This is a genomic window from Variovorax sp. Root473 (assembly GCF_001426505.1).
GTDB lineage: Bacteria > Pseudomonadota > Gammaproteobacteria > Burkholderiales > Burkholderiaceae_C > Variovorax.
This window is the reverse complement of the sequence record NZ_LMEV01000014.1, coordinates 129,238-220,154: the sequence shown is the minus strand read 5'-3', so window position 1 is coordinate 220,154 and position 90,917 is coordinate 129,238. Positions and strand designations below refer to the sequence as shown.

Annotated in this window: 82 protein-coding genes, 1 other RNA gene and 3 pseudogenes (1 of these 86 running past the window's edge); 54 read left to right on the top strand and 32 right to left on the bottom strand. The window is 68.1% G+C overall.

Going from position 1 to position 90,917, the window contains the following annotated elements:
* The 11 genes and pseudogenes from ASD34_RS08930 to ASD34_RS08885 form a co-directional block, all read right to left on the bottom strand.
* A pseudogene (locus tag ASD34_RS08930) lies at positions 1 to 376 on the bottom strand (electron transfer flavoprotein subunit beta/FixA family protein); the annotation flags it as partial.
* A 1-nt stretch (position 377) separates the two neighbouring features.
* Positions 378 to 511: pseudogene (locus ASD34_RS28135) on the bottom strand (electron transfer flavoprotein subunit beta/FixA family protein); the annotation flags it as partial.
* Positions 512 to 554: 43 nt separating this feature from the next.
* On the bottom strand, positions 555 to 1,553 hold the full coding sequence (locus ASD34_RS08925) for a Bug family tripartite tricarboxylate transporter substrate binding protein (protein WP_056575875.1): 999 nt from the start codon (positions 1,551 to 1,553) through the stop codon (positions 555 to 557).
* Positions 1,554 to 1,609: 56 nt separating this feature from the next.
* Complete coding sequence (locus tag ASD34_RS08920) at positions 1,610 to 3,547, bottom strand: acyl-CoA synthetase (RefSeq protein WP_056575873.1); 1,938 nt, start codon at positions 3,545 to 3,547, stop codon at positions 1,610 to 1,612.
* Positions 3,548 to 3,593: 46 nt separating this feature from the next.
* Positions 3,594 to 4,592 carry a Bug family tripartite tricarboxylate transporter substrate binding protein gene (locus ASD34_RS08915; protein ID WP_056575871.1) on the bottom strand — a complete coding sequence of 333 codons (999 nt, stop codon included), beginning with the start codon at positions 4,590 to 4,592 and terminating at the stop codon, positions 3,594 to 3,596.
* Positions 4,593 to 4,624: 32 nt separating this feature from the next.
* Positions 4,625 to 5,833 (bottom strand): CaiB/BaiF CoA transferase family protein, encoded by a 1,209-nt coding sequence (locus tag ASD34_RS08910; protein WP_056575869.1) that lies wholly within the window; start codon positions 5,831 to 5,833, stop codon positions 4,625 to 4,627.
* A 76-nt stretch (positions 5,834 to 5,909) separates the two neighbouring features.
* Entirely contained in the window at positions 5,910 to 6,725 is an 816-nt protein-coding gene (locus tag ASD34_RS08905) for an oxepin-CoA hydrolase, alternative type (RefSeq protein WP_056575867.1), read from the bottom strand.
* Entirely contained in the window at positions 6,722 to 7,864 is a 1,143-nt protein-coding gene (locus ASD34_RS08900; protein WP_056575865.1) for an acyl-CoA dehydrogenase family protein, read from the bottom strand. Before ASD34_RS08900 ends, ASD34_RS08905 begins: the two co-directional genes overlap by 4 nt.
* Before the next feature lie 11 nt (positions 7,865 to 7,875).
* Positions 7,876 to 9,084 (bottom strand): acyl-CoA dehydrogenase family protein, encoded by a 1,209-nt coding sequence (locus ASD34_RS08895; protein WP_056575863.1) that lies wholly within the window; start codon positions 9,082 to 9,084, stop codon positions 7,876 to 7,878.
* An 18-nt stretch (positions 9,085 to 9,102) separates the two neighbouring features.
* Positions 9,103 to 10,293 (bottom strand): acetyl-CoA C-acyltransferase, encoded by a 1,191-nt coding sequence (locus ASD34_RS08890; protein WP_056575861.1) that lies wholly within the window; start codon positions 10,291 to 10,293, stop codon positions 9,103 to 9,105.
* Between the two features lie 31 nt (positions 10,294 to 10,324).
* Positions 10,325 to 12,460: a 3-hydroxyacyl-CoA dehydrogenase NAD-binding domain-containing protein gene (locus ASD34_RS08885; protein WP_056575859.1), complete on the bottom strand. Its 2,136-nt coding sequence runs from the start codon at positions 12,458 to 12,460 to the stop codon at positions 10,325 to 10,327.
* A 155-nt stretch (positions 12,461 to 12,615) separates the two neighbouring features.
* On the opposite strand from ASD34_RS08885, the gene ASD34_RS08880 reads away from it, so the two are divergent.
* Positions 12,616 to 13,530 (top strand): LysR family transcriptional regulator, encoded by a 915-nt coding sequence (locus ASD34_RS08880; RefSeq protein ID WP_056575857.1) that lies wholly within the window; start codon positions 12,616 to 12,618, stop codon positions 13,528 to 13,530.
* On the opposite strand, the gene ASD34_RS08875 is transcribed toward ASD34_RS08880, so the two are convergent.
* On the bottom strand, positions 13,515 to 13,757 hold the full coding sequence (locus ASD34_RS08875; protein ID WP_056575855.1) for a hypothetical protein: 243 nt from the start codon (positions 13,755 to 13,757) through the stop codon (positions 13,515 to 13,517). The genes ASD34_RS08880 and ASD34_RS08875 overlap by 16 nt on opposite strands.
* Before the next feature lie 54 nt (positions 13,758 to 13,811).
* Positions 13,812 to 14,144, bottom strand: coding sequence for a Rieske (2Fe-2S) protein (locus ASD34_RS08870; protein ID WP_056575853.1), 333 nt, complete (start codon positions 14,142 to 14,144; stop codon positions 13,812 to 13,814).
* 164 nt (positions 14,145 to 14,308) lie between these two features.
* Between ASD34_RS08870 and ASD34_RS08865 the strand changes: the two genes are divergently transcribed.
* The 5 genes from ASD34_RS08865 to htpX all read left to right on the top strand — a co-directional run bounded on the left by ASD34_RS08865 (position 14,309) and on the right by htpX (position 18,743).
* Positions 14,309 to 15,058, top strand: coding sequence for a peptidoglycan-binding protein (locus tag ASD34_RS08865; RefSeq protein WP_056575850.1), 750 nt, complete (start codon positions 14,309 to 14,311; stop codon positions 15,056 to 15,058).
* A 71-nt stretch (positions 15,059 to 15,129) separates the two neighbouring features.
* Positions 15,130 to 16,161, top strand: coding sequence for a dihydroorotase (gene pyrC / locus ASD34_RS08860; RefSeq protein ID WP_056575848.1), 1,032 nt, complete (start codon positions 15,130 to 15,132; stop codon positions 16,159 to 16,161).
* Positions 16,158 to 16,982 (top strand): NYN domain-containing protein, encoded by an 825-nt coding sequence (locus ASD34_RS08855; protein ID WP_056575845.1) that lies wholly within the window; start codon positions 16,158 to 16,160, stop codon positions 16,980 to 16,982. The genes pyrC and ASD34_RS08855 overlap by 4 nt, the downstream gene beginning before the upstream one ends.
* Positions 16,958 to 17,722, top strand: a complete 765-nt coding sequence (locus tag ASD34_RS08850) for a DUF3025 domain-containing protein (RefSeq protein ID WP_056575843.1) — start codon at positions 16,958 to 16,960, stop codon at positions 17,720 to 17,722. The genes ASD34_RS08855 and ASD34_RS08850 overlap by 25 nt, the downstream gene beginning before the upstream one ends.
* A 148-nt stretch (positions 17,723 to 17,870) precedes the next feature.
* A complete protein-coding gene (gene htpX / locus ASD34_RS08845) occupies positions 17,871 to 18,743 on the top strand; it encodes a protease HtpX (protein WP_056575841.1) in 873 nt (290 codons plus the stop codon).
* Positions 18,744 to 18,831: 88 nt separating this feature from the next.
* On the opposite strand, the gene ASD34_RS08840 is transcribed toward htpX, so the two are convergent.
* The 5 genes from ASD34_RS08840 to hmpA all read right to left on the bottom strand — a co-directional run bounded on the left by ASD34_RS08840 (position 18,832) and on the right by hmpA (position 24,413).
* Positions 18,832 to 19,830 carry a ProQ/FinO family protein gene (locus ASD34_RS08840; protein ID WP_056575838.1) on the bottom strand — a complete coding sequence of 333 codons (999 nt, stop codon included), beginning with the start codon at positions 19,828 to 19,830 and terminating at the stop codon, positions 18,832 to 18,834.
* A 112-nt stretch (positions 19,831 to 19,942) separates the two neighbouring features.
* Positions 19,943 to 20,491 (bottom strand): VUT family protein, encoded by a 549-nt coding sequence (locus ASD34_RS08835; protein ID WP_056575835.1) that lies wholly within the window; start codon positions 20,489 to 20,491, stop codon positions 19,943 to 19,945.
* 2 nt (positions 20,492 to 20,493) lie between these two features.
* The gene (locus tag ASD34_RS08830; protein WP_056575831.1) at positions 20,494 to 22,128 is read right to left on the bottom strand and encodes an NAD(P)/FAD-dependent oxidoreductase; all 1,635 of its coding nucleotides are present in this window, start codon (positions 22,126 to 22,128) and stop codon (positions 20,494 to 20,496) included.
* Between the two features lie 73 nt (positions 22,129 to 22,201).
* Positions 22,202 to 23,122 carry a cysteine synthase A gene (gene cysK / locus ASD34_RS08825; RefSeq protein ID WP_056575828.1) on the bottom strand — a complete coding sequence of 307 codons (921 nt, stop codon included), beginning with the start codon at positions 23,120 to 23,122 and terminating at the stop codon, positions 22,202 to 22,204.
* Between the two features lie 106 nt (positions 23,123 to 23,228).
* Positions 23,229 to 24,413 (bottom strand): NO-inducible flavohemoprotein, encoded by a 1,185-nt coding sequence (gene hmpA / locus ASD34_RS08820; RefSeq protein ID WP_056575826.1) that lies wholly within the window; start codon positions 24,411 to 24,413, stop codon positions 23,229 to 23,231.
* Positions 24,414 to 24,549: 136 nt separating this feature from the next.
* Between hmpA and norR the strand changes: the two genes are divergently transcribed.
* The 8 genes from norR (at position 24,550) to ASD34_RS08785 (ending at position 33,128) form a co-directional block, all read left to right on the top strand.
* Complete coding sequence (norR, locus tag ASD34_RS08815; protein ID WP_056575822.1) at positions 24,550 to 26,133, top strand: nitric oxide reductase transcriptional regulator NorR; 1,584 nt, start codon at positions 24,550 to 24,552, stop codon at positions 26,131 to 26,133.
* Between the two features lie 60 nt (positions 26,134 to 26,193).
* An RNA gene (rnpB, locus tag ASD34_RS09595) (RNase P RNA component class A) lies at positions 26,194 to 26,562 on the top strand.
* Positions 26,563 to 26,719: 157 nt separating this feature from the next.
* Entirely contained in the window at positions 26,720 to 27,178 is a 459-nt protein-coding gene (locus ASD34_RS08810) for a MarR family winged helix-turn-helix transcriptional regulator (protein ID WP_056576211.1), read from the top strand.
* Positions 27,179 to 29,287, top strand: a complete 2,109-nt coding sequence (locus tag ASD34_RS08805; RefSeq protein WP_235510017.1) for an FUSC family protein — start codon at positions 27,179 to 27,181, stop codon at positions 29,285 to 29,287.
* Positions 29,284 to 29,490, top strand: a complete 207-nt coding sequence (locus tag ASD34_RS08800; RefSeq protein WP_056575820.1) for a DUF1656 domain-containing protein — start codon at positions 29,284 to 29,286, stop codon at positions 29,488 to 29,490. Before ASD34_RS08805 ends, ASD34_RS08800 begins: the two co-directional genes overlap by 4 nt.
* A 37-nt stretch (positions 29,491 to 29,527) precedes the next feature.
* Positions 29,528 to 30,451 (top strand): HlyD family secretion protein, encoded by a 924-nt coding sequence (locus ASD34_RS08795; protein WP_056575816.1) that lies wholly within the window; start codon positions 29,528 to 29,530, stop codon positions 30,449 to 30,451.
* A 5-nt stretch (positions 30,452 to 30,456) separates the two neighbouring features.
* Complete coding sequence (locus ASD34_RS08790) at positions 30,457 to 31,920, top strand: efflux transporter outer membrane subunit (protein ID WP_056575813.1); 1,464 nt, start codon at positions 30,457 to 30,459, stop codon at positions 31,918 to 31,920.
* Positions 31,917 to 33,128, top strand: coding sequence for a multidrug effflux MFS transporter (locus tag ASD34_RS08785; protein ID WP_056575810.1), 1,212 nt, complete (start codon positions 31,917 to 31,919; stop codon positions 33,126 to 33,128). Before ASD34_RS08790 ends, ASD34_RS08785 begins: the two co-directional genes overlap by 4 nt.
* Here the strand turns inward: ASD34_RS08785 and ASD34_RS08780 are convergent.
* The 3 genes from ASD34_RS08780 to ASD34_RS08770 all read right to left on the bottom strand — a co-directional run bounded on the left by ASD34_RS08780 (position 33,118) and on the right by ASD34_RS08770 (position 36,188).
* Positions 33,118 to 33,696, bottom strand: coding sequence for a hypothetical protein (locus ASD34_RS08780; protein ID WP_056575807.1), 579 nt, complete (start codon positions 33,694 to 33,696; stop codon positions 33,118 to 33,120). The two genes, ASD34_RS08785 and ASD34_RS08780, sit on opposite strands and share 11 nt — an antisense overlap.
* Before the next feature lie 84 nt (positions 33,697 to 33,780).
* Positions 33,781 to 34,509, bottom strand: a complete 729-nt coding sequence (locus tag ASD34_RS08775) for an RNA pseudouridine synthase (protein WP_056575803.1) — start codon at positions 34,507 to 34,509, stop codon at positions 33,781 to 33,783.
* A complete protein-coding gene (locus ASD34_RS08770) occupies positions 34,506 to 36,188 on the bottom strand; it encodes an MBL fold metallo-hydrolase (protein ID WP_056575800.1) in 1,683 nt (560 codons plus the stop codon). The genes ASD34_RS08775 and ASD34_RS08770 overlap by 4 nt, the downstream gene beginning before the upstream one ends.
* 110 nt (positions 36,189 to 36,298) lie before the next feature.
* Between ASD34_RS08770 and ASD34_RS08765 the strand changes: the two genes are divergently transcribed.
* Positions 36,299 to 37,303: a Bug family tripartite tricarboxylate transporter substrate binding protein gene (locus tag ASD34_RS08765; protein WP_056575797.1), complete on the top strand. Its 1,005-nt coding sequence runs from the start codon at positions 36,299 to 36,301 to the stop codon at positions 37,301 to 37,303.
* Here ASD34_RS08765 and ASD34_RS08760 read toward each other — a convergent pair whose 3' ends face one another.
* The gene (locus tag ASD34_RS08760; RefSeq protein WP_056575794.1) at positions 37,304 to 38,137 is read right to left on the bottom strand and encodes a TorF family putative porin; all 834 of its coding nucleotides are present in this window, start codon (positions 38,135 to 38,137) and stop codon (positions 37,304 to 37,306) included.
* A gap of 244 nt (positions 38,138 to 38,381) precedes the next feature.
* On the opposite strand from ASD34_RS08760, the gene ASD34_RS08755 reads away from it, so the two are divergent.
* The 3 genes and pseudogenes from ASD34_RS08755 (at position 38,382) to ASD34_RS08745 (ending at position 40,536) form a co-directional block, all read left to right on the top strand.
* Positions 38,382 to 39,584, top strand: coding sequence for an amidohydrolase family protein (locus ASD34_RS08755; protein WP_056576205.1), 1,203 nt, complete (start codon positions 38,382 to 38,384; stop codon positions 39,582 to 39,584).
* A gap of 67 nt (positions 39,585 to 39,651) precedes the next feature.
* Positions 39,652 to 40,041, top strand: a pseudogene (locus tag ASD34_RS28580) (hypothetical protein); the annotation flags it as partial.
* Positions 40,042 to 40,158: 117 nt separating this feature from the next.
* Positions 40,159 to 40,536: a hypothetical protein gene (locus ASD34_RS08745; RefSeq protein ID WP_056575787.1), complete on the top strand. Its 378-nt coding sequence runs from the start codon at positions 40,159 to 40,161 to the stop codon at positions 40,534 to 40,536.
* Between the two features lie 33 nt (positions 40,537 to 40,569).
* On the opposite strand, the gene ASD34_RS08740 is transcribed toward ASD34_RS08745, so the two are convergent.
* The 5 genes from ASD34_RS08740 to ASD34_RS08720 form a co-directional block, all read right to left on the bottom strand.
* Positions 40,570 to 40,995: a PaaI family thioesterase gene (locus ASD34_RS08740; protein WP_056575783.1), complete on the bottom strand. Its 426-nt coding sequence runs from the start codon at positions 40,993 to 40,995 to the stop codon at positions 40,570 to 40,572.
* Between the two features lie 98 nt (positions 40,996 to 41,093).
* Positions 41,094 to 41,573, bottom strand: coding sequence for a hypothetical protein (locus ASD34_RS08735; protein ID WP_056575780.1), 480 nt, complete (start codon positions 41,571 to 41,573; stop codon positions 41,094 to 41,096).
* A gap of 38 nt (positions 41,574 to 41,611) precedes the next feature.
* On the bottom strand, positions 41,612 to 42,550 hold the full coding sequence (locus ASD34_RS08730; protein WP_235510016.1) for a M35 family metallo-endopeptidase: 939 nt from the start codon (positions 42,548 to 42,550) through the stop codon (positions 41,612 to 41,614).
* 222 nt (positions 42,551 to 42,772) lie between these two features.
* Entirely contained in the window at positions 42,773 to 43,594 is an 822-nt protein-coding gene (gene dkgB, locus ASD34_RS08725; RefSeq protein WP_056575775.1) for a 2,5-didehydrogluconate reductase DkgB, read from the bottom strand.
* Positions 43,595 to 43,661: 67 nt separating this feature from the next.
* Positions 43,662 to 44,864 (bottom strand): MFS transporter, encoded by a 1,203-nt coding sequence (locus tag ASD34_RS08720; protein ID WP_056575772.1) that lies wholly within the window; start codon positions 44,862 to 44,864, stop codon positions 43,662 to 43,664.
* 216 nt (positions 44,865 to 45,080) lie between these two features.
* On the opposite strand from ASD34_RS08720, the gene ASD34_RS27060 reads away from it, so the two are divergent.
* Both ASD34_RS27060 and ASD34_RS08710 read left to right on the top strand, forming a co-directional pair.
* The gene (locus ASD34_RS27060) at positions 45,081 to 47,453 is read left to right on the top strand and encodes a restriction endonuclease (protein ID WP_082548557.1); all 2,373 of its coding nucleotides are present in this window, start codon (positions 45,081 to 45,083) and stop codon (positions 47,451 to 47,453) included.
* 361 nt (positions 47,454 to 47,814) lie between these two features.
* A complete protein-coding gene (locus tag ASD34_RS08710) occupies positions 47,815 to 48,135 on the top strand; it encodes a hypothetical protein (RefSeq protein ID WP_056575766.1) in 321 nt (106 codons plus the stop codon).
* Between the two features lie 49 nt (positions 48,136 to 48,184).
* On the opposite strand, the gene ASD34_RS08705 is transcribed toward ASD34_RS08710, so the two are convergent.
* Positions 48,185 to 49,030: an alpha/beta hydrolase gene (locus tag ASD34_RS08705; RefSeq protein ID WP_235510015.1), complete on the bottom strand. Its 846-nt coding sequence runs from the start codon at positions 49,028 to 49,030 to the stop codon at positions 48,185 to 48,187.
* A 163-nt stretch (positions 49,031 to 49,193) separates the two neighbouring features.
* On the opposite strand from ASD34_RS08705, the gene ASD34_RS08700 reads away from it, so the two are divergent.
* On the top strand, positions 49,194 to 49,823 hold the full coding sequence (locus ASD34_RS08700) for a 2-hydroxychromene-2-carboxylate isomerase (protein ID WP_056575760.1): 630 nt from the start codon (positions 49,194 to 49,196) through the stop codon (positions 49,821 to 49,823).
* A 21-nt stretch (positions 49,824 to 49,844) separates the two neighbouring features.
* Here ASD34_RS08700 and ASD34_RS08695 read toward each other — a convergent pair whose 3' ends face one another.
* Positions 49,845 to 50,756 carry a LysR family transcriptional regulator gene (locus ASD34_RS08695; protein WP_056575757.1) on the bottom strand — a complete coding sequence of 304 codons (912 nt, stop codon included), beginning with the start codon at positions 50,754 to 50,756 and terminating at the stop codon, positions 49,845 to 49,847.
* Positions 50,757 to 50,937: 181 nt separating this feature from the next.
* Here ASD34_RS08695 and ASD34_RS08690 point away from each other — a divergent pair, with 181 nt between their 5' ends.
* The 11 genes from ASD34_RS08690 to ASD34_RS08640 all read left to right on the top strand — a co-directional run bounded on the left by ASD34_RS08690 (position 50,938) and on the right by ASD34_RS08640 (position 61,567).
* Positions 50,938 to 51,591, top strand: coding sequence for a hydrolase (locus tag ASD34_RS08690; protein ID WP_056575753.1), 654 nt, complete (start codon positions 50,938 to 50,940; stop codon positions 51,589 to 51,591).
* Positions 51,592 to 51,621: 30 nt separating this feature from the next.
* On the top strand, positions 51,622 to 51,915 hold the full coding sequence (locus ASD34_RS08685; RefSeq protein WP_056575750.1) for a DUF1427 family protein: 294 nt from the start codon (positions 51,622 to 51,624) through the stop codon (positions 51,913 to 51,915).
* An 80-nt stretch (positions 51,916 to 51,995) separates the two neighbouring features.
* A complete protein-coding gene (locus ASD34_RS08680) occupies positions 51,996 to 53,888 on the top strand; it encodes an amidohydrolase (RefSeq protein ID WP_056576202.1) in 1,893 nt (630 codons plus the stop codon).
* A gap of 8 nt (positions 53,889 to 53,896) precedes the next feature.
* Positions 53,897 to 54,295 (top strand): DoxX family protein, encoded by a 399-nt coding sequence (locus ASD34_RS08675; protein WP_056576199.1) that lies wholly within the window; start codon positions 53,897 to 53,899, stop codon positions 54,293 to 54,295.
* A complete protein-coding gene (locus tag ASD34_RS08670) occupies positions 54,288 to 55,868 on the top strand; it encodes an MFS transporter (RefSeq protein ID WP_056575747.1) in 1,581 nt (526 codons plus the stop codon). Before ASD34_RS08675 ends, ASD34_RS08670 begins: the two co-directional genes overlap by 8 nt.
* Before the next feature lie 75 nt (positions 55,869 to 55,943).
* Positions 55,944 to 56,828, top strand: a complete 885-nt coding sequence (gene dapF, locus ASD34_RS08665; protein ID WP_056575744.1) for a diaminopimelate epimerase — start codon at positions 55,944 to 55,946, stop codon at positions 56,826 to 56,828.
* Positions 56,825 to 57,520 (top strand): DUF484 family protein, encoded by a 696-nt coding sequence (locus ASD34_RS08660; protein WP_056575740.1) that lies wholly within the window; start codon positions 56,825 to 56,827, stop codon positions 57,518 to 57,520. The genes dapF and ASD34_RS08660 overlap by 4 nt, the downstream gene beginning before the upstream one ends.
* Entirely contained in the window at positions 57,517 to 58,170 is a 654-nt protein-coding gene (locus tag ASD34_RS08655; RefSeq protein WP_235510014.1) for a YdcF family protein, read from the top strand. Before ASD34_RS08660 ends, ASD34_RS08655 begins: the two co-directional genes overlap by 4 nt.
* 40 nt (positions 58,171 to 58,210) lie before the next feature.
* The gene (locus ASD34_RS08650; protein WP_056575733.1) at positions 58,211 to 59,131 is read left to right on the top strand and encodes a tyrosine recombinase XerC; all 921 of its coding nucleotides are present in this window, start codon (positions 58,211 to 58,213) and stop codon (positions 59,129 to 59,131) included.
* 59 nt (positions 59,132 to 59,190) lie between these two features.
* Complete coding sequence (locus ASD34_RS08645) at positions 59,191 to 60,405, top strand: class I SAM-dependent rRNA methyltransferase (protein WP_056575730.1); 1,215 nt, start codon at positions 59,191 to 59,193, stop codon at positions 60,403 to 60,405.
* A 100-nt stretch (positions 60,406 to 60,505) separates the two neighbouring features.
* Positions 60,506 to 61,567 carry a CobW family GTP-binding protein gene (locus ASD34_RS08640; protein WP_056575727.1) on the top strand — a complete coding sequence of 354 codons (1,062 nt, stop codon included), beginning with the start codon at positions 60,506 to 60,508 and terminating at the stop codon, positions 61,565 to 61,567.
* A 74-nt stretch (positions 61,568 to 61,641) separates the two neighbouring features.
* On the opposite strand, the gene ASD34_RS08635 is transcribed toward ASD34_RS08640, so the two are convergent.
* Positions 61,642 to 63,180: a YdgA family protein gene (locus tag ASD34_RS08635; protein ID WP_235510013.1), complete on the bottom strand. Its 1,539-nt coding sequence runs from the start codon at positions 63,178 to 63,180 to the stop codon at positions 61,642 to 61,644.
* Positions 63,181 to 63,561: 381 nt separating this feature from the next.
* On the opposite strand from ASD34_RS08635, the gene dksA reads away from it, so the two are divergent.
* The 21 genes from dksA (at position 63,562) to ASD34_RS27875 (ending at position 87,990) form a co-directional block, all read left to right on the top strand.
* Positions 63,562 to 64,515: an RNA polymerase-binding protein DksA gene (gene dksA, locus ASD34_RS08625; RefSeq protein WP_235510021.1), complete on the top strand. Its 954-nt coding sequence runs from the start codon at positions 63,562 to 63,564 to the stop codon at positions 64,513 to 64,515.
* Between the two features lie 48 nt (positions 64,516 to 64,563).
* Positions 64,564 to 66,204 (top strand): STAS domain-containing protein, encoded by a 1,641-nt coding sequence (locus ASD34_RS08620; RefSeq protein WP_056575719.1) that lies wholly within the window; start codon positions 64,564 to 64,566, stop codon positions 66,202 to 66,204.
* 104 nt (positions 66,205 to 66,308) lie between these two features.
* Positions 66,309 to 66,854 carry an ATP-dependent protease subunit HslV gene (gene hslV, locus ASD34_RS08615; protein ID WP_026283873.1) on the top strand — a complete coding sequence of 182 codons (546 nt, stop codon included), beginning with the start codon at positions 66,309 to 66,311 and terminating at the stop codon, positions 66,852 to 66,854.
* Between the two features lie 2 nt (positions 66,855 to 66,856).
* Positions 66,857 to 68,185 carry an ATP-dependent protease ATPase subunit HslU gene (hslU, locus tag ASD34_RS08610; RefSeq protein ID WP_056575717.1) on the top strand — a complete coding sequence of 443 codons (1,329 nt, stop codon included), beginning with the start codon at positions 66,857 to 66,859 and terminating at the stop codon, positions 68,183 to 68,185.
* A 273-nt stretch (positions 68,186 to 68,458) separates the two neighbouring features.
* Positions 68,459 to 68,887 carry a division/cell wall cluster transcriptional repressor MraZ gene (gene mraZ, locus ASD34_RS08605; RefSeq protein ID WP_056576192.1) on the top strand — a complete coding sequence of 143 codons (429 nt, stop codon included), beginning with the start codon at positions 68,459 to 68,461 and terminating at the stop codon, positions 68,885 to 68,887.
* Between the two features lie 8 nt (positions 68,888 to 68,895).
* Positions 68,896 to 69,819, top strand: a complete 924-nt coding sequence (gene rsmH / locus ASD34_RS08600) for a 16S rRNA (cytosine(1402)-N(4))-methyltransferase RsmH (RefSeq protein WP_056575713.1) — start codon at positions 68,896 to 68,898, stop codon at positions 69,817 to 69,819.
* A 3-nt stretch (positions 69,820 to 69,822) separates the two neighbouring features.
* Positions 69,823 to 70,167 (top strand): cell division protein FtsL, encoded by a 345-nt coding sequence (ftsL, locus tag ASD34_RS08595; protein WP_056575710.1) that lies wholly within the window; start codon positions 69,823 to 69,825, stop codon positions 70,165 to 70,167.
* Entirely contained in the window at positions 70,164 to 71,918 is a 1,755-nt protein-coding gene (locus tag ASD34_RS08590; protein WP_056575708.1) for a peptidoglycan D,D-transpeptidase FtsI family protein, read from the top strand. Before ftsL ends, ASD34_RS08590 begins: the two co-directional genes overlap by 4 nt.
* Position 71,919: 1 nt before the next feature.
* Complete coding sequence (locus ASD34_RS08585; RefSeq protein ID WP_056575705.1) at positions 71,920 to 73,476, top strand: UDP-N-acetylmuramoyl-L-alanyl-D-glutamate--2,6-diaminopimelate ligase; 1,557 nt, start codon at positions 71,920 to 71,922, stop codon at positions 73,474 to 73,476.
* 5 nt (positions 73,477 to 73,481) lie between these two features.
* Positions 73,482 to 74,921, top strand: a complete 1,440-nt coding sequence (locus ASD34_RS08580; RefSeq protein ID WP_056576190.1) for a UDP-N-acetylmuramoyl-tripeptide--D-alanyl-D-alanine ligase — start codon at positions 73,482 to 73,484, stop codon at positions 74,919 to 74,921.
* 15 nt (positions 74,922 to 74,936) lie between these two features.
* Positions 74,937 to 76,115: a phospho-N-acetylmuramoyl-pentapeptide-transferase gene (gene mraY, locus ASD34_RS08575; protein ID WP_056575702.1), complete on the top strand. Its 1,179-nt coding sequence runs from the start codon at positions 74,937 to 74,939 to the stop codon at positions 76,113 to 76,115.
* Between the two features lie 7 nt (positions 76,116 to 76,122).
* The gene (murD, locus tag ASD34_RS08570; RefSeq protein WP_082548554.1) at positions 76,123 to 78,330 is read left to right on the top strand and encodes a UDP-N-acetylmuramoyl-L-alanine--D-glutamate ligase; all 2,208 of its coding nucleotides are present in this window, start codon (positions 76,123 to 76,125) and stop codon (positions 78,328 to 78,330) included.
* On the top strand, positions 78,327 to 79,622 hold the full coding sequence (gene ftsW / locus ASD34_RS08565) for a putative lipid II flippase FtsW (RefSeq protein ID WP_056575698.1): 1,296 nt from the start codon (positions 78,327 to 78,329) through the stop codon (positions 79,620 to 79,622). The genes murD and ftsW overlap by 4 nt, the downstream gene beginning before the upstream one ends.
* The gene (gene murG / locus ASD34_RS08560; protein WP_056575696.1) at positions 79,619 to 80,680 is read left to right on the top strand and encodes an undecaprenyldiphospho-muramoylpentapeptide beta-N-acetylglucosaminyltransferase; all 1,062 of its coding nucleotides are present in this window, start codon (positions 79,619 to 79,621) and stop codon (positions 80,678 to 80,680) included. Before ftsW ends, murG begins: the two co-directional genes overlap by 4 nt.
* Positions 80,677 to 82,140, top strand: coding sequence for a UDP-N-acetylmuramate--L-alanine ligase (gene murC, locus ASD34_RS08555; protein ID WP_056575693.1), 1,464 nt, complete (start codon positions 80,677 to 80,679; stop codon positions 82,138 to 82,140). The genes murG and murC overlap by 4 nt, the downstream gene beginning before the upstream one ends.
* On the top strand, positions 82,137 to 83,108 hold the full coding sequence (locus tag ASD34_RS08550; protein ID WP_056575690.1) for a D-alanine--D-alanine ligase: 972 nt from the start codon (positions 82,137 to 82,139) through the stop codon (positions 83,106 to 83,108). Before murC ends, ASD34_RS08550 begins: the two co-directional genes overlap by 4 nt.
* A 3-nt stretch (positions 83,109 to 83,111) precedes the next feature.
* The gene (locus ASD34_RS08545; protein ID WP_056575688.1) at positions 83,112 to 83,900 is read left to right on the top strand and encodes a cell division protein FtsQ/DivIB; all 789 of its coding nucleotides are present in this window, start codon (positions 83,112 to 83,114) and stop codon (positions 83,898 to 83,900) included.
* A gap of 20 nt (positions 83,901 to 83,920) precedes the next feature.
* On the top strand, positions 83,921 to 85,150 hold the full coding sequence (gene ftsA / locus ASD34_RS08540; protein WP_056575685.1) for a cell division protein FtsA: 1,230 nt from the start codon (positions 83,921 to 83,923) through the stop codon (positions 85,148 to 85,150).
* A 170-nt stretch (positions 85,151 to 85,320) separates the two neighbouring features.
* Positions 85,321 to 86,532: a cell division protein FtsZ gene (gene ftsZ / locus ASD34_RS08535; RefSeq protein WP_056575683.1), complete on the top strand. Its 1,212-nt coding sequence runs from the start codon at positions 85,321 to 85,323 to the stop codon at positions 86,530 to 86,532.
* Positions 86,533 to 86,864: 332 nt separating this feature from the next.
* Positions 86,865 to 87,788, top strand: a complete 924-nt coding sequence (gene lpxC / locus ASD34_RS08530; RefSeq protein ID WP_056575680.1) for a UDP-3-O-acyl-N-acetylglucosamine deacetylase — start codon at positions 86,865 to 86,867, stop codon at positions 87,786 to 87,788.
* Between the two features lie 25 nt (positions 87,789 to 87,813).
* On the top strand, positions 87,814 to 87,990 hold the full coding sequence (locus ASD34_RS27875; protein ID WP_192194973.1) for a hypothetical protein: 177 nt from the start codon (positions 87,814 to 87,816) through the stop codon (positions 87,988 to 87,990).
* 10 nt (positions 87,991 to 88,000) lie between these two features.
* On the opposite strand, the gene ASD34_RS08525 is transcribed toward ASD34_RS27875, so the two are convergent.
* The gene (locus ASD34_RS08525; protein WP_056575677.1) at positions 88,001 to 88,948 is read right to left on the bottom strand and encodes a LysR family transcriptional regulator; all 948 of its coding nucleotides are present in this window, start codon (positions 88,946 to 88,948) and stop codon (positions 88,001 to 88,003) included.
* 106 nt (positions 88,949 to 89,054) lie between these two features.
* On the opposite strand from ASD34_RS08525, the gene glyA reads away from it, so the two are divergent.
* Positions 89,055 to 90,377, top strand: coding sequence for a serine hydroxymethyltransferase (gene glyA / locus ASD34_RS08520; RefSeq protein ID WP_056575674.1), 1,323 nt, complete (start codon positions 89,055 to 89,057; stop codon positions 90,375 to 90,377).
* 4 nt (positions 90,378 to 90,381) lie between these two features.
* Here glyA and ruvC read toward each other — a convergent pair whose 3' ends face one another.
* Positions 90,382 to 90,917, bottom strand: the 3' portion of a protein-coding gene (gene ruvC, locus ASD34_RS08515) for a crossover junction endodeoxyribonuclease RuvC (RefSeq protein WP_056575671.1). 13 nt of this gene lie beyond the right edge of the window; the window shows 536 of its 549 coding nt (coding positions 14-549); the start codon falls outside the window, past its right edge; it ends in the stop codon at positions 90,382 to 90,384.

Here is a 90,917-nt window from a genome sequence, read left to right as displayed (position 1 = left end):
CGTCACATAGCGCGGCTCGTTCAGGCGCAGGTCGGTCGTGATGACCGCGGGCAGCGTGAGCGTCAGGGTTTCCATGCCGCCGTCGACTTCGCGTGCGACGGTGACCTTGTCGGCTGCGAGATCGACCTTCGAGGCAAAGGTGGCTTGCGGCAGGTCGGCCAAGGCAGCCAGCATCTGGCCGGTCTGGTTGGCGTCGTCGTCGATGGCTTGCTTGCCCAGGATGATGAGAGACGGCTGTTCCTTGTCGACCAGTGCCTTGAGCAGCTTGGCCACGGCCAGGGGCTGCAGCTCTTCGGTGGTCTCGACCAGGATGCCGCGGTCGGCGCCGATGGCCATCGCGGTGCGCAGGGTTTCCTGGCACTTGGCATCGCCGCACNTCTTCGACAGCGATCTCGTCGAAGGGGTTCATGCTCATCTTGACGTTGGCAATGTCCACCCCGCTACCGTCGCTCTTGACGCGCACCTTCACGTTGTAATCGACGACCCGTTTGACAGGCACCAGAACTTTCATGGCTGTTCCTCTTGAATGACAAAAAAGAAAAGGGAAAAAGGGGTTACTCGAGCTTGGCGCCCGATTGCTTGATGAGGCGCTCCCACACGGGACGTTCCTGCTTCCAGGCCGCGGCAAAGAGCTCGGGCGAGCTGTCCTTGATCTCGAAGCCCATGGCCGCCACGCGCTCGCGCACGTCGGGCTGCTGCGTGGCCTTGCGCACCTCGTCGGCGATGCGATCGACGATGGCCTTGGGCGTCTTGGCGGGCGCGGCAATGGCGAGCCAGCCGGTCACGCGGTAGGCCTCGTCCTTCAGGCCTTGCTCGGCCATCGTGGGCACGTTGGGCAGCGTGCTCATGCGGCGCTCGCCAGTCACGGCAATGGCCTTGAGCTTGCCCGCGTCGATGTGCGGCTTGGCCGCGAGCGCGCTGGCGTAGGCCATCTGGATCTGGCCGCCGATCAGGTCTTGCACCATCGGCGCCTCACCCTTGTAGGCGACGTGGTTCATGTCGGCCTGCTGCGTGAGGCTCATGTGCGCGCCGGCCAGGTGGGGGTAGGCACCCACGCCGTACGAACCGTAGGCGACCTTGCCCTTGTGCGCGACGACGTACTTCTGCAGTTCGGACCCGGTCTTCGCGGTCACGCTCGGGTGCACCACGAGCACCAGCGGCGCCATCGCGATCTGGTAGACCAGCGTGAGGTCGCGCTGCGTGTCGTAGGGCAGCTTGTCGTAGAGGAACTCGTTGGTCATGAGCGAGTTGCTCAGCGACAGCACGATGGTGTAGCCGTCGGGTGCGGCCTTGGCGACCATGTCGGTGCCAATGATGCCGGCCGCGCCGGGCTTGTTGTCGACCACGAGGGGCTGGCCCATGCTCGCCGACATCTTCTGGCCCAGCACGCGCGCCAGCACGTCGGTCGCACCGCCGGCCTGGAAGGGCACGATGAGGCGGATCGGCTTGTTCGGGTAGGGCGCCTGCGCATGCGCGGGGGCCAGCGCGAACAGCGCGGCGGTCGATGCGGCGGCGCACAGCAGGGCGCGGCGGGTCGAGGGTTGATGGGTCATGGGTTGTCTCCCGTTCGGTTTCAGAAAATCGTGTCGAAGAAGAAGCAGCAAGTCGGTCACTTCAGCGCGATGCGCGTCTTGAAGGGCAGAGGCTCCAGGGCCTTCTGCAGCCGATCCTGCAATGCAGCGGCTTGTGCGCCTGCTGCGGCGGCGTCGATCTGCACATGCACGAGGCTTTCGCCTTCCGTGGTCACTGAAGGCCGTGCCGCATCGCTCAGGCCGAGTGCCGTGCAGACCTCGGCGACCGTGGCCGCCACCACCTGCCGCGCGGCCATCGCGCGCAGCTCGGGCTTGTAGATCTTGCCGACATTGGTCATCGGCATCGTGGTGATCACCGACACCCACTTGGGGCGGGCCGGCGCTTCGTCGACGCGCGCGGAGGTGAAGGCCAGCAGCTCATCCTCGGTGGCCGAGGCGCCTGGCACCAGCGTCGCGAAGATCACGGGCAGTTCGCCCGCGTAGGCGTCGGGGGCGCCCACGGCGGCGCACAGCTGCACGGCCGGGTGCGCGCCCAGCGCGTCCTCGATGGTCTTGGGGTCGATGTTGTGGCCGCTGCGGATGATCAGGTCCTTCGAGCGGCCCGTGAGGTGCAGGCGCTCTTCGGCGTCCATCCAGCCCAGGTCGCCGGTCGCGAGCCAGCCGTCGGCGGTGAAGGCCCTGGCGTTGTCGGCCGGATCGACGAAGCCCGAGAACACGTTGGGCGACTTGAACAGCACCATGCCGGTCTCGCCGGGCGCCACCTCGCGGTCGCTCGCGTTGCCGTTCTCGTCGAGCGCGACGATGCGCACCTGCGCGTACGGCAGGCGGAAGCCGACGCAGCCTGCGGGGCCGACCACGCCGGGCGGCGTGATGGTCGAGATGCCGGCCATCTCCGTCATGCCCAGGCTCTCGTGCACGTGCAGGCCGAACAGGCGTTCGAAGCGCGCGGCCAGTTCGGGTGCGAGCACGGCGGCGCCGGTGCGGCAGTAGGTGATGGACGAGATGTCGGCGCCGTCCAGCGGCACATTGGCCAGCGCGGCGAGCACCGTGGGCACGGCCGACAGTGAGGTGGGGCGGTACTTCTCGACCAGCTTCCAGTAGTTGGCCAGCACCTCCTTGTTGCGCAGCAGCGAGGGCGTCGGAATGATCACCTCCACGCCCGCCGACAGCGACGAGAGCGAGGCCGGCAGCACGCCCGCCACATGGAACAGCGGGTAGCCGTTGATCGAGATGCCCTGCTCGTTCATGCCCGCGAGTTGCACGCTGGCCCAGGCGGTGAACACCTGCGCGCCGTGGCTGTGGCGCGCGAGCTTGGGCGCGCCCGTGGTGCCGCCGGTGTGGAAGTAGGCGGCGATGTCGGTGGGGGCGATGTCGCGGCCGCTCACGAGGCGGTCGCTCGGTTGCGCGGCGCGCAGCACGTCGAACTCGGCCACGCCCTCGGGCAGCGTGCCGGCCGCGCCGGGCGCTTCGTCGTGCGGCGCCACGCGCAGCACGGTGGTCAGCGTGGGCACCTGGCCGCGCAGGCGCATCGCCTTCGACCACATGCCCGATTCGCTGTCCGAGCCGTAGGCGATCAGCACCTTGGCGCGTGCCGCGGTCATCAGCGCGACCAGCTTCTCGTCGGTCAGCAGCGGGTTCAGCGGCTGCACGATGCCGGCCGCCTCGCCACCCCAGAGCGCCAGGTGGTACTCGAGGCAGCCGGGCAGCAGCACCGCGACCGCATCCTGCGGCCCCACGCCCAGCGTGTGCAGCAGGTTGGCGGTCTGGTGGATGCGCGCGAGCAGCTCGGCGTACGACCAGCGGATGGGCTCGTCCGCCGGGTTGCCGCTGCGCAGGAAGGTCAGCGCGGTCTTGTCGCCGAAGGCCGCGCCGGAATTGCAAAAGAGCTCGTAGGTGCTGCGCACCGTGAGCGCTTCGGCGAGCGGCGTTTCCTCGAGCGCGCGGATATCGGCCAGCCCGCGCACCGGAAACCGGGGGCGGAAGGGTGCGTGGCTCTTGTCGTTCTCTGTCGTCATGTCTTGCCTCCTGTCGTGTCCCCGATCGGGCGCGTGGCCCGGGCTCTTACTGGTTCGTGATCTTGTTGTCGCGAATCACCTTGCCCCAGCGCTCGAAGTCCTGGCGCATGCGCGTGGCGGTCTGCTCCGGCGTGCCGTAGGCGGCGAAGGAGCCCACGCTCTGCAGCTTGTCCTGCACTTCCTTGTCGGCCAGCGCCTTCTTCAGCTCGGCGCTCATGCGGTCGACGACGTCCTTCGGCGTGCCGGCCGGTGCCAGCAGGCCGCCCCACGAGGTGGCGTCGAAGCCGGGGAAGCCCTGCTCGGCCACGGTCTTCACGTCGGGCAGCAGGCTCACGCGCTTGCCGGAGCCCACGGCGATCGGGCGCAGCGTGCCGGCGCGGATGTGCGGGATCACGGCCACGAGGTCGGAGAACATCGCCGGCACCTGGCCGCCGATGAGGTCGGTCACGGCCGGCGCGCTGCCGCGGTAGGGCACGTGCTGCATCTCGAACTTGCCGATGTTCTTCAGCTGCTCGGTCGTCAGATGGCCGAAGCTGCCCGCGCCGGCGGTCGTGTAGTTGAGCTTGCCGCCGTCTGCCTTGGCCTTGGCGATGAGGTCCTGCAGACCGTTCACGCCGGGCAGGGCCTTGGGGTTCACCACCATCACGATCGGCAGGTCGTACACGATGCCCACGGGCGTGAAGTTCTTGAAGATGTCGTAGGGCACGGTGCCGTACAGGTGCGAGGCCAGCAGCGTCGGTGTGGCCAGCATCACGAAGGTGTAGCCGTCGGGTGCGGCCTTGGCAGCGAAGGCCGCGCCGATGGTGCCCGAGGCGCCGCTGCGGTTGTCGACCAGGATGTTCTGCTTGAGCGACAGCGACATCTTCTGCGCCACGATGCGCGAGGCCACGTCGGTCGGGCCGCCGGGCGGGAAGGGCACGACCAGCGTGATCGGCTTGGTCGGCCAGGCCTGGGCGAAGGCGCTGCCGGCCAGGAGGGGGAGGGCCAGCGCGATCAGGGCGCGGCGAACAGGATTGCGAGGGGTACGGAAAGACGGAAAGGCCATGGACTTCTCTTCAGGGTGCGGGCGTTGCCTACTTAGACGACGCCGTTCGTTTTCAGCGCTGCCAGCTTTTCATCCGACAGGCCGAGCAGGGACTTCAGCACGTCGTGCGTGCCTTCGCCCAAAGTGGGCGGCGCGCTGCGCACGGGCAGGCGCTCGCCATCGAAACGGTAGGGGGGCGCCAGCACATGGACTTCGCCGGCCACCGGGTGAGGCTGCCTGGTCACCAGGCCGGCGTCGGTGGCGCGCGGGGAGTTCAGCGCCTCCAGCAGGCCCAGCACCTCGCCGCAGGGGATGCCCGAGGCGTTGAGCTTGTCGAGCAGCGCGGCGCGCGGGCGCTTGGCCAGCTCGGCGTGCAACTCGGGCAGCAGCGCGGCGCGGTTGGCCGAGCGCAGGATGTTGGTCTTGAAGCGTTCGTCGGCTGCGAGGTCGGGGCGCTCGATCACCTCGGTGCAGAAGCGCGAGAACTGCGCGTTGTTGCCCACGGTGATCACCAGCGGGCCGTCGGCCGCGTCGAACACGCCGTAGGGCACGATCGACGGGTGCGAGTTGCCGTAGCGCGGCGGGTCTTCGCCCATCAGCAGCGCTTCGAGGCCGTAGTAGGCGGTGATCATCAGGCCGCAGTCGAACAGCGCCATCTCGATGTGGCGGCCCGTGCCGGTCTTCTCGCGCTGGTAGAGCGCGGCCAGCACGGCCTGCGCCGAATACATGCCGGTGAACAGGTCGACGGCGGCCACGCCGAACTTCAGCGGCGGCTGGTTGGCTTCGCCGTTGAGCGCCATCAGGCCGGCCTCGCCCTGCACCACGAGGTCGTAGCCGGGGCGTGCGGCCTCGGGGCCGGTGCGGTCGTAGCCCGAGATCGAGCAGTAGATCAGGCCCGGGTTCTCCTTGCGCAGCTGTTCGTAACCCAGGCCCAGCTTGTCGATGCCGCCGAACTTGAAGTTCTGCAACACCACGTCGCACTGCTTGGCGAGGTCGCGCGCGATCTGCTGGCCTTCGGGCGTCTGCAGGTCGAGGGTGACCGAGCGCTTGTTGCGGTTCACGCTGTTGAAGTAGGCGGTCTCGGTCTTGCCCACGCGCAGGCCCCAGTCGCGCGTGTCGTCGCCGCGGCCCGGGTGCTCGACCTTGATCACCTCGGCGCCCATGTCGGCCAGCACCATGCCGCACCACGGGCCGGCAAGGATGCGGGACAGATCGAGCACGCGAACGCCGGCGAGCGGCAGCGAGGAATTCAGCGAGGGCATGGGAACAACTCCAGGAAAACGAAACACCCCCGCCGCTGTGCATCTGCACACGCAGGCGAGGGAAGGGCGCGGCGCGTCAGGGCGCGTCGGGCTTGGGCGAGCGGCGCAACGCGACGAAGTCGGCCTTGCGCTTGCCGAGGAAGGCACCGATGCCTTCGGCGGCTTCGGCGTCGGCCTGCGACGCCACCATGTAGACCGCTTCGGCCTCGAGTTGTTCCTCGAGCGTGGCGCGATGGGCCTGGCGGCATAGCGATTTGATGCGTGCGCTCGCGCGCTGCGGGCCCGTGGCCACCTTGGCGGCGAGCGCGATGGCCTCGGCCAGTGCGCCGCCCTTGTCGGTCAGGCGGTTCACGGCGCCCATCGCGTGCAGGCGCTCGGCCGTGAGGCGGTCGCCGGTGAGGCACAGCTCGGTGAGCACCTGGCGCGAGACGAACTCCGCGAGGAAAGCCGTGGCGCCGCCGTCGGGCGTGAGGCCGACCTTGACGTAGGCCACCGTGTAGAACGCATCGCGTGCCGACACCAGCATGTCGCAGGCCAGCGCCATCGACAGGCCGGCACCGGCCGCGCCGCCTTCGACTGCCGCGATCACGGGCTTGCCGCAGTCGCGGATCGCGCGGATCAGGTCGTGCAGGCCTTCGAGCTTCTCGCGGCGTTCGGCCTCGGGCAGTTCGCGGCGCTTGGCCAGCAGGTTCAGGTCGCCGCCCGAGCAGAAGAAATCGCCCGCGCCGGTGAAGACGATGGCGCCCACCTCGGGGTCGTTCTGCGCGTCGGTGAGCGCGGCGGAGAGTTCGGCGTACAGCGTGGGCGTGATCGCGTTGCGCGCGGCCGGGTTGCTGTTGGTCAGGATGCGGACGGCGCCTTCCTGCGAGATCAGCACGGTCTTGTCGGTCATGCTGCCAGCTCCTTGCCGAGCGCGATGTAGCGCTGCAGGTGGTGGTCTTCGTCGCCGAGCTGGTGATCGATCATCACGAGGCGCTTGGCGTAGTGGGGCAGCGGCAGCTCCCACGTCATGCCGATGCCGCCGTGCATCTGGATGCTTTCCTCGGCCACCAGTGCGCCGATGCGGCCGATGCTGAACTTGGCGGCCGACAGCGCACGCTCGCGCGCCACGCGGTCGCTGCCGTCGATGGCGGCGGCCGCGTTGATCACGGCCGAGCGGGCCTGTTCGATCTCCAGCAGCAGGTCGGCCATGCGATGTTGCAGGGCCTGGAAGCTGCCGATGAGGAGGCCGAACTGCTTGCGCGTGCGCAGGTACTCCAGCGTGGCGGTCTTGGCGGCTTCCATCGCGCCCAGCGCTTCGGCGCACAGCGCGAGCACGCCGCGGCCGATGGCGCGTTCCAGCGTGGCGGCACCCTGGCCTTCGGCGCCCAGCAGCGCGTCGGCACCGAGCGTCACGCCGTCGAGCGTGAGTTCGGCCACGCGGCCCCCGTCGATCGCGGGGCAGCCGCGCACGGTGAGGCCGGCGGTCTTGGCGGGGACGAGGAACAGGGAGATGCCGGCTTCGTCGTCGACGTTGCCCGAGGCGCGGGCCGACACCAGGAACAGGTCGGCCTGTTCGCCTTGCGGCACCACGGCCTTGGCGCCCTGGAGCACCCAGCCGTCGCCGCTGCGCTCGGCCTGGGTGGCCACGCGCGTGCGTTCGTAATGCGTGTCGGCTTCGTCGTGTGCGAAGGCCGCCACGGTCACGCCGTTGACGATGTCGCCGATCTTCTCTTTCTGCGCGTCGTTGCCAGCGGCGCTGATCGCCTCGCCGACCATCACGGCGCCCAGCAGCGGCTCGACCACGAGGCCGCGGCCCAGTGCCTCGAAGACCACGGCGATGTCGAAGCCGCTGCCGCCGAAGCCGCCGTCGGTCTCGCTGAACAGCGCGCCGATCACGCCGAGCTCGGCGAAGTTCTGGAAGATTTCCTTGCTGAAACCGTGTGCCGACTTCGCGATGCGGTCGCGCGCATCGAAGGCGTACTGCTCGGCGATGAAGCGGTTCAGGCTGTCGGCCAGCATGCGCCGGTCTTCGGAATGTTCGAAGTTCATTGCATGTCTCCTTACAGGCCCAGGATCATCTTGGAGATGATGTTCTTCTGGATTTCGTTCGAGCCGCCGAAGATCGACAGCTTGCGGTTGTTGAAGTAGCGCGAGGCGGCCGCCTTGGCGTAGGCGGGGCCGAAGGTCTCGCCGGTGAAGCCGTCCTGCAGTGCCTCGGCCACGAAGGGGCGGCCGTACACGCCCATGGCGCGGCGCGCGAGCGACGAAATCTCTTGCCGGATCTCGGTGCCGCGAATCTTCAGCATCGAGCTTTCCGCGCCGGGCACGCCGCCGCCGGCCACCGCCGCGATCACGCGCAGGTTGGTGGTCTTCATGTTCTCCAGGTCGATCTCGACGCGCGCCAGGCGTGCCGCGAAGGCCGGGTCTTCGGCGAGCGGCTTGCCGTTCTTGGTCTGCGATGCGGCGATGCCCTTGAGCTGTTCGAGCGCGGCCACCGAGAAGCCCACGCCCGCGATGTTGGTGCGCTCGTAGGTCAGCAGGTACTTGGCGCAGGTCCAGCCCTTGTTCTCTTCGCCCACGAGGTTCTCGGCGGGCACGCGCACGTCGGAGAAGAACACCTCATTGACTTCATGCTCGCCGTCCAGCGTGATGATCGGGCGCACTTCCACGCCGGGCGAGGTCATGTCGACCAGCAGGAAGCTGATGCCTTCCTGTTTCTTCGCCTCGCGGTTGGTGCGCACCAGGCAGAAGATCATGTTGGCGTGCTGGCCCAGCGTGGTCCAGGTCTTCTGGCCGTTCACGATGTAGTGGTCGCCCTGCGCGTCGATGCCGCGCACGGCCGTGGTCTTCACTGCTGCCAGATCGGAGCCCGCGCCGGGTTCCGAGTAGCCCTGGCACCACCAGTCGGCGCCGCTCAGGATGCGCGGCAGCCAGTAGCTCTTTTGCGCTTCGTTGCCGTACTTGATGAGCACCGGGCCCAGCATGTTGACGCCGAAGGGCACGATGCGTGGCGCGAAGGCCAGGGCGCATTCGTTCTCGAAGATGAACTTCTCGACCGCGGTCCAACCCGGGCCGCCGTACTGCTCGGGCCAGTGGTTGGCGAGCCAGCCGCGTTCGTTGAGGACGGCGTGCCATTCCTGCATGTCGGCCTTGTCCAGGATCGCGCCGCCGCGCACCTTGTCGGACAGGCGCGTGGGCAGCTTGGCCGCCAGGAAGGCGCGCACTTCGCTGCGGAAGGCTTCTTCTTCGGTCGTGAAGTTCAGGTCCATCGCGGACTCCTCAATGAATCAGTAAATTTCGAACAGGCCCGCGGCGCCCATGCCGCCGGCGATGCACATCGTGACCACCGCGTACTTCGCGCCGCGGCGCTTGCCTTCGATGAGCACGTGGCCCGTGAGGCGCGCGCCGGTCATGCCGAAGGGGTGGCCGATGGAGATCGCGCCGCCGTTCACGTTCAGGCGCTCCGACGGAATGCCCAGCTTTTCCTGGCAGTAGATCGACTGCGAGGCGAAGGCTTCGTTGAGTTCCCACAGGTCGATGTCCTGCACCTTCAGGCCGTGGCGCGCGAGCAGCTTGGGCACGGCGAAGACCGGGCCGATGCCCATCTCGTCGGGCTCGCAGCCGGCCAGCGCCAGGCCGCGGAAGGCGCCCAGCGGCTTGAGGTTGGCGCGCTCGGCGTCTTTCGCTTCCATCATCACGCAGGCCGAAGCACCGTCGGACAGCTGCGAGGCGTTGCCGGCGGTGATGAACTTGTCGTCGCCCATCACGGGCTTGAGCTTGGCCAGCGCCTCGTAGGTGGTGCCGCGGCGGTTGCAGTTGTCTTCGGTGGCGGTGACTTCGCGGTGGGTGACCTCCTTGGTGTCCTTGTCGGTCACGGCCATCGTGGTGGTGCAGGCCACGATCTCGTCCTTGTAGCGGCCGGCCAGTTGCGCTTCTTCGGTCTTGCGCTGGCTCTCGGCGGAGAAGCGGTCCTGGGCTTCGCGGCTGATGTTGTAGCGCTTGGCGACGATGTCGGCGGTGTCGATCATCGCCATGTACAGCTCGGGCTTGTGCTCGACGATCCACGGGTCCAGGCTGAGATCGCCACCGTCGCCGGGGCTGCGGCCGCGGATCTGCGAGATGCTCTCCACGCCGCCCGCGATCATGGCCGGCGCGCCGTCCACCACGATGCGGCCGGCGGCCATGGCGATCGCCTGCAGGCCCGAGGCGCAGAAGCGGTTCACGGTGGTGCCGGCGATGCTGATGGGCAGGCCCGAGCGGATGATCGACTGGCGCGCGATGTTGCGGCCGGTGGTGCCTTCGGGGTAGCCGCAGCCGAGGATCGCGTCCTCGATCAGGGCCGGGTCCAGGCCCGAGCGCTCGACCGCGGCCTTCACCGCGAACGAGGCCAGCGTGGCGCCGGAGGTGATGTTGAATTCGCCGCGGTGCGCCTTGGTGAGCGGGGTGCGGGCGGTAGAAACGATGACGGCTTCACGCATGGGTTGTCTCCTGGACGGTGGGCTCTGACGGTTACTCGGATTGGTTGAGGCTGGCGAAATCGGCGCCGCGTTCGACCAGCTCCACGAGCAGCGGCGACGGCTTCCAGAAGATCGGGTCTTCCTTCGCGAACTCGCGGATGTCGGCCAGTACCTTGGGCAGGCCCACGGTGTCGGCGTACTTCATGGGGCCGCCGCGGTGGCGCGGGAAGCCGTAGCCATAGAGGAAGGTCACGTCCACGTCGAGCGGGCGCAGCGCGATGCGCTGGAGCACGACATTGGCGCCTTCGTTGACCATGGCGGCCATGTAGCGGCGCATGATTTCTTCTTCGGTGAAGGTGCGCGGCGTGATGCCCGCGCGCACGCGCTCGGCGTCGATGATGGCCAGCACCTCGGGGTCGGGCACGCCGGTGCGCGCGCCTTCGGGGTACAGGTAGTAGCCGCGCTGCGTCTTCTGGCCGAACCAGCCGCGCTCGCAGATGCGGTCGGCCACCTGCACGTAGCGCGCCTGCGGGTCGCGCGTGGCGGCCTTGCGCTTGCGCGTGGCCCAGCCGATGTCGCCGCCGGCCAGGTCGGACACCTGGAACGGGCCCATCGGGTAGCCGAAGTTGCGCACGGCCGCGTCGATGTCGTAGGGCGAGGCGCCGTCTTCCATCATGTGGTCGGCGGCCTGGCGGTACACGGCCAGGATGCGGTTGCCGATGAAGCCGTCGCACACGCCGGCGCGCACGGGCACCTTCTTCAATTTCTTCGCGAGCTCGAAGCCGGTGGCGACCACGTCGGCGCTCACCTTGGCGGGCACCACGATCTCCAGCAGCTTCATGATGTTGGCGGGCGAGAAGAAGTGCAGGCCCACCACGTCCTGCGGGCGCGAGATGCTGGCCGCGATCTCGTCGATGTCCAGGTACGAGGTGTTGGTGGCGAGCACGGCGCCCTTCTTGCACACGCGGTCGAGTTCGGCGAACACGGCCTTCTTGACGCCCATCTCTTCGAACACGGCCTCGACCACGATGTCGACGTTGGCGAACGCGTCGTAGCTGGTCGAGCCCGAGAAGCGCGCCATCACGGCGGCCTTGGCTTCGGGCGTCATGCGGCCCTTGGCGATGAGGCCGTCGTACACCTTCTCGACATTGGCACGGCCGCGCGCGAGCTGGGTGTCGTCGCGCTCGACCATGGTCACGGGCAGGCCCGCGTCGAGCATCGCCACCGCGATGCCCGCGCCCATGGTGCCGCCGCCGACGATGCCGGCCGAGGTCAGCGCGCGCGGGGTGGCCGAGCGCGTCTCGGGGGCCTTCAGCACTTCGCGTTCGGCGAAGAAGGCGTGGATCAGGCCGGCGCGCTGCGGGCTGTCGATGCACTGCAGGAACAGCTGGCGTTCGAGCGCCATGCCTTCGTCGAAGGGCAGCGTGAGCGCGCCTTCGACGGCTTCGATGATCTTCATCGGCGAGAACAGGCCGCGGCTCTTCTTGGCGGTGTCGGCGCGCGCGGCGTCGAGGGCTGCGCGGGCGGCGTCCTTGTCGGCCAGGCCGGTCGCTTCGCGCGTGCGGCGCACCGGGGCGTTGGCGGCGACCCGTTCCTGTGCGTAGGCGAGGCCTTCGGCGCGCGCGTCGGCTTCAGTGCCGAGACGGTCGACGAGGCCGAGCGACAGCGCTTCCTTGGCGCCCGCATGGCGGCCGCTGAGCATCAGTTCGAGTGCGGGCTTCACGCCGATGAGGCGCGGTGCGCGCTGCGTGCCACCCGAGCCGGGCAGCAGGCCCAGCGCCACTTCGGGCAGGCCGAGCTTGGCGGTGGGTGCGGCGAGGCGGTAGTGCGCCGACAGCGCAATCTCCAGCCCGCCGCCGAGCGCGGCGCCGTGGATGGCGGCAATGACCGGCTTGGTGCAGTTCTCGATCTTCAGGCAGACCTCGGGCAGCGAGGGCTGCTGCGGCGCCTGGCCGAACTCGCGGATGTCCGCGCCGGCGATGAAGTTGCGGCCCGCGCCCACGATCAGCACCGCCTTGGCGCCGCTGTCGGCCTCGGCCGCGTCGATGGCGGCGGCCAGGCCGCGGCGTACGTCCACGCCCAGGGCGTTGACGGGCGGGTTGTCGATGGTCACCACGCACACGTCGCCTTGACGCTGGAAGGTGACGGGACCGTTGGACGTGGAAGGGCGGGGAGTGGGGGTGGCCATGTGCGTGTCGCTTGTCTCTTGCTTGCGTGGCAGGCCCCTCGCGAAGTCGAGGGGTCGGGGCTCTGGGGAGCCCTGCATTCTTGGCCGGCATTGCTGCTTTGACAATTGCATAGGTGGTTGACAGACTGTCAAATAATTTTTGACACAATGCACCCATGGACCTGCAATCGCTCACCCTGCTGGTGGAAATCCTTGACGCGGGCAACCTGAGTGCGGCGGCGCGCCGGCTCAAGATGACCCGCGCCAACGTCAGCTACCACCTGAACCAGCTGGAGCGCTCGGTCGGCGCGCAGCTGATCCGGCGCACCACCCGCCGCGCCGAGCCCACCGAGATCGGCCTGCGGCTGTACCAGCACGGCGTGGCCATCCAGACCGAGCTGCTGGCGGCGCGGGAGTCGGTCACCGCGCTGGGCGAGGGCCTGCAGGGCCGCGTGCGCCTGAGCGTGCCCAGCGGCTACGGCCAGCTCGTGATGGCCGACTGGCTCATCGACTTCAAGCGCCAGTACCCCGGCATCGTGCTCGACGTGGTGTTCGAGAACCGCATCGAGGACCTGCTGCGCGACGAGGTCGACATTGCGATCCGCGTGATCCCCGAGCCGCCGCAGAACCTCGTGGCGCGCGAGATGGGGCCGGTGCGCTATGTGGCCTGCGCCACGCGCGCGTATGCCGAGCGCCATCCGCTGCCCGTGCAGCTCGACGCGCTGCGTGCCACGCCGGTGGTCACGGCCGCCGTCATCGGGCGGCAGCTGCGCATCTCGGCCTACCAGGGCGAGACGCGGCGCGAGGTGATCCTGGAGCCGACGCTGATCTCGGAGAACTTTCTGTTCCTGCGCCAGGCCATCCTCGCGGGCCTGGGCGTGGGCCTCGTGCCCGACTACGTGGTGCAGGAAGACGTGCGCCGCGGCGACGTGGTGACCACCTTGGACGACTGGCGCCTGTCGATCTTCGGCACCCAGATGTTCATGCTCTACATGCCGAACCGCCAGCACACGCGGGCGATCCGGACGTTCATCGATTTCATCCTGGCGCGGGTGCGGCCGGAGGACGCTGAGGTTCAGTCGCAGCGGTAGACGACTTCCCCCGCCGGCACGCCCGGTGCCGGCACTTCCGACAGCGTGCTGCTCAGAAAGCGCATCGGTGCGCCGAAGTTGCGGCAGTAGTTCTCGGCGTCCTGCGCGGTGGGCGACTTGAACACGCCATCGGCGAGAAAGGTGACGCGCGGCGCGGGCCGCGAGACGCAGCCCGCGATGACGAACAGGGCCCCAACGAGGACGGAGAAAGCAGCGAATCGGCGCATGGGGCAGGGGGCGGTAAGGTAAGAAGAGGTCGCGACTGTAGCGGCTCGAAGGCTTCAGTCGGCCAGCCACACGCTGCCGTCCGGTGCTTCGCGCAGCGCCAGCGGCGTGAGGCGCGCGCCCCGGCACGGGCCGCCCACGCAGCGCCCGGTGTCGGGCTCGAAGATCGCGCCGTGCCGCGCGCACATCAGGTAGCGGCCGGAGCTCTCGAGGATCTGGCCTTCGAAATCGAGTGGGCCGCCCGCGTGTGGGCATTGGTTCAGGTAGCCGTGCACGGCGCCCTGCCAGCGCACCGCGAAGGCCGGGGCGCCACCGGGCGCGGTGAACAGGGCCGCAAGGCCGCCGTCGGGGAGTTCGGTGGCGATGGGCTGGGCGGTCGGAGCGGTCATGAGCGCGAGCCTACCAAGGTCCGCCACCCGCCGCGAACCCGCGTGTCATCACATGTTCTGGCTATGTCGTCCGGCCAATAGACGCCGCGGGCGCGCCGTTTTCACAATGCACCCGCTCGCATTCCTTCGTCCGTGCGTCCTTGTGTCAAGGGGGATTCCCACCGATGAGCACGCTGAAACAGGGCTGGCGCGGAGCCGATGTCCGCCGCCTGCAGGAAGCCCTGAACCGCAAGCTGCAGCCCAGCCCGGGCCTCGTGCCCGATGGCGACTACGGCCCCGTCACCCGGGCGGCCGTGCTGCGGCTGCAGGCGGCGCATTGGCTGTGCGAAGACGGCGAGGCCGGTCCCTGCACCCGCAACGTGGCCTTCGACAACGAAACCCACGCGCCGCTGCTGCACCCCGTCGCGCTGATCCCGCAGCCCGTGCACGCGCTGTGCTGGGCCGCCGCCACCGCGATGCTCACGCGCGCCACGGTGCAGACCGTGATGGCCCGCACGCCCTCCGAACTCGTCGGCGCCGATGGCGCGTTGCGCCGTCGCGTGGACAACGACCGCCACGCGACGGTCGGTGACGCCGATGACGCGAACGACGACAACCGCCGCTTCGCCGCCGCACACGGCCTCACGCTGCGGCCGCACGGCCCGTGGACCGTCGCCGCGCTGCGCACCGCGTTGCACGCGGGGCCGCTGATGTTCGACCTGCGCTGGGGCGCCAGGGGCGGCGCGCTCGCCGGCCAGCCGGGCCACATGGTCGTGCTCGTGGGCATCCGCGGTGACAACGACCCCGGTGGGGGCGGCACCACGCTGCGCGTGTTCGACCCCTGGCCGCCAGGCCGCGGCGCACGCTGCTCGATCAGCCATGTGCGCTGGATGCAGGCCGTGGCCGACCGCGTCTGCGGGGTGTTCCAGCGGTAGCCGCGCCTTGCGCGGGTGGGCGCTGCCGCGGCGGCATGAGGGCGTTCCGTTCCAGCGACAATCCCGGGGCCATGACAGACACCCTCACGATCACCCGCCCAGACGACTGGCACCTGCACGTGCGCGATGGCGCCGCCCTCGAAGCCGTCGTTCCCCACAGCGCCCGCCAGTTCGGCCGCGCGCTGATCATGCCGAACCTGCGTCCGCCCGTGACCACCGCCGCCCAGGCCGTGGCCTACCGCGAGCGCATCCGCGCCGCCGTGCCCGCGGGCACGTCCTTCGAGCCCGTGATGTCGCTCTACCTGACCGACAAGCTGCCGCCCGAAGAGATCGCCCTGGCCGCCGAAGCCGGCGTGCGCGCGCTCAAGCTCTACCCGGCCGGCGCCACCACCAACAGCGATGCCGGCGTGACCGACATCCGCAAGACCTACAAGACGCTCGAGGCCATGCAGAAGCACGGCCTGCTGCTGCTGGTGCACGGCGAAGTGACCGACCCGGCGATCGACCTGTTCGACCGCGAAGCGGTGTTCGTCGACCGCGTGATGATTCCGCTGCGCCGCGATTTCCCCGAGCTCAAGGTGGTGTTCGAGCACCTCACCACCAAAGAAGGCGCCCACTACGTGCGCGACGCCGACCGCTTCACGGCTGCCACCATCACGGCGCACCACCTGCTTTACAACCGCAACGCCATCTTCACAGGCGGCATCCGCCCGCACTATTACTGCCTGCCCGTGCTCAAGCGCGAGACGCACCGCGTGGCATTGGTCGAGGCCGCCACCAGCGGCAGCGACCGCTTCTTCCTTGGCACCGACAGCGCGCCGCACCCGGCGCACCTGAAGGAGCACGCGCTTGGCTGCGCCGGCTGCTACACCGCGCTCACCGCCATCGAGCTGTACGCCGAGGCCTTCGACAGCGTGAACGCGCTCGACAAGCTCGAAGGCTTTGCCAGCTTCCACGGCCCCGACTTCTACGACCTGCCGCGGCATGAAGACACCGTGACACTCAAGCGCGAGACCTGGACCCTGCCCGAGACCGTGCCCTACGGCGAAGCCACGCTCAAGCCGCTGCGCGGTGGCGAGACCGTGCAGTGGAAGCTCGCATGACGCCGGCAGCGCCCCTGTCGTCGCTGCGCATCATGCTGCTGATCGATGCCGACAACGTCTCGGCCGACGTGATCGAGCAGGCCGTGCAGCGCACGATGGAGGACTTCGGCGCCATCCACGTGCGCCGCGCCTATTGCAACGCCGAGATGGCCGTGAACCGCCAGGCGCTGTTCAAGCGGCTGTCGGTGCGGCCGATGGTGAACCTGTCGGCCGGCAAGAACAGCACCGACATCGCGCTGGCGGTCGATGCCATCGACCTCGTCATTGCCGAGCGGCCCGACGTGGTGGTGCTGGTCTCGTCCGACTCCGACTTCGCGCCGCTCGTGATCCGTCTGCGCGAAAAAGGCTGCCGCGTCTGCGGCATCGGCCAGCAAGGCAAGACCGGCGAAGAGACCGTCGGCGTCTACGACAGCTTCATCGACATTGCGCACCACGGCGTGAAGCCGGCCGTGCGCACCGCGCCGGCCAGGAAGACGACCGCTGCGTCGAAGAAGACGCCGGCTGCCAAGACGGCGCCCGCTAAGAAGGTCGCCGCCAAGACCGCGCGCAAGACGGCTACCAAGACGGCCAAGCCTGCCGCGCCGCCCCCACCGCCGCCGCAACCGGAAATCTCCGAGGCGGCCGAGTTCATCCTGCAAGCCATGCCCGCGCTGCGCCGTGGTACCGACGTGCCGCTCAACGACGTGGCCAAGGCCCTGCGCACCGCCGGCCTGCTCAGCAAGAGCGGCAGCTCGCTCAAGCTGTTCGACAAGCTCACGGCCGAGTTCGCCGTGATGCAGCACCCCGACCGCATCCGATGGACGGGGGCACCCGCGCCTTGAGCCCGGGCCTGCCGGCGGTCGCGGCCATCGAGTGGGCCGCGCCCTGGCTGGCCCCGTACCGCGATCCCGGCGATGCCATCGCGCGGGCTGTCGCACAAGCCGGCTCGGTCGCTGCCGCGCTGCAGGGGGCCAAGCCACCGGCCGTGCCCGATTTCGTCGCACAAGACGCATTGCGCGAAGGCCAGGCCTACGAGGCCCACATCTTCCGCACGCGCACCGTGCCCACGCGCGACAACCTGCACGACTTCTTCAACGGCCTCGTCTGGCTGGCCTTTCCCGAGACCAAGCGCCGGCTCAACGAACTGCAGGCCGCCGAGATCGCACGCGCCGGCGTCGGTGCCACGCGCGGACCGCTGCGCGATGCGCTCACGCTGTTCGACGAGAACGGCGCGGTGCTCGATGCACCGCCTGCGCTGTGGGAGGCGCTGGTGGCGCGCGACTGGCAGGCGTTGTTCGTCACGCGGCGTGCGCTCTGGGCCCAGGCCCGGCTGCGCGTGTTCGGCCATGCGCTGCTCGAAAAACTGGTGGTGCCGCGCAAGGCCGCGACCGCGCATGTGCTGCTGCTGTCTGCCGTCGCAGGCCCCCTCGACGATGCGGCGCTGGCGCGCTGCCTCACGCCCGAGCACATGGCACGCAAGCCTTTCGCACCGCTGCCGGTGCTCGGCGTTCCGGGGTGGTGCGGCGCCAACGAAACACCCGATTACTACGACGATCCGAAGGTCTTCCGGCCCCGTTCGTAGAACTTTTACTCCTATCATTGCGCTACCGCACGCCACCGCGCCGCGTCCGTCACAACCTACGACAACAGCGGTCACCCCGGCCGGACAGGCTTGAAGCGGGCCTTGTGGCCCTCATCTGGTCGGCAGTGTTCCCCACGGAGAATTCAACTTGAAACGTATCCTTCTGTTCGTCCTGACCAACGTGATGGTCGTCGCGGTGCTCGGCGTGGTCGCCAGCCTGCTCGGCGTCAATCGCTTCCTCACGGCCAACGGGCTCAACCTCACGGCGCTGCTCGGCTTTGCGCTGGTCATGGGCTTCGGCGGCGCGATCATCTCGCTGCTCATCAGCAAGCCCATGGCCAAGTGGACGGCCGGCCTGCGCATGATCGACAACCCCCAGTCGCCCGACGAGGCCTGGATCGTCGGCACCGTGCGCAAGTTCGCCGACAAGGCCGGCATCGGCATGCCAGAGGTCGGCATCTTCGAAGGCGAGCCCAATGCCTTTGCCACGGGCGCGTTCAAGAATTCGTCGCTCGTGGCCGTGTCCACCGGCCTGCTGCAGGGCATGACGCGCGAAGAGGTCGAGGCCGTCATCGGCCACGAAGTCGCGCACATCGCCAACGGCGACATGGTCACCATGACGCTGATCCAGGGCGTGATGAACACGTTCGTCGTGTTCCTCTCGCGCGTGATCGGCTACGCGGTCGACAGCTTCCTGCGCCGCGGCGACGACCGCTCCTCGGGCCCCGGCATCGGCTACTACGTGAGCACCATCGTGCTGGACATCGTGCTCGGCTTCGCCGCCGCCATCGTGGTGGCCTGGTTCTCGCGCCAGCGCGAGTTCCGTGCCGACGCGGGTGCCGCCGCCCTCATGGGCAACCGCCAGCCGATGATGAACGCGCTCGCGCGCCTGGGTGGCCTGCCGGCCGGCGAACTGCCCAAGGCGGTCGAAGCCATGGGCATCACGGGCGCCATGGGCAAGTTGTTTGCGACGCATCCGCCGATCGAAGAGCGCATTGCGGCGCTGCAGAACGCGCGCTGAGCATGTGGCCGAGACGGCCAACGCCGTCCCCATGAAAAAAGCCGCCACAGTGATGTGGCGGCTTTTTTCGTTGGGGCGGGCGTGTGCTTCAGTCCGCGGCGGGCGCTTCGGGCGCGGCCGGGGCGGCTTCTGCTTGGGGCGCCGCAGCCGGCACTTCGGTCGCTTCCGGTGCCGCAGCCGCGGCTGCCTCTGCTGCAGCTGCTGCCCGCTTCTGATCGTCACGTACGCGCTGCAGCGTGCGCGTCACGTCGCCGGGCTTCATGCCGTACATGTCGGCGAACTCCTGTTCGCTGCGGCCGCTGGCTTCGAAGGCGCGCAGCAGGGCTTCGCGCTTGGCGGCCTGCTGGGCGAGCTCGGCCAGGGCTTCGTCGACGACAGCGTTGTTGTTGGCGTCGCGCGAGCGCACCAGCACCGCATATGCCTCGTGGTCGAGCCCCGAGGCTTCGATGGCCTTGGCGATGCGTGTCACCAGCTGCGGACGCAGGTCTTCGCCGGGGTTGCGCTGCGAGCGACGGCGGTGCAGCTCGAGGATGGCGTGGTGCACGTGCTCGGGCGCGACCGGATCGAGCGCGTTGCCGTCCAGGTCATGGCGCGCATGGCCGGCGGCCACGCTCTCGAGGTAGCGCGTGGAGCGCGCATGCTGGCCCATCGCGATCTTCAGGTCTTCGGCCTTGAAGTCTTCGGGATGGCGCGCGATCAGTTCTTCGTACACACCGAGCTTCAGCGGCACGAAGCGCGCGCCGAACAGCTGCGGGTACAGCTCGAACAGGCGCTCGAGCACCGGGTTGACCTTGCGCGGTGCGCGCTGGGCTTCGGGCTGTTGTTGCTGTTGCGGCTGCTGTCCACGCGGCTTGCGCCCTTGCTGCGGCTGCTGCTGCCCATGCGGACGCTGTTGCTTGGCGCGCGGCGGGCGTTGTTGCTGCTGCTGCTGTTGCGCGGGAGCGGCGGGCTGCGTTGCCGACGCGTCAGCGCCTGCGTCGGTGCCCGCGCCGGCCTTCAGCTGCTGCAGCTGCTCGGCCATGTCCGGGCGCTGGCGCCGTGCGTTGCGCGAGTTCGTGTTCGGGGCGGCGGTGGATGCGTCGGTCATACGGAAGGCTCGGCGATGGGCGCGAGGGGGATGGAAAGGGAAGAAAAAGAACAACCGGTCCCGCGCGGTCAGCGCGGCCGGAACATCCTGCGGGTATTGTCAGGGCGGATCGTCATGCGCGTGCAGCGCCTCGGTCAGGGGCTTGCCGCCCGATCAGCAGCCGGAACGGCAGCAGCATCAGCACGCCGACACCGAGCTTCACGCCCAGATCGCCCAGCGCCCAGGTGAGCCAGGGGCCGTCGGTGCCTGCGAATGCGATGCCCCAGAAGACGATGCTGTCGAGCACGGCCGCGATCACCGTGGCCACGAGCGGCGCGCGCCACCACAGGCCGCGGCGCAAGCGATCGAACACGCGGATGTCGAGCAGCTGCGAGGCGATGAAGGCCAGGCCCGAGGCGGCGGCGATGCGCGCCGGTGCGAGCAGCAGCGACACCGCCACGGCCACCGCGAAGCCGACCCACGCCACGCGCCGCGCCATGCCGGGGCCGAAGCGCCGGTTGACGAGGTCGCTCACGAGGTAGGCCACCGGGTAGGTGAAGGCGCCCCAGGTGAGCCAGTCGTTGATCGCGAACTGCACGAGGATGTTCGACGCGAGCACCACGGCGGCCATCGCCAACGTGGCGACGGCCAGCTGGCCGGTGGTGGGGCGCTGGAAGGGCATCGTCAAACCGCGCTGCCGAGCACGCTGCGCGCCACGGCCTCGGCCACCTTGATGCCGTCCACGCCGGCCGACAGGATGCCGCCCGCGTAGCTCGCGCCTTCGCCGGCCGGGTAGAGGCCGCGCACGTTGAGGCTCTGGAAGTCGTCGCCGCGCGTGATGCGGATCGGCGACGAGGTGCGCGTTTCCACGCCGGTGAGCACGGCGTCGTGCGTGTCGAAGCCCTTGATCTTGCGACCGAACGCGGGGAAGGCTTCGCGCATCGCCTCGATGGCGTAGGCGGGCAGCGCCTGGTGCAGGTCGGTTGGCGTCACGCCGGGCTTGTACGACGGGATGATGCTGCCCAGTGCGGTCGACGGCTTGCCCGCGATGAAGTCGCCCACCAGTTGGCCGGGCGCATGGTAGTTGCTGCCGCCGAGCACGTAGGCGTTGCTTTCGAGCTGGCGCTGCAGCGCAATGCCTGCGAGCGCGTCGCCGGGGAAGTCCTTCGGATCGATGCCCACCACGATGCCCGCGTTGGCGTTGCGCTCGTTGCGCGAGTACTGGCTCATGCCGTTCGTGACCACGCGGCCCGGTTCGCTGGTGGCCGCGACCACGGTGCCGCCGGGGCACATGCAGAAGCTGTAGACCGAGCGGCCGTTGCTCGCGTGATGCACCAGCTTGTAGTCGGCCGCGCCGAGCAGCGGGTGGCCCGCGTGGCGACCCCAGCGGGCGCGGTCGATCAGGCCCTGCGGATGCTCGACACGGAAGCCGATGGAGAAGGGCTTGGCCTCGATGTACACGCCGCGCGCATGCAGCATCTCGAAGGTGTCGCGCGAGCTGTGGCCCAGCGCCATCACGACGTGGTCGGCGCGCAGTTCGCTGCGCTGGCCCGTGGTCTGGTCGAGCACCGTGAGGCCGCGCAGGTGGCCGTTCTCGATGTGCACGTCGGTCACGCGCTGCTCGAAGCGGATCTCGCCGCCCAGCGCGACGATCTGCTCGCGGATGTTCTCCACCACCTTCACCAGCTTGAAGGTGCCGATGTGCGGATGCGCGACGTACAGGATTTCGGGCGGCGCGCCGGCCTTCACGAACTCTTCCATCACCTTGCGGCCGAGGAAGCGCGGGTCCTTGATCTGGCTGTAGAGCTTGCCGTCTGAAAAAGTGCCGGCGCCGCCTTCGCCGAACTGCACGTTCGACTCGGGGTTGAGCACGCTCTTGCGCCACAGGCCCCAGGTGTCGCGGGTGCGCTGGCGCACGGTCTTGCCGCGTTCGAGCACGATGGGCCTGAAGCCCATCTTCGCGAGCATCAGCGCCGCGAAGATGCCGCAGGGGCCGAAGCCGATCACCACGGGCCGCGTCGCGTCATCGCGATCGGCAGGCGCCTGGCCCGGCGGCGTGTAGCGCATGTCGGGCGCGGGCTGTATGTGCGGATGGCCGGCATGCTTGGCCAGCAGCGAGGCTTCGAGCTTCGCGTCGGCGAGCTGCACGTCGCAGATGTAGACCGTGAGCAGGTCGACCTTGCGGGCGTCGAAGCTGCGCTTGTAGACGGTGTGGGAGGCGATCGCTTCAGGCGGAACGTCGAGCGTTCGGGCGATCAGGGTGACCAGCGCGTCAGGCGCGTGATCGAGCGGGAGTTTGAGTTCGGAGATTCGCAACATGTCGTGGGGCTTGTGGTTATCAAGCAGACCGACGATTTTAAGCGCCCGAGGCGCTATGAAACTTGTAGCTGGATCAGGCCGGCAGGAAGCCTTCGACGGAGAGGTAGCGCTCACCCGTGTCGTAGTTGAAGCCCAGCACCACCGCATCGGGTGCCAGCGAGGGCAGCTTCTGCGCAATGGCCGCGAGCGTGGCGCCCGACGAGATGCCGACCAGCATGCCTTCCTCGACCGCGCAGCGGCGTGCCATTTCGCGCGCCGGTTCGGCGTCGACCTGCAGCACGCCGTCGAGCAGCGAGGTGTCGAGGTTCTTCGGAATGAAGCCCGCGCCGATGCCCTGGATGGGGTGGGGCGCCGGTGCGCCGCCCGAGATCACGGGCGAGGCGACGGGTTCGACCGCGAACACCTGCAGCTTCGGCCACTTCTTCTTGAGCACCTTCGCCACCCCCGTGATGTGGCCGCCCGTGCCCACGCCGGTGATGAGCACGTCGATGCCGTCGGGAAAGTCGGCCGCGATCTCTTCGGCCGTGGTGCGCACGTGCACGTCGATGTTCGCGGGGTTGTTGAATTGCTGCGGCATCCACGCGCCGGGCGTGCCGGCCACGATTTCCTCGGCGCGCGCGATCGAGGCTTTCATGCCGCCGGCGCGCGGCGTGAGGTCGAAGGTGGCGCCGTAGGCCAGCATCAGGCGGCGGCGCTCGACCGACATGCTGTCGGGCATCACCAGGATCAGCTTGTAGCCCTTGACGGCCGCGACCATCGCCAGGCCGATGCCCGTGTTGCCCGAAGTCGGCTCGACGATGGTGCCGCCGGGTTTCAGCGCGCCGCTCTTCTCCGCGTCCTCGACCATCGCGAGCGCGATGCGGTCCTTGATCGAGCCGCCGGGGTTGGCGCGCTCCGACTTGATCCAGACCTGCTGCTTCGCGTGGCCGAACAGGCGGTTGATGCGGATGTGCGGCGTGTTGCCGATGGTCTGGAGGATGTTCTGGGCCTTCATGGAATCTCCTTGGATCAATTCAATGCGGTGGTTCAAGCGGACAACGCGCATTGTGAGACCAGCCCGCGACCGTTTCAGCGCAAGGGCGTTGCGGGTTTTCCTGTGCTCAGGCTTCCAGGGCTTCCAGCGGCCCGAAGAACTCGCAGCGAAGCTGCTGCCTGGGCACGCCGAGCGCCAGCCCGTTGGCATACACCGCCTTCATGAAGGGCTTCGGTCCGAGAAAGTACAGGTCGACGTCGCGGTCTTCCGGCAGCAGCCCGGCCAGCAGTTCGCGGGTGACGAAACCGGTCGCGTGCGGTGTGTCGGTGTCACGCGGCGTGTCGTAGACATACAGCGGCTTCACGTTCGCATGCCGCTGCGCGAGTGCGTCGACGCGGGCGCGGAACGCATGCGCGCCGCTGTGCCGTGCCGCGTGGACGAAGTGCACCGGCCGACCCGTGTGCGCCACCGATTCGAGCATGCTCATCGCGGGCGTGATGCCCACGCCGCCCGTCACCAGCACCAGCGGACGCGCCTGCTCACCCGCGGGCTGCAGCACGAAGTCGCCGCACGGTGCCTGCACCTGCAGATGCGTGCCGACCACGGCAGCCTCGTGCAGCCAGTTCGATGCACGGCCGCCTTCCTCCTTCTTCACGCTGATGCGGTACCACGGCTTGCCCGGCGCGTCGGACAGCGAGTAGTTGCGTCGCACCGGCTGGCCGTCGATCTCCAGCACCAGCGTGAGGTACTGCCCCGGCGAGAACGCCAGCAGCGCGCCGCCGTCCGCGGGCTCCAGGTAGAACGAGGTGATGACCTCGCTTTCGTCCTCGCGCCGCGCCACGCGGAACGCGCGTGTGCCGCGCCATCCGCCGGTCTGCGCCGCGTTGGCGCTGTAGACCGCTTCTTCCGCGGCGATGAGCAGGCCCGCGAGCGATTCGTAGGCCTCGCCCCACGCGGCGATCACCTCGTCGGTGGCGGCATCGCCGAGGACCTCCTTCACGGCGCGCAGCAGGTAGTGGCCGACGATCGGGTAGTGCTCGGGCAGCACGCCCAGCGCCGCGTGCTTCTGGATGATCCGGGGCAGGGCGCCGGCGATCTCGTCCAGCCGGTCGATGTGCGCGCCGTACGCGATGACCGCACCCGCCAGCGCGCGCGCCTGCGTGCCGGCGGCCTGGTGCGCTTCGTTGAAGAAGGCCTTCACCTGCGGATGGCCCTCGAACATGATCTTGTAGAAATGGCTGGTGATGGCCTCGCCGTGGGCCTTCAGTGCGGGCACGGTGGACTTGACGATGGCGATGGTCTGCGGGTTCATGGTCTTGCATTCCTGCGGTTGGAGATGCGTTGTTCTTCTCACGATTCGTGCCAACCGGAAGGCCGCTGCAAGTGCTTGATGTCATTGGGGATTTGCCGGGCGTGGTCAAATTCGCTACAAATTCAGCGTTGTACTTATGACCGCAAACCGTGTCGATTCAACCACCGGGGCCCCATCGCCCGGACCCGAAGCCGAGGCCGCCCGCTACCGATCGCTTCTCGCCGCCGCGCGCGGGCTGGTCCGCTGCGACGCCGCCGCGCTGCTGCAGCTCGACGTCGACGTGCTGAAACCCGTCGCGGTCGACGGCCTGAGCGATGAAACCCTCGGGCGCCAGTTTCCCGTGGCCGCCCATCCGCGGTTTGCGCGCCTGCTCGGCAGCGAACGCGGCCTGCGTTTCGCGCACGACAGCAACCTGCCCGACCCGTACGACGGCCTCGTCGCCGGCCAGCCGGGCATCCTGCCGGTGCACGACTGCATGGGCGCGCCGCTGCGCCTGCACGGTGCCCTCTGGGGCCTGCTCACGCTCGATGCGCTGGAACCGCACGCCTTCGATGCCGTGAGCCCGGCGCAGATGGAGGCGCTGATCGCGCTCGTCGAAACCGGCATCGAGGCCGCCGACACCATCCGCGAGATGCAGGCGCGCGCGATGCGCGAGCAGGCCGTCGCGCAAGCCCTGCGCGCAGGCCGCGGCGCGCCGCGCGAGCTGCTGGGCAGCAGCGCGGCGATGAAGCAGCTGTGCCACGAGATCGACACGGTCGCCGTGTCCGACCTCACGGTGCTGTTGCTCGGCGAAACCGGCGTCGGCAAGGACCTGGTGGCGCAGCGCCTGCACGCGCACTCGCGACGCAGCGAGCAGCCGCTGGTGCAGGTCAACTGCGCGGCGCTGCCCGAGTCGCTGGCCGACAGCGAACTCTTCGGCCACAAGCGCGGCGCGTTCACCGGCGCGGTGCAGGACCGCGACGGCAAGTTCGAGATCGCCGATGGCGGCACGCTCTTTCTCGACGAGGTCGGCGAACTGCCGCTGAGCGTGCAGGCCAAGCTGCTGCGCGTGCTGCAAAGCGGCGAGGTGCAGCGGCCCGGCAGCGACCGCATGCGCAAGGTCGACGTGCGCGTGATTGCCGCCACCAACCGCGACCTGCCCGCAGCCATCGCGCAGGGCCGGTTCCGTGCCGACCTGTACCACCGGCTGTCGGTCTATCCGCTCGTCGTCGCGCCGCTGCGCGAACGCGGGCGCGACGTGCTGGTGCTCGCGGGCAGCTTCTTCGAGGAGAACCAGCACCGGCTGGGCGCACGCAACCTGCGGCTTTCGCCAGCATCGAAGGCCGCCCTGCTGGCGCACGGCTGGCCGGGCAACGTGCGCGAGCTCGAGCATGTGATCAGCCGCGCCTCGCTGCGGGCGTTCAGGGAGCAGCCGCGCGGCTCGCGCTGGACGGCCATCGAGCCGCACCATCTGGCGCTGGAGTCCGCTGCTGCGACAGCGCCGGTGGCGGCGCCTGCGCAGGCCCCGGCGCGCGAACCCGCGGGGATTGCCGCCACGGGCGGCACGCTGCGCGAGGCGACCGAAGCCTTCCAGCGCGCCTGGCTCTCGGAGGTCCTCGCCCGCCACGGCGGTCGCGTGGCCAGCGCCGCGCGCGAGGTCGGCATCGATCGCAGCAACTTCCACCGGACGTTGCGCAAGCTGGGCCTGGTGCAGGTCGACGACCGCGAAACGCCCGGCTGACGATCGGCGCGCGGCACCGCCGGAAGGGTCATTCGTGCGGCGGGCGATAATCCGGCCCGTGAAGCACGCCAGACCGCCGCTGGTGCAAGCCCGAAAGGGACGACGCTGCGCCTTCGGGCAACAGCATCGGGTCGAAAGATCGCACTGGAGGAACGTCCGGACTGCACAGGACAGCGCAGGAGTTAACGACTCTCCACCGTGAGGTGAGGATCAGAGCAACAGAGACGAGCCGATTCAGTTCGGGTGAAACGGGCAATCTCTGCGCGCAGCAACACCAAGTAGGCCAGTATCGAGGTGGTTCCGCTGAGCTGGCGGGTAGGTGGCATCGAGCCGTCTGGCGACAGACGGCCCAGAGTAATGGCGGTCACGCCGGGGTCTTCGCAAGAGGGCGCCGGTGCACAGAATCCGGCTTATCGGCGAGCTTCACACTTTTCTTTCTTCCCCCTTTTTCCCGGGCCGCGCGCTGACGACGTGCGCGGCCGCGCGCAAGACTCGGTAGAAACCCGTATAATTGTTAGCAAGCTAACTAATTGATAACACTGTGGCCGATACCGAACCCATCTCCCTCTTGCGCGAACACGCGCTGATGCGGCTCGGCACCTCGCTGTCGGTGCTCCAGCGCGGCTACCGCGCGGCGGCCGACAAGGCGGTGGCGCATGTGGGCCTGTCGCAGACGCTGGCCTGGCCGGTCGTGGTGCTCGGGCGCATGGAAGACGGCGTGCGCCAGGGCACGGTGGCCGAGGCGCTGGGTATCGAAGGGCCGTCGCTGGTGCGCTCGCTCGACCAGCTGGTCGAGGCCGGTTTCGTCGAGCGCCGCGAAGACCCCGCCGATCGCCGCGCCAAGACGCTGCACCTCACGCCCGCCGGCCGCGCCGTGTGCGAGCCCATCGAGGCCGCGCTGCGCCAGATGCGCACCGCGCTGTTCGAAGGCATTCCCGACGAGGACATCGCCGCCACCTTGCGCGTCTTCGGCGCGCTCGAGGCCAAGCTCGGCCGCAGTGCCGCCGGCATGCAAAGCCTGCAGCAGGAAGGGCGCGGCCAGTAAATGGCGATGTCGATGGCGCTGCCGCGCTTCACCCGCGCGGAAGTTCTCTTTTCCGTCAAGAGCTTCGCCGCCGCGATGCTGGCGATGTACCTGGCCAGCCGCGCCGGCCTGCCGCGCCCGTTCTGGGCGCTCATGACCACCTACGTCGTCGCCCACCCGCTGGCCGGCGCCGTGCGCTCCAAGGCGGTCTTCCGCTTCTGCGGCACGCTGATCGGCAGCGTTGCCACCGTGCTGATGGTGCCCGCCCTCTCGAACGCGCCCGAGCTGCTCACGCTGGTGCTCGCGCTGTGGGTCGGCCTGTGCCTGTACATCTCGCTGCTCGACCGCACGCCGCGCTCGTACGTCTTCATGCTCGCGGGCTACACGGCGGCGCTGATCGGCTTTCCGTCGGTGCAGACGCCGCTCGTGCTGTTCGACACCGCCGTGGCGCGCGTGGAGGAAATCGGCCTGGGCATCCTGTGCGCCACGCTGGTCCACAGCCTCGTGCTGCCCGCGGGGCTCGCGCCCACCGTGCTGGGCCTGCTCGACCGCACGCTGAAAGATGCGCGCCAGTGGCTGGGCGACCTGTTCCAGTCCGCCGACCGAAGCGCCCCCAAGGACGCCGACCCCAAGCGCCTGGACGACGACCGCCGCCGCCTCGCGGGCGACATCACGCAGCTGCGCCTGCTTTCGACCCACGTGCCCTTCGACACCACGCACCTGCGCTGGACCGCCGGCGCGATCCGCGCCATGCAGGACCGCGTGGCGGCGCTCACGCCCGCGCTGTCGGCCGTGGAAGACAGGCTGCAGGCACTGGTGCAGGCCGAAGGCCGCCTGGCACCCGACGTCACTGCCGTGCTGGCGCTGGCCGCGCAGTGGCTGCGCGACGAAAGCGATCCGGCCGCCGACGCGTCGGCGCGCGGGCAGGCGCTGCGCCAGGCGATCGGTGCGCTCGGCGCCGCACAGGACGCCGAACGCGCCCCCTGGGCCCGCGCACTGCGCATCGGTCTCGCGGGCCGGCTCGAAGAGCTGGTCGACGGCTGGACGGCCTGCGCCCGGCTGCGCCGCGACATCGACGAAGGCCTGAAGGGCGGCGCGCCGCTGCGCCGCACGGCCGCGCTCGGCCAGCGCGCGATGCATCGCGACCACGGCATGGCGCTGCTGTCGGCGCTGGCCGCCGTCATCGCCATCTGCGTGTGCGGCGCGTTCTGGATCCTCACGGGCTGGCCGATGGGCTCGGCCGCCACCATGATGGCTGCCGTCTTCTGCTGCTTCTTCGCCACCATGGACGACCCCGTGCCCGCGATGCACGGCTTCCTGAAGTGGACGCTGTGGTCCATTCCCATCTCGGCCGTCTACGTGCTCGTGCTCATGCCCACGGTGCAGGACTTCGGCATGCTCGCGCTGATCTGCGCGCCGCTCTTTTTGCTGCTGGGCCTTTACCTGCCGCGCCCGACGCATTTCATGGCCGCGATGGCGCTGATCTTCGGCGTGTCGGGCACGCTCGCGATGCACGACACCGCCAGCGCCGACCTCGTGAGCTTCATCAACAGCATGCTCGGCCAGATCGTCGGCGTGGTGATGGCTGCGCGCGTCACGCGGCTGGTGCGCTCGGTGGGCGCCGACTGGAGCGCGCGCCGCATCCAGCGCGCCACCTGGCGCGAACTCGGCGACATGGCCGCCTCGACCCAGCCGCAGTACGCGCAGAGCGACGCCTATGCCGTGCGCATGCTCGACCGCATCGGCCTGCTGGCACCGCGCATCGCGCAGTCCGGCGGCACGGTCGAAGGCGTGGTTGCCGACGATGCGCTGCGCGACCTGCGCATGGGCGCCGACATCGCCGTGCTGCAGCGTGTGCGCGCCCAGCTGCCGCTGGCCACCGCGGGCGCGCTGCTCGGCGGCATCGCGCGTTTCTTCCGCCAGCGCGGCGAAGGCCGCATGACGCCGCGCCCCGCCGCGCTGCTGCCGCAGATCGACGAGGCGCTGACCGCCGTGCTCGCGGCGCGCGACACCTCCACCGCGTCGCGCGCCGCCGTCACCGCACTGGTCGGCCTGCGCCGCAACCTGTTCCCCGATGCGCCGCCTTCGCTGGCGGGCGTGTCTTCTTCACCGCAAGGAGCGTCCGCATGATCGGCGAAGCCAGTTTCTACGGGCTCTACGTGCCCTGGCTCATGCTGCTGGCCGGCGCCGCGCTGCTCGCCCTGTGGGGCGTGCGCCGGCTGCTGGCCGCCACCGGCCTGTACCGCTGGGTGTGGCACCCGGCACTGTTCGACATGGCGCTGTACCTGCTGCTGCTTTACGGCCTGAGCCGGCTCACGGTGCACCTGCAATGACGCCCGCACCGACAACTCAAACAACACAGAGATTCCCATGAAAGCCAACCCCTTCGCAGACAACCCCCGGGCCCAGAGCCTGCTGCGCGTTCTTCTCACCGTGGCCGTGGTGGCCGCCGCCGTCTGGGCGGGCTTTCGCCTGTGGGACCACTACGAACTCGCGCCGTGGACGCGCGACGGCCGCGTGCGCGCCAACGTGGTCCAGATCGCGCCCGACGTCTCGGGCCTGGTCACGGCCGTGCCGGTCCACGACAACCAGGCCGTCGCTGCCGGCACGCTGCTGTTCGAGGTCGACCGTGCGCGCTACGACCTCGCCGTGCGCCAGGCGCAGGCCGCGCTCGCCGCGCAGCGCGCCGTGAGCGCGCAGGCCCAGCGCGAGAACGCACGCAACACCGGGCTCGACGACCTGGTGTCGAAGGAGTCGCGCGAACAGACCCGCGCCCGCGTCGAGCAGGCACGCGCCGCCGTCGCGCAGGCCGAGGTGGCGCTCGATTCGGCGCGCCTGAACCTGCAGCGCGCCGAGGTGCGCGCGCCCGCCGCCGGCCTCGTCACCAACCTCGACCTGCGCCAGGGCAGCTACGCCGCCGCGGGCCGGCCGGTGCTCGCGCTGGTCGATGCGCAGTCGTTCTATGTCGAGGGCTACTTCGAAGAAACGAAGCTGCCGCGCATCCACCTGGGCGACCGCGTGCGCGTGACGCCGATGGGTGGCGGCGCGGTGCTCGAAGGCGCGGTCGACAGCGTGGCCGCCGGCATTGCCGACCGCGACCGCTCCACCAGCGCCAACCTGCTGCCCAGCGTGAACCCGACCTTCAACTGGGTGCGGCTGGCGCAGCGCATCCCCGTGCGCGTGAAGCTCGACCCGCTGCCCGAAGGCGCGCGCCTCGTGGCCGGCCAGACCGTCACAGTGCAGGTCCTCGAACACGACGCGGCCCCGACCAGCGCCGCACCGAAGAAGGGATAAACGCCATGACCCGCTTCGCCTTTCGCATGGCCTCGCTCGCGGTCGCGGCCGGACTCGCGGCCTGCGCGGCGGTCGGCCCCGACTATCACCAGCCGTCCGAGGCGCTGGCCAGCCAGCCCGCGGCCGGCAAGCCCTTCGCCGAAGCACCGGCCGACGCTGCGCCGCTGCCCGCGCACTGGTGGCGCCTGTACCACGACCCGCTGCTCGACCGGCTCGTCACCCAGGCGCTCGCGCACAACACCGACCTGCGCCAGGCCGTCGCCAACCTCGAGCGCGAACGCGCCATCGAAACCGAAGTGGCCGGCGCCAAGTACCCCACGATCGGCGTCAACGGCGGGCCGTCGTTCGGCCACGTCTCGGGCCTGTCGCTGCTGCAGAAGGGCTACGAACCGCCCAGCACCTTCAACTACAGCGCAGGCGCGTCGCTGTCGTACCAGGTCGACCTGTTCGGCCAGATCCGCCGCGCCATCGAGGCCTCCGCCGCCAACAGCCAGGCCGCCGAAGCCGCGCTCGACCTCGTGCGCGTGAACGTCGCGGCCGGCACCGCGCGCGCCTACGCCGAAGCCTGCTCGGCCGGCCTGCGGCTGCAGATCGCGCAGAAGTCGGTCGCGCTGCAGCAAGACGCCGTGAACGTCACCGAGCGCCTGCAGCGCGCGGGCCGCGCCGGTGCCATCGACGCCGGCCGCGCGCGCGCCCAGCTTGCGCAACTCGATGCCGCGCTGCCGCCGCTGAAGGCGCAGCGCCAGGGCGCGCTGTACCGCCTGGCCACGCTCACCGGCGCGCTGCCGCAAGACTTTCCGCGCGAGGTGGCCGACTGCACCACGGCGCCGCGCGTGGCCGGCGCACTGCCGGTGGGCGACGGTGCCGCGTTGCTGCGCCGCCGGCCCGACATCCGCCAGGCCGAGCGCGGCCTTGCCGCATCGACCGCGCGCATCGGCGTGGCCACGGCCGACCTCTATCCGAAGGTCACGCTGGGCCTGTCGGGCTCCTCCGCCGGCCATGCCAACGACTTCGGCCGCAAGGACACCCTGGCCTGGAGCCTCGGCCCCCTGATCTCGTGGACCGTGCCCAACACCGGCGCCGCGCAGGCCCGCATCGCGCAGGCCGAGGCCGGCACGCGCGCCGCGCTCGCGAAGTTCGACGGCACCGTGCTGACCGCGCTGCGCGAGACCGAGACCGCGCTCGGCACCTACGCCCGCGAGCTCGACCGCCGCGCCGCCCTGCAGGCATCGCGCGACGAAAGCGCCAAGGTCGCCGCGCAGGCGCGCCAGCTGTACCGCAACGGCCGCACCGCCTACCTCGACGCGCTCGACGCCGAGCGCGCATTGGCCGGCGCCGATGCCGCATTGGCGGCCAGCGACGCGCAGCTGGCCGATGACCAGGTCGTGCTGTTCATGGCGCTCGGTGGCGGCTGGGAGCCGGCCGACGACGCACTCGCGCAAGGCAAGCCCACCACGACCGCCCGATGAGCGACTCCTTGCCGCCACGCCCGCGGCACGCGCCGCTGTGGCTCCTCGCGCTGGTCACCTTCAGCGGCACGCTGGCGATGCACGTCTTCGTGCCCGCGCTGCCCGTCGCCGCGAAGAGCCTCGGCGCCGGCATGGGCGCGATGCAGATGACGGTGAGCCTGTACATCCTCGGCCTGGCTGCCGGACAGCTGGTGTACGGCCCGCTGGCCGACCGCTTCGGTCGTCGGCCCGTGCTGCTGGCGGGGCTCGCGATCTACGCCGTGTCGGGCTTGGCGGCGGCCGTGGCGCCCGACGTGCATGCGCTGATCGCCGCGCGCCTGTTCCAGGCCGTGGGCGGCTGCGCGGGGCTCGTGCTGGGCCGCAGCATCGTGCGCGACACGGCCGAGCCGCAGGAGGCCACGCGCCGCCTCGCGCTCATGAACCTCATGGTGGCGGTGGGCCCGAGCGTGGCGCCGCTCATCGGCGGTGCACTGGCCACCGCGCTCGGCTGGCGCTCGATCTTCTACGCGCTCTTCGCGCTGGGCGTCGTCGGCTTTCTCTTCGCCTGGCGCCTGCTGCCCGAGACGGGCTCGCCCGGCGCGGCGCTCGACGGTGCCGCGCTCGCGCGCAACTACCGGCAGCTGGTGGGCTCGCGCGCGTTCGTCGGCTTCTCGGTGGGCGGCGGTTGCGCCACCACGTCGATGTACGCCTTCATCGCCTCGGCGCCCTTCATCTTCGTGGACCAGCTGCACCGGCCCGCGCACGAGGCCGGCATCTACCTCGCTATCCTCGTGTCGGGCGTGTGGCTGGGCAGCTTCCTCACGAGCCGGCTGATCTCGCGCGTGCGGCTCGACCGGCTCATGGTGCGTTCCAACGCGCTGAGCGTGGCGGCGGCCTTTGTGCTGCTGGGCGCGGCGCTCGCGGGGCAGCTCTCGGTGCTGCTGATCGTCGCGAGCATGTTCCTCTTCACGGTGGGCGCCGGCATGGCCTCGCCGGCCGCGCTGACGCTGGCGATCGGCGTCAATCCGAAGGTCATCGGCTCGGCCTCGGGGCTGTACGGTGCTACGCAGATGGCGATCGGTGCGCTGTGCACCGCGCTCGCGGGCATGGGCCACGGCAACCCCGCACTCGCGGCGGCGATCGTGCTGGCCGGGGCGGGCATCGTGGCGCAGCTGTCGTTCGGCGTCGGCCTGCGCGCGCAGGCCGCGGCTGTATCGATCAGCGCGTGAACAGCCAGCCGCCCTTGGGCTGGCGCATGAGTTCGTGGCGCTTGATGGCGCGCTCCTCGCCGTCCTCGCCCACATAGACCACGTCGAAGCGCAGCCGCCGGGGCGACACCAGCTTCCAGTTCTGGATGCGCTGCACCGTCACGCAGGCGGTCTTGTCGTGGTACTGCATCCCGGCCATCGGGCCGCCCTGGAAGCCTGTGCTGTCGAAGAGATGGCCGGGCGCCGCGAAGGGGTTGAGCACCGCGCCGTTGCGCGCCGTGATGCAACCTTCGGTGCGCAGGAAGGATTCGATGGCTGGCGACGCGCTCCCCACCACCTTGCCCACCGCAGGACTCGGGGGCTTGGCGCCGACGACCTTGCGGATGCGGTCCACCTGCACCGCGGTGATCGGCGCAAGGCCGTCTTTCGAAACCACGGTGGGGCGGGTCGCGGGCTTGGTGGCCGTTGTCGCGGCGGGCGCGCCGATCGGCGTGTCGGGGAACAGCAGGGCGGTGAGGGGGCTGCAGCCAGCCAGCAGTGTCAGCGGCAGGATGCTGGCCAGGGTGCGGGTCGGTGTGCCGAACTTCATGGTGCTGGAATCTCCCGTGTGCGGCGCGAAGCCGCTGTCTTCAAGGGGCAGTTTGCGGTGCTGCCTCGTCGCCTCGGTCCTTTGTCAAAAACGCTCGTGCGGCGCCAGGTAGCGCCACTGCCCCGGCTGCAGCCCGGCCAGCGGCACGCGGCCGATGCGCAGGCGCCGCATCGCCACGATGCGCAGGCCCACGGTGTCGCAGATGTTCGCGATCTGTCCGGGGCGCGCGCCCTTCAGCGCAAAGCGCAGGCCGGTCTGGTCGTCGGCCTGGCGGCCGATGCTCACGCGCGCGGGCGAACGCTCCAGCCGCGCCAGCACCTCGGGGCCGACCGGGCCGGCCACGTCGACCATCACTTCATGTTCGAGGATGCCCGCGTCTTCCTGCAGCTTGCGCTCGATGCGCCATTCCTGCGTGTAGACCACGAGGCCGCTGGCGCCGGTTTCGAGCGGTGTCATGCAGCGCTGCCCGCGCACATGCGCCGGCAGGAAGCGCTGGCCCTCGCGCTCGGGATCGTGGTGGTTGGCGGCCACCAGCAGCTGGTGCGCGGTGTCGGTCGGCATGCCGGCGGGCTTGTAGAGCACCAGCGTCACCGGCACGATCGGCTCGGGGCGCGCGCCGGCGGCGATCTCGACCTGCTGGTTCGCCTGCACGCGCGACTGCGGCAGCAGCGCGGGCACGCCGTCCACGCGCACCGCGCCGTTCTCGATCAGCAGTTCGGCTTCGCGGCGCGACACCTGGGCCATCGCGGCCACGCGCTTGGCCAGGCGCACGCCTTCGTCGTCGGGCGCAGAGGGGCGGTTCGAGCGGTTCATCGCGCGTCGGCCAGTTGCCGGATGCGCGCCACGTGCGCCGCCAGCGAACGCGCCGCCACCGGCCACATGCGCTCGGGCACGTCGTCGTAGGCGAGCGGCAGCCATTGCTCCGGCGTGCCTTCGGGCAGCCGCTGCATCGCGGCGGCGATCTTGGCCTCGCGCTTCAGGCGGTGCGCCTTCAGGTGCGCGATGGCCGTGCGCGCAAAGCCGATCACGTAGCCGTGTGCCGGCAGGATGAACTCGATGCCACCGGCCGCGCAGGCCGCATCGAGCTTGTCGAGCGAATCGAGGTACGCCGTCATGTCGCCGTCCGGCGGATCGACCACCGTCGTGCTGCCGTTCAGGATGTGGTCGCCCGAGAACAGCAGGCCGTCTTCTTCGAGCACCAGGCACAGGTGGTTGGCCGCATGGCCGGGCGTGTGGATGGCGCGCAGCGTGTGCATGAGCGGCGTGCCGTCGGCGGCGGTGCCCGAGAGCACCAGCCGTTCGCCGTCGGCCAGTTCGCGCTCGGCGCTGAAGCGTGCGGCGGCGCGTGCCGTGGGCGCGGACGACAGGCCCAGGATCGGCGGCTTGCGCTCTGCAGCACACAGCGCCTGCAGCGGCGCGGCGCCCGGCGAGTGGTCGGCGTGCGAGTGCGTGCAGACGATGAGGCGGATGTCGCCCTGCGTGGCGTTCATCAGCCGTGCGAGATGCGTCGCGTCGTTCGGACCCGGGTCGATCACAAGGTAGCCGGTGGCCGCATCGCCGACAAGGTAGGTGTTGGTGCCCGGGCCGGTCATGGCGCTGGGGTTCGGCGCGGTGAGGCGCTGCACGTTCTTCAGCAGTGCCACGGGCTGCGTGCTCTGCCAGTCGAGCGTGTGCGCGATCTGGCCATCGGGGCAGACCAGCGCGAGTTCGCCGAAAGGCGATTCGTGTTCCATGTAGCGCGCGTCCTCGCCCTTGAGCAGGCCGGCGCGCGGGCAGCTGGTCCACAGCGGTTTCTCTTCGCCGCCAGCCACGGGTGCGCAGGCCGCCAGCACCGCGTCGACCGATGCATAGGCCGCCATGCGCTGCAGCGTGCGGATGGTCGGGAAGATCATGAAGAAGCTGCCGGCCTCGTGGCGCGCCAGCGCATCGGCCGGGCGCACCCAGCAGGGCTCGAACTGCTCGCTCTCGTCGGCCGTGGGCGTCTGGCCCTCGGGCATGCGCGCCACCAGGAAGGGCACGTCGAAGCGCTTGGGCAGGTCGCGGTCGGTGATCCAGTGCGCGAAGGTGAAGACCTCGTCGGCCGACAGCACCAGGCCGCGCGCCGCGCACTGGTCGGCGAAGGCCGCGCCGGCGGTGGCGTTGCGGTCCATCGCGGCGACCTCGTCGGCGCTCACCGCGCGGCCATCGGCGTGGCGGGCCAGCAGGATGCCGAGCTCTTCGAAGGCCTCGCGGATCGCGGCGATGGCCTGCGTGTGTTGCGTGTCGCTCTGCGTGGCGCGGCGTGCCGCGATGCGCGCGGCGGCGGCGTCGGCCGCGTCGATGTGGCCCCCCGGAAAGACGTAGGCGCCAGGGGCGAAGCTCGCGGTGGCCGAGCGGCGGGTCATGAGGAGCTCGAGCCCGGCGTCGGTGTCGCGCAGCAGCAGGACGGTGGCGGCGGCGCGCACGGGCACCGGCTCGCGAGGGGCGTGGAGTTGTTGTGTGGGGCGGACCATGGAGCGATTATGGAGAGGCAGGGGGCGCGGTGCATAAGCACATGTGCAAACAGTTATCAGCCGCGCGCCACAATGTGCGCCTGCACCGTCCGCCTCGAAGAAAGACCGATATGGCCCATTCTCCCTTCTCGCGTCGCGCCCTGCGGGCCGCTGGCGCCTTGCTCTGCACCGCCGCCGCATCGACCCTGGCACTGGCCCAGCCCGACTGGCCGCAACAACCCGTCACACTGATCATGGGCTTCCCGGCCGGCTCGGGCGTCGACGTGGTGGCCCGCGCCATCCAGGAGCCGCTGTCGCGCCAGCTCGGCAAGCCCGTGATCATCGACTACAAGTCGGGCGCCGCCGGCAACATCGCCAGCGAGTACGTCGCGCATGCCAAGCCCGACGGCTACACGCTCTCGTTCGGCACCGCCGCCACGCACGGAAGCAACGCCGCGCTGTACAAGAAACTGCCCTTCGACGTGGAGGCCGATTTCGTGCCCGTGGCGCCCGTGCTCGACGTGTCCAACGTGCTCACCATCAACCCCGACGTGATCAACGTGCGCACGCTCAAGGAGTTCGTCGAGCTGGTGAAGGCCAACCCCGGCAAATACAACTACGCCTCCACCGGCAACGGCGCGGGCACGCACATGGCCTTTGCCGAGTTCAACTCGCGCCTGGGCCTGAACATGGTCCACGTGCCCTACAAGGGCGGCCCCGAGGCCATCACCTCGGTGGTGCGCGGCGAGACCTGCTGCATCATGAACCAGGTGCAGACCGTGCTGCCGCACTACAAGGCCGGCAAGGTGCGCCTGCTGGGCGTGACCACCGCCACGGCGGTGCCGGCCGTGAAGGAAGTGCCGACCATCGCCTCCAGCGGACTGCCCGGCACCAGGGGCTTCGACAGCGCGATCTGGTTCGGCATCTTCGCGCCCAAGGGCACCGACCCGCAGATCGTCGACAAGCTCAATGCCGCCGTGAAGACGGTGCTCGAGCAGCCCGAGATCCGCGAGCGCTTCGAGAGCCAGGGCAACACCGTGCGCATCGAGTCGCCCGCCCAGTTCAAGAAGACCGTGCACGCCAACCGCGTGAAGTGGGCCGAGGTCGCCAAGGCGGCGAACATCAGCATCGACTGATCAGAGTGTTTTGGTCAGCGTGAGGATGAAGCGCGCCTTGTTGGGCGAGTAGGTCGTCTGGCCGAAGGTGCCGAACTCGGGGATTTCGATGCCCGGGTTGGCCACTGAAACGTACGAACTCTTCTTGTTGGCGCCCTGCACTGAGCCGGTCAGCGTCAGGCCGCTGCCGAAGTCGCAGGTCGCGCCGACGTTGTAGTCGACGTAGCTCTTGTAGCCCAGGCTGCGGATGTCGCTGGACATGTTCGTGTAGCCGACAGCCGCTTTCAGCGTGACCTTGGGCATGATCTCCTTGCTGTAGGCCAGGTTCAGGTAGCCGGTGTTGCGGCCCTTCAGGCCCGAGCCCGACTTGGCGCCGGCGTAGCCGAAGTAGTCCTTCGACACCGTGTGCGAGTACTTCAGCGTGAACGAACCGAGCGTGGCGTCGGTGTAGCCCGCGCTGGCGTACAGATCCGTCGTGTTGCCCGTCGAATTGCCCGGGTACAGGTAGGTGAGGGCGCCCACGTCCATGTCGAGCGGGCCGGCCTTGAACTTGTAGCCGCCGTAGATGTCGCTCTCGAGGCTGTTGCCCTGGAGCCAGTTGACGCTCGAATTCCAGTTGCCGACGTAGAAGCCGCTGTCGCCGAAGGCGTAGTCGAAGCCGCCCTGCACGGCGGGCTTGAAGCCGCGGGTCTTCGCGTAATCGTTCTTGCCGAGCATGTCCTGGTCCTGGCCGCGGAACTTGTAGTTCGTCGTCAGCGCCACGTTGCCTGTGAGCTGCGCGTTGGCGAGCGGGGGCAGGGCGAACAGGGTGGGAAGAACGAGCACCGGCAAGGCGGTGCAAAGAAGGTGTTTCATCGAAAGAATTCGCTAACGGATGGAGGAGCCGGCAGCGTAGAAGCGCGGGTCTAAAAGCCGCGTAAAAAAGCAGGGCGCGGGCGCAAAATTTTGCGCGGCGGCACGGACTCCGGCGCGCGTCAGTGGTCGTGCGTGTGGGCCGCGCCGCGCCGTTCAGCGCCGCCGCAGCCCCCGCGATCTGTTCCAGCGCATCCCAAAATAATTCGATATGGTTGAAGGAAATACAACCCCCATGAGTTTGAACATGCCTTCCCTGTTGCTTCGCAACGTGCGCCCCCTCGGTGCTTCAGCCGTCGATGTGCGCGTGCACGACGGCCGCATTGCCGAGATCGGCGCGGCGCTGGCCGCACCGGCCGGCGCCACCGTCGAAGACGGCGAGGGCGCCTTGCTGCTGCCCGGCCTCGTCGAAGGCCACACCCACCTCGACAAGACGATGTGGGGCATGGACTGGTACCGCAACGAGGTCGGCACCCACCTCACCGACAAGATCGAGAACGAGCGCGCCTTTCGCCACGCCAGCGGGCACGACGCGGCCGCACAGTCGCTGGTGCTGGCCAAGGCCTTTCTCGCGCTCGGCACCACGCGCCTGCGCACGCACGTCGACGTCGACACCCAGGCCGGCCTGCGCCATCTCGAAGGCACGTTGCGCACGCGCGAGACGCTGCGCGAGGTGCAGCAGATCCAGGTCGTCGCCTTCCCGCAGTCGGGCCTGCTCGGGCGCCCCGGCACGGCCGAGCTGCTCGACCAGTCGCTGGCCCTGGGTGCCGACGTGCTCGGCGGCCTCGACCCCTGCGCCATCGACGGCGACCCCGTGAAGTCGCTCGATGTGCTCTTCGGCATCGCCCACAAGCACCAGCGCCCCATCGACATCCACCTGCACGAGCCCGGCGCCATGGGCGCCTTCTCGCTCGAGCTGATCCTGCAGCGCACCGAGGCGCTCGGCATGCAGGGCCAGGTGGCCATCAGCCACGGCTTCTGCCTGGGCGACGTGAGCGAACGCGAGCGCGACGTGCTGCTCGCGCGCATGGCGAAGCTCGGCGTGGTGCTCATCACCAGCGCGCCGGCCTCACGCAACGTGCCGCCGCTCCTGGCGTGCCGCGCCGCCGGCGTCACCGTGCTGGGCGGCAACGACGGCATCCGCGACACCTGGTCGCCCTACGGCAACCCCGACATGCTCGAGCGCGCCATGCTCATCGGCCTGCGCTACAACCTGCGCCGCGACGACGAGCTCGAAGTGGCGCTCGACACCGTCACCCACTCGGGCGCGCGCGGCTGTGGCTTCGCGGCCTACGGGCTGGACGTGGGCTGCCGCGCCGACCTCGTGCTGGTCGACGCGCAAACGCCCGCGCAGGCCGTGGTGGGCCGCCCCGTGCGCAAGCTCGTGGTGTCGGGCGGCCGCGTGGTCGCGCGCCACGGCACGCTCGTGCCCGGCGCCGTGCCCGCGTGAGCCGCGCCGCACGCCCTGCAACCGACAACCCGCGCACCGGCGCGGGCCCGGTCTTCTTCGCCTTGCCTGCCGCCGGCTGGGCACCGTCGACCTGTCGGGCTGCGAGCTCTGCACCTCGTGCGAGCCCTGCACCATGTGCGTGGCGGCCATGCACCTCGCGGGCATCGGCCAGCTGTACTACACGGCCACGCTCGCGCAGTTGGGCGAAGCCCGGCTCGAAGCGGCTGTTGATCGCGTACAGCTTCACCTTCTGGTCCGCCTCGTCGTCATCGAGGCCGTCGGAGATCAGCGACGCGCACAGCTGCGGGTCGCCCGACATGAGCAGTCGGTACATGAACGGCACGTCGTAGTTCCACTCGGACAGGCCCGAGATCGTTTCGGGCTGGTCCGCATACGACGTGGGCCGGTTGCCGAGGCTGTACAGGTAAGAGCGATTGGCCATGGACTCCAAGTGTGAATGGCGGCTGCAATGTGAGCGCAGCGCCATGACAAAAATGAAGAAGTGCCACCGCTTGCGAAGCGGCCTTCGGCCCGGTGGGCAGATTCTGCCCGCGCCAGATTTACACTGCAGCTCATGCAAGGCAAGCAAGGCAAAGACGACGTTCAGCGCGGGCTGCAGCCCGTGGTGGAGCTGCGCTCTGAAGGCGCGTCGTACCTGTATTCCGTGCGCGCGCCGCGCTCCAAGGGCGTGATCCCGCCCAGCTCTTACAGCCACACCGGCTTTGCCAGCGTGGCCGATTGCCTGCGCGACATTGCAGGCGCGCTCGGGGGCAACTTCAATCGCATCTACGTGCGTCTCGAAGGCCACTGCGTCGGCGAGCGCGACATTGCCGAACTGCGCACGGCGCCCGACATCGTCGCGGCGGAACTGCAGGCCCTGTGCCGGGCGGTCATCGCCGAGCAGCACGAGCAACAGCAAGAAAAAACCGAAGCCGCCACGCCGCGCGGATAGCCACGTGCAGCGACGACAGCAGCGGTCGTGCGCTTACTGCGCCACGTTCACGATGGTCGCCTGCATCATCGCCACCACCTTGTAATCTGCGTCGCCCGCCTTCGCGAAGGCGCGCACTTCGCCCGTGCACACCGCGAGCAGCTTGCCCGAACTCTGCACCCGGCCCACCGCCAGGAAGCGCTCGCCCAGCGCGGGCCGCATGAAGTTGATCTTGAACTCCGCCGTCACCACGTCGCAGCCCTGCGGCGCTTTCGTGAGCCCCGCGTAGCCGCAGGCGCTGTCGACGATGCTCGTCACCGCGCCCGCATGCACATAGCCGCGCTGCTGCGACAGCGCCTTCGAGAACGGCATCTCGATGTGGACCTCGCCCTCGGCCACATGCACCAGCCGCGCGCCGAGCGTGGCCATCAGGCCCTGTGCGTTGAAGCTGTCGGAGATGCGGGTCTGGAGGTCGGTCATGGCTGGCAGGGAAAAGAAGCAGAAGAAAAGGGTGCCGGTGGAGGCGCCCCGAGGGGGCACTGCATTCTGCCGCGCGGCGTCATTTCTGTTTTCGGACCTCAGCCGCTCGCCCCGGTCGAGTGCCGCGGAGCCGGTGCCTTGTAGAGCGGGTCACCCATCTGGCAGGCGCATTCATGCGGACAGGCCGGCAAGAAGTCGAGCTGAACGCCGAGGGCCCGCTGGTTCTCTACCGACTTGTTCGCAGACGGCTCACGGCCGACAACGTGGCTGGTTTTCGGAAGATCGATCCTGGCGGTGAATTGCAGGTTCTCTCGAAGCACGCGGGCCACGTTGCGACCTCGTTCCAAACCCAGCCCGTGAGGGCGATGGTCACGCTCCTCGGGCTCGACCGAGGCTCCGACATAGATCGCCTCATGGTTGGGATAGCGCATTCGAAGCTCTGTCATCCAGCTGCCAAGCCGCAGCACTTGATCGGCCGATACGGCCGCGGAGTCTCGGTCGAAGTACACGTAGAAGACCTTGATGGGACTGCATGCGAGCACGGCGGTCGGCCCGAGTGTTGCCAGAGCGAGAGCCACGCCCCTCAGAGATTTCAGATGCCTGATCACGGTGTGCCTTAGCGGGTAACGCCAAGAATATAGGCCGCAAGGCTGTCTGCATTCGGCCGGGACTTGAATTCCTTCGCATGCTCTCTGGAGTTCGAGGTTCCGTACCAGGTGTCGTCCGAGCCAAAGGTGTCATCGAAGTGGGTGACCTCATGGATCAGCGTCAGCAATCGCGAGTCACCGTCCAGCACGGCACCTGTGTCGAAATTGGTCTTGTTGTCGAACCTGAAGTTGCAGAAGACAAGCGCAATCGCCACAGTGTGGGTGCCCGTGTCCGGCTTGCAGACTGCCGCGGCGGCGCCGTTCGCGCTGGGCAGAACGCAGGTCGCCACCTTGCCGTCTTCCGTGTATCGAATGAAGTTTTTCGCTTCCATGCCTTGAAGCACACGGATGCATGCGGACAGGCCTTTCTGCAGATGTTCGCGGATGCCTTGATCGGCCACGCCAAACCATTCGCTCACCCGGGCCTGGGCCCCCTTGTCCCATCGCTCCAGTTCAGGGAGCCGCTTTTTCGCGATGTAGTCGATCGCCATGTCGCGCAGCTTCATCACCAAGGCGGCGAACTCCTTGTTCGTCATGTTTGGGCAGATTCTTTCGGTCTGCGCCGCTTCGGGTGGATGCGTGACGCCTTCGTCCACCGCCTGCTTCAGGGCGGCCATCTCCGCTGAAGGCGCAGTGACTGCCGTCATCGCCGATGCCATCAGATTCGTCTGCGCCGTAGCAGCCTGCCAGGCCCCGTCGTCGCAGGTCGATGTGTGCTGAAGGGTGGCAACCAGCGGCTGCGGCACCGGACAGTGGCAGACCACCACGTCTCCCTCCAGCGCAGCCTCCGAGATGAATCGAGGGCGCCGTGGCCCTCCGGCCTTGGCAATGATGCCGACGCTGTTGCAGCCCTCGCAATAGGCCCTGCCGCCGATCAGGGCGACCCGATGCCCGTGCAGGTCGAACATGGGTCCGCTGTACGGAAGGATTCGACCACCAGGGACTGGTGGGTCTCCAACCACAAGAATCTTTCGCTCCATTCGATACGCTCCCGTTTGATGACGGGGCGTTGTATGTGGGCGAGCGCGCTAACACTGTTGTCTATCGTCAACCGGTTGGGAGCGCGTCATCGGCGCACGCGCGACCCGCGAATGCGGTCTCACAAAAGCGGCCGGGAATGGCCGGGGTGATCAATCCCACGCCGGCGACAGCCCTTGCGGATCGGTCAGCCGCTCGCCCCGGTCGAGTGCGGCGATCTGCACCATCTCGGCCTCGGTCAGCCCCAGCTGCTGCGCCTTCAGGTTGCTCTCGAGGTTCGCGCGCTTCGTCGACGACGGAATCACCGCGTAGCCCAGTTGCATCGCCCAGGCCAGCACCACCTGCGCGGGCGTGGCGCCGTGCGCAGCGGCAATGGCGTCGATCACCGGGTCGTTCAGTACCTTGCCGTAGGCCAGTGTCATGTACGAGGTGATGCGGATGCCCTGGCTCTGCGCGAAGGCCGCCACCTTGCGGTTCTGCAGGTAGGGGTGCAGCTCGATCTGGTTGGTGGCGATGTTCTGTGCGCCCACAGCCGCAATCGCCTCCTGCATCAGCGCGATGTTGAAGTTCGACACGCCGATCTGCTTCGTGAGCCCCAGTGCCTTGGCCTCGGCCAGCGCGCCCATGAACTCCGCCACCGACACCGCGTTGCCGGGCGAGGGCCAGTGGATCAGCGTCAGGTCGACATGGTCTGTGCGCAGCTTGGCGAGGCTGTCTTGCAGGCTGGGCACCAGCTTGTCCTTGGCGTAGTGGTCGGTCCAGATCTTGGTGGTGATGAACAGGTCGTTGCGGGCCACGCCGCTTTCGGCAATGGCCTGGCCCACCTCGGCTTCGTTGCCGTAGATCTGCGCCGTGTCGATCGTGCGGTAGCCCAGGTCGAGGCCGTTCTTCACCGAGTCGATCACCACCTGGCCCTGCAGGCGGAAGGTGCCGAGGCCGAAGGCGGGAATGGGCGTGTGGTTGTTCGTGGTCATGACGTGTGTGGTCCTTGCGTTCAAAGAAAGAGAAGACAGAAAAGAGAGAAAGGGGGAAGAGGAGGGCTCAGTGCCCGACCGGCACCGGCCCCGAGGCGTGCGCCGGAATGCCGGCACGGCGGTCGAGCGAGCCGCTCCACTGCGTGAGGGCCAGCGACACCAGCACGACGAGTGCGCCGATCCAGGGCGTGTGCATCAGCCCGAGGTGCGTCACGATCAGGCCGCCGGCCCAGGCGGCGAGGGCAATGCCCAGGTTGAAGGCCGCGATGTTCAGGCCCGAGGCCACGTCCACCGCCTGCGGCGTGAAGCGCTCGGCCTGCTTCACCACGTACACCTGCAGCCCCGGCACATTGCCGAACGCCACCGCGCCCCACATCAGCACCGCCACCAGCGCCAGCCACTTGTGCGGCGCCGCGAAGTTGAAGGCCAGCAGCACGGCGGCCAGCAGCGCAAAGATGATCTTCAGCGCCGGAATCGGGCCCAGCCGGTCGGCCAGCTTGCCGCCCCAGATGTTGCCCACCGCCACCGAGATGCCGTACACCAGCATCACCCAGCCCACGGAACTGGCGCTGAAGCCAGACACGTCGGTGAGGATCGGCGCCAGGAACGTGAACGGAATGAACGAGCCGCCATAGCCGATGGCCGTCTTGGCATACACCAGCAAGAGGCGCGGCTCGGCCAGCACCTTGGCCTGCTGCGCCAGCGAGGCCGGCGGCGTGTGGCGGATGTTGCCCGGCACGAAGATCCAGCTGCCGATGAAGGCCACCACGCCCAGCGCCGACACCGCCAGGAAGGTCTCGCGCCAGCCGAAGTGCTGCCCGATGAACGTGCCCAGCGGCACGCCCGTGACCAGCGCCACCGTGAGGCCCGTGAACATGATCGCGATGGCGCTCGCCGCCTTTTCCTTCGGCACCAGGCCGGTGGCAATGGTCGAGCCGATCGAGAAGAACACCCCGTGCGCCAGCCCCGTGAGCACGCGGGCGGCAATCAGCGATTCATAGCTGGGCGCCTGCCACGCCAGCAGGTTGCCGATCGTGAACAGCGCCATCAGCCCGAGCAGCAGCGCCTTGCGCGGCAGCTTGCCCGTGAGGGCCGTGAGCACGGGCGCGCCAATGGCAACGCCCAGTGCATAGAGGCTGACCAGCAGGCCGGCCGAGGGAAGGCCGATGTGGAGGTCGGCAGCGACGGTGGGAATGAGGCCAACGATGACGAACTCGGTCGTTCCGATGGCGAAGGCGCTGAGGGTCAGCGCGAGCAGGGCGATTGGCATGGGAGCACTCCTTGTGGGATGAGGAGGAGTGTCCTTCGGTTATCTTTGCGGATAAATGGGGGCTGGGGAATAATATAGTTGCCTGTGAATCAATAATCTAATGATCGCCCTTATGCGAAAAGACTCGAATTTCGATTGGTACCTTTAACCAAAACGACTAGAGATCGAGTAAAAACGGAAAGTATCGAATACCAAATCCAAGAGGGCCTGTAAAAAATGTACGACTTTCAAAACCTATCATTTGATGATTTTGAAAAATTAACTTGCGACCTTCTGCAGAAATTATTGGAAGTTCGCTTGGAGTCGTTTCGTACTGGTCAGGATGACGGAATTGACCTTAGATATGCTCCTGCGGAAGATGATTCAGTAATCGTTCAATGTAAAAGATACGATCCCAAAGCATTTCCTCGTCTTTTGAGTGATATTCAAAAAAAGGAGCGACCTAAGGTTGATAGGCTCAGGCCTGCTCGATATATTTTGAGTACCTCGTGCCTATTAAATCCAGATAACAAGAAAAAGCTAATGGATGCGATGAGTCCATTTTGCATTGCGTCCGGAGATATATTTGGGGCGAGTGAGCTCAATATGTTGATTCGGGAAAATCCAGATATCGAGCGCCGTCATTTTAAGTTATGGCTTGGCTCGACCGCAGTTTTGCATCAAGTGCTGCATGCAGGGATTTTCAACTATTCCGCGCATGAGGTGGAACGGCTTCGTACAGAGATTTCAAAGTATGTGGTGCACGACGGGTTTTACAGAGCATTGGAATTGTTGGATCAGGCTCATCATTGCATCATTGTTGGCATACCTGGTATAGGAAAAACTACTGCCGCTAGGTTGTTGCTGGCGCATCATTTGCGCGAGGGATTTGAAGTGGTTTCTGTTTCTGGAGATATCGAGGAGGCTTGGAAAATAGTCAATCACTCCGATTCGGACTCTAAATTGGTTGTTTATTACGATGACTTTCTTGGTCAAATGACGTTTGATCAGAAGTTAGGGAAAAATGAAGATCGACGTCTTTTGGATCTCATGGAGTATTGCCGTGTAAGCAAGAACACTCGCTTTGTTCTCACTACACGCGACTATCTTTTCGATCAAGCATTAAGAGCGTACGAACCTTTGGGGCGAACCGAGGGTAAGTTGAAATTGTCGAGTGTGAAATTGAGCGACTATGGCTTGATTGTTCGAGCCAGACTTCTTGCAAATCACTTGCAGTTTTCTGACGTCGGTGTCACGGTGCTTCAAGAGTTAGTCAACTCACGTGCCTACGAAAAAATAATTACACATCAAAATTTCCTCCCTCGGGTAATCGAACAAATTTGTGAGCAATGGATCGCCAATCCCGCCTTGCAAAATAATTTCGCCCAGCGTGCGATTGCGATGCTGAATGATCCAATTGCTGTTTGGAAGCGCCCCTTCTCCCAACTTTCTACTGAAGCAAGATTTTTGATATATGCGCTCGCTAGCTTGAAAGGCTCCAGCGAAAGCACAAGATTGGAAACATCTTGGCGAGCTCTGTGTCGATTTTCCCAGCGATCAATAGATCGAACATATTTGGAGATATTAAAGGAGACGGAAGGCTCCTTTACTCATACCCAGGTCTATGAGTCGTTGGTGAAAAATAAAGGCGCCGGAACGATGGTGGGATTTATTAATCCATCTGCCCGTGAGTTTGCTCACTATGATCTTCTTGAGAAGCCAGATCTTTTTGAGGGGGTTCTGAGATCTGCCAAGGCATTTGACCAATTGATTTTTTGGTATGAATCCTTCTCTTCATTGTCCAAAATCGATGTACCTGAGAAGGTGCGCCCATTTGCGGAAGCGATTGCTGAAAATACCTCTGCCTTGCTGTCTGTGAAAGAGCCAACGACTATTCACCACTGGCAAGGCGGTCAAAAAATTGTCTGGGATACTATGGCGCCGCAGATATCGAGGCTTCGTTCGGTATTTATGGGCCTGACCGCGCTTAAGAGAGAAGATCTTGTAAATTCTGTCGTGATTGAAATGTTCGATGCGGACATTTCTAAGTTTTCAGACTTGTTGCGGCCTTTTGATTTGACTTGGTTGCCAGAGGTTCTTGACTTTTTGTTGAAGGCGCTCGAATCTTTGGATAAAAATGAGGGGCGCAATTTTTATGAAGAACTTCAAGTGGAGAAATGGATTGAGTTGCCACAAGATATGGCCAAGCTGCGCTATGTATGGCAGGCCTCTTCTGAGGTGGTTGGAAGGTTGGAGGAAGAAGAGTTGGGGGATATTTTGCGAGAAAGGCTTATTTTCCGCGCTCAAGAAATAAGCTCAGATGCCGTAGATTCCACGGCGGCAGACGAAATCTCAGAGGTTGCTGAGGGGCTGCAAAATATCATTGATGAGGTCGAGGGCGTATCCGATATTTTGTTGCCGGAATTGCAAAAGCTTCGCGATAAAGAGAGCGAAGTCAGAGAAGCTGAAAGTGAAGAGACAGAGGAAGAGGTAGAGATAGCACCCGCGTATCGCTCAAAAAATCAAATTGAGTCAGGCCAAGTAGTTGCGGAAATTTTCAAAGGTCTTCTCCACCAAACGGAAGAGTGCGAGATCGTTCCGGAGGTCTAGTTGAGAGTCAGTGCTGCGTGATAATTGAAAAGATATTTGGCAATTGAGTGCAGTGCTAAAGGGAAGATGTTTTTGATGCGTGCGGTGTTGGACGGATATACTCGATCGTCGCGCGGAAGCGTGATCGGGTTTGGAAGCCCGTCGAACCCTCTGCGACGAAAGCCGCAGTCACCGCCGCAGTCACCGCACATGGCCTGCGGCTTTTTCGTTCGTGCGCCTTTTTAGGCGGCTCGGACGGGAGGGCGCGAGCCCTGCCGGCTTTCGCAAGAGGGTTCCCGGTCTTCCAACCCGTTCGAGCTGCCGCCACCGTTTGGAAGCGGGTGCGTCGGCTGTAGCAAACAGAACCCGACTGGAGGCCTCTATGGCTGAATCTGCACCTGTGTCCGCGCAAGCAAGCGCCTGTCCTGTTGCCGTGTTGCCCGCTCTCGACGAACTTGCGATCCAAGCCTGCGACGACGCCGACAACCTCAACGCAGTAATGCGTGCCTACACCGCCCTAGAAAAGCTCGTAGACACCAGCGCCCTGAACGACAGCGAAGAGCTCGCCCCCACCCGCACCGAACTGAGCGCCTTGCTTCGCCTGCTCAACGAAGCGTTGATGACACGCATCGCCACCGTCAACACAACAGCCGGCCCCGTACGCGATGCGTTGCAAGCGCAACCCTCGCTCAAACCGGCTTAGCACGCGGAGGCCGACGTGAGGCCTCTGCATCACGACCGGCCCGCAACCCTCAAGCCGCCTTCGGCTCCGGCAACACCGCCGTCAACGCAAAGTCCACCAGCATCAGCCAGGTCTCTTCCAGCCCGGTGATGTTGTGGTGGTCCGAGTTCGACACGGTCTGCACGCTCACGGGCGTGGGCCAGGCGGCGATGAGTTTTTCGGAGCGTTCGTGCGGCACCACGTCGTCGCTCGCCGCGAGCAGCACCTGGGTCTTGGCGGCGACTTCCTTGCTGTGTTCGATGGAGTTGAAGCGGTGCCGCAGCAGCAGCGACAGCGGCACGAGCGGGAAGCGCTTCTTGGCGACTTCGAGCAGCGAGTCGTAGGGCGTGACGAGCTGCAGGCTCTCGAACTTCTGTTGCGCCACGAGCTGGATGGCCACGCCGGTGCCGAGGCTGCGGCCCACCACGTGCAGGCGCGCGTGCGGAAAGGCGCGGCGCAGGTGGTTGGCGAACTGGGCGGCGTCGGCCACGGAGGCCACTTCGGAAGGCGTGCCCTCCGAGTCGGCCACGCCCCGGTAGTTGAGCGCTGCAAAGCCGAAGCCCTCGGGCAGCCAGTGCAGCATCTGCGCGGTGGCGCGCACGTCTTCGCCCCGGCCCGCGAAGTAGATGAACAGGTCTTGCAGCGCGTCTTCGCCCTGCGGGTGGTACACGTAGCCGCGCACCATGCCGCCCGGCACGGAGTGGGAGTAGGTCGAGAAGTCGTCCGACAGATGCACCACGGGCAGCTTGCGGGCGTTGAACAGAATGTGGCCCTGCCGCGTGGCGAGCAGGGTCCAGTAGGCGGCCAGGCTGCCAATGGCGGCGGCCGAGGCCGACAGGGCAATGCGTGCAATCTTGGCTTGGGTCTTCGGCTGCAAATCGGGGCTCCCGCAAAAGTGGCTGCGTGGCATCGCAGAGGCAGGGCCCGCCCGATGCACTACGCGCAAGGGACGTAGTTTCACCGCGTTCGCGCGGCGCTGCGTTGCGAGGTGTATGGCACTGCCGCACGGCGCGCTGGCCGGGGCTGAAGATAATCTGGAGATGATCGCTCTCGACTGCTACTACAGCCTCTCCTCGCCCTGGGCCTACCTCGGCGGCCCGCAACTGCAAGACATCGTGCGCCGCCACCATGTGCAGCTCACGCTCAAGCCCTACGACTTCCAGGCGGTGGTGCCGCAGACCGGGGGCATTCCGCTGAAGACGCGACCGGAGCCGCGCCGCACGTACCACGCGCTGGAGCTGTCGCGCTGGCGCGATTACCTCGGCATGCCGATGAACCTGGAGCCGGCGCACTACCCCAAGGGCGCGCCGACCGACCCGAACTGGAACAAGCATCCCGGCTGGATGGTGATCGCCGCCCAGCTGCAGGGCCTTGACGCGCAGCCGCTGTCGCACGCCTTGCTGCGCGCACTGTGGGCCGAAGAGCGCGACACGGCGCAGGCCGCGGTGCGCATCGCGATCGCCGATGAAAACGGCTACGACGGCGCGGCGCTGCAGGCACTGGAGCAGTCGGCGCAGGTGCTGGCGGTGTACCGCGCCAACAGCGCCGACGCGGTGGAAGCGGGCGTGTTCGGCGCGCCCACGTTCATCCTGAACGGCGAGCGCTTCTGGGGGCAGGACCGCCTGGCGTTCCTCGATCGGGCGCTCGACAAGCTGCGCGCCGGCGGCTGAGCGACAACCTCTCTTTTTTCTTCAGAGGAACGAGCGCGGCAGCAGCGCGGGCACGAGCGTGCGGTGCAGCCGCTCGCGCCACCAGCGCAGCGCCTGGCCCTGCGCGCCGGTCTTCCACGCGAGCCAGAAGGCTTCGGGCGCGCGCGGTTCCTCGGTCGGCAGCTCGACCAGCGTGCCGCGCGCCAGCTCGTCGGTGATGCAGGCGCGCGGCAGGAAGCCGTGGCCCAGCCCGGCGACCTGGCAGGCGACCTTGGCGGCCATCGACGGCACGGTGATGCGCGGCTGGCCGGCCATGAGGCCCACGGTGCGGTCCGACAGGGTGCGCGCGGTGTCGCCGACCACGATGGCGTTGCAGTCGATGAGGTCGCCGCGCTGCACGGGGCGCTTCAACCGCGTGAGCGGGTGGGTGGGCGCGACGCAGAAGGCGAACGCCAGGCTGCCCACGGCCACGGCCTGGTGGCCGCCGCCGGCCGGGCCTTCGCCCGCGGCCACGACGATGTCGGCGCGGCCCTCGCGCAGCGCCTCCCAGCTGCCGGTGAGCGCCTCGCAGCCGATGCGCAGCCGCGTGCCGCAGCGCAGGTCTTCGAAGGCGCGGATGTCGTCCATGAAGGCCTGCGTGGGAATGAGCGAGTCGTGCACCAGCCGCAGCTCTGATTCATAGCCGGTGGCAATCTGCCGCATGCGCGATTCGAGGTCGCTCGCGGCGCCGAGCAGCCAGCGGCCTTCCTTGAGCATTTCCTCGCCGGCGGCGGTGAGGGTCACGCGCGGGCCGTTGCGCTCGAACAGCAGCATGCCCAACTGCTCTTCGAGTTTGCCCACGGCGTAGGAGATGGTGGAGGGCACCTTGTTCAGCCGCGCGGCGGCGGCGGCAAAGGAGCCGTGGCGCGCGATGGCGTCGACGACCTCGATGGCTTCCAGGGTGAGCTTGAGCACGGCGCGTTCCTCGCAACAAAAAAGGAATGATCGAAAAATTCGATCATTGAAGGTGAAAAGTTTCGTCGATGGGGCCCTGCGTGCATCGGATGATTCAGTCCACGCCAAGGAGATTCCCTCCGAAAGCGATTGTGAACCGAATCGAATATCCACGCACCCAACTTTGCCGAAGGAGCCTTTCATGACCGTCCAAGCCACCCCCACCGCCGGCGCCAAGCTGCTCACCCCCACCGACCACACGCTGGTGATGATCGACTTCCAGTCGCAGATGGCCTTTGCCACGCACTCGATCGACGCCGTCAACCTGCGCAACAACGCGGCGCTGGTGGCGCAGGCGGCGGCCGGCTTCAAGGTGTCGACCATCCTGACGACCGTGGCCGAGAAGAGTTTTTCGGGCCCGATGTTCAGCGAGATCACCGACGCCTTCCCCGGCCAGCAGATGCTCGACCGCACCTCGATGAACACCTGGGAAGACGCCGCCGTGATCGATCGCGTGAACGCCATCGGCAAGCCGCGCATCGTGCTGGCCGGCCTGTGGACCAGCGTGTGCATCGTGGGCCCGGCGCTGTCGGCGCTCGACCAGGGCTTCGAGGTGTACGTGATTGCCGACGCCTGCGGCGACGTGTCCACCGAGGCGCACAACCGCGCGATGGAGCGCATGGTGCAGGCCGGCGCGCAGCCGATGACCTCGCTGCAGTACCTGCTGGAGCTGCAGCGCGACTGGGCGCGTGGCGACACCTACGAGTTGACGACCGGTATTGCGAAGAGGGTGGGCGGCGCCTACGGTCTGGGCGTGACGTACGCCAAGACCATGTTCGGCGCCCACGAGGGCTGAGCGCCAGAGCACCCGAAAGGCCGACCGACCATGAAGACCTATGTCGTTTCCCTTGCGCTCGGCCTGCTGGTCGGCGTGATCTACGCGCTCTTCCAGGTGCGCTCGCCGGCGCCGCCGGTGATCGCCCTGGTGGGCCTGCTGGGCATCCTGCTCGGCGAGCAGATCCCGCCGCTGGTGCGGCAGGTGTTCGACCGGCCGGCCGCCACCTCGTGGCTGCATGACCAGGTCAAGCCGCACGTGTTCGGCGAGCTGCCGACCTGCGCGCAGCCCGGGGCGGTGAAGTCCGCCGCCGGCAGCCGCCCGTCCGAGCGGAGCGACGCATGAACGCCCCCGAACCGCAACGCCGCCACTTCCTGGGCGCCCTCGGCGCCTTTGCAGCCACCTCCCTCGCACCCGCATCCACCATGGCCACCACCCAGACCCCCGACCTCATCCTGCGCAACGGCCGCTTCACCACGCTGGACCGTGCCAACCCCACGGCCGACGCGGTGGCCATCAAGAATGGCCGCTTCACCCGCGTGGGCCGCGCCGAAGACGTGCTGCCGCTGGCCGGCAGCCACACCCGTGTGATCGACCTGCAAGGCCAGCGCGTGCTGCCGGGCCTCATCGACAACCACCTGCACATCATTCGCGGCGGCCTGAACTACAACATGGAGCTGCGCTGGGACGGCGTGAGGAGCCTGGCCGATGCGATGGGCATGCTCCGGCGCCAGGTGGCGATCACGCCCGCGCCGCAGTGGGTGCGCGTGGTGGGCGGCTTCACCGAGCACCAGTTTGTCGAGAAGCGCCTGCCGACCCTGGCCGAACTGAACGCGGTGGCGCCCGACACGCCGGTGTTCATCCTGCATCTGTACGACCGCGCGCTGCTCAACGGCGCCGCGCTGCGCGCCGTGGGCTACACCAAGGACACGCCCGCGCCGCCCGGCGGCGAGATCGTGCGCGACAGCGCCGGCAACCCCACGGGCCTGCTGCTGGCCAAGCCGAACGCGGCCATCCTCTACGCCACGCTGGGCAAGGGGCCGAAGCTGCCGTTCGACTACCAGCTCAACTCCACGCGCCACTTCATGCGCGAGCTGAACCGCCTGGGCGTGACCGGCGCCATCGACGCGGGCGGCGGCAACCAGAACTACCCCGACGACTACGAGGTGATCCAGAAGCTGCACGACGACGGGCAGCTCACGATCCGCCTGGCCTACAACCTCTTCACGCAGAAGCCCAAGGCCGAGAAGGACGACTTCCTGAACTGGACGGCCAACTCCACCTACAAACAGGGCGACGACTACTTCCGCCACAACGGCGCGGGCGAGATGCTGGTGTTCTCGGCGGCTGACTTCGAAGACTTCCGCCAGCCGCGCCCCGAGATGGGCCCCGAGATGGAAGGCGACCTCGAAGGCGTGGTGCGCATCCTGGCGCAGAACCGCTGGCCCTGGCGCATGCATGCGACCTACGACGAGACCATCAGCCGATCGCTCGACGTGTTCGAGAAGGTCAACAAGGACACGCCGCTCGCGGGCCTGAACTGGTTCTTCGACCATGCCGAGACGATCTCCGAGAAGTCGATGGACCGCATCGCCGCACTGGGCGGCGGCGTGGCGGTGCAGCACCGCATGGCCTACCAGGGCGAGTATTTCGTCGAGCGCTACGGCCCCGGCGCGGCCGAGGCGACACCGCCGGTCAAGCGCATGCTGGAGCGCGGCCTGAAGGTCTCGGCCGGCACCGACGCGACGCGCGTGGCCTCGTACAACCCGTGGGTGTCGCTGTCGTGGCTGGTCACCGGCAAGACGGTGGGCGGCATGCAGCTGTACCCGCAGCGCAACTGCCTGGACCGCGAGGCCGCGCTGCGCATGTGGACCGAGAACGTCACCTGGTTCTCGAACGAGGAGGGCAAGAAGGGCCGCATCCAGGAAGGCCAGCTGGCCGACCTGGTGGTGCCCGACCGCGATTTCTTCGCCTGCGCCGAATCGGAGATTGCCGACACCACGGCGTTGCTCACGATGGTGGGCGGCAAGGTGGTCTACGGCGCCGGCCCGTTCGCCGCGCACGACGAAGGCAGCCTGCCGCCCGCCATGCCCGACTGGTCGCCCGCGCGCACCTTCGGCGGCTATGCGGGCTGGGCCGACAAGCAGGAAGGCGCGCCGCTGCAGAAGGTGATGCGCAACGCGGCCATGTCGTGCGCCTGCGCCAACGACTGCAACGTGCACGGCCACCAGCACGCCACGGCCTGGAGCAGCAAGCTGCCCATCGCCGACCTGAAGAGCTTCTGGGGCGCGCTGGGTTGCGCCTGCTGGGCGGTGTGATGAAGGCGATGCACTGGACTCTTTCGCCCGCTGTGCGCTGGATCGCCTTGCTGCTGCTGTGCGCGGCCTACCTGCAGGGCGGCCTGAACAAGGCGATGGATTTCGACGCCGCCATCGGCGAGATGAACCACTTCGGCCTGTCGCCGGCCGGTCCGCTGGCCGTGGCGGTGATCGTGCTGGAACTGGGCGCCGCGGCGCTCATCCTCACCGGCTTCTGGCGCTGGCTCGGCGCGCTCGCGCTGGGCGCCTTCACGCTGATGGCGACTTTCGTCGCGCTGCGCTTCTGGGAAATGCCGATGGGGCACGAGCGCTTCATGGCCGCCAACTCCTTCTTCGAACACCTGGGCCTGGTCGGCGGCTTCGTGCTGGTTGCCTGGCTCGATCTCAAGGAGCGCCACGATGACTGAGCCTCAAAAGTCTGCCGGCGCCTTCGCGCCGCTGCGCCAGCCGGTCTTCGCCGTGCTGTGGGCCGCCACGGTGCTGGGCAACATCGGCAGCTTCATGCGCGACGTGGCCAGTTCGTGGCTGGTGACCGACCTGTCGGCCAGCCCGACGGCGGTGGCGCTGATCCAGACGGCGGCGACGCTGCCGATCTTCCTGCTGGCGATTCCGGCGGGCGTGCTGTCGGACATCCTCGACCGCCGGCGCTTCCTGATCTTCGTGCAGGTGCTGCTGGCCGCCGTGAGCGGCACGCTGCTGGTGCTGTCGCACACGGGCGCGCTCACGGTCGAATACCTGATTGCACTGACCTTCGTGGGCGGCATCGGCGCGGCGCTCATGGGGCCGACCTGGCAGTCGATCGTGCCGGAGCTGGTGCCGCGCAGCGAGCTCAAGGGCGCCGTGGCGCTGAACTCGCTGGGCATCAACATCGCGCGCTCCATCGGGCCGGCGGCGGGCGGGCTGATTCTGGCGAGCTTCGGCGCGGCCGCCACCTACGGGCTGGACGTGCTGAGCTACGTGTTCGTGATCGCAGCGCTCTTGTGGTGGAAGCGCCCGGCGGCGGTGGACAGCGGGCTGTCCGAGAACTTCTTCGGCGCCTTCCGCGCGGGCATCCGCTACACGCGGGCCAGCAAGGAACTGCATGTGGTGTTGCTGCGCGCGGCGGTGTTCTTTGTGTTCGCCAGCTCGGTATGGGCGCTGCTGCCGCTGGTGGCGCGCCAGATGCTCGGCGGCACCGCGAGCTTCTACGGCATCCTGCTCGGCGCGGTGGGCGCGGGCGCCATCGGCGGCGCGCTGGTGATGCCGCGGCTGCGCGCCCGGCTCGATGCCGACGGCATGCTGCTGCTCGCGTCGCTGCTCACGGCTGCGGTGATGGGCGGCCTGGTGTTCGCGCCGCCGCAATGGCTCGCGGTGCTGATGTTGCTGGTGCTGGGCCTGGGCTGGATCATTGCGCTGACCACGCTCAACGGGGTGGCGCAGTCGATCCTGCCGAACTGGGTGCGCGGGCGCGGGCTGGCCGTGTACCTCACGGTGTTCAACGGCGCCATGGCGGCCGGCAGCCTGGGTTGGGGCCTGATCGCGCAACAGATCGGCGTGCCGGCCACGCTGGTGGCGGGCGCGGCGGGGCTGGTGGTGATGGGCATGGTGTTCCATCGCGTGCGGCTGCCCGCCGGCGAGGCCGACCTGCAGGCTTCGAACCACTGGCCCGAACCGCTGCTGGCCGAACCGGTGGCGCACGACCGCGGGCCCGTGATGATCCAGGTCGAGTACCGCATCCGCAAGGAAGACCGCCCGGCGTTCCTGGCGGCGATGAAGAAGCTCTCGCTCGAGCGCCGCCGCGACGGCGCCTACGCCTGGGGCGTGCAGGAGCACACGGCCGACGCCGAGCGCGTGATGGAGTGGTTCCTCGTGGAGTCGTGGGCCGAGCACCTGCGCCAGCACCACCGCGTGTCGCACGCCGATGCCGACCTGCAGGCCGAGGCGCTGCGCTTTCACATCGGCCCGGGCAAGCCCGAGGTGCACCACTTCCTGGCGCTTTAGGATAGGAGCGGGGTGTTGGGGCGGGGCATGGGCCCTCGGTCGCCAGGGGCGATGCCCCGTGGCGATAATCCTGCGATGCGAATCCGCTTTACCAAGATGCAGGGAGCCGGCAACGATTTCGTCGTGCTCGACGAAACGCGCGGCACGCTGGGCCTCACGGCCGCGCAGTACCGCTTCCTGGCCGACCGCCATTTCGGCGTTGGCGCCGACCAGATCCTCACCGTGCGCCCATCGCCGGGCGAAGGCATCGATTTCCAGTACGTGATCCACAACGCCGACGGCGGCGAGGTGGAGCAGTGCGGCAACGGGGCGCGCTGTTTCATGCGCTTCGTGAGCGAGCACGGTCTGACCGACAAGAAAGACGTGCGCGTGCAGACGCTGGCCGGCGTGATCGAGCCGCGCATGGGCGCCGACGGCCGGGTGACGGTGGACATGGGCGCCCCGGTCTTCGAGGCCGCGCGCGTGCCCTTCGACACCGCCGGGCTCGATGCCCAGCCCGACGGTTCTTGGGAAAAGTGGCACCTCGCCCTGGGCACCCGCGCCGGCAGCGCTATCGTTTCGGTAGCGGTGCTGTCGATGGGCAACCCACACGCGGTGCAGGTGGTCGACAACGTCGACACCGCGCCGGTGGCCGAGCAGGGCCCCCAGATCGAGCACCACCCGCGCTTTCCGCAGCGCGTGAACGCAGGCTTCATGCAGGTGGTCGACCGCACGAACATCAAGCTGCGGGTGTTCGAGCGCGGTGCCGGCGAAACGCTGGCCTGCGGCACGGGCGCCTGCGCGGCGGTGGTGGCGGGCATCCGCCTGGGGCTGCTGGATTCCCGCGTCGACGTGCAGACGCACGGCGGCATTCTCACGATCGAGTGGCAGGGCGACGGCCGGCCGGTGCTCATGACAGGACCGGCCACGACGGTGTTCGAGGGCGAGATCGACGTGCCCGACATTTCGGAACAGCCATGACCCCATTCACCCACGACAACAACGCCATGAACCCGATCACCGAAGACGACATCGCGAACTACCTGTCGAACACGCCCGACTTCTTCGAGCGCCACGCCCAGCTGCTGGCGCAGGTGCAGCTCACCAGCCCGCACGGCAACCGCGCCGTGAGCCTGCAGGAGCGCCAGGCCGAGATGCTGCGCGAGAAGATCAAGGCGCTGGAGCACCGCCTGATGGACATGGTGCGCCATGGCACCGAAAACGTCGTCATCGCCGACCGCCTGCAGCGCTGGACCAAGGGCCTCCTGACCACGCGCGATCCGCGCAGCCTGCCGTACCGCATCGCGGTCGACCTGCAGTCGCTGTTCCTGGTGCCGCAGACGGCCATCAAGGTGTGGGACTGCGGCACCGAGTACCTGAACGAAGCCTATGCCCAGTGGGTGAGCGACGACGTGAAGGCGCTGGCCACCTCGCTCACGTCGCCGTACTGCGGGCTCAACTCGGGTTTCGAGGCGGCCAACTGGCTGCCCGAGCCGCAGGGCGCCTCATCGATCGCGCTGATTCCGCTGCGCGCCGACGCCGAATCGCCGGCCTTCGGCCTGCTGGTGCTGGCGTCGCCGGACGCGCAGCGCTTCAACGCCGAAATGGGCACGGACTTTCTCGAGCGCATCGCCGAGCTCTCGTCGGGCGCGCTGTCGCGGCTGCGCCCTTGAACCGTTCCCGCCGTCCCGCGACACGCGGGTGGCGCCGCCGGCCCTGGCTGGCCGGCCTGTGCATGGTCGTGCTGGCCGGGGTGCTGACGTATGTCGCCATCGCGGGCGTGATCTGGCAGCGTGCCGAAGCTGCACTGGCCGGCCCGCTGCCGCGCGCGGCCGACGTGGCGCTGGTGCTGGGCAACCGCGCCTACCTCGACGGCAAGCCGAACCCCTGCCTCACGGGCCGGGTCGACCAGGGCATCGTGCTGGCACGCGCCGGCCGCGTGCAGACGCTGGTGTTCTCGGGCGGTGTCGATGTCGAAGACGGCCGCATCGAAGCCGAGGTGATGCGCGACCACGCCACGGCCGAGGGCTACACGGGGCCGATGGTGCTGGAGTCGGTGTCGTCGTCCACGCGCGCCAACCTGTCGCTGTCGCGCACGCTGCTGGAAGCGAACGGCGTGCGCAGCGTGATCATCGTGTCGGAGCCGTACCACCTGTGGCGCATCGAGCGACTGGTGCGTGCCAGCGGCTTCGACCAGGCCTTCGACGTGCAGTACGCCGCCGCGCCCACCTCGTGCTGGCGCCGCTGGGGCATGCTGTTCAAGGGCGCATTGCGCGAGCCGGCGGCCATCGTGAACAATGCATCGCTCGGTTATCTGTTCTAGCTAGCGCGGCCCCCGGCGGCGCACCGAGCACGACGACACCATGGAATGGATCGACAAATACCTCGAACACGTGCGCGTGGAGCGTCGGCTCGCGCCGCGCACGGTCGAGTTGTATGCCTTCCACCTGCGCGCGCTGACCGACCACGCGGCCGAGGCCAACCTGCCGCTGGACCGCGTGCAGACGGCGCACATTCGCCGCTGGATGGCGCAGCTGCACAGCGCCGGGCGCGAGCCGCGCGGCATTGCGCTGGTGCTGTCGTGCTGGCGCAGCTTCTACCGCTGGCTCGGCCATGAAGGGCTGATCGGCTTCAACCCGGTGCAGGACGTGCACGCGCCCAAGGCGGGCCGGCCGCTGCCGAAGGCGCTGGGCGTGGACGACGCGGTGCGTTTGGCCGAGCTGTACGACCCCGAGGCCGACCCCTGGACCGAAGCGCGCGACGGCGCCATCGTCGAAATGCTTTATGGCTGCGGCCTGCGCGTGAGCGAGCTCACGGGGCTCGACGCGCAGGCGAGCGGCACGGCGCGCGGCTGGGTCGATCTCGACGCCATGGAAGCCCATGTGCTCGGCAAGGGCAGCAAGCGGCGCAGCGTGCCCGTGGGCAGCAAGGCGGCCGAAGCGCTGCGCGACTGGCTCGCGGTGCGCGGCGAGCGCCAGGAGCCGGCACTGTTCGTCAGTGCACGCGGCGCGCGCATGTCGTCACACGCGGTGTGGAAGCTGCTGCGCGAGCGCAGCCTGAAGGCGGGCCTGGCCGCGCCGGTGCACCCGCACATGCTGCGCCACTCGTTCGCGAGCCACGTGCTGCAGTCGAGCAGCGACCTGCGCGCGGTGCAGGAGCTGCTGGGCCATGCCAACATCGCGACCACGCAGGTCTACACGCGGCTGGATTTCCAGCACCTGGCCAAGGTCTATGACGCGGCGCATCCGCGTGCCAAGGCCCGGCCCGACAAGGACGGCAAGTAGCCACCGTCCGCAGCTTTTCTTTTCGACTTTTATTTCCTCTTTCATTCATCCGTTTCGCCATGAAAACCCTTCGCCTCAAGCCGGGCAAGGAGCGCTCGCTCCAACGCCGCCATCCCTGGGTCTTCGAATCCGCCATTGCGCGCGGCGGCGCGGACTCGGGGGAAACGGTGCGTGTGGAGTCGCACGACGGCCACTTTCTCGCGTGGGCGGCTTTCGGCCCCACGTCGAAGATCCGGGCCCGTGCCTGGAGCTTTGATGAGAAGCAGCGCATCGACGCTGCTTTTTTTTCCACGGTCTGCACGCGCGCGGTGAACGCCCGCGGCCTGTTCGACCTGCAGAGCGACGGCGTGCGGCTGGTGCACGGCGAGGCCGACGGCCTGCCGGGGCTGATCGTCGACCGCTACGGCGACACGCTGGTGGCGCAGTTTCTGTCGGCGGGCGTGGAGCGCTGGAAGGACGTGCTGGCCGATGCGCTGCTCGAGGCCACGGGCCTCACCAAGCTCTATGAACGCTCCGACGCCAGCGGCCGCGAACGCGAAGGCCTCAAGCCCGTCACGGGCTGGCTGCGCGGCGAGGGCGAGACCCAGATCACCATCCGCGAGCACGGCTGGAAGCTCTCGCTCGACATTGCCACCGGCCACAAGACCGGCTTCTACCTCGACCAGCGCGACAGTCGCCAGCGTTTTGCCGAGTTGGCGCAGCACCGGCGCTTTCGGCGCGTGCTCAATTGCTTTTGCTACACGGGCGGCTTCACCGTGGCGGCGCTCGCGGGCCTGAAGGCGGCCGGCGCGCTCGACGGGGCCTCGCTGGTGTCGGTCGATTCGTCGAAGCCCGCACTCGACCGGGCCCGCGCACACCTGGCGCTGAACGGCTTCGAGGGGCAGGGCATCGCGGCCGAGTTTCTCGATGCCAACGTGAACACCGTGCTGCGCGAGTTCATCGACCAGGGCCGCACCTTCGACGCCATCGTGCTTGACCCGCCGAAGTTCGCGCCCACGGTGGCGCACGCCGAGCGCGCGGCGCGTGCCTACAAGGACATCAACCGCCTGGCGCTCAAGCTGCTGGAGCCGGGCGGCGTGCTGCTGACGTTTTCATGCTCGGGCGGCATCAGCGCCGACCTGTTCCACAAGATCGTGGCCTCGGCCGGGCTGGACGCCGGCGTGGACGGTTACATCGCCGAACGCCTGGGCGCCGCGCCCGACCACCCGATGACCATCGAGTTCCCGGAAGGGGAGTACCTGAAGGGGCTGGTGGTGGTGAGAAAGCTGCTGTGAACGGGGGCTTGACCCCATCGGCAACGCAACTCAGTGGCATTGGCTAAACTGCCCGCCAATCCCCCGCCTTTTCTGTTTTCCGCTTTCGGAGCACTTTTCCATGGCCCTCATTCCCGCGACCATCCTGACCGGCTTTCTCGGCTCGGGCAAAACCACGCTGCTCAAGCGCATCCTGACCGAGGCCCATGGCCAGAAGATCGCGGTCATCGAGAACGAGTTCGGCGAGGAGAACATCGACAGCGACATCCTCGTGACCGAGTCGAAGGAGCAGATCGTTCAGATGAGCAACGGCTGCGTCTGCTGCACGATCCGCGAAGACCTGCGCGAGGCGCTGCAGCTGCTGGCCGCCAAGAAGCGCCAGGGCCTGCTCGATTTCGACCGCGTGGTGATCGAGACCACCGGCCTGGCCGACCCCGGCCCGGTGGCGCAGACCTTCTTCATGGACGACGAGATCGCCGAGAGCTACCTGCTCGACTCGATCCTCACGCTGGTCGATGCCAAGCACGCGCCGCAGCAGCTCAACGACCGCCAGGAAGCACGCCGCCAGGTGGGCTTTGCCGACCAGATCTTCATCAGCAAGAGCGAACTGGTGTCGGCCGAAGAGACCGATGCGCTCATCCATCGCCTGAAGCACATGAACCCGCGCGCGCCCCAGCAGAAGGCGCACTTCGGCGACGTACCGCTGAAGGACATCTTCGACCTGCGCGGTTTCAACCTGAACGCCAAGCTGGACATCGACCCGGACTTCCTGAAGGAAGACGACCACGACCATCACGACCACGATGGTCATGACCACGCGCATGGCGAGCACTGCGACCACCCCTCGCACAAGCACGAAGGCCACGGGCATCACCATCACACCGATGACGACGTGAAGAGCTTCGTCTACAAGGCCGACCGGCCTTTCGACCCGGCCAAGCTCGAGGACTTCCTGGGCGCCATCGTGAACATCTACGGCCCGCGCATGCTGCGCTACAAGGGCGTGCTGAACATGAAGGGCACCGAGCGCAAGGTGATCTTCCAGGGCGTGCACCAACTCATGGGCAGCGACCTGGGCCCGGAGTGGGGCAAGGACGAAGAGCGCCAGAGCCGCATGGTGTTCATCGGCATCGAGCTGCCGCGCGAGATCCTGGAGCAGGGCCTGGAGCAGTGCCTGGTCTGAGCACGCTCGCCTGACCGAATAAAAAAACGGCGCTGGCCTCGCGGTCAGCGCCGTTTTTCATGGGCGGGAGGCGGTTACTTGCCGAGCGGCGACCCCACCGGCTTGCCGATGAGCTTGAGCTGGCCTTCGCTGAACTCGACCTGGCTGACCACGTCGTCGCCCGCGCGCTTCACGTAGCCGTTCTCCTCGGCCTGTTCGATCAGGCCCGCGACCATTTCGGGCGGCGGCGTCTGGCCGCTGCCGGCACCGGTCTCGGCCAGCTTCTCGATCCACTTCACCGGCACGCGCGCGTTGGCCTTGAGCACGCCGCGCTTGAGCACCAGCGCGTTGCCGGGCAGCTGCATGTCTTCGTCGGTCACGCCGGCGAGGGCGACCGAGTAGCTGATCTCGGCGCTCTGGCCGCCGACCTCGACCAGCATCCGGTCGATGCCCGCCTCAGGGCTATGCCTGGCCATGGCCTTGAGGTCGGGCGCGAGCTGTTCGACCAGCGCCTGCATCGCGTCCTTCTGGGCCTTGCTGCGCTGGCCGCAGCCGGCACCGGCGGTCGACTGCAGCCAGGCGTCGGCCAGCTTCTTGTAGCCGGCCGCCTGGATGCGGCGTGCGCTGCTGGCGATCTCGAACTTGTCGATGGTGGTCTCGTTGACCTTGCCTTTGCCCTTGAAGGCGCCTTCGGAGGCGTACAGGCCGTCCTTGATGGTGGCTTCGCCGGTCAGGTCGATGCTTTGCAGCAGCACCTTGATCGCCTTGGCGGGGGTGGCGCCCTCGGCACCCGGAACCAGGCCCTTGGGCGCATTCAGTTCGAAGCTGTCGAGGCGACCTTCGGTCTTGCCCGTGGCCAGCATCCAGCCGGCACTGCCGTCCATGTCGGCCTTGGCCGTGAACTTGCCCATCTTCAGCTGCACGCCCTTGGAGGCGGTGCTGACGTCCAGGCCGGGCATCGTCATGTCGTAGCGCACGTGGGTGCGGGCCGCGTTCATGTCCAGGCGGGCTTGCGCGCCCTGCCATGCGAACTCGCCCTTGCCTTCTTCGGCCAGCTTGGCGGGCGCGACCGTGAGGTCGGTGGTGAAGCCGCCGCCGAAACCGACCTTGGTGTGCGCGGTCAGCGGCTTGGCCTTGCCGAACAGCTTTTCGGCTTCGGCCTGCGCCTTCGCGTCGAGCACGAGTTCGCTGTCGATGACGGCCGCCGCCAGCGTGCCGCCGGCGAACGGGCCGTGATGGATGGTGTCGCGGAAGGTGATGCGCACGGGCTTGGGCGGCGTGGCCTTGGCGTCGTTGTCGTCTTCGGTGGGTTCTTCATCGTCGCCTTCGGTCGCGGCCTCGGCGACATCGGTCGTGGCGGCGGCCGGCGCGGCGGCGGGTGCCGACGCGGCAGGGGCTGTGGCGGCTTCGGCCTCGGCCGGGCAACCCAGTTCGAGCGTCACGGTGCTCACGGCGCCGAAGAAGTTGCGCTCGTAGCTGCGCTCGATCACGCGCACCAGCGCGGTCTGCTTGGGCAGTTCGCCCAGGGCGACGTCGTAGCTCGATTTGATTTGCGCGCCGGCCCACCAGGTGCTGCCGCCGTAGGCGACGGCGATGGCCGCGGCCAGGACTCCCAATACTGCTTTTTTGCTCAAGATTATTTTCCGATCGGTTGTTTGAAGGCACGCCGCGGTGTCTCCCCGACCCGCGGCGTGCCTGCGCCACCCCCTGTGGTGGCGCCGCGCGATGCTACCGGAGCAGGGCAGTGCGGTACCTGATGGCACTGCGTTTCGAGTTCTCTATACAATCGCGCGCCTGTTCCGGGAGCCATGCTTCGCCCACAGGGGCGAGATATGACTGACGGCACGGGGCGCCAAGGGTTTTTGGCGGGCTTTCGGGGGTATAACCCCGGGGTTCACCCACCTGCGGACGCCTCCGACAACGTGGAGCCCGCGCGGCCTGACATCCGCAACGGTTCCTTTGGGAGGAGACACCCAGTGAAAGCGCGTTCCAGTTCGTACAAGGAGCCAGTCACCGTGAAGAAACCCGCCGCCAAGGCCACGCCAGCCACCAAGTCCGCCGCAAAGAAGGCGCCGGCTGTGAAGGCTGTACCCGCGACGAAGAAGGTTTCCGCCACCGCTGCTGCCGCCTCTGCCGCGAAAGAGAAAAGCGCTGTCAAAAAGCCAGCGGCAACCCCGGCCAAGACCGGGACCGCTGCTGCCAAGAAGTCCGCCAAGCCCGCAACCAAGACCGCGAGCACGGCGCCCACGCCATCCCAACCGGTCGGCCGTCCTGCGGCCACCCTTTCTGCTCCCCCGACCCCCATGAAAAAAACGGCTGCCGCCTCATCTTCCGCCCCGGCGACACCCTCGATCCCCGCTACGCCCGCTCCCGCTGCGCGTGGTGGCCGCGTGTCCCGGCTGTCGCAACTCACCGTGCCCTCGATGCCCCAATCCGTGGCCTCGACCGCCGCCAAGTCCAGCTTCTCGCAGGCGCCTTCCACCGCGCTGGTGCCGCCGCCGCCGCTGGCCGTCAAGAAAGACCCGAAGCTGGCCAACAACTGGAAGGCCAAGACCGCCGCCGAGCTGAGCGATGCCGAAGTCATTGCCATGCCCGACGACGAGTACATGAACGAAAAGCAGATGGCGTTCTTCCGCCTCAAGCTGGTGGAACTGAAGCGCGGCATCCTGGAAAACGCCGGCGAAACCACCGAGCACCTGCGCGAAGACACCGTGGTGGTGCCCGACCCGGCCGACCGCGCCACCATCGAGGAAGAGCACGCGCTCGAACTGCGCACGCGCGACCGCGAACGCAAGCTGCTCAAGAAGATCGAGCAGTCGATCCAGCGCATCGATGCGGGCGACTACGGCTATTGCGACGAGACCGGCGAGCCCATCGGCGTCGGCCGCCTGCTGGCCCGCCCGACCGCGACGCTTTCGCTCGAAGCGCAGCAGCGCCGCGAGCTGAAGCAGAAAATGTTCGGGGATTGAGCATCAGCAAGGTAGAGCGAAATCCGCGCCTTCGATAACCTTCTCTGAATGGCAAAGGAAGAGTCAGGCCGCCTTTTTTCGAAGGTGGCCAAGTTCGTTCGAAATCCCCTGAAAGACTGGTCGGAGCTGGACGCCCCGTCCTCCGACTCGTCGCTGCCCGAGCAAACCTACAGCCGCGAAATGCTGAAGGAAATGATCGAGCGGCGCCAGCGCAACGACTTCGTGCGCCGCCGCGAGTTCGACATGCTGCGCAAGCTGCGCCAGCGCGAGGCGGCGGCCCATGCCTTCGAGGCGACGGTCACGCCGTCGTCGTTCAACCTCAACAGCAGCTCCGAAAAATCCGAAGGCCGCGCGCTCACGCTCAAGAAGATCGACGAGATCGAGGAGCAGATGTCGCAGCAGTGGTGGAAGGGCCGCGGGCCGAACGGCCAGACGCTGGTCAATCCGCCGCCCGACGCGGGCGCTGAGACGCTGCCGCCGGTCGACAATGGCGATGACCCGTTGCCGACCGCTGCAGTACCTGCAGCCGCGGCGCCGCAGGTTGTTGCCGCGGCAGCCGCTCCCGCGCCGCAGCCGTCCCGGCTCGCGCACGACGGCGCGCTCGAAGAAGCGGTGATCCGCTTCGCGCACGGCGACGACACCGGCGCCGAAGCCATCCTGCTGCAGGCGCTGGCCGCCGAAAGTGCGTTCTCCGCCGACGACGCCACCGCAGCCGCCACGCTGGAGCGCGACGACGCCCGCTGGCGCGCGCTGTTCGACCTGTACCGCGCCACCGGCGACGCCGCCAAGTTCGCGGCCGCCCGCATGCGCTATGCGCAGCGCATGAAACGCATGGGGCCCGACTGGGTCTCGCTCGACGAGCTCGCGCGCAGCGTGAAGGCCGTCACCGCCAGCGAAGACGCCGAGGCGGCCTCCGACACCACCGGTGCCGCCGACTGGGCCAGCCCCGCGCACCTGACGCGCGAGGGGCTCATGGCGCTCACGCGCGCGCTCTCGCGGGCCGGCATGGTCTGGACGCTCGACTGGCGCGCGCTCACCGAGATCGATCCGCCGGCCGCCGCGCCGCTGCGCATCCTGTTCGCGCACTGGTCCGATTCGCCGGTGCAGCTGCGCTTCTTCGGCGCCTCGCAACTCATGGCCGTGCTGGCCGCGGCCACGCCCAACAACGAGCGCCATCCCGACGACGCCTGGTGGCAGCTGCGCCTGGCGGCGCTGCGCATGATGCACCTGCCCGACGACTTCGAGCTGGTGGCGCTCAACTACTGCATCACCTACGAGGTGTCGCCGCCGTCCTGGCAAGACCCGAAGGGCGAGTGCACCTCGCTGGCCGCGCCGCCGGCGAGCCGGCCGAGCTCGGTGTGGTCCCTGCTGTCGGTCGGGGGCGATTCCGAGAGCTTCCCGTCCACCGACAGCGGCTTCGCCGCGCTGGCGGGCGACCTGCGCGGTGATTCGCTGTCGTGCTGGCAGCGCCTGGACCACGAACTGCGCCACACGACGGCGCCGGTGATCTCGTGCGCGGCCCTGCTGCGCATGGACCTGACGGCGGCTGGCACGCTGCTGAGCTGGGTCCGCGAGCGCGATGCGAACGGTGAGCGGGTGCAGTTCGTCGACGCCCACCGGCTGATCGCCGCGCTGTTCGGGCTGATCGGCATCACGGACCACGCCACGGTCGCCGTTCGCAAGAACTGAGCCCGTAACAGGGGTTCCTCGGCCCCTGCGCGGTGGTGTTTTCCGCCAGCAGTTTGTCCGACCGAAAGGGTTGCATTGGCGGGGCCCATCCCCAGATGGCTGCGATGGAACAGTTTCACGGCACCACCATCGTGAGCGTGCGCCGCAAGACCCCCCAAGGCGACCAGGTCGCCATCGGCGGGGACGGGCAGGTCACTCTCGGCAACATCGTCATCAAGGGCACGGCGCGCAAGGTGCGCCGGCTCTATCACGGCAAGGTCCTGGCGGGATTCGCCGGCGCCACCGCCGATGCCTTCACGCTCTTCGAGCGCTTCGAGGCCAAGCTCGAGAAGCACCAGGGCCACCTGACCCGCGCGGCGGTCGAGCTCACCAAGGACTGGCGCACCGACCGTGTGCTGCGCAAGCTCGAGGCCATGCTGGCCGTGGCCGACGCCACGACTTCGCTCATCATCACCGGCAATGGCGACGTGTTGGAGCCTGAAGACGGCGTGATCGCCATCGGTTCGGGCGGCGCGTACGCCCAGTCGGCGGCCAAGGCGCTGATCGACAACACCGACCTCACGGCCGAGCAGATCGTGCGCAAATCGCTGGCGATCGCCGGAGAAATCTGCATCTACACGAACATGAACCACACGGTGGAAGCGCTCTGACCATGTCCATGACCCCCCAGGAGATCGTCTCCGAGCTCGACAATCACATCGTCGGCCAGCCTGCCGCCAAGCGCGCCGTGGCCATTGCACTGCGCAACCGCTGGCGCCGCCAGAAGGTTGACGAGAAGCTGCGTCACGAGATCACACCGAAGAACATCCTCATGATCGGCCCGACGGGCGTCGGCAAGACCGAAATCGCCCGCCGCCTGGCCCGCCTGGCCGATGCGCCCTTCATCAAGGTCGAGGCCACCAAGTTCACCGAGGTGGGCTACGTGGGCAAGGACGTCGATTCGATCATTCGCGACCTCGCCGAGATCGCCGTCAAGCAGACGCGCGAATCCGAAAGTGTGAAGGTGCGTGCGCGCGCCGAAGACGCGGCCGAAGAGCGCATCCTCGACGCGCTGCTGCCGCCGGCGCGCGGCGCCGATGGCGCTGCGCCCGCGCTCGACAGCCCCAACCCGACGCGCCAGGCCTTCCGCAAGAAGCTGCGCGAGCACCAGCTCGACGACAAGGAGATCGAACTCGACCTCGCCGAGACCCGCGCGCCGCTCGAGATCATGGGCCCCGCCGGCATGGAGGAAATGACCGAGCAACTGCGCGGCATGTTCGGCCAGCTCGGCGGCGGCAAGCGCAAGACGCGCAAGCTCAAGATCGCCGAGGCGATGCGCCTTTTGATCGACGAAGAGGCCGCCAAGCTGGTCAACGAGGACGAGATCCGCACGCAGGCGATTGCCAACGCCGAGCAGAACGGCATCGTGTTCATCGACGAGATCGACAAGGTCGCCACGCGCAGCGAAGCGCAGGGCTCCGACGTCTCGCGCCAGGGCGTGCAGCGCGACCTGCTGCCGCTCGTGGAAGGCACGGCCGTGTCGACCAAGTACGGCGTGGTGCGCACCGACCACATGCTGTTCATCGCGAGCGGCGCGTTTCACCTGAGCAAGCCCAGCGACCTGATCCCTGAGCTGCAGGGTCGTTTTCCGATCCGCGTCGAGCTGCAATCGCTCTCGGTGTCGGACTTCGAGAGCATCCTCACGCAGACCCGCGCGTCGCTCGTGAAGCAGTACCAGGCGCTGCTGGCCACCGAAGGCGTGACGCTCGACTTTGCGCCCGACGGCATCACGCGGCTGGCGGCCATCGCCTTCGAGGTGAACGAGCGCACCGAGAACATCGGCGCACGCCGTCTCTCGACCGTGATGGAGCGCCTGCTCGATGAGGTAAGCTTCGACGCCACCCGCATCGAGGGCCAGACGATCCGTATCGATGCCGCTTATGTCGACGAGCGCCTTGCGGCACTAAGTCACGACGAAGACCTTTCGCGCTTCATCCTCTGAAGCCGCCTCCCTCGGCCCCTGTAACGGGGTCGTCCTTCACGCATCACTTTCACTGCGTGAGCTAAGTACTTCATTTTCAACACAATTCGCCGATTTCCAAGTTTGGAAATCGGCGCTAAGTCGTTGATTCCATTACAAAAAATACCCCCGGGCCCCAGTTGCGTCGCAAGTGTTTCCTGCTACAGTGGAAAAAAGTGCAGTTAAGTGGGAAAAAGTGCGGGCAACGCCCCTTTCGGGTGTTGCGGCACCTCCCACCACAGGGGTTTCGTGGTCGTGTTTCAAGGCGCTTCATCGCTCAGTCTGGATGCCAAGGGGCGGCTCTCCGTGCCGACCCGGCATCGCGACGTCCTGAGCGCCACGGCGGGCGGCCAGCTCACGATCACCAAGCATCCGCACGGATGCCTGATGGTGTTCCCCCGTCCCGAATGGGAAAAATTCCGCGAACGCATTGCTGCGCTGCCGATGTCGGCGCAGTGGTGGAAGCGCGTCTTCCTTGGTAACGCAATGGACGTCGAGATGGACGGCACCGGCCGCGTGCTGGTGTCGCCCGAGCTGCGCGCGGCCACCGGCATCAACCGCGAGACGCTGCTGCTGGGCATGGGCAACCACTTCGAACTCTGGGACAAGGCCACCTACGAGGCCAAGGAGGCCGAGGCCACCCAGGGCGAGATGCCGGATGTGTTTCAGGACTTCGCGTTCTGAGGAGCCCCGTGAACACCCCCCTGACCCACACGACCGTCTTGTTGAACGAGGCGGTGGAAGCCCTTCTTTCCGGCAGCGCGGCAGCCACGGGCACGTACGTGGACGCCACCTTCGGGCGCGGAGGGCATGCGCGCGCCATCCTCGCGCGGCTGGCGCCAGAAGGCAGGCTCATCGCATTCGACAAGGATGCAGAAGCAGTGGCCGAAGCAGCGCGCATCTCGGATGCGCGTTTTTCTATCCGCCACCAGGGATTCCGTTCGCTGGGCGAATTGCCCGACGCCAGCGTCAACGGCCTGCTGATGGACTTGGGCGTGAGTTCGCCGCAGATCGACAACCCGGTGCGCGGCTTCAGTTTTCGTTTCGACGGCCCGCTCGACATGCGCATGGACACCACGCGCGGCGAGAGCGTGGCCGAGTGGCTGGCAACGGCCGAACTTCAACAAATTGCAGAGGTGATCCGTGACTATGGCGAAGAACGGTTTGCTGTTCAGATTGCAAAGGCGATTGTTGCTCGCAGACAAGAACGGGGCGCAATTTCAACCACCACCGAACTGGCCGAGCTCGTGGCTGGCACGGTCAAAACCCGCGAGCAGGGCCAGAACCCTGCAACGCGCACATTTCAGGCTTTTCGGATTTTCATCAACGCCGAGCTTGAGGAGCTGCAACAAGCGCTAGAAGCCAGCCTGTCGGTGCTCGCGCCCGGCGGCCGGCTCGCGGTGATCAGCTTCCATTCGCTCGAAGACCGCATCGTCAAGCAGTTCATCGCGAAGCATTCGAAGGAGGTCTACGACCGCCGCGCGCCCTTCGCCGCACCCAAGGTGATGAAGCTGCACGCGCTCGAGCGCATCAAGCCGTCCGAGGACGAGGTGCGCGGCAATCCGCGCTCGCGCAGCGCCATCCTTCGGGTGGCCGAACGCACGGAGGCCGGGTAGCTCATGGCGCGGATCAACCTGCTCCTTCTGCTGGCCGTCATTGCGACGGCTTTGTACCTTGTGCACACCCAGTACCAGTCGCGCCAGCTCTACACCGAGTTCGATCGCGCACAGCAGGAGGCGCGCAAGCTCGAAACCGAGCATGATCGCCTGCAGGTGGAAAAGCGCGCGCAGGCCACGCCGCTGCGTGTGGAAAAGCTTGCCAAGGAACAGCTGCAGATGCGTACGGCCTCGCCGGCCATCACGCAGTACGTGCGGCCCGACGGCTCGGTGATCCCGGCCATCGCACCGCTGCCGCCCACCACGCCGCCCAAGCCCGGCGCCCCCACTGCGAGGCCCGCCCGATGAGCCGCGGCAACCGCAGCGTGCGCTACACCACCAGCCCCTTGCTCGCGAGCAAGACGCCGGTGTGGCGCAGCAAGTTCATCGTCGCCGGCATCGCCTTCGGCTTCTTCATGCTGGCGGGACGGGCCGCGTACGTGCAGGTCTTCAACAACAGCTTCTTCCAGCGCCAGGGCGAGGTGCGCTTTGCGCGCACGCTGGAGCTGCCGGCCAACCGCGGCCGCATCCTCGACCGCAACGGGCTCATCCTGGCGTCCAGCGTGGTGGCGCCCAGCATCTGGGCCATTCCTGAAGACGTGGAGCGCGACGACCCCGAGGTGCGCGCCAAGCTCAAGCAGGTTGCCAAGCTGCTCGGCATGTCGCAGAAGGACTTCGACAAGAAGCTCGAAGACGAAGACAAGACTTTCGTCTGGATCAAGCGCCAGGTCGACGAGCCCATCGCCAAGCAGATCGCGGCGCTCAACCTCAAGGGCATCTACCAGCGCAAGGAATACAAGCGCCAGTACCCCGAGGGCGAGGCGGCGGCGCACGTGGTGGGCTTCACCAACGTGGAAGACAACGGCCAGGAAGGCATCGAGCTCTCGTTCAACAAGGAACTGGCCGGCAAGGCCGGTTCGCGCCGTGTCATCAAGGACCGTCTGGGCCGCGTGGTGGAAGGGGTGGGCGAACAGGTGCCGCCGGTCGAGGGCCGCGACATCCAGCTCAGCATCGACAGCAAGGTGCAGTTCTTCGCCTACCAGAAGCTGCGCGACGCGGTCACGGCGCGCAAGGCCAAGGCCGGCAGCGTCGTCGTGCTCGACAGCACCACCGGCGAGGTGCTGGCGCTGGCCAACTATCCGAGCTACGTGCCCGACAAGCGCCAGAACCTCACCGGCGAGCAGCTGCGCAACCGCGCGCTCACCGATACCTTCGAGCCCGGCTCGACCATGAAGCCCATCACCGTGGCGATGGCGCTGGAGGCCGGCCGCGTGAAGCCCTCGACCATCATCGACACCGCGCCCGGGCGCTACCAGCTGGGCGGCTTCACCATCAGCGACACCCACAACTACGGGGCGCTGACGGTCGAGGGCGTGATCCAGAAATCGAGCAACGTGGGCGCGCTCAAGATCGCCCAGAAGATGACGCCCCACGAGATGTGGGACACCTACACCGCGCTCGGCTACGGCCAGAAGCCGCAGATCCAGTTTCCCGGTGCCGTGACGGGCCGGCTGCGCCCATGGAAGACCTGGAAGCCGGTCGAGCAGGCCACCATGGCCTACGGCTACGGCCTGTCGGCCTCGCTGTTCCAGATGGCGCACTCGTACACCTCGTTTGCGCACGATGGTTCCATCATTCCGGTCACCATCCTGAAGAACACCGAGCCGCCCGTCGGGGTGCGCGTGTTCTCGCCGTCCAATGCGCTCGCGGTGCGCAAGATGCTGCAGATGGCCGCCGGCCCGGGCGGCACCGGCACGCGCGCGCAAACGGTGGGCTACTCGGTCGGCGGCAAGTCGGGCACGGCGCACAAGCAGGTCGGCAAGGGCTACGCCAGCAACAAGTACCGCGCGTGGTTCACCGGCATGGCGCCCATCGAGAAGCCGCGCATCATCGTCGCGGTGATGATCGATGAACCGACCGACGGCCAGTATTTCGGCGGCCTCGCGGCGGCGCCGGTCTTCAGCGAAGTCGTGCAGCAAACACTGCGCATGATGAACGTCGCGCCCGATCTGGCGGTCAAACCCCTCGTGCTGACGCAAGACGTCCCCGAGAGCTTCTGACATGCTGACATTGACTTCCCCCACCACCGCCGCGTTCTGGCTGAAAGAACGCGTGCAGGGTGTGCTGCACGCCGACAGCCGCGCGGTCGGCCCGGGCGATGCCTTCATCGCCTGGCCCGGCGCCGCGACCGACGGCCGCCAGCACGTGGCGGCCGCGCTGGCGCAGGGTGCCGTGGCGTGCCTCGTCGAGCACGAGGGCGTGGACGCGTTCGGCTTCGACGGCGATGAACGCATCGTGAGCTACCCCGGCCTGAAGGCCGCCACCGGCCCGATCGCCGCCGCCTTCTACGACAACCCCTCGGCGCAGCTCGACGTGCTGGCCGTGACCGGCACCAACGGCAAGACCTCCACCGCGTGGTGGCTGGCCGAGTCGCTGTCCACGCTGCGCGCGGCCGGTGGCGTGCGCGCCATGCGCCCGGACGGCACCACCGAGCGCGGCGCCCCGTCGCCCTGCGCCGTGGTGGGTACCCTGGGTATCGGCGTGCCGCCCGACCTCACCTACACCGGCCTGACCACGCCCGACCCCGTGATGCTGCAGCGCGCGCTGCGCGGCTTCGTCACCGAGGGCTTCGGCGCCTGCGCCATCGAGGCCTCGTCGATCGGCATCGCCGAGCGCCGCCTCGACGGCAGCCGCATCGCGGTCGCCGTGTTCACCAACTTCACGCAGGACCACCTCGACTACCACGGCAGCATGGACGCCTACTGGCAGGCCAAGGCCGAGCTGTTCCGCTGGCCCGGCCTGCGCGCCGCGGTGATCAACATCGACGACGTGCGCGGCGCCAGCCTGTGCGCCAACCTCGTCGACGCCGGCATCGGCGCGCTCGACGTCTGGACCGTCTCGGCCGCCGGCAAGCCCGCGCGGCTCGTGGCACGCGACATCGGCTACGACGCCCAGGGCCTGCAGTTCACCGTGGCCGAGCACGGCAGCACGGCGCCGGCCGAACGGCTCGCGACCGGGCTCATCGGCCAGTACAACGTGGCCAACCTGCTCGGCGTGCTCGGCACGCTGCGCGCGCTGGGCCTGACGCTCGCGCAGGCCGTGGCCGCCTGCGCCCACCTCAGCAGCGTGCCGGGCCGCATGGACCGCGTGCAGCCCACCGAGGGCGCACCGCTGGCCGTGGTCGACTACGCCCACACGCCCGACGCCCTCGACAAGGCCCTCGCCGGCCTGCGTCCGCTCGCCAAACAGCGCGGCGGCGCGCTGTGGTGCGTGTTCGGCTGTGGCGGCAACCGCGACCCGATCAAGCGCCCCCTGATGGCCGCCGTCGCCGAGCGGCAGGCCGACCATGTCGTGGTCACCAGCGACAACCCGCGCAACGAGAACCCCGACGCCATCATCAGCCAGGCATTGCGCGGCTTCACGCGCGCCGAGGCGGCCCGCGTGCAGGCCGACCGTGCACGCGCCATTGCCGAAACCATCGCCGAGGCGGCCCCGCAAGATGTGGTGCTGATCGCCGGCAAGGGCCACGAAGAGTGGCAGGAGATCGCAGGCCAGCGCCTGCCGTTCTCCGACAAGACCCACGCGCTCGACGCGCTCGCGAAGCGGGGTGCCGCATGACCGCCATGACCACGCCCGTCTCGACGCCGCTCAACCTCACGCTGGCCCAGGCGCAGCAATGGGTGCCGGGTTCGCGCATCGTGGGCGATCCCGCCACCGTCATTGCGCGCGTCCACACCGACACCCGTACCCTGGCCGCCGGCGACCTGTTCGTCGCGCTCAAGGGCGAACGCTTCGACGCGAACGACTTCCTGGCCGACGCGAAGAAGCAGGGCGCCGTGGCCGCCATCGCGCACGGCGGCCTCGAAGCCGCGGGCCTTGCCGGCCTCGAGGTGCCCGATTCGCTCGTCGCGCTCGGTGCGCTCAGCGCCGGGTGGCGCGCACAGTTCAGCCTGCCGCTCATCGCCGTCACCGGCAGCAACGGCAAGACCACGGTCACGCAGATGATCGCGGCCGTGCTCGCCGCCTTCCGCGCCGACCGCGCGCTGGCCACGGCCGGCAACTTCAACAACGAGATCGGCGTGCCGCTCACGCTGCTGCGACTGCGTGCGCAGCACCAGTTGGCGGTGCTCGAACTGGGCATGAACCACCCGGGCGAGATCGCGCGGCTGGCCGCCATGTCGCGCCCGACCATCGCGCTGGTCAACAACGCGCAGCGCGAGCACCAGGAGTTCATGGCCAGCGTCGAGGCGGTCGCCATCGAGAACGCCGCCGTGTTTGCCGAACTGCCCGACGACGGCACGGCCGTGTTCCCGTACGGCGACACGTTCACTTCGCTGTGGACCGACATCGCACGCCAGACCGGCTCGCGCCGCTGTCTCACGTTCGGCGAGCATGCCGACGCCGACATCTCGCTCGACAGCGCGCAGTGGCAGCAAGGCGCCTGGCGCGTTCGCGTGCGCACGCCGCTGGGTGCCTTCGATGCGCGCCTGCACATCGCGGGCCGCCATAACGTGGGCAACGCGCTCGCCGCCACCGCCTGCGCGCTGGCGGCCGGCGTGTCGCTCGACACCATCGCCGCGGGCCTGTCGGCCTTCGAGCCGGTCAAGGGCCGTTCGCGCGCCAGCGAGGTCGTGCTGCCCGGCGGGCACGCGCTCACGCTGGTCGACGACAGCTACAACGCCAACCCCGATTCCGTGATTGCCGCCATCGACGTGCTCACCGGCCTGCCCGCCCCGCGCCTGCTGGTGCTCGGCGAAATGGGCGAGGTCGGCGACCGCTCGCCCGAATTCCACGCCGAGGTCGGCGCCTGGGCACGCGAGCGCGGCCTCGACGCCGTCTACACGCTGGGCGGCGAGACCGTGCATGCGGCAACGGCTTTCAACAACAACGATGGTGTCGATGGACGCCATTTCGACGATTTCGACACGCTCCGCGCGGCCGTGCTCGCCCGCCTGCCGCAGCTGGGCAGCGTGCTGGTCAAGGGTTCGCGCTTCATGAAGATGGAACGCGTGGTGCAGGCGATCGAGGCACAACAACAAAAGGAGGCCGGTCATGACGCATGAGCCGCGCAACACACCATGCTGATGTCCCTGGCCCAATGGTTGCAGACGCTGTCGCCCGAGTTCGGGTTCCTGCGCGTTTTCAATTACCTCACGTTCCGCGCGCTCATGGCCGCGCTGACCGCGCTCGTGGTCGGCCTGGCCGCCGGCCCGTACGTCATCCGCCGGCTGGCCGCGCTCAAGATCGGCCAGCCGATCCGCGGCTACGGCATGGAAACGCACCTGACCAAGAGCGGCACGCCCACCATGGGCGGCGTGCTCGTGCTGTTCGCGATTGCGTTGGCCACCTTGCTGTGGTTCGACCTGTCGAACCGCTTCGTGTGGATCGTGCTGTGGGTCACGATGGGCTTCGGCGCCATCGGCTGGGTGGACGACTGGCGCAAGGTGGTGCGCAAGGACCCCGAAGGCATGCGCTCGCGCGAGAAGTATTTCTGGCAATCGGTGGTCGGCCTGCTCGCGGGCTTCTACCTGCTGTTCAGTATTTCCGAGAGCTCCAACTGGCGCGTGCTCGAGCTGTTCTTCGCCTGGGTGCGCTCGGGCTTCGACCTCGACTTTCCGCCCAAGATCAACCTGCTCGTGCCGTTTTTCAAGGAAGTCAGCTACCCGCTGGGCGGCATCGGCTTCGTGATCCTCACGTACCTCGTGATCGTGGGTGCGAGCAACGCCGTCAACCTGACCGACGGCCTCGATGGCCTGGCGATCATGCCGGTCGTGATGGTGGGCTCGGCGCTGGGCGTGTTCGCCTATGTCACGGGCAGCGCGGTGTTTTCCAAGTACCTGCTGTTCCCCTCCATCCCGGGCTCCGGCGAGCTGCTGGTGTTCTGCTCGGCCATGGCCGGCGCGGGGCTCGCGTTCCTCTGGTTCAACACCCATCCGGCGCAGGTCTTCATGGGCGACGTGGGCGCGCTCGCGCTGGGCGGCGCGCTGGGCACCATCGCCGTCATCGTGCGCCAGGAGATCGTGTTCTTCATCATGGGCGGCATCTTCGTGGTCGAGGCGATCTCGGTGATGGCGCAGGTGATGTATTTCAAGTACACGAAGAAGCGCTATGGCGAAGGCCGCCGCGTGCTCAAGATGGCGCCGCTGCACCACCACTTCGAGAAGAGCGGGTGGCGCGAGACGCAAGTCGTCGTGCGCTTCTGGATCATCACGATGCTGCTGTGCCTCATCGGCCTGTCGACGCTGAAGCTGCGGTAACGGAACCATGCGGCACCTGAAAGACCTCCCCGTCCTCATCCTCGGCCTCGGCGCGTCCGGGCTGGCGATGGCGCGTTGGTGCGTGCGCCACGGCGCAGCCGTGACCGTGGCCGACACACGCGAGGCGCCCGCGTCGCTCGCGACGCTGCAGGCCGAGCTGCCCGACACCACCTTCATCGGCGGGCCGTTCACGGCCGCGCTGGTCGAAGGCACGCCGATCCGTGCCGTCTACCGCTCGCCGGGCCTGTCGCCCGCGACGCTGGCGCCGGTCGTCGATGCCGCCAAGGCCGTGGGCCTCGTGGTCGGCGGCGAGTTGGACCTGTTCGCGCGCGCGCTGCTCGACCTGCGCACGGTCGAGGTGCCGGTGGTGGAGGCCGAGGCTGAAGCGCCGGTCGAAACCACCGTGGTCGAGCCTGTCGCTGAAACGCCGGCCCAGGCCGAGTTGGCCCTGGACGAAGCGCCCGCGGCCATCGATGTGCCGGAAGTGACCGAGCCCGAGACGGCGGCGGATGCCGAAGTCGAAGCCGAAACCGCCGCCCCTGCTGAAACCGGTGAAGCGACGCAAGCTGCTGCGCCTGCGCACGCCGTGGACTCCGAGCCAGCTGCCGACACGGCGCAGCCCGTCGACACGGCTGACCCACAAACCGAATCCACTGCGCCCGCCGAACTGACCGAAGCTGGTGAAGCCACACCGCTCGCCATGGCCGAAGCCATGCCGCGCGACGCGTCGCTGAGCGTGCCGGTGGCGCCGCCCGCTGAGGACGCATCCGACGCATCGCCCGAACCCGCGTCCGCTGCCAGCCTCTCCCGGCTCCCGCCCCCCGGCAAGCCCTACGTGCCCACCGCGGCACGCGAGGCTGCTGCGTTCGTCGCCACGATTGCCGAACTGTCCGCCACCAACCCGGCGTCGGCCGCGGTCGAGGAAGAGGCCGCGCCTCAGATGGTGCTCGTGCCCGAGCCGGAACCCGAAGCACCCAAGGGCTACACGCCTGCCGTGCTCGCGGTCACCGGCACCAACGGCAAGACCACCGTCACCTCGCTCACCGGCCAGCTGGTCGAGCGCGCGGGCAAGACCGTGGCCGTGGCCGGCAACATCGGCCCCACGCTGCTCGACACGCTGGCCGCCCACATCGACGCCGACACCCTGCCCGATGTGTGGGTGCTCGAACTCTCGAGCTTCCAGCTCGATGGCGTGCAGGGTTTCGAGCCCACGGCCGCGACCGTGCTCAACCTCACGCAGGATCACCTCGACTGGCATGGCGACATGCCGGCCTACGCGGCAGCGAAGGCGCGCATTTTCGGCGCCAAGGGCCTGATGATCCTGAACCGCGACGACGCCGGCGTGATGGCCATGCTGCCACCGCCCGTTCGCGTGAAGCTGCAGCGTCCGCAGATCCGCACCCACGTCACCTTCGGCGGCGCGATGCCGCTGCGCCCGGGCGACTACGGCATCGAGCGCATCAACGGCGTGGCCTGGCTGGTGCGCGCGCTGGAAGCCGATGAGACGCAGAAGCGCAAGCGCGGCGCGGTGGTGGAAGAAGAGCTCTTCTTCCAGCGGCTCATGCCCGCCGACGCGCTGCGCATCCGCGGCCGTCACAACGCCATGAACGCGCTGGCCGCGCTCGCGCTCGCCAGTGCCGCCGACTGCCCGCTGGGCCCGATGCTCTACGGCTTGCGCGAGTACCGCGGCGAGCCCCACCGCGTCGAGCCCATCGCCATCGTGGACGAGGTCGAGTTCTTCGACGACAGCAAGGGCACCAACGTCGGCGCCACCGTGGCCGCACTGAGCGGTCTCGGCGAGGAGCGCCGCGTGGTCGTGATCCTCGGCGGCGAAGGCAAGGGCCAGGACTTCGAGCCGCTGGCCGACCCCGTGCGCCAGTACGCGCGCGCCGTCGTGCTCATCGGCCGCGACGCCCCGCTGATCGAGGCCGCACTGGCTTCCACGGGTGTCTCGCTGAAGCACGCGGGCTCGATGGAAGAGGCCGTGAAGCTCGCCGCCGCGCGCGCCCACCCCGGCGATGCCGTGCTGCTGTCACCGGCCTGTGCGAGCTTCGACATGTTCAAGGACTATGCGCACCGCGCCGAGGTGTTCTGCGAGGCCGTGGAGGCTTATGCCGACAGCCCGCGCGAGGCCGTGGGTGGCGACGACGCGGTGGTGTCGTACGCCCCGCAAGCCTCGCTGTCCACCGCTGGATCGATGGAGGATCCGATTTGAACTCCGCAGCCGCAGGCCAGGAAACCAGCACCGGCAGCCGTTTCGGCGGCTGGTTCCGGCGCGCCCGCAGCGGCATGGATTCGCTGCCCGTGCACCTGCCCGTGCGGCTGGGCGGCGCCGGCATTGCGCAGACCAAGGCCACGCCGATGCGCGTGCTGGGCTTCGACCAGGCGTTGGTCTGGGTCACGGTCGCGCTGCTGACCTGGGGCCTGATCATGGTGTATTCGGCCTCGATCGCGCTGCCCGACAACCCGCGCTTCGCACGCGCCGGCTACGGTCCGTCGTTCTTCCTCACGCGGCACGCGGCCTCGTTGGTCATCGCTTTCATCGCCGCGCTGCTGACCTTCCAGATTCCGATGAAGACCTGGGAGCGCGCGGCACCCTGGCTCTTCGTGGCGTCGTTGTTGCTGCTGGTGGCGGTGCTCATTCCGCACATCGGCATCAACGTGAACGGCGCGCGCCGCTGGCTGCCGATGGGCTTCATGCGTTTCCAGCCGTCGGAGCTGGCCAAGTTCGCGATGGTGCTCTACGCCGCCAGCTACATGGTGCGCAAGATGGAGATCAAGGAACGCTTCTTCCGCGCCGTGCTGCCCATGGGCATCGCCGTGGTGGTGGTCGGCATGCTGGTGATGGCCGAGCCTGACATGGGCGCCTTCATGGTGATCGCCGTGATTGCCATGGGCATCCTGTTCCTGGGCGGCGTGAACGCCCGCATGTTCTTCGTGATCGCGACGCTGGTGGTGGTGGCCTTCGGCTCCATCGTGGCGAGCAGCCCGTGGCGCCGCGAGCGCATCTTTGCGTACCTCGACCCGTGGAGTGAAGAGCACGCGCTGGGCAAGGGTTACCAGCTGTCGCACTCGCTGATCGCCATCGGGCGCGGCGAAATTTTTGGCGTGGGCCTGGGCGGCAGCGTCGAGAAGCTGCACTGGCTGCCCGAGGCGCACACCGACTTTTTGCTCGCGGTGATCGGCGAAGAGTTCGGCCTCATCGGCGTGCTGCTGATCATCGGCATGTTCCTCTGGCTCACGCGCCGCATCATGCACATCGGCCGTCAGGCGATCGCACTCGACCGCGTGTTCTCGGGCCTCGTGGCGCAGGGCGTGGGCGTGTGGATGGGCTTCCAGGCCTTCATCAACATGGGCGTGAACCTCGGCGCGCTGCCGACCAAGGGCCTGACCTTGCCGCTGATGAGCTTCGGCGGCTCGGCGATCCTGATGAACCTCGTGGCGCTCGCCGTCGTGCTGCGCATCGACTATGAGAACCGTGTGCTGATGCGGGGAGGCCGCGTATGACGCGCACTGCGCTGGTCATGGCAGGCGGCACGGGTGGCCACATCTTCCCGGGCCTGGCCGTGGCCGAGGCCCTGCGCGAGCGCGGCTGGCGCGTGCACTGGCTGGGCGCGCCCGGCAGCATGGAAGAAAAACTCGTGCCCCCGCGCGGCTTCGCCTTCGAGCCGGTGCAGTTCGGCGGCGTACGCGGCAAGGGCCCGCTCACGCTGTTCCTGCTGCCGTTGAAGCTGTTGCGTGCCTTCTGGCAGAGCTTTCGCGTGGTGCGTCGGGTCAAGCCCGACGTGCTGGTGGGCCTGGGCGGCTACATCACTTTTCCTGGCGGAATGATGGGCGTACTGCTCAACAAGCCACTCGTGCTGCACGAGCAGAACTCGGTCGCGGGCCTCGCCAACAAGGTGCTGGCCGGTGTGGCCGACCGTGTGTTCACGGCTTTCCCGAACGTGCTGAAGAAGGCGCAGTGGGTGGGCAATCCGCTGCGCGCCGCGTTCACTTCGCAACCTGCGCCGGCCGAACGCTTCGCGGGCCGCAGTGGTCCGCTGAAGCTGCTCGTCGTGGGCGGTAGCCTCGGCGCAAAGGCACTGAATGCCGTGGTGCCGAAAGCGCTGGCGCGCATCGCACCGAACGCCCGCCCGCAGGTGCTGCACCAGAGCGGCGCCAAGCAGATCGACGAGTTGCGCGCCAACTACGCGGCAGCCGGCGTCGACGGCGAACTCACGCCCTTCATCGACGACACCGCGCAGGCGTACGCCGAAGCCGACCTCATCGTGGCGCGCGCCGGCGCCAGCACCGTCACCGAAATCGCGGCCGTCGGCGCAGCAGCGCTCTTCGTGCCTTTCCCCTCGGCGGTCGACGACCACCAGACCACCAACGCGCGCTTCCTCGTGGACGCGGGCGGCGGCTGGCTGGTGCAACAGACCGACCTCACTCCTGAATTGCTGGCTGATTTGCTACAGAAAACCGAGCGCACCGCGCTGATCGACAAGGCCACCAAGGCCAAGACCCTGCAGAAGACCGAGGCAGTGGACGCGGTCGTCCGCGCCTGCGAGGAGCTTGCGAAATGAAGCACGCGATCCGTCACATCCACTTCGTCGGCGTCGGTGGCTCGGGCATGAGCGGCATTGCCGAGGTGCTGCTGAACCTGGGCTACAGGATCACCGGCTCCGATCTGTCGGACAGCGCCACGCTGCGCCGCCTCGCGGGCCTGGGCATCGGCACCTTCGTGGGCCACGCCGCGGCGCACATCGACGGAGCCGATGCGGTCGTCACGTCCACCGCCGTGCAGTCGGACAACCCCGAGGTGCTGGCCGCGCGCGAGAAGCGCATCCCGGTCGTGCCGCGCGCGCTGATGCTCGCAGAGCTGATGCGCCTGAAGCAGGGCATCGCCATCGCCGGCACGCACGGCAAGACCACGACCACCAGCCTGGTGGCGAGCGTGCTCGAAGCCGCGGGGCTCGATCCGACCTTCGTGATCGGCGGGCGCCTGAACAGCGCGGGCGCCAATGCGCAATTGGGCAGCGGCGACTACATCGTGGTCGAGGCCGACGAGTCGGATGCCTCGTTCCTGAACCTGCTGCCGGTGATGGCGGTGGTCACGAACATCGACGCCGACCACATGGAAACCTACGGGCACGACTTCGCGAAGCTGAAGAAAGCCTTCGTCGATTTCCTGCACCGCATGCCGTTCTACGGCGTGGCCATCCTGTGCACCGACGATCCGGCGGTGCGCGAGATCGTGGCCGACGTGACCTGCCCGGTCACCAGCTACGGCTTCGGCGAAGACGCCCAGGTGCGCGCCATCGACGTGCGCGCCGTCGGCGGCCAGATGCATTTCACCGCGCAGCGCCGCAACGGCGTGACGCTGCCCGACCTGCCCATCGTGCTGAACCTGCCGGGCGAGCACAACGTGCGCAACGCGCTGTCGGTGATCGCCGTGGCGGTCGAGCTCGGCATTCCAGACGAGGCCGTGCAGCGCGGCCTCGCAGGCTTCAAGGGCGTGGGGCGCCGCTTCCAGAGCTACGGCGACGTGGCCGTGCCGAACGACACGGCCGGCGGCCGCTTCACCGTCATCGACGACTACGGCCACCACCCCGTCGAGATGGCGGCCACCATTTCCGCCGCGCGCGGGGCCTTCCCGGGCCGCCGGCTGGTGCTGGCCTTCCAGCCGCACCGCTACACCCGCACGCGCGACTGCTTCGAAGACTTCGTGAAGGTCATTGGCACGGCCGACGCGGTGCTGCTGGGCGAGGTCTATGCCGCGGGCGAAGCGCCCATCGTGGCCGCCGATGGCCGGTCGCTGGCGCGCGCGCTGCGCGTGGCCGGCAAGGTCGAGCCGGTGTTCGTGGACGACATCGCCGCGTTGCCGCAGACGATCCTGGACAACGCCCGCGCGGGCGACGTGGTGCTGTGCATGGGCGCAGGCTCCATCGGCGCGGTGCCGGGCAAGGTGGTCGAACTCGGCATGCCGCCCGCACCCTCATCAACAACTTCAGAGCGCGCTGTGCGCAAGGGGAGGGCCGCGTGAGCCTTCAGGAACCACAACTGTTCGGCAAGGTGGCCGTGCTGTTCGGCGGCAGTTCCGCGGAACGCGAGGTGTCGCTGATGTCCGGCGCCGGCGTGCTGCAGGCCCTGCGTTCGCGCGGTGTCGACGCGCATGCCTTCGACCCGTCGGAGCGCGAGCTGACCGACCTGAGGCGCGAAGGCTTCGCGCGCTGTTTCGTCGCGCTGCATGGCCGCCACGGCGAAGACGGCACCGTGCAGGGCGCGCTCGAGCTGCTCGGCATTCCCTACACCGGTTCGGGCGTGATGGCCTCGAGCGTGGCGATGGACAAGGTCATGACCAAGCGCATCTGGCAGGCCGACAGCCTGCCCACGCCCAAGTACGTGCGCCTGGCCTTCGACCAGCAAAGCCGCGAGCAGATCATGGTGGTGCCCGACGTGCTCGGCCTGCCACTGATCGTGAAGCCGCCGCGCGAGGGCTCGTCCATCGGCGTGACCAAGGTCGAGGGCTACTCGCAGATGCAGGATGCCGTGGCGTTGTCGGCCAAGTTCGATGCCGACGTGCTGTGCGAAGAATTCATCGAGGGCGAGGAAGTGACCTGCGCCGTGCTCGGCCAGGGCCTCGATGCGCGCGCGCTGCCGGTGGTGCGCATCGCCGCGCCCGAAGGTGCTTACGACTATCAGAACAAGTACTTCACCGACGACGTGAAGTACCAGTGCCCGAGCGGCCTGCCCGAGGCGGAGGAACGCGAGATCCAGCGCATCACGCTGGCCGCGTACCACACGCTCGGCTGCCGCGGCTGGGGCCGCGCCGACGTGATGATCCGCGCCAGCGATCGCAAGCCCTTCCTGCTCGAGATGAACACCTCGCCCGGCATGACCAGCCATTCGCTGGTGCCGATGTCGGCGCGCGCGGCGGGCATTCCCTACGAAGAGCTGTGCGTGCGCGTGCTGGCTTCGGCCGCGCTCGATGCCAGGGGAGGCGCGAACTAAGCCATGGCCGACAGCATCCCCGCTCCCTTCGACGTCAAGCTGATGAACATCGTCGCGAACGTTGCGTTCGTGCTGGTGGCGCTCATGCTGCTGGCGGCGAGCGCATGGTGGGTGCTGCGCCAGCCTTTCTTCCCGATCTCGGGCATCAAGGTGGACGGCGAAGTGACGCACAACAACGCGGTCACGCTGCGCGCGAACGTGGCGCCGCAGCTCAAGGGCAACTTCTTCACCATCGACCTGGCGCGTGCGCGCACCGCCTTCGAGACGGTGCCGTGGGTGCGCAGCGCGGTGGTGCGGCGCGAATTCCCGAACAAGCTGCGCGTGACGCTGACCGAACAGGTGCCGGTGGCGGTGTGGGGCGAGGAGGCCGGCTCCAAGCTGATCAACGGCTTCGGCGATGTGTTCGACGCCAACGTGGCCGAGGTCGACGGTGACCTGCCGCGGCTGGACGGCCCGATCGAGCAGGCCGGGCAGGTGCTGGGCATGTACCGCGTGCTCGCGCCGATGTTCGAGCCCTATGACTTCGACATCGCCGAGCTGCGGCTGTCCAGCCGCGGCAGCTGGAAGGTGCTGCTCGACAACGGCGCCGAACTCGAACTCGGCCGCGGCCAGAGCGACGAGGTGTCGGCGCGCCTGCAGCGTTTCCTGAAGACCGTGACGCAGGTCGCGGGCCAGTACCGCCGCACGGTGGCCGACGTCGAACGCGCCGATCTGCGCCACAACGACGCGTATGCCCTGCGGCTGCGCGGCGTCACCACGGTCTCGCCCGAGGCCCCAAGAAAAATCAAGTAGCGAATACCGAGGACATCTACATGCCCAAAGAATACAAAGACCTGGTCGTAGGCCTGGACATCGGAACCGCCAAGGTGATGGTGGTCGTGGCCGAGGTGCTGCAAGGCGGCGAGCTCAAGCTGGCCGGCCTGGGCATCGCGCCCAGCAACGGCCTCAAGCGCGGCGTCGTGGTGAACATCGACGCCACCGTGCAGAGCATCCAGCAGGCGCTGAAAGAAGCCGAGCTGATGGCCGACTGCAAGATCAGCCGCGTCTACACCGGCATCACCGGCAGCCACATCCGCGGCATCAATTCGAGCGGAATGGTGGCGGTGAAGGACAAGGAAGTCACGCCCGCCGACGTGGCCCGCGTGGTCGAGACGGCGCGCGCCATCAACATCTCGAGCGACCAGCGCCTGCTGCTGGTGGAGCCGCAGGAGTTCGTGATCGACGGCCAGGACGTGAAGGAGCCGATCGGCATGAGCGGCATGCGCCTGGAAGCCAAGGTGCACATCGTGACCGGCGCGCAGAGCGCGGCCGAGAACATCATCAAGTGCGTGCGCCGCTGCGGCCTGGAGGTCGACCAGCTGATGCTCAACCCGCTGGCCTCCAGCCAGGCGGTGCTGACCGAAGACGAGCGCGAGCTGGGCGTGGTGCTGGTCGACATCGGCGCGGGCACCACCGACGTGGCGATCTTCACCAATGGCGCGATCCGCCACACGGCCGTGATCCCGATCGCGGGCGACCTCATCACGAGCGACATCGCGATGGCCCTGCGCACGCCCACCAAGGACGCGGAGGACATCAAGGTCGAGCACGGCTACGCCAAGCAGTTGCTGGCCGACCCCGAATCGCAGGTCGAAGTCCCCGGCCTTGGCGATCGCGGCCCGCGCATGTTGAGCAAGCAGGCGCTTGCCGGCGTGATCGAGCCGCGCATCGAAGAAATCTTCTCGCTGGTGCAGCAGGTGGTGCGCGAGTCGGGCTACGAGGAAGTGCTGTCGTCGGGCGTGGTGCTCACGGGCGGCAGCGCCGTCATGCCGGGCATGGTCGAGCTGGGCGAAGACATCTTCCTCAAGCCCGTGCGCCGCGGCATTCCGAAGTATTCGAGCGCGCTGTCGGACATGGTGGCGCAGCCGCGCGCGGCCACCGTGATGGGCCTGCTCGAGGAGGCACGTTTTGCACGCATGCGTGGTTTCAAGGTCGCACAGAAGAACGGGTCCGTAAAGACTGCGTTCGGACGTTTCAAGGACTTCATCGTGGGGAACTTCTGACCATGAACCACTCCCCACTCTGGCTCGCACGCGCGGGCCCTCCGCTGCATTTCAACGAGCGATGGCGACGCACCGGTCCACCATCGCGACGGCGATCCCGTTGATCACGTCACGGCAGAAGAAATATTCATAGATACATCACGGCAACTGCAATATTCAAGGAGTTAGAAATGACCATCGAAATGATCGAAGTCGAAGAATTCAACCAGGGCACGCAGATCAAGGTGATCGGTGTCGGCGGCGGCGGCGGCAATGCGGTCGCCCACATGATGGAGCGCGGTGTGCAAGGCGTGCAGTTCGTTTGCGCCAACACCGATGCGCAGGCCCTGCAACGCAGCAATGCGCACAAGAACATCCAGCTGGGCATCAGCGGCCTGGGCGCCGGCAGCAAGCCCGAGAAGGGCCGTGACGCGGCCGAAGCCGCGGTGGACGACATCCGCGCCGCCATCGACGGCGCGCACATGCTGTTCATCACGGCCGGCATGGGCGGAGGCACCGGCACCGGCGCCGCTCCCGTGATCGCGCGCGTGGCCAAGGAAATGGGCATCCTGACGGTGGGCGTGGTGACCAAGCCCTTCGACTGGGAAGGCGGCCGTCGCATGACCAACGCCGACGCCGGCCTGGCCGAGCTCGAAGCCAACGTCGACTCGCTGATCGTGGTGCTCAACGAGAAGCTGCTCGACGTGCTCGGTGAAGACATCACGCAGGACGAAGCCTTCGCGCACGCCAACGACGTGTTGAAGAATGCCGTGGGCGGCATCTCGGAAATCATCAACGAGTACGGCGGCGTGAACGTCGACTTCGAAGACGTGCGCACCGTGATGGGCGAACCGGGCAAGGCCATGATGGGCACGGCCGCGGCCGCAGGCCCCGACCGCGCGCGCATCGCCGCCGAACAGGCCGTGGCCTGCCCGCTGCTCGAAGGCATCGACCTCTCGGGCGCCAAGGGCGTGCTGGTGCTGGTGACGGCGTCGAAGGGTTCGCTGAAGCTGAACGAGTCGAAGCTCGCGATGAACACCATCCGCGCCTACGCCTCGCCGGACGCACACGTGATCTACGGCGCCGCCTACGACGAAAGCCTGGGCGACCAGATGCGCGTCACGGTGGTGGCCACGGGCCTGTCGCGTGCCGACGCACGCCGCCAGGCCCCGACGCTCGAAGTGATCCGCACCGGCACCGACAACATCCCGTTCACTGTGCCGACGCTCGGCGGCGTGGGCCACGCGGGTGGTTCGGGCAGCCAGCCGAACTACGACGGCATGGCCGTGCCCAGCGTGTGGCGCACCAACCGCACGATGGCTGCCGCCAAGGTCGACGCGCTGTCGTCGGGTGGCATGGACGACTTCGAGATTCCCGCATTCCTGCGTCGTCAGGCAGACTAAATAGGCTCGCCCCCAGGCTACGCGCACTTCGTGTCGCTTCTNCAACCCCCTACCGGGGGCAACACCAGCGGCCCGGCAAAGCCGGTTCCGCGGTGTTTCGCGAAGTGACACGTCACCGAACGCAGAGGGCACGAGGGTTCGCAAGGGGACGGGGAAGACCTGAAAGGGACTGCCCCCCGGCTCTAGGCGCTGCGTCCACCTCGTGCCCCTTGCGTCCATCGCCGGGGGCTCCCCGGCTTCTTTGCTCTTTCTTGTCTGACTGGTCCATGTCTATCGCGGCCATAGCGAAGGGAATAGGGCGTCACGGTCGTCGCCCGCCTAAAATCTCGGGCGTGCTGCAACAACGAACCCTCAAGTCGATCAGCCGCGCCGTGGGCGTGGGGCTTCACAGCGGCCAGCGCGTGGAGCTGACCCTGCGACCGGCCCCGGCCGACACGGGCATCGTGTTCCGCCGCGTCGACCTGCCCGAGCCGGTCGAGATCCGCATGACCGCCGAATCGGTCACCGACACGCGCCTGGCGTCCACCGTTTCCACGGGCGGCGCCAAGGTGCAAACGGTCGAACACATCATGTCCGCCTGCGCGGGCCTGGGCATCGACAACCTCTACATCGACATCACGGCCGACGAAGTGCCGATCCTCGACGGGTCGGCTTCGTCCTTCGTGTTCCTGCTGCAAAGCGCGGGCATCGAGCTGCAGAAGGCGCCGCGCCGCTTCATCCGCGTGCTGCGCAAGGTCGAGGTGCGCGAAGGCGAGGGCGCCAACGAGAAGTGGGCGAGCCTGGAGCCGTACCACGGCTTCAAGCTGAGCTTCGAGATCGACTTCGACCACCGCGTCGTCAACTCCACCGGCCAGCGCGTGGAGTTCGACCTGGGCACCGACTCGTACAGCCGCGACATTGCGCGCGCGCGCACCTTCGGCTTCACGAAAGAAGTCGAGTACATGCGCAGCAAGGGCCTGGCGCTCGGCGGCGGCCTGGACAACGCCATCGTCATGGACGACACCAAGGTGCTCAATGCCGGTGGCCTGCGCTACGACGACGAGTTCGTGAAGCACAAGATCCTCGACGCCATGGGCGACCTGTACATCATCGGCAAGCCGCTGCTGGCTGCGTACACCGCGTTCCGTTCGGGCCATGCGCTCAACAACAAGCTGCTGCGCGAACTGCTCTCGCACAGCGACGCCTACGAGGTCGTGACCTTCGAGGACGAGAAGCGCGCGCCGCGCGGCTTCGGCGAAGTGGCACGGGCCTGGTAAGCCCGGCGTACGCTTTTTCTTTCCGATGCTTCTCTTTCGCTGGGCCATCCTGCTGCTTCTGCTGGTGGCGGGCGTGTCCTTCGCGTTCTACGCGGGCACGGGGCAGGTCAAGTACCGCCGCTTCGGCTGGGTCGTGTTCAAGTGGACGATTCTTGCGGCGCTCGGCTTCTTCGCCGTGCTGATCGCCGAGCGCGTCGCGTAGCGCCAGCCGTTCAGTCGACCAGGGCCTGCAAAGCCTGAACCTGCTGCGCGAGCAGCGGCCCCTTGCGGTGCGCGGGCACCAGCAGCATCAACGTGTCTCCCAGCGCCTTCGGCCGCCCCCAGGGTGCGTGCAGCCGGCCTTTCTCGAGCAGCGGCGCCACCAGCCGCTCGCGACCCATCAGCACCCCTTCGCCGTCGAGCGCGGCCTGCAGCGCGAGGCTGTAGAGCGAGAAATCGGGCCCGGCAGCCAGTGCATCGGCTTCGGTGGAGGTGGTGCGGGGGCGCACGGCCTGCAGCCAGCGTGACCAGTCGTCGCGCCACACCGTGTCATGCAGGCCGCCGCACCGTGCGAGCACGTCGATAAGGTCGTCGAGCGGGCGCGAGCGTCCGCTCGCCAGCGAAGACTGCACGCGCGGACTGCACACGGGCACGAGGCGGTCGCGTACGAGCGGGATGCCCGTCGCGCCGACGGCGGCTTCGGCGTTGCGCGCGTAGAACAGCCCGAGGTCGAAGGGCTCACGCCGGAAGTTCGGCGGCTGTTCCAGCGCGGTCACCGACACCTGCACGCCGGGCAGCGCGGCCTTCAGCCGCGAGAGCCGCGGCGACAGCCACAGTTGTGCCATGGCCGGCAGGGCCGCCACCTGCAGCGTGCTGCGGCGCGCGGCGGTCTGCGTTTCCTGGCGCAGCGACTGCACCGCGAGGCCGAGCTGGTCGACCGCCGCACTGAGCGCGGGAAGTGCGCGCCGGCCGTGCGCGCTGAGCCGGATGCCCTGGCTGTGCCGCTCGAACAACGCACCGCCGGCCCAGGTCTCGAGCGCCTTGATCTGCTGCGCGACGGCGGCGGGCGTCACGAACAGCTCTTCAGCCGCCCGCGCGAAACTGCCATGGCGCGCCGCGGCCTCGAAGGCGCGCACGGCCGTGTGCGGCGGCAGGCGAGGGCGGGGTGGGGCGAGGGACATGGGTGCAGGCCCAGTTTTTCTAGGGCTCGGGCCCAGTTTATCCGTGTTGCTGGTGCGGGCGTGGGACGCGACCATGCAGTCATTCCTTCGCTCAGCGAGACACCGCATGCCCGCAGCCCTTCACCGCCGTTCCTGGGTTCCCGCCGCCAGCGAGGACCACGTGCTCGCCATTGCCGCCGATGCCGCCGCGCGCGAGGCGGCAGATGTGGCCGCCGAGATCGAACGCCTCGTGGCCGACAGCCACCGCATCCACGACGTCGACGGACTGAACCTCAATCCGGCCACCAACGTGATGAATCCTGCCGCCGAGGCGCTGCTGTCGCGCGGGCTGGGTTCGCGCCCGTCGCTGGGCTACCCGGGCGACAAATACGAGATGGGGCTGGAAGCCATCGAACGCATCGAGGTCGTCGCCGCCGAGCTGGCGGCCGAGGTGTTCGGCGCGCGGTTCGCCGAGGTGCGCGTGAGCTCGGGCGCGCTGTCGAACTTGTACGTGTTCATGGCGACCTGCCAGCCCGGCGACACGATCATTGCGCCGCCGCCCGCCATCGGCGGCCACGTGACGCACCATGCGGCGGGCGCGGCCGGGCTCTACGGCCTGAAGACCGTGCCGGCGCCGGTCGATGCCGACGGCTACTCGGTCGACGTGCTCGCGCTGGCCAAGCTCGCGCGCGAGGTGAAGCCCAAGCTCATCACCATCGGCGGCAGCCTGAACCTGTTCCCGCACCCGGTGCCGGCCATCCGCGAGGTGGCCGACAGCGTGGGCGCGAAGCTGCTCTTCGATGCCGCGCACCTCTCGGGCATGGTGGCCGGCAAGGCCTGGCCGCAGCCACTCGAAGAGGGCGCGCACGCGATCACCATGAGCACTTACAAGAGCCTGGGCGGCCCGCCCGGCGGGCTGATCGTGTCGAACGACGCGGCGCTGATGGAGCGCATCGACGCCATCGCCTACCCCGGTCTCACGGCCAACTCGGATGCGGGGCGCACGGCCGCGCTGGCCCGTGGGCTGCTCGACTGGAAGGTGCACGGCGCGGCCTATGCGGCGGCGATGCGCGACACCGCACAGGCGCTGGCGCGTGCGCTCGATGCCGAAGGCCTGCCGGTGTTCGCGAAGGCGCGCGGCTTCACGCAGTCGCACCAGTTCGCACTCGAGGCCGCGCGCTGGGGCGGTGGGCAGCGTGCCGCGAAGCGGCTGGCCCAAGGCGGCCTGCTGGCGTGCGGCATCGGCCTGCCGATCGCGCCGGTCGACGGCGACATCAACGGCCTGCGCCTGGGCGTGCCCGAGATCGTGCGGCTGGGCTTCACGCCCGAAGACATGCCGCAGCTGGCCGACTGGATCGGGCGGGCACTGGCAGGCGAGGCGGTATCGGTGGCCGCCGAGGTGCGCGAACGCCGCCGGCGCCTGGGCGACCTGCGCTACATCGTGCGGTGAAGCCTCAGCGCGAACGCCCCTGCCGGTAGGTGCCGGCGTGGGTCTTCGACAGCTCGGCCGCCTCCGCGAGCCGCGCCATCGAGCGGCCGACCTGCGCGTGCGTGATGGCGATGCCCAATGCGTCCGCCGCGTCGGCGCCCGGCAGGCCGGGCAGGTCGAGCAGGCGCTTCACCATCTCCTGCACCTGCGCCTTGGCGGCCTGGCCGTGGCCCGCCACGGCCTTCTTCATCTGCAGCGCCGTGTACTCGGCCACCGAGAGGTTGCAGCTCACCAGGGCCGTCACGCACGCACCGCGCGCCTGGCCCAGCAGCAGCGTCGATTGCGGGTTGACATTGACGAAGATGATCTCGACCGCCGACGCATCGGGCTGGTAGCGCGCCGTGATCTCGCCGATGCCATCGAACAGCACCTTCAGGCGCGCGGGCAGGTTGCCGGTGCCCAGGTGCCGGGTGCTGATGGTGCCGCTGGCCACGTAGCGCAGCGCATGGCCGTCCGCATCGACCACGCCGAAGCCGGTGGTCTGCAAACCGGGGTCGATGC

Bases quoted from the DNA above. Each gene is read 5' to 3' on its own strand.
- ASD34_RS08925 (WP_056575875.1), bottom strand. From the start codon at position 1,553: ATGACCCATCAACCCTCGACCCGCCGCGCCCTGCTGTGCGCCGCCGCA.
- ASD34_RS08920 (WP_056575873.1), bottom strand. From the start codon at position 3,547: ATGACGACAGAGAACGACAAGAGCCACGCACCCTTCCGCCCCCGGTTT.
- ASD34_RS08915 (WP_056575871.1), bottom strand. From the start codon at position 4,592: ATGGCCTTTCCGTCTTTCCGTACCCCTCGCAATCCTGTTCGCCGCGCC.
- ASD34_RS08910 (WP_056575869.1), bottom strand. From the start codon at position 5,833: ATGCCCTCGCTGAATTCCTCGCTGCCGCTCGCCGGCGTTCGCGTGCTC.
- ASD34_RS08905 (WP_056575867.1), bottom strand. From the start codon at position 6,725: ATGACCGACAAGACCGTGCTGATCTCGCAGGAAGGCGCCGTCCGCATC.
- ASD34_RS08900 (WP_056575865.1), bottom strand. From the start codon at position 7,864: ATGAACTTCGAACATTCCGAAGACCGGCGCATGCTGGCCGACAGCCTG.
- ASD34_RS08895 (WP_056575863.1), bottom strand. From the start codon at position 9,084: ATGGACCTGAACTTCACGACCGAAGAAGAAGCCTTCCGCAGCGAAGTG.
- ASD34_RS08890 (WP_056575861.1), bottom strand. From the start codon at position 10,293: ATGCGTGAAGCCGTCATCGTTTCTACCGCCCGCACCCCGCTCACCAAG.
- ASD34_RS08885 (WP_056575859.1), bottom strand. From the start codon at position 12,460: ATGGCCACCCCCACTCCCCGCCCTTCCACGTCCAACGGTCCCGTCACC.
- ASD34_RS08880 (WP_056575857.1), top strand. From the start codon at position 12,616: ATGGACCTGCAATCGCTCACCCTGCTGGTGGAAATCCTTGACGCGGGC.
- ASD34_RS08875 (WP_056575855.1), bottom strand. From the start codon at position 13,757: ATGCGCCGATTCGCTGCTTTCTCCGTCCTCGTTGGGGCCCTGTTCGTC.
- ASD34_RS08870 (WP_056575853.1), bottom strand. From the start codon at position 14,144: ATGACCGCTCCGACCGCCCAGCCCATCGCCACCGAACTCCCCGACGGC.
- ASD34_RS08865 (WP_056575850.1), top strand. From the start codon at position 14,309: ATGAGCACGCTGAAACAGGGCTGGCGCGGAGCCGATGTCCGCCGCCTG.
- pyrC (WP_056575848.1), top strand. From the start codon at position 15,130: ATGACAGACACCCTCACGATCACCCGCCCAGACGACTGGCACCTGCAC.
- ASD34_RS08855 (WP_056575845.1), top strand. From the start codon at position 16,158: ATGACGCCGGCAGCGCCCCTGTCGTCGCTGCGCATCATGCTGCTGATC.
- ASD34_RS08850 (WP_056575843.1), top strand. From the start codon at position 16,958: ATGGACGGGGGCACCCGCGCCTTGAGCCCGGGCCTGCCGGCGGTCGCG.
- ASD34_RS08840 (WP_056575838.1), bottom strand. From the start codon at position 19,830: ATGACCGACGCATCCACCGCCGCCCCGAACACGAACTCGCGCAACGCA.
- ASD34_RS08835 (WP_056575835.1), bottom strand. From the start codon at position 20,491: ATGCCCTTCCAGCGCCCCACCACCGGCCAGCTGGCCGTCGCCACGTTG.
- ASD34_RS08830 (WP_056575831.1), bottom strand. From the start codon at position 22,128: ATGTTGCGAATCTCCGAACTCAAACTCCCGCTCGATCACGCGCCTGAC.
- cysK (WP_056575828.1), bottom strand. From the start codon at position 23,122: ATGAAGGCCCAGAACATCCTCCAGACCATCGGCAACACGCCGCACATC.
- hmpA (WP_056575826.1), bottom strand. From the start codon at position 24,413: ATGAACCCGCAGACCATCGCCATCGTCAAGTCCACCGTGCCCGCACTG.
- norR (WP_056575822.1), top strand. From the start codon at position 24,550: ATGACCGCAAACCGTGTCGATTCAACCACCGGGGCCCCATCGCCCGGA.
- ASD34_RS08810 (WP_056576211.1), top strand. From the start codon at position 26,720: ATGCGGCTCGGCACCTCGCTGTCGGTGCTCCAGCGCGGCTACCGCGCG.
- ASD34_RS08805 (WP_235510017.1), top strand. From the start codon at position 27,179: ATGGCGATGTCGATGGCGCTGCCGCGCTTCACCCGCGCGGAAGTTCTC.
- ASD34_RS08800 (WP_056575820.1), top strand. From the start codon at position 29,284: ATGATCGGCGAAGCCAGTTTCTACGGGCTCTACGTGCCCTGGCTCATG.
- ASD34_RS08795 (WP_056575816.1), top strand. From the start codon at position 29,528: ATGAAAGCCAACCCCTTCGCAGACAACCCCCGGGCCCAGAGCCTGCTG.
- ASD34_RS08790 (WP_056575813.1), top strand. From the start codon at position 30,457: ATGACCCGCTTCGCCTTTCGCATGGCCTCGCTCGCGGTCGCGGCCGGA.
- ASD34_RS08785 (WP_056575810.1), top strand. From the start codon at position 31,917: ATGAGCGACTCCTTGCCGCCACGCCCGCGGCACGCGCCGCTGTGGCTC.
- ASD34_RS08780 (WP_056575807.1), bottom strand. From the start codon at position 33,696: ATGAAGTTCGGCACACCGACCCGCACCCTGGCCAGCATCCTGCCGCTG.
- ASD34_RS08775 (WP_056575803.1), bottom strand. From the start codon at position 34,509: ATGAACCGCTCGAACCGCCCCTCTGCGCCCGACGACGAAGGCGTGCGC.
- ASD34_RS08770 (WP_056575800.1), bottom strand. From the start codon at position 36,188: ATGGTCCGCCCCACACAACAACTCCACGCCCCTCGCGAGCCGGTGCCC.
- ASD34_RS08765 (WP_056575797.1), top strand. From the start codon at position 36,299: ATGGCCCATTCTCCCTTCTCGCGTCGCGCCCTGCGGGCCGCTGGCGCC.
- ASD34_RS08760 (WP_056575794.1), bottom strand. From the start codon at position 38,137: ATGAAACACCTTCTTTGCACCGCCTTGCCGGTGCTCGTTCTTCCCACC.
- ASD34_RS08755 (WP_056576205.1), top strand. From the start codon at position 38,382: ATGCCTTCCCTGTTGCTTCGCAACGTGCGCCCCCTCGGTGCTTCAGCC.
- ASD34_RS08745 (WP_056575787.1), top strand. From the start codon at position 40,159: ATGCAAGGCAAGCAAGGCAAAGACGACGTTCAGCGCGGGCTGCAGCCC.
- ASD34_RS08740 (WP_056575783.1), bottom strand. From the start codon at position 40,995: ATGACCGACCTCCAGACCCGCATCTCCGACAGCTTCAACGCACAGGGC.
- ASD34_RS08730 (WP_235510016.1), bottom strand. From the start codon at position 42,550: ATGTTCGACCTGCACGGGCATCGGGTCGCCCTGATCGGCGGCAGGGCC.
- dkgB (WP_056575775.1), bottom strand. From the start codon at position 43,594: ATGACCACGAACAACCACACGCCCATTCCCGCCTTCGGCCTCGGCACC.
- ASD34_RS08720 (WP_056575772.1), bottom strand. From the start codon at position 44,864: ATGCCAATCGCCCTGCTCGCGCTGACCCTCAGCGCCTTCGCCATCGGA.
- ASD34_RS27060 (WP_082548557.1), top strand. From the start codon at position 45,081: ATGTACGACTTTCAAAACCTATCATTTGATGATTTTGAAAAATTAACT.
- ASD34_RS08710 (WP_056575766.1), top strand. From the start codon at position 47,815: ATGGCTGAATCTGCACCTGTGTCCGCGCAAGCAAGCGCCTGTCCTGTT.
- ASD34_RS08700 (WP_056575760.1), top strand. From the start codon at position 49,194: ATGATCGCTCTCGACTGCTACTACAGCCTCTCCTCGCCCTGGGCCTAC.
- ASD34_RS08690 (WP_056575753.1), top strand. From the start codon at position 50,938: ATGACCGTCCAAGCCACCCCCACCGCCGGCGCCAAGCTGCTCACCCCC.
- ASD34_RS08685 (WP_056575750.1), top strand. From the start codon at position 51,622: ATGAAGACCTATGTCGTTTCCCTTGCGCTCGGCCTGCTGGTCGGCGTG.
- ASD34_RS08680 (WP_056576202.1), top strand. From the start codon at position 51,996: ATGGCCACCACCCAGACCCCCGACCTCATCCTGCGCAACGGCCGCTTC.
- ASD34_RS08675 (WP_056576199.1), top strand. From the start codon at position 53,897: ATGCACTGGACTCTTTCGCCCGCTGTGCGCTGGATCGCCTTGCTGCTG.
- ASD34_RS08670 (WP_056575747.1), top strand. From the start codon at position 54,288: ATGACTGAGCCTCAAAAGTCTGCCGGCGCCTTCGCGCCGCTGCGCCAG.
- dapF (WP_056575744.1), top strand. From the start codon at position 55,944: ATGCGAATCCGCTTTACCAAGATGCAGGGAGCCGGCAACGATTTCGTC.
- ASD34_RS08660 (WP_056575740.1), top strand. From the start codon at position 56,825: ATGACCCCATTCACCCACGACAACAACGCCATGAACCCGATCACCGAA.
- ASD34_RS08650 (WP_056575733.1), top strand. From the start codon at position 58,211: ATGGAATGGATCGACAAATACCTCGAACACGTGCGCGTGGAGCGTCGG.
- ASD34_RS08645 (WP_056575730.1), top strand. From the start codon at position 59,191: ATGAAAACCCTTCGCCTCAAGCCGGGCAAGGAGCGCTCGCTCCAACGC.
- ASD34_RS08640 (WP_056575727.1), top strand. From the start codon at position 60,506: ATGGCCCTCATTCCCGCGACCATCCTGACCGGCTTTCTCGGCTCGGGC.
- ASD34_RS08620 (WP_056575719.1), top strand. From the start codon at position 64,564: ATGGCAAAGGAAGAGTCAGGCCGCCTTTTTTCGAAGGTGGCCAAGTTC.
- hslV (WP_026283873.1), top strand. From the start codon at position 66,309: ATGGAACAGTTTCACGGCACCACCATCGTGAGCGTGCGCCGCAAGACC.
- hslU (WP_056575717.1), top strand. From the start codon at position 66,857: ATGTCCATGACCCCCCAGGAGATCGTCTCCGAGCTCGACAATCACATC.
- ftsL (WP_056575710.1), top strand. From the start codon at position 69,823: ATGGCGCGGATCAACCTGCTCCTTCTGCTGGCCGTCATTGCGACGGCT.
- ASD34_RS08590 (WP_056575708.1), top strand. From the start codon at position 70,164: ATGAGCCGCGGCAACCGCAGCGTGCGCTACACCACCAGCCCCTTGCTC.
- ASD34_RS08585 (WP_056575705.1), top strand. From the start codon at position 71,920: ATGCTGACATTGACTTCCCCCACCACCGCCGCGTTCTGGCTGAAAGAA.
- ASD34_RS08580 (WP_056576190.1), top strand. From the start codon at position 73,482: ATGACCACGCCCGTCTCGACGCCGCTCAACCTCACGCTGGCCCAGGCG.
- mraY (WP_056575702.1), top strand. From the start codon at position 74,937: ATGCTGATGTCCCTGGCCCAATGGTTGCAGACGCTGTCGCCCGAGTTC.
- murD (WP_082548554.1), top strand. From the start codon at position 76,123: ATGCGGCACCTGAAAGACCTCCCCGTCCTCATCCTCGGCCTCGGCGCG.
- murG (WP_056575696.1), top strand. From the start codon at position 79,619: ATGACGCGCACTGCGCTGGTCATGGCAGGCGGCACGGGTGGCCACATC.
- murC (WP_056575693.1), top strand. From the start codon at position 80,677: ATGAAGCACGCGATCCGTCACATCCACTTCGTCGGCGTCGGTGGCTCG.
- ASD34_RS08545 (WP_056575688.1), top strand. From the start codon at position 83,112: ATGGCCGACAGCATCCCCGCTCCCTTCGACGTCAAGCTGATGAACATC.
- ftsA (WP_056575685.1), top strand. From the start codon at position 83,921: ATGCCCAAAGAATACAAAGACCTGGTCGTAGGCCTGGACATCGGAACC.
- ftsZ (WP_056575683.1), top strand. From the start codon at position 85,321: ATGACCATCGAAATGATCGAAGTCGAAGAATTCAACCAGGGCACGCAG.
- ASD34_RS27875 (WP_192194973.1), top strand. From the start codon at position 87,814: ATGCTTCTCTTTCGCTGGGCCATCCTGCTGCTTCTGCTGGTGGCGGGC.
- ASD34_RS08525 (WP_056575677.1), bottom strand. From the start codon at position 88,948: ATGTCCCTCGCCCCACCCCGCCCTCGCCTGCCGCCGCACACGGCCGTG.
- glyA (WP_056575674.1), top strand. From the start codon at position 89,055: ATGCCCGCAGCCCTTCACCGCCGTTCCTGGGTTCCCGCCGCCAGCGAG.